The organism is Bradyrhizobium sp. WYCCWR 13022, assembly GCF_030435535.1.
GTDB lineage: Bacteria > Pseudomonadota > Alphaproteobacteria > Rhizobiales > Xanthobacteraceae > Bradyrhizobium.
Genome location: NZ_JAUIZJ010000010.1, coordinates 112,797 through 224,221 on the forward strand (window position 1 = coordinate 112,797; position 111,425 = coordinate 224,221).

Below are 111,425 nucleotides of genomic sequence, written 5' to 3' on the forward strand. Positions count from 1 at the left end.
GGTGTGGTCGGTGACGCCGGCGCTGCATACGCCGCTGATGAGCGTCACCAATGCGATCTCGTCGGTGATCGTGGTCGGCGCGCTGCTCGCCGGCGGCGTCGCCAACGTCTCGAGCGGTTCGGGCTGGGCGCGCGCCTTCGGTTTCGTCGCGCTGATCTTTGCCTGCATCAACATCTTCGGCGGCTTCCTTGTCACCCAGCGCATGCTGGCGATGTACAAGAAGAAGTCGAAGTAAGCGGCCACCTCGGGCTGATGGGATCAATGGGGACCTGAGATGAGCGCTAACCTCTCTGCATTGTTGTATCTCGTGGCGGGGGTGCTGTTCATCCTGTCGCTGCGCGGACTTTCGAGCCCGGCGTCGTCGCGCCAGGGCAATCTGTTCGGCATGATCGGCATGGCGATCGCGGTCGCCACGACCCTGGCCAACCATCCGCCGGCCGACGGTCTCGCCTGGGTGCTGGTGATTGTCGGCATCGCCATCGGCGCTGCAATTGGCGCGGTCATCGCACGCCGCGTGCCGATGACGTCGATGCCGGAACTGGTCGCCGCCTTCCACTCCCTGGTCGGCATGGCCGCCGTGCTGGTCGCCGCCGGCGCGTTCTACGCGCCCGAGGCCTTCGATATCGGTACTCCCGGCAACATCCATTCGCAGAGCCTGGTCGAAATGTCGCTCGGCGTTGCCATCGGCGCGCTGACCTTCACCGGCTCGGTGATCGCGTTCCTGAAGCTGTCCGCACGCATGAGCGGCGCGCCGATCATCCTGCCGCTCCGCCACGTCATCAACATCGGTCTTGCGATCGCGCTCGTCGTCTTCATCGTCGGGCTGGTGATGTCCGGCAGCGCGTTCGACTTCTGGATGATCGTCATCCTGGCGCTGGCGCTCGGCGTGCTCATGATCATCCCGATCGGCGGCGCCGACATGCCGGTCGTGATCTCGATGCTGAACTCCTATTCCGGCTGGGCCGCGGCCGGCATCGGCTTCACGCTCGGCAATTCGGCGCTGATCATCACCGGCGCGCTGGTCGGCTCGTCCGGTGCGATCCTGTCCTACATCATGTGCCACGCGATGAACCGGTCCTTCATCTCGGTCATCCTCGGCGGCTTCGGCGGCGAGACGGCGGCGGCCGGCGGCGGCACCGGCGAGCAGAAGCCCGCCAAGCTCGGCTCGGCCGACGATGCGGCCTTCATCATGAAGAACGCCTCCAAGGTCATCATCGTGCCCGGCTACGGCATGGCGGTGGCGCAGGCCCAGCACGCGCTGCGCGAAATGGCCGACATGCTGAAGAAGGAAGGCGTCGAGGTGAAGTACGCCATTCACCCGGTCGCGGGCCGCATGCCCGGTCACATGAACGTGCTGCTGGCCGAAGCCAACGTGCCCTATGACGAGGTGTTCGAGCTCGAGGACATCAACTCCGAATTCGCGCAGGCCGACATCGCCTTCGTGATCGGCGCCAACGACGTCACCAACCCGGCGGCCGAAGAGGACAAGACCTCGCCGATCTACGGCATGCCCGTGCTCCAGGTCTGGAAGGCCGGCACCGTGATGTTCATCAAGCGCTCGCTGGCCTCCGGTTATGCCGGCATCGACAATCCGCTGTTCTACCGCGACAACACCATGATGCTGCTCGGCGACGCCAAGAAGGTCACCGAGAACATCGTCAAGGCGATGTAAGCGGCGAGAACTCCCCTCGTATGGCACGCCGCTGATGCAGCGGCGTGCGGCAATCCTACCGGCGCATCGCGCGCGTCACAGTGCCGCTGCCGATCATGCACGGCAGTGAGGGACGGGCCCTCCAGGTCGCGGTCACGAAAACCGCGCGACAATTCATCAACGGCTCCTGAGGGCTGACGGGCGCGATCTTCTCGCGCATAATCGGTCGGCCCAACGAAGGAATCGCCTGCATGAGCGCACACGGACCGATGCCGCGGTCGTCCTGGATCTTTCCCGCTCTGGCGGTGCTGCTGTTCCTGATCGTCACCGTGACCGGCTACGGCTTCACCCTGTCGGTCGGCGGCGGCCTGTTCGCGGTCGTCCTGCTGGTGATCCTGTTCGGCACCGTGTTTGCGGCCGTGCATCATTCCGAGGTGATCGCGGAGCGGATCGGCGAGCCATTCGGCACGCTGCTGCTCACGCTCGCGGTGACCATCATCGAGGTCGCGCTGATCACCACGATCATGCTCGGCGACAAGCCTGCCCCGACGCTTGCGCGCGACACGGTGTTCGCGGTGGTGATGATCGTCTGCAACGGGCTCGTCGGCCTCTGCGTCTTCATCGGCGGGCTGCGCTACCGCGAGCAGGGTTTTCAGCTCTCCGGCGCCAACGTCTATCTCAGCGTGCTGATTGCGCTCGCGACGCTGACGCTGATCATGCCCAACTACACGCTGACGACGCCGGGGCCGGTCTATTCGACGCTTCAGCTCGGCTTCGTCGACCTCGTGACCATCGTGCTCTATGGCGTTTTCCTCTACACCCAGATGGTCCTGCACAAGGACTATTTCGTTCATGAGCGGGCTGAGGGCGAGAGCGGGGGCGCCCATTTGTCCGGCAAGATGCTGGCGCTGAGCATCGCGCTGCTCCTGATCTCGCTTCTGGCCGTCGTGCTGCTTGCCAAGAAATTCTCGCTGGTGGTGGACGCCGTCGCCGACAGGATCGGTGCGCCGCCGGCGTTTGCGGGCCTTCTGGTCGCGCTCCTGATCCTGATGCCGGAGGGGGTTTCCGCGATCGCGGCGGCGCGCAAGAACGACCTCCAGAAGAGCATCAACCTGGCGCTCGGGTCCTCGCTGGCCACCATCGGCCTCACGATCCCGGCAGTCGGGCTCGCAACCTACGTGATCGACCAGCCGCTGGTGCTGGGGCTCAATCCCCAGAACACGGCGTTGCTGTTTCTGACATTCTTGTTGAGCATGCTGACCTTCGGCACCGGCAGGACCAATGTCCTGTTCGGGCTGGTCCATATGGTGGTATTTGCAGTCTACGCGTTCATGGTGTTCGTTCCCTGAACCGATTACCCGAGAGAGGTTCTGATGCTTGCCGCCACGTCCGAGGTTCAGGTCGACAACGAACAGGTCCGGGTGACCGAATGGCGGCTTGCCCCGGGCAGCGCGACCGGGCATCACACCCACGGCATGGACTACGTGATCGTTCCCGTCGTGGCCGGCGAAATGACCATCGTGGCGCCCGGCGGCGAGCGCACCAAGGCGCAGCTTGCGGCCGGAAAATCCTACTTCCGCAAGGCCGGCGTCCAACACGACGTACTTAACGAAACCTCAACCGAGATCGTGTTCCTTGAGATTGAGCTGAAGCCGTAAGGCACGCGTAGCCTTTGCCATCGATCCGTCGCAGTTGATCCCTTACAATGCCCCAAAGTTCCCGCATCAGATCGCGCGGGGAGTGGCCGAGAAATGCTGAAATACCTCGCTAAAATCTCGATGGATATTTTCCCCTCGGTGCTCGCGACGATCATCGGGGCCTACATCGTTAACCACTACATCAACGCCAAGCCGGCGGCGGATACGCCAGCCGCGGTGGTGGCGCCTGCCAATGCCGGCAAGAAGCCCGCAGACGTGGCCAATCTCCCGGCCCCCGGCGTGAAGGCCAGGGGCGTCTCCGAGAAGAGCATTTCCGACAAGAGCGCGACGGACAAGCCGGCGGCCGAGAAGCCCGGCGAGACCAAGGCTGCGGACGAGGCCCCTTCTCACGGCCGTACCCCGGCGCATGAGAAGGCGGTTGCCAAGACCTCCCCAGTCGCGCCCACTCCGGCAGCGCCGGTGGTCGAAGCCAATTCGGCGTCGGCCGTCGCATCTCCGGCTGTGACCCCCGACGCCAACGATCTGGCGCGGGCCGCCATCGAGCGCCTGCGCAAGTCGCCTGAGGGCAAGGCCGCTGAGAAGGCCGCTGAGGCCAAATCCGAAATCAAGCCTGTCGAGGTCAAGGCCGCCGAGAGGCCGCCGGAGCCTGCGGTGCAGGAAGCTTCCCGTACGCCGGAGGCCCCCCGCGTCATCACTGCAGTGCCGTCGACGGTGCGCCCGCTGCCGCCGCCGATCAATGTGTCGACGCCGTCATCCGAAACCTTTGGCAATGGCGGCGCGCCGCAGGCGAATTCCCCCTACACGGCCTCGATCGGCAATGACGATCCGAATCGGCTGACGCCGCCGGCGGATATTCCGGTGCCGATGATTGCGCCGCCGCTCGATCTGCGCGCCGACGCAGGTGCTGCCGCATCCACCCCGCGACCCAAGACCAATGTCGCCGACGAAATGCTGTCGGGCATGAAGTCGATGTTCCACGCGGTTCTGCCGAAGGGCGCCACCCCCGATTAAGACGAGGACGGCTGTCAGCGCCGTCCCCAGACTTTCAGCCGCCGACGCGGGCCAAGCCGTTGCGGGCCGCGTCATCGCGTGGGCGCAGCGCGACGGCCTTGTTGTAGGACGCCGCTGCCTTGGTCTTGTCTCCCAGCCGCTCATAGGCCTGTCCCCGTGTCGTCCAGACCTGGGCGTTCTGCGGATCGGCCTCGGATGCTTCGTCGAGATCGGCAGCCGCCTCCTTGACCTTGCCGATCGCCAGATAGCTGACCGCACGGCCGAGCAGTGGCTCGGCCTTCTGCGGATTGAGTCCGCTTGCGGCACCGAAATCGGCGATTGCGAAGTCGTGCTCGTTGTTGCCCTGGTAGAGCAGGGCGCGGCCATAGAGCGCCTGCGCGTTGTAGGGATCGAGCGCGACGGCGCGATTGAACTCGTCCAGCGCGGCCTGCGTCTCGCCCGATTTGACCAGCGCCTGGGCTTTTGCCGTGTGGGTCTGGGCCTCGGTCACGTTGGCGGCGCTGACGGCGCTATCCGGCGCGGTCGCCGCCGCGGGCGCTTCCTGCGGCTTATCCTTCTCCGGACCGAGCGAGCCCAGATCGAAGGAGCACCCGCACAGCGTGATCCCCATCAAGGCCAGCGCGAGCTGCTGGCGCCAGATCTGGCGCAGCCGCGCCAAGCCGGGCTCGGGGAAAGGGGAGACCATCTACGGTTCGCTCGCGCTGGTGCCGCATCTGTAGTGCCCCGTCCCAGAAAGGCACCGCTCACAAAATAATAACGCGGGCCTGGGGCCCGCGTCATCCAAAACTCAGTCCTGCGCGACCGGCAAAATCAGCGCGGCCCGCGCGGACCTGCACCGGGGCCGCCACGGCCACCACGCTCACCGCCGGGGCCGGCGCCGAACACCGGCTTCGGCTTCATCGGCAACAGGCCTTCGCGCTGCAGCTTCTTGCGGGCCAGCTTGCGCGCACGGCGAACGGCTTCGGCCTTTTCACGAGCCTTCTTCTCGGAGGGCTTCTCGTAGTGACCGCGGAGCTTCATCTCGCGGAAAATGCCCTCACGCTGCATCTTCTTCTTCAGCGCCTTCAGGGCTTGGTCGACATTGTTATCGCGAACGAGAACCTGCACGCGGCATCCTCTTCAGTGGATCGGATTTGAATTCTGGTAAGTCAAAGGGGATGGCAAAAAGCGCAAGCCCTTAACCTTGAGGGCGCGGATGTATCAGACAAAACCTTGGATGTCCACCGGCCAAGCGGGATTTCGGGCCAAGTTCAGCCATTAAATGCGGCGAAAATGCTCCCTTGCGGCCCTGATTTGGGAGATTTGGCGCCAAGAAGGGCCGCAGCGGACATAGTTCCGGAATCTTTGAAATCAGGGGAGACGCCACATGGACATGAAGAAATATGCCGCCGAGGCCATCGGTACGTTCTGGCTCACATTCGCAGGTTGCGGCAGCGCGGTGATCGCCGCCGGCTTTCCGCAGGTCGGCATCGGCCTGGTCGGCGTGTCCCTGGCCTTCGGCTTGAGCGTCGTCACCATGGCCTATGCGATCGGCCACATCTCGGGCTGCCATCTCAACCCGGCCGTCACCGTCGGTCTCGCCGCCGGCGGGCGCTTTCCGGCGGGCCAGATCCTGCCTTACGTGATCGCGCAGGTCTGCGGTGCAATCGTCGCCGCTGAACTGCTCTATGTGATCGCCAGCGGCGCGCCCGGTTTCGACGTCACCAAGGGCTTTGCGTCCAACGGCTATGATGCGCATTCGCCGGGCCAGTACAGCATGATCGCGTGCTTCGTCACCGAGGTCGTGATGACCATGATGTTCCTGTTCGTCATCATGGGCGCGACCCACGGCCGCGCACCGGCGGGCTTTGCGCCGCTCGCGATCGGGCTTGCGCTGGTGATGATCCATCTCGTCAGCATCCCCGTCACCAACACGTCGGTGAATCCGGCGCGCAGCACCGGCCCCGCGCTGTTCGTCGGCGGCTGGGCGCTGTCGCAACTCTGGCTGTTCTGGGTCGCACCGCTGATCGGCGGCGCGCTGGGCGGGGTGATCTATCGCTGGCTCAGCGAGGAGCCGGCAGGCGTCGTCGCGGGCGTGAAGACGGCGTAGAGCGCTTTCGAGCGAAGCGGGTACCGGTTCGCATCGAGAAAACGCGTCAAGACAGAAACCAAGAATTGGATCGCAGCTTTCTGCTGCGGTCCCTCACTTGCTCCTCGAAGGCCTGACTTCGGTGACGTGGCCCATCTTGCGGCCGGGGCGCGGTGCGCCCTTGCCGTAGATGTGGACGGTCGCGCCCGGCACGCTCAGCCACGACTCGTAGTCGTTGATCTCGTCGCCGATCAGGTTGGTCATTGTCACGACCTCGCCGTGACGCACCGGCTTGCCGAGCGGCCAGCCGGCGATGGCACGGATGTGCTGCTCGAACTGCGAGACCGACGCGCCGTCGAGCGTCCAGTGTCCGGAATTGTGCACGCGCGGGGCGATCTCGTTGACCAGCACCTTCGATCCGCCGCCGTTGGCGACCACGAACATCTCAACCGCGAGCACGCCGACATAGTCGAGCGCGGTTGCGATCTTGCCGGCGATGCCGCGCGCCTCTTCGGCGAGCGCGTCCGGAATCGGTGCAGGCGCGCGCGAGATCTTCAGAATGTGGTCGCGGTGCTCGTTCTCGGTGACGTCGAAGCACTCGACCTGGCCCGATGCCGAACGCGCGGCAATCACTGAGATCTCGCGCTCGAACGGCACGAAGGCTTCCAGGATTGCGGCTTTGGTGGCGAGGCTGGTCCACACTTTCGCGATGTCGTCGCCCTCGCGGATGATGGCCTGGCCCTTGCCGTCATAGCCGAAGCGACGGGTCTTCAGCACCGCGGGAAGGCCGATCTTCACGATCGCCTCGCGGAGCGATGCAACCGAGGTGACGTCGGCATAGGCGGCGGTGCCGATGCCGAGTTTCGTCACGAAATCCTTCTCGGCGAGCCGGTCCTGGGTGGTCTCCAGGATCTTGCGGTTGGGCAGTACCGGGCGGCGCGCATCCAGCACCATGGCGGCCGCGGACGGCACGTTCTCGAATTCGTAGGTGATGACGTCGACGTCGTGGGCGAACAGCTCGAGCGCCTCGACGTCGGCATATTCGGCGCAGGTCGCGTTCAGCACGACGTCGAAGGCCGGCGAATCCGGATCGGGCGAGAACACCTGGCAGCGCAGCCCAAGCCGCGCCGCGGCCATCGCCAGCATCCGGCCGAGTTGCCCGCCGCCGAGGATTCCGATGGTGTCGCCGGGCTTCAGCTTCACCTGCTTTGCGTCCGTCACGCCTTGTCCTCCGGGCGCTCGGCAACGGCCTCGGTCTGCGCCTTGCGCCAGGCGGCCAGGCGCTCGGACAGCGCTGGATCGGACAGCGCCAGCACGGCCGCCGCGAGCAGCGCCGCGTTGATCGCGCCGGCCTTGCCGATGGCAAGCGTGCCGACCGGAATGCCGGCGGGCATCTGAACGATCGAATAGAGCGAATCGATGCCCTTCAGCGTTCGGGACTCGACGGGCACGCCGAATACCGGCAGTTCCGTCAGCGACGCGGCCATGCCGGGCAGATGCGCGGCGCCGCCGGCGCCGGCGATGATCACCTTGAAGCCGGCCGCCTTGGCGCCCTTGGCGAAGCTGAACAGCCGGTCGGGGGTGCGGTGGGCCGAGACGATGCGAGTCTCGGAGGCGACACCGAGGACTGCGAGCGTGTCGGCGGCGTGCCGCATCGTCTCCCAGTCCGACTGGCTTCCCATGATGATGGCGATCGGCGCGGTCATGACGTCAATTGTGCTCGGAAAACAGAAAGATAGGCCAGATTAACGGTTCCGGCCGGCGGCTCGCAAGGCGGTGGCAAGGAGAAGGGAATGCACTATCCTGTCTTGGTGAATCCCCGCAAGCCTTCATTGAGCAGGATGCCCATGAAGAAACCAAAAAGGGCGACCGCTGCGAAGGCCAAAAAGGGCCGGAAAACCCGCGGGAGCCGAACCAGAACTGCACCCAAGCGGGCGACGGCGCCGCGCCGCGGGTCCCGTGCCGGTGCTGCCAAGGAAACTGCCAAGGAAACTGCCAAGACGACCGGTAAGTCGACTGGCAAGGCAACTAGCAAGGACACCAGCAGAGCGACCCTCCGCGACCTGCGGACCAGGCTCGCGCAAGCGCTGCGGCGCGTCGCCGAGCTCGAGGCTGCGGCCGACACCGATTTCCTGCTGGGCATTCCCAACCGGCGCGGCTTCGAGCGCGAGCTCCAGCGCGCCATCGCCTACATGAAGCGCTACCGCGCCAGCGGCGCACTGATCGTGCTCGACGTCGATCGCCTGAAACCGATCAACGATTCCTTCGGCCATGCCGCCGGTGACGAGGTGCTGAAGGCGATCGCGAGCACGCTGACGCGGCAGATCCGCGCTTCCGACGTGGTCGGACGTCTCGGCGGCGACGAGTTCGCCTTGCTGCTGTGGAATCTCAGCGAGACCGATGCCAAGGCGAAGGCTGTCATCTTCGAGCAGGCGATCGACGATCTGTCTTTCACCTTTCGCGGCCAGCTTGTGGCCGCGGGCGCCTCTGCCGGCGTCGCGCTGCTCGGCGCGCAGTCCGACGCTGCCCGCGCGCTGGAGGAGGCCGATGCCGCCATGTATGTGCGCAAAGCGCAGCGGCGGCACGAGCCGCGGATCAGGCTTGTCAGCAGCTGATTTTACAGTGTCGCGAGATCTTCCGGCACATTGCCGAATTTACGCAGCAGCGTGGCATCACCGAATTCACCGGTCATGGGATCGCCGCTGCGGCTGAATGCGATTGCGCCGATATGTCCGGCGCCGCGCGCCAATGCCTCGGCGCGTCGCAACGCGGCCGTCGAGCTCTGGCATTCCTCAGCCGTGCCCGCGACAGGCGATCCGTCGGCATCGATCAGGAAGGGCATTGCAACGTAGTAGGTCACGTCAGACATGGCGTTGCTCCAACGGTGAGTTCAGGCAGCGCTACTCCTGCTGCGTGAGGTCTCGGGAATGCAGCCGGCCGAAATCGCCGCCTGCAATTCCTCCAGCTCGGCTTCCAGGTATTCGTTGGCCATGATCAGCGCCTTGATCGTGCTGCGCAGGTTGCCGTCGCACATCGCGATCGCCTGGTCGCAGGCCTGTTCATAATGGCTGTTGTCGAGAAGGGCGGGGACTGACATCGGCGGTGTCCTTGCGGGTTGTCCTTGGGCGTTTGCTTTGGGCGGTTCCTGGGGTGTCCGGGCGGTATTTATGTTCTCTTTTTGTTCTTTTCGAGTCAAGCGGATTCATCGCGGCAATCCACGGCCGCTCACAGCTCAGGCAATGATGTCGGGCGTGATCTGGTCTTCGATGAAGGCGATACGGTCGCGCAACAATAGCTTGCGCTTCTTCAACCGCTGTAACCGCAAAAGGTCGGGAGCGGGCGATTGATGCAGTGCATCGATCGCCGCATCGAGATCTCGGTGTTCCTGCTGCAACCGGGTGAGCTCGGCTTCGAGCTCACGCTCGTCTTCATGGGTCATGTCTGCGGTGGCCGAAAACCGATGGGCTTGAGATCAAGGCTGTGGACGCCCTGTGGAAATTATCGCCCTTGCGCGGCGTGACCGCAAGCGATCTGCGACCGTCACGCACCGCTCTCTCGCAAGATATTTCGACGATTCGCAAGCGCGCCGCATAAGCGCATTGATATCATGGATTTTTCGCCGCGCGGTTCCGTACTCACGCTTCATTACATATGAATTTTCAAAAATGACGATGCGACGACGGATACCCATCGACAGAACGAATCGGTGATGTACACTTCCGCGTCCGGATCGAATCCAAGGGTCACCCCTACCGAGGAGGTTTCGAATGACAATTCAGGCACATCTGGTTGAATTGGAACGGAAGCACAAAATTCTCGAAAACGAATTGCACGAAGCTCTCGTGCACCTTTCAACAGACGACCTGCAAATTGTTGAGTTGAAGCGCCGCAAGTTACTGGTCAAGGACCAGATCGAACGACTGAAGCAGTCCGGCGACACGCTTCACTAGTAGCCCCCGTAACAGCGTCAGGTTTGATCGTATCCTTTCAGGCAGGGACGGGAGCCTTCGCGCTTGTCCCTGCTGTAAGGTGCGCATTGCGCGAGCATCTTCGCGCGGTGATCAGATCTCTGCGAGCTCCGCGACGTGGTCCGCGATCGCGAGCGACGATGTCAGTCCCGGCGATTCGATGCCGAACAGATTGACCAGCCCTGCAACGCCGTGGTCGCGCGGACCCTGCATCAGAAAATCCTGCGTCGCCACCGCCGGCGGCACGATCTTCGGGCGGATGCCGGAATAGCTCGGCATCAGCGCGCCATCGGGCAGCGTCGGCCAGTATTTGCGGATCGCCGGATAGAAGCGTTCGGCGCGCGACGGATCGACTTCGTAATCGATGGTCTCGATCCATTCGACGTCGGGGCCGAAGCGCGCCTGTCCTGCCATGTCCAGCGTCAGATGCACCCCTAACCCGCCGGGCTCGGGCACCGGATAGATCAGGCGCGAGAACGGCGCGCGCGCGTTGCAGCTGAAATAATTGCCCTTGGCGAGATAGGCCGGCGGAATCCGGTCGACAGGCATACCGTCGATGTGACGCGCCACGGTCGTCGCCGAAAGTCCGGCGGCGTTGACGAGCAGGTCGCATTGCAGGGTCATCGGCGCTTCGCCGCCGGCTTCGATCTCGATCACGCCGGCCTCCGCCTTGGCGCGGATCAGCGGCGTGTGAAACGCAAAGGCCGCGCCTGCATCTTCAGCCTCGCCGCGCAGCGAGAGCATATAGGCATGGCTGTCGATGATGCCCGTTGACGGCGACAGCAGTGCCGCGTCGCAGGCCAGCGCCGGCTCCAGTGCGCGTGCGGCCTCGCCGGAGAGCAATTGCATGTCGAGCACGCCATTGGCCTCGGCATGCGCCTTGATCGATTGCAGCTTCTCGGTTTCCTTCGCACTGGTCGCGACGATCAGCTTGCCGCAGTTCTTGTGCGGGATGCCGCGCTCGCCGCAATAGCGATACAGCGCCTGCTTGCCGCTGACGCACATCCGCGCCATCCAGCTTCCGGCGCGGTAGTAGATCCCGGCATGGATCACCTCGCTGTTGCGCGAGGAGGTGACGGTGCCGATGGCTTCGGCTTCCTCGAGCACGATCACCTCGCGCCCCGCCTGTGCCAGCTTCCTTGCCACCGCGAGCCCGACCACGCCGGCCCCGATGACGACGCAGTCGACCCTATCCATGGCTACGCAGAGGTCCCGTTGAAGCTGCCGATGGCGCCGGTTTGCCTGGAAAACGCGCCGCGCGGCCGTTTTCCGTTAAGGAAGCATTTATCATGTCAGGGCAATTGCCGTATTTCGCGTCACATTTTTTCTGTTGGGCGTACAGGCGTTTACCCGATCCAAACCCGTGAAGCCAGACAATCCGCAGTTGAAATTGCGGGTGGCGGATGGCCGAGAAAAACTGGCAGGAAGGCAGCATGCTTCCGATTGCTGTGCAGGCCGTCGTGTGCCTGACCAGCGCGGTCGCGCCTTCGCGTGCCTATGCCGGAAGCTTCGATCCGCCGACCTTTCTGGCCAATCTCGACCCCAATCTGATCTGGGAAGCTCTCATCGGGGGCATCGTCGTCTGCGCGTTTCTGGCTGCTATCGCGCTGTGGATCCATTCTGCCCTGCGCCGAAGCAAGCGTTCGCAGCTGCGGCGAAACGCCTTCGTCTCCTCCGCCATGAACAATCTCAACCAGGGCGTGGTGATGACGGATGCGCAGCGGCGCGTCATCTTCTGCAACGACCGCTATCTTGACATCTACGGCCTGGCGCGTTCGGACCTGTGGACCGGCATGACCGGCTACGACATCCTCGGGTTGCGGCGCAAGCGCGGGGTCCTCGGCGTCACCGACGACGAGTTCTACGAGAAAGCGGCAAGCCCCAACGGCCTGATCACCGAACTGCCCGATGGCCGAGCGATCCTGGTCAAATATTTCGTTCTGCCGAACGGCGGCTCGGTGGCGACCCATCTCGACGTCAGCGAGCACCGCAAGCTGTCGCGGCAGCTCGCGTCGACCAAGCAATTCCTGGAAACCGTGCTGGACAACGTGCCGGCCTGCGTCGCGGCGAAGACCATCGAGGACGGCCGCTACATTTTCGCCAACAGCGCCTATGAGCGCTTCTGGGGTTTCTCGCGGGATCAGGTCGTCGGCAAGAACGCGCGTGAGCTGTTCGACCCGAAATCGGCTGACAGCATCGAGGCGACCGACCGCGCCGCGCTGCTGGCGCCGGATGGACAGCATCGCAACGAATTCGAAGTCGAGGTCGACCAGGCCCGGCGCATGGTGGCCTCGATCCGCATCGTGGTCCGCAACGAGAGCAACAAGCCGGAATTCCTGCTGGTGGTGTTCGAGGACATCACCGATCGGCAATCGCTGTCGATGGAGCTGGAGAGCACCAAGAAGTTCCTCGAACTCGTGGTCGACAACATCCCGGTGGCGCTGATCGTGGAGCAGGTCAAGGATGGCCGCTACCTGCTGGCCAACCGCAGCGCCGAGACGATCCTCAACCGCAGGCGCGAGGAAGCCACCGGCCTGACCGCCTCCGACATCTTCAATGCCAAGGAAGCCAAGCTGATCATCGCGCGCGACGAGGCCGCGATCAAGAAACGCGGGATGATCACCGAGGAGCATCCGATCTCCACCAAGGACGGCCTGCGCCTGTTCCTGACCCGGCGCGCAACGGTGCTCAACGATGCGGGCGAGCCGCAATATCTGATCAAGACCCACGAGGACGTCACCAACCGCCGGCAGACCGAGTCGCGCATGGCGCACATGGCCTATCACGACGGCCTCACCGATCTGCCGAACCGCGCGGCCTTCCTCCAGGCGCTGACCCAGATGATCGAGGCCTGCGAGGGGACCGACGAGGAATTCGCTGTCCTTTGCGTCGACCTCGACGGCCTCAAGGAAGTCAACGACGTGTTCGGCCACGCGCTCGGCGACAAGCTGCTGATCGAGGTGGCCCAGCGGTTCCAGGACGCCGCACGCGGCGGCCTGGTGGCGCGCCTGTCCGGCGACGAATTCGGCCTGATCATCGACGGCAAGCAGCCCGAGGCCGGTCTCGCGCTGGCACAGCAGCTCGGCGAGGCGCTCGCGGCTGAATTCCACATCGACGGCCGCGCCGTACGCGCCGGCATCACCACCGGCATGTCGGTCTTCCCGCACAATGGCCCCGACGGTGCCGCGCTGCTCGCCAATGCCGGCGCCGCCCTGTTCCGCGCCAAGCAGAAATCGCGCGGCACGATCAGCCTCTACCAGCCCGAGATGGACCAGCAGATCCGCGATCGCCGCGTGCTGCACCAGGACCTGTCGAAGGCGATCAAGAACGGCGAATTGTCGCTGGCCTTCCAGCCGCAGGGCATCGCGCGCAACAGCGTCGCCGAGAGTGAGATCATCGGCTTCGAGGCCTTGGCGCGCTGGCAGCATCCGGTGCGCGGTCAGGTCTCGCCGGCCGAATTCATCCCGATCGCGGAGGAAAGCGGCCTGATCGTCGAGATGGGCGAGTGGATCCTGCACGAGGCCTGCCGCGAGGCGGCGTCGTGGCCGAAGCCGCTCCAGGTCGCGGTAAACCTGTCGCCGGCGCAGTTCATGCACGGCGACGTGGTCGGGCTCGTCCATTCGATCCTGATCGAGACCGGACTTGCGCCCGGTCGGCTCGAGCTCGAGATCACCGAAGGCGTGCTGATCGAGGATTTCGATCGCGGCCTGGCGCTGCTGCGCCGGCTGAAGGCGCTGGGCGTCCGCATCTCGATGGACGATTTCGGCAGCGGCTATTCATCGCTGAGCTATCTGCAGGCGTTCCCGTTCGACAAGATCAAGATCGACCGCGCCTTCATCATCAATCTCGGCCGCAACCCGCAATCGGCCGCGATCGTGCGCGCCGTGATCGACCTCGGCCACGGTCTCGAAATGTCGATCATCGCCGAAGGCGTCGAGACGATCGACCAGCTCGCTTTCCTCGCCGGAGAAGGCTGCGACGGCGTGCAGGGCTATCTGCTCGGCAAGCCGCTGCCGATCGGACAATATGCCGGCCTCGTCGGCCGTGCCGAGGCCATGGAGCTTGCGCTCAAGACCGGCTAGTGATGGAGCGCTTCGCTCCCATTCGACGGTTTCATGGCGGATTACGACCTCGCGATCATCGGTGGCGGCCTGAACGGCGTCAGCCTCGCGCGCGATGCCGCCGGCCGCGGGCTGCGGGTGATCCTGATCGAGCAGGGCGATCTCGGCGGCGCCGCATCGTCCGCGACACCTCGGCTAATCCACGGCGATTTGTCGGTGCTGGAGCGGCGCGGCTTCTGGCGGGTGCGCCGGGCGCTGGCCGAGCGCCGGACCTGGGTTCGAATCGCGCCGCATCTGGTGCGGCCGATGAGTTTTGTGATCCCCGCCCATTCCGACGAGCGTCCGCCATGGCTGCTGCGCGCCGCCCTGTATGCCTATGATGCGCTCACGGATCGCGGCGGTTTGCCAGGATCGGCCACCCTCGACATCACGCATCATCCCGTCGGCAACGCGCTGAAGCGTCCGTTCGGCATCGCCTTCCAATATGCCGACTGCGTGGTCGATGATTCCCGTCTTGTGGTGCTCACGGCGTTGGATGCTGCCGAGCGCGGCGCCGTGATCCGGACCGGGGCGCGTTGCGTGCGCGCCGACAGGACCGAGATCTGGCGGCTCGCGCTGGTCGATCGCGGGCATCGCCGGGTGATCACGGCGCGTTCGCTGGCCAACGCCACCGGCGGCTGGACGTCGATGGTCGCGGAGACCGTGCTCCGGCAGCCGCAGCCGGCCATGGTCGCGAGGCAGATGAGCCAGATCGTCGTTCCGAGGCTTTACGAATCGGACAACGTCTATGTCTTCCAGAACAGCGATGGACGGCTGATTTTCGCAAGCCCGTTCGCGCAGGATTTCACGCTGGTCGGCACCGTCACGCGCGACTTCACCGGCGATCCCGCGATCGTCGCGATGCCGGGCGCCGATGTCGGCTATCTCTGCGACGCTGCAAGCCGCTATTTCCGCGAGCGCGTCGCTCCGACCGACGTGGTACGCACGGTTACTGGTGTCAACCTGTCGCTCGAATCCGCACGACGCCGCGACGGCACGACACTGTTCCACGCACGCCGGCGCAAGGCGCCGCTGCTCACGATGTTTGGCGGCGACATCACGACTTCGCGTTTTCGCGCCGAGCGGGCAGTGACGCGGTTGACGCCGTTCTATCCGATGTCACGACCCTGGACTTCGGGCGCAGCATTGCCGGGCGGCGATTTCGCCTGGGATCGTTTCGAGATTGAGGTCGACCTCGCGCGCCACCGCTGGGGCCTGCTTTCGGAGTCGCAAGCCCGGCGTCTGGTTGCGGCCTACGGCTCGCGACTGCCGGGCGTGCTGGGCGCAGCGAAGAGCAGAGACGATCTTGGCCCCGTCTTCGGCCCCGACCTGACCGGCGCAGAGGTCCGCTATCTGATGGACCATGAATGGGCACGCTTCCCCGACGACATCCTGTGGCGCCGCTCCAAGCTCGGCCTGACCATGCCCGCGGCGGATCGCGACGCGTTGGCTGCGTTCATGGCGGATCCGTCTCGAACCGGTTGAGCAATGGCCGATCCGCCGCTAGCGTGCGGCGGCATTAGGGTTGGCAGGGACGATGACTGACGAATTGCCCAGGACAGACGCCGCTGGCGTAGATGCGAATCCCTCCGCGGGTCAGCCGTTGCTGCGGATCGAGGGCGTGGCCAAGACGTTCGGGTCGTTCCGTGCGGTCGATGGCGTATCGCTCGACATCAGGGCCGGCGAGTTCTTTGCGCTGCTCGGCCCCAGCGGCTGCGGCAAGACCACGCTGCTGCGCATGCTCGCGGGCTTCGAGGCACCGGATGAAGGTCGCATCCTGCTTGCCGGCAAGGACATTGCGCAGGCGCTGCCGCACGAGCGCCCGATCAACATGATGTTCCAGAACTACGCGTTGTTTCCGCATCTCTCGGTGCGCGACAATATCGCCTTCGGTCTCAAGCGCGCCAATATGGCGCGCGTCGACGTCGCAACGCGCGTCGCCGAGATGGTCGCGCTGGTGAAGCTCGAAGGGCTGGAGAAACGCAAGCCCGACCAGCTCTCCGGCGGCCAGCGCCAGCGCGTTGCCCTGGCCCGCGCGCTGGCGCGAAGGCCGCAATTGCTGCTGCTCGACGAGCCGCTCGCGGCGCTCGACAAGAAGCTGCGTGAGAGCACGCAAGTCGAGCTGATGGAGCTTCAGCGCCGGCTCGGGATGACCTTCATCATCGTCACCCACGACCAGGAAGAGGCGATGACGATGGCTGATAGAATCGGCGTGATGAAATCAGGCAAGCTCGCCCAGGTCGCCGCCCCGCGCGAGCTCTATGAGGCGCCGCGCTCGCGCTGGATCGCGGAGTTCGTCGGCGACATCAACTTGTTCGACGCCGAAACCAAACTGCGCGACGGTCATCGCCTGGTCGTAGGCACGCCTGACGCAGGGACGCTGGTGGTGGCCGAGCCGGGCCAGCCGTTCGCCGAGGCAAGATTTTCGGTCGCGATCCGCCCCGAGAAGGTCAAGCTGTCGCGGCGTGGTCCCGCGAGCGAGGCCGGTCATGAAACTGCAATCAACCGGCTCGACGGGGTGATCGCTGACATCTGCTATCTCGGCGGCACCACCACCTACCGGGTGAAGCTCGATACGGGCGGGACGGTACAGGCGTCCGTCGCCAACAGCGCGCGGCTCGATGTCGATGCTTATAGCCTGAACCAGCACGTCGTCGCCTGGTTTACGCCCGACGATTGTGTGGTGCTGCCGTCATGAGCGCGCGCCGGATCTTCACGCGACCGGCGCGTTTCGCCGCCATCGCGCCCTATGTCTGGATGGTGCTGTTCTTCCTGGTGCCGTTCGGCTTCGTGCTGAAGATCAGCCTGTCGCAGACGGCGATCGCGCAGCCGCCTTACGAGCCGGTGTTCGACCTGACGGCGGGGTGGACGGCGATCCGGGCGGCCTTTGCCGCGCTCTCGGTCGACAATTTCAGGCTGCTCGCCTCCGACGACCTGTATGTATTCGCCTATCTGCGCAGCCTCACCGTTGCCGTGACGGCGACGGCCTTGTTGCTGCTGATCGGCTATCCCATCGCCTATGGCATGGCGCGATTGCCAAAACGCTGGCAGGCGGTGGCGATGGTGCTGGTGATCGTGCCGTTCTGGACCTCGTTCCTGATCCGCATCTATGCCTGGATCAACATCCTTCAGCACGACGGCCTGCTCAACCGGATGCTCTTGGCGCTGCATCTGGTCGGCGAGCCCGTGGTATGGCTCTCCACCGACACCGCGATGTATATCGGCATCGTCTATTCCTACCTGCCGTTCATGATTCTGCCGCTCTACGCCACGCTCGCCAAGATGGAGCCGGCGCTGGAGGAGGCCGCCTCCGATCTCGGCGCGCCGCCTTGGCAGGTGTTCTGGCTCGTCACTTTCCCGTTGTCGCTGCCGGGCGTCGGCGCCGGCGTGCTGTTGTGCTTCATCCCTGTTGTCGGCGAGTTCGTGATCCCGGATCTTCTGGCCGGCTCCGACTCGCTAATGATCGGTCAGACGCTGTGGCTCGAGTTCTTCACCAACAAGGACTGGCCGGTCGCCTCCGCTGCGGCGATCGTGCTGCTCGTGGTATTGCTGCTGCCGCTTCTGTCCTACGAGCGGCTGCAGCGGCGACAGTTGGAGCGGTGAGATGCCTAAAATCTCCCGCATGTCCCGTTTCAACATCGCTTCGCTGGCGCTGGGGCTCGCCTTCCTCTATCTGCCGATCCTCATTCTCGTGATCTATTCCTTCAACGCCTCGCGGCTGGTGACGGTGTGGGGTGGCTGGTCGCTGCGCTGGTATCACGAGTTCTTTGCCGACCGCGCCATGATCGAGGCGTCCTGGATGAGCCTGCGGGTCGGGGGCGCTTCTGCGACGATCGCGACGCTGCTCGGCACGGCGGCTGCGGTGGCGTTGTCGCGCGGCGAACGCTTTCGTGGCCGTACGCTGTTCTCCGGCATGCTCTATGCCCCTCTGGTGATGCCGGAAGTGATCACGGGACTGTCGCTGCTCTTGCTGTTCGTCGCGCTGAACGCCGAGCGCGGCTTCTGGACGGTGACGATCGCGCATACCACGCTGACGATGTGCTTTGTCGCCGTGGTCGTGCAGTCGCGGCTCGGCTCGCTCGACCGTTCGCTGGAGGAGGCGGCGATGGACCTCGGCTGTGCGCCCGTCCGCGCCTTCCTGTCGGTGACTCTGCCGCTGATCGCACCGGCGATCGTTGCCGGATGGATGCTCGCCTTCACGCTCTCTCTCGACGATCTCGTCATTGCGAGCTTCACCACGGGGCCGGGATCGGCGACGCTGCCAATCCGGATCTACTCCGAGGTTCGCCTCGGCGTGAAGCCGGAGATCAACGCGATCTGCACGCTGGTGATCGCACTGATCGCGGTGGTCATCGTCATCGCCTCGCTGGCCTCGAAACTGTCGAGCTCGCAGGGCGAGAGCGCGGCTCCGTTGTGATCCCTGCCTTCATTGCGAGGAGCTCGCGACAAAAGTTGCGAAGCAATCCAGACCGTCGCCGCGGCAGGAATCCGTATTGCCTCGCTCGCAATGACGAGAGGCAGCTACGACTTCACCGCGCCCGCCGTGAGGCCGCCTACCATGTAGCGGCGGAAGGCGTAGTAGATCGCGGCCGGCGGCAGCGCGTAGATGAAGCCGGTGGTCATCAGCAGCTCCCAAGGCGAATCGTCGGCGGAGAGGAAGTTGCCGAGCGCGACGGGCAGCGTGATGTCCTGATCGTTCGACAGCAGCAGGAACGCATAGAGATATTCGTTCCATGCGAGCAGCACCGCGTAAGTGCCGATCGCGACCAGCGACGGCATCATCAGCGGCAGGTACACCAGGCGGAAGATCTGCAGCGTGGTGGCGCCGTCCATCACTGCAGCTTCGTCCAGCTCGACCGGCAGCTTGTCGGAGGCTTGCTTCAGCACCCAGATCGCATAGGGGCTGGCGATCGTTACCATCGCCAGGATCAGCGACCAGCGATTGTTCAGAAGGCCGTAATTGCCCATGGTGCGATACATCGGCACGGCGAGAAACGCCGCCGGAATGAAATAGGTGAACAGCGCGAGATTCATCACGATGCGCCCACCCGGCACCTTCAGCCGTGAAATGGAGAACGCGGCCGCGGTGGCGACAAACAGCGTCAGTGCGCCCACGGCAGCCGCAATCACCACCGAATTCCAGAACTGGACGTAAAAGTCCCGCAGGAAATAGTGCTGCTCATGGAACACGATCGAAAAGTTGTGCAGCGTCGGATGGTCCGGCCACATCTTCCCGGAGAACGCATCCTCCTTCGGCGAGATCGCGAACAGGAACATGTGGTAGATCGGCACCATCGTCCAGATGAACACCGGGATTCCGATCAGGAGCAACCGCGCTTCGGTCGCGACTTCGCGCAGGGTGGGGAGCTTCATCGCGACAACCGTTTCATCATGAAGTAAACGAGCGGCAGGACGAACGGCATCGCGCAGACGATGGAGGCCATTGCGAGCGAGAGCTGGTCGAGCCGGAGATAGCGGATGCCGAGCGTCGACAGCACGTGCGTAAGGTCGGCCGGGCCGCCGCCGGTGAGCAGATAGACGCTGTTGAAGTCGCCGAGCGTCCAGATCATCGAGAGCAGCGTGCAGGTGACGTAGAGCGTCTGCATCGATGGCCAGGTGATGTAGCGGAATTTCTGCCACCAGCTCGCGCCGTCGACATCCGCCGCCTCGAACAGGTCGTGCGCGATGGCGAGCCGTCCGGTGATCAGGATCAGCGTCCAGAACGGCAGCGATTTCCAGATGTGGACGGCGATCGCCATACCGAGCGCCACCGTCGGATCGTTCAGCCAGTTCGGACCGTCTTCGCCAGTGAGCTTGAATATGATCTGGTTGACCATGCCCCATTCGGGATTGAGCATGAATCGCACCGAGAGGATGGTCGGGATCGACGGCACCGCCCAGGGCAGGATGAAGATCACCGAGAGCCATTTGATCCAGGTGCGCTGCTGCGCGAAGAAGCCGGACAAGAACAGCGCGATCAGCATCTTGATGTTGATGCCGACGACCAGGAAGATCAGTGTGTTGATCGCGGCGCGCGCGAAAACGGGGTCGTTGTAGAGCTCGACATAGCTTGCCGGGTGGCGCGCCAGCCACAGGCCGTAGCTGACGGGATAAACGACGAAAGCGAGGAATACGAGCATATAGGGCGCGAGCAGCACGATGCCCCAGACCTGCGCCGGGGTCAGCCGCGACGACAGGGGCGGAGCGGGGATCGTCTGATCGCCAGAGAGCGTGATCGCCATTCTTTGGGACTCTTTGAAAGGACTTCCGGCCGCACGAGGCGGCCGGTGTTAGCGTTTTGTCTCTCCCCGCGCCAGCGGGGAGAGGAAAAAAGAGAACTTAGCCTGCAACCTGCTTGATGCGGGCGATCATCTCGTCGACGGCCTTGTCCACCGGGATCTTCTCGCTGACCACCCGGTTCATCGCCTTGGCAAACACGTTCTCGTTGTTCAGGATCGTGAACTTGTAGTTCTTGGTGAAGTCGAACGGAATCGTGCCGCCAGTGAACTGCGTATAGGCTGCCTTGCGGTGCTTGTCGGCCTGCCAGAACGGGCTCTGCTGGCTGGCCTTCGTCACCGGGAACCAACGGCCGAGGCCGCCTTCAACGTAGGGCCGCAAATTTTCTTCCTGGAGCAGGAATTTGATGAATTCCTTGCCTTCCGCCTTGTTCTTGGAGGCGGTGAAGATCACGCCGGTCTTGACGTCGGAGCGGTATTTCATCGGCGTCCCGTCAGGCTTGTTGGGGAAGCCGGTGGTGATGATGTCATCATAGTAGGCCTTCTTGCCGGCATCGCGCTGCTCCTGCGTGAGCGCCGGATTGATCGAATCCTCGTACCATTTCGCCGGAATCGAGATCGTGAAGTTGTGGGTCATCACGATCGTCTTGTTGTGGAAGGCGACATTGTTGTCGGGGTCCTTCCAGGTCGTTGAGGACGGCGGCGTGCAGCCCCTTGTATAGATGTCGGTGTAGTCCTTCATTGCGTGAATCAGGTTCTCGCGGACCTTGGGATCGTCGACCGTGAGCTTGCCGTCGTCATCGACCAGCTTGACGTTGTAGGCGTCCATGAAGGTGTAGAACGACTGGAATGCGTCGGTGGATTCAACGCCCATCGGCTGGCCGATCGCGTAGAGGCGCTGACCGGTAGCCTTGCGGATCCCCGGCTGCACCTTGTCGCACCAGAACGACCAATAATCGTTCCATTTGGTCGGAATGTCGCTCTGCTTGAAGCCTGCCTTTTCCAGCATGTCATTCCAGATGTTGACATGCATGGTCTGCTGTTTCAGCGGGAAACCGTAATAGCCCTTCTTCTTGGTCTGGTCGTTGTAGAGAAGGGCCGTTTCCAGCGTGTTTGGCGCGAATTCGGATTTCATCGGCAGGAGGATGTCGGAGAGGTCCTCGAGCTTGCCTTCGAACGCCCATTTGCCCGCCGCCTGCACGTCATACGTGTCGGAGTAGGCGACGTCGGGCACCGTGCCGGAATCCAGCGCCGCGACGGTCTTCGGAATCATGTCCTGAACCGCATATTGCGACAATTCGACCTTGATGCCGCTCTTGGTCTCGAATTTCTTGATCGCTGCGAGCAGCGCGTCGTCCTCGGATTTGTAGAAACCCTTCACCCACCAGATCGTGATCGTCTTCTGCTGTGCAAAGGTGGGTGCAGTGGCCGCAAACAGCCCAACCGCAGCAACCGCCAATGATACTGCGCCAATAACCTTGGATCTCACGTTTTTCTCCCTCAAACGGCCGGCGTTTTTAACCGGTCGTATAAAACACTAGCCCATGGCTGCCATCCGATCTAGCGGCATGTTGTCAGACCTAGGTCGAGGGGATCGGGCTCTCTGAGATGCTTAACGCGCGCATCGATCCAATCATCGCATCGATTCCCGGCAATCAATTCGCCATGTGTGTCCAGTTGGTCCATGCAGACCCGCGCACCTGCTCGTCGCCCGGCGACACCTACTTCGAGCGGGACGATCGCGGCTTGCCTTGCCCGCCGGTCGGGGACGGAGAGCGCCATGCCTCCAGAAGCATCTTGAGGAATTGGCTGGCGTGAGGGGATAGTGTCGCCCCGCGCCTGCGTACGATGCCGATCGTCCGCGACACTTCCGGCTCGACCAGACGGACGGTGTGAATGATCGGATGGCCGGCCGCGGGCGTCGCCAGCCTCGGGAGCACGGCGATGCCGAGGCCCGCTTCGACCAAGCCGAGCGAGCCGGATAGATGAGCGACCTCGTAGGACCAGTTGAGCTGCAGGCCCTGTCGCGCCAGCGCATTGTCGATCAATGCGCGATTGCCGCTGTTGCGACCGACGGTGATGACCCGGTGCGACACAATTTCCGACCAGCTCACCTGTTTGCGCGATGCCAGCGGATGGTCATGACGGCAAGCCAGCACGAAGGGATCCTCAACCAGTTTCTCGAATTCGATCTCGGCGTGCGAAGCCCCGATGAAATTGATGCCGAAGTCGACTTCGCCGCGTGCCACCGCCTCCAATCCCTCGTTGGCGCCGATGTCGAGAATCCGGATGCGAATGCGCGGATACGCGTCGGCGAACCGGCCGATCGCGCGCGGCAGGAAATAGAACACCGCCGTCGGCACCGCGGCAATCGAGACCAAACCTGAACTCCGCGCGCCGATATCTTGGATGGCAAGCACCGAGGTCTCGAACTCGTCGATGAGGCGGCGCACCTTCGGCAGGAAGTCGCGGCCGGTCATGGTGAGATTGACATGACGCGTCGAGCGTTCGAGCAGCGGCGCGCCGAGACTTTCCTCCAGCTTCTGAATGCGCCGGCTGAGCGCCGGCTGGGACAGGTTCAGCGCCTTCGCGGTGCGCACGAAGCTTCCGGTCTCCGCGACGGTGATGAACGCCTTGAGGTCGAGCAGTTCCGCGTTCATGGCCCCATCTCGCGAATTATACCGATATATGCATTAATACTTCAGATATTTGCATTTTACAGAAGAGTTGCAAGAGAGGATGTTTGGTTCGAGCCAAGAATGTCGCCGAACGGATCAGCCATGAACGATCAGATTGCCATTCCCTGTGTGGTCATGCGCGGCGGGACCTCGCGCGGGCCGTTCTTTCTGGCCAGCGATCTTCCGGCTGATCCCGGATTGCGCGATGCGCTGCTGTTGTCGGTCATGGGAGGCGGACACGATCTTGGAATCGACGGAATCGGTGGTGGCAATGCCGTTATCAACAAGGTCGCGATCGTCGGCCCGGCAACGGTGCCCGGCGCGGACGTCGACTACCTGTTCGCCCAGGTCCTTGTTCGTGAGGGGATCGTCGACACGTCGCCCAACTGCGGGAACATGCTGGCGGCCGTGGGACCATTCGCGATCGAAGCCGGCCTTGTCGCCGCTGGCGGAGATCGGACCCGTCTCCGCATCCACAATGTCAACACCGGCAAGCTGATTGATGCGACGGTCGCCACCCCCGGAGGGCGGGTGACTTACGAGGGTGAGGCGCGGATCGACGGTGTGCCGGGAACGGCCGCACCCATCGAACTCTCGTTTCCGAACGCTGCCGGTGCACGCACCGGTCGCCTGCTGCCGACGGGGCGGCCGACTGACCGCATCGAAGGGATCGATGTGACCTGCATCGACGCGGCGATGCCGGTCATGCTGGTCCGCGCCGCAGATCTTGGATGCACCGGCCGCGAGGCTCCTTCCGATTTCGCCGACAGCGGCTTCCGCGGGCGTCTCGAAAGACTGCGGATCGAGGCCGGACGCCTGATGGGCTTTCCGGATCCGGCGTCAATGGTGATTCCGAAGCCGATTCTGATTGCGCCTACCAGCGAGGCGACGCTGAGCACGCGATACTTCATGCCGCACGACTGCCATAGCGCGCTGGCGGTAACCGGCGCCGTCGCGATCGCGACGGCGTGTGTCACGACAGGGACGATTGCCGCAGAGATGGTTGGACCGCTGGTGCCGCCGGTCCCGATCACCCTCGCCCATCCCTCCGGCGAGCTCGTGGTCCGACTGGAGCCCGGGCCGGTCGCCAGGGTGCAGCGAACAGCCCGGCGGATATTCGAGGGCCAGATCTTTGCGCGCCGGTCGCACGTGCCGCATTCGGTGTTGGCGGCCTGAAGCCTGCCGTCTCCGCAGCCATCAAGAAATCAAGGCATGGGAGAAGCGAGACTGGAAGCACGGGCCCCGACCAGGATGATCAGCAGTGTTGCGGCCATCACCGTTTCGCTGTGGGATGCCTGTGACCGCGAGGTGCTGGCCCGTGAACTGGGCCAAAGCGTCGTTCGCGCTAGTTGGACTTCGCGCCCTCTTTGGAATTCTCCGCCGTCGGCGATCCCTCCGGCGCCTGCCGCTTTCCACCGGTGATGCGCTGCTTCAAGAGGTCGAGGAAGGGAGACGCCGCAGGCGAATGGCGGATCAGGGCCTCGGGGTCGGGGAAGATCAATGGATCGTCCCACGGACCCTGCACCATGAAGGGCAGTTGAAAGCCTGATGTCGTGTTGAGGCTTGCGACACCCTTCATGTCGTACTCGCGCGTCGGCACCGACGCGGTGCCGGTCAGCGTGATCTTCGCCGAGGGGCCCTCGATGCGGATGTCCTCGGCGGTGGCGATCCCGTCGGCGAATTTCACCGCGATCGTGAGGTTGTCGTAAGGCGTCGAGCCGCTGCGGAAATTGCCGCCACCGGACAGCGGCCGGCGCTCGAGCCGCTTCAAGAGCTGCTCGGCGTTGAAGCCGGAGATCGCGCCGTCATGCCCCGTTACCGTGGCGGTGCCGTCGAGCGACTGCACGAGGCCGAACGGGCTCGAGCCCGACGCGAGCAGGGACACGTTGATGTTGCCACGGCCGGACAGCTTGTTGAGACCGAACAGTTCGGTCGCGCAGGCCTGAAGATCGACGTCGGTGAACTGGAACTGCGCCTTGATGTCGGCGACGTCGTCGGAGCGCGAGATGCCGAACGAACCCTTGGCGATGCCGCCATAGACCTGCGCCTCGCCGACCGAGAGCGCCAGCGTGCCGTTGCGCAAATTGGCGCCGATCGCGGTGCGGCCGAGCTTGGTCGGACCGACCGTCAACTTGGCTGCGGAGAGGCGCATGTCGAGGTCGGTGCTCGAAAGCCCGTTCAGATCGAACAGCTGCCTGTTCCAGTCGCGCGCGCCGCTGGCGAGCAGGCGGAAGGTGGAGATATAGGGCGTGAAGTCGAGCGCATCGGCGGCGAGCGTTGCCTGCAATGTCTGCCGGCCGTTATTGGCATAGGTCATTACGCCCTCGGCGGCATTGCCGTCGAGCTCGACATTGACGTTGGTCAGCGCGATCGAGGCGCCGACGACATTGGCGCGCGCCTTGAGCGTGAAGCGGCCGAAGCCGCCGCTGCCGGGCTGCGGTTGGCCGGTCCAGCGCAGCGCGTTGCGCAGCGACGGGCTGTCGATGGTGAGCATGCCCTCCATCATCGGGCTGGTGCGGTTGGCGACGCTGCCGTCGAAGGCGAGCTTCAGCGGTGTGCTCGCGATTCTCGCCTTCAGGCCCGATCGGTCGCCGGAGAGGGCTGCGACGAAATCGGCAAAGCTGATCGAGCCGTCGACGCGCTCGCCGCGCCAGTCGAACTGCCCGGTTGCGGCGAAGGAGCGCGAGATCGAGGGCCAGGCCAGGGACAGGTCGATGTCCTCGAACTTCTCGGTGGCATGTGTAGCGGCGTCCTCGTAATTGAGCACGCCGTCCTGCAGCCTGATCTCGGAGAACGAGACCTCGTTGTCGGCGCCGGGCTTCATCGTCCGCGCAATGGTCTGGATGAAGGGTGTCCAGTTGCTCTCGCCATCCGGCTTCAGGCTGACATGAATGTGCGGCCGCAGCAGCGTCAGGTCGGCGATCTCGAATCGTTGCAGCAGCAGGGGCAACAGCCGGAGATTGGCGGTGAGCACGTCGACATGGAGCGCGGGGTCGCCGGCGCCGCCGCCCTTCAGGCCGACGTCATGGAAAGAGATGTAGCTCGCCGGCAGCACGGAAATGTCGATGCTGCCCGTCACGCTGAGCTCGAGCCCGGTGACGTCGCGGATCTGCGCTTCGACCGCCTTGCGCAGCGCGTCGCGGTTGATGAGCCAGGAGGTCGCGATCAGGGCGATCAGCGCGACGCCGAGCAGCGCCGCGATCGGCGTCCCGAGGCGCTTCATTCCTTGGGCCATGGTCAATGGCATGTCCTGATCGAGTTGGTCGCTGGAGCCAGAAGGGCGGGGCGGGAAACCTGCGCGCCCCCACGCCCAACCCCCGCAACTTGAAGGGTTTTCTTGTCGCTTTCAAGGCCGCGGACCGGTCTGCCCACGGCGTGGGCAGCTTCTAGCACCAGCGACCTGGACGGAGAACCCCGTATCATTGACGGCTTCGGACGATTTCGCCTAATAATCGCCGCCAACAAGGCGCGGCGCCTCTCAGGTTAAGTCGAGGTTTTTTGCATGAACAAGGTCTATCCCGACGCCAAGTCGGCTCTTGAGGGCGTTCTCAAGGACAACATGATGATCATGTCCGGCGGCTTCGGCCTCTGCGGCATCGCCGAGTCGCTGTCGGATGCGATCCGCGACTCCGGCGTCAAGGGTCTGACCGTGGTCTCGAACAATGCCGGCGTCGACGGCATCGGGCTCAGCCGCCTGCTGGAAACCCGCCAGATCAAGAAGATGATCTCGTCCTATGTCGGCGAGAACAAGCTGTTCGCCCAGCAATTCCTCGCCGGCGAGCTGGAACTCGAATTCAATCCGCAGGGCACGCTGGCCGAGCGCATCCGCGCCGGCGGCGCTGGTATCCCGGCCTTCTACACCAAGACCGGTGTCGGTACGCTGATCGCCGAAGGCAAGGAAGTGAAGGAGTTCGACGGCGAGAAGTATCTGATGGAGCGCGGCCTGTTCGCCGATCTCGCGATCGTGCACGCCTGGAAGGGCGACACGGCTGGCAACCTGATCTACCGCAAGACCGCGCGCAACTTTAACCCGATGATGGCGACCGCCGCCAGGATCACGGTGGCCGAGGTCGAGCATTTGGTACCCGCCGGTGAACTCAATCCCGACCACATCCACACGCCCGGCATTTTCGTGAAGCGCATCGTCGAGGTCGGCACCGCCAAGAAGCGCATCGAATTCCGCAACACCCGCCCGCGTACTGCCGCCTAAGGAGAGCACATGGCCTGGACCCGTGAACAGATGGCTGCGCGCGCCGCGAAGGAATTGCGCGACGGCTACTACGTCAATCTCGGCATCGGCATCCCGACGCTGGTCTCGAACTACATTCCCGACGGCGTCGACGTCAGCCTGCAGAGCGAGAACGGCATGCTCGGCATGGGTCCGTTCCCCTACGAGGGCGAAGAGGACGCCGATCTGATCAACGCCGGCAAGCAGACCGTCAGCGAGCTGCCGTCGACCTCCTATTTCTCGAGCGCGGATTCGTTCGGCATGATCCGCGGCGGCCACATGGATCTGTCGATCCTCGGTGCCATGCAGGTGGCCCAGAACGGCGATCTCGCCAACTGGATGATCCCCGGCAAGATGGTCAAGGGCATGGGCGGCGCGATGGATCTCGTCGCCGGCGTCAAGCGCGTCGTCGTGGTGATGGAGCATTCCGCCAGGGACGGCGCCAAGCTCCTGAAGAAGTGCAACCTGCCGCTGACCGGCGAGCGCGTCGTCGACATGGTCGTGACCGATCTCGCAGTGTTCACCATCGACAAGCACGGCGACGGCGGCATGGCCCTGATCGAGCTCGCCGACGGCGTGACGCTCGACGAGGTCAAGGAAAAGACCGAGGCCGAATTCCGCGTCGCGTTGAAGAACACCTGAGACGGTCGTCGCGAATCATCATCAATGGCCGGGTTCAATCCCGGCCATTATCGTTTGAGGCAATCCTCATTCTCCGACGCGGTCATGCCCCAGCTTGACCGGGGCATCCAGCACGCCGCGCCTTCTCGGGTCCATCGCTGGCGTTTCGGCGTGCTCGCTCGCAATGACGGACTACGTGGCTACGACCTCGCAGCCCACACCTCGCTCCACCTTGCCGACACGCTCGCCACCCACGACCGCTCCTCGCGCACCAGGCGGAAGCCGAGATTGGCGGGCGGCACGCCTTGCGCGCAGCCGCCGGCGCGGGCGTCGCGGATGAAGTCGGTGACATAAGCGCGGTGCGCGCCCTCGGCGACGCGCACGCCGCAATTCACCGTCGGTCGACCGGCATTGCCAGAAGCGTCGACGCGCGAGCGCACGAAGCAGGTTGACGTCCACTCCCAGACATTGCCGGCGAGATCGGACACGCCGCGCTCGTTCAGGCCGAACTTGCCGAACGGATAGGCCGTGGTGTCGGCGAGATCGCGCTCGGATTCGCGCTCATAGCGGCTGATCCATCGCTTGGCCGGATCATTCGCGTCGACCGGCGCGCCGTCGTCCCTGAACCGGGAGCCCGCCGCAAAGGCCCATTCCGCATCGCTCGGCAGGCGGTAGCGGTGGCCGGTCCTGCGCGACAGCCAGCCAGCATAGGCCTGCGCATCGTGCCAGCTCACCTGCACTGCAGGGCGATCCGGCGCGATTGCGACGTCGCGACCGAGCGGATGACATTGGCCGTCCTGCACGCAGAGCTGGTAGTCGGCCGAGGAGACCTGCTCGCGCATGATGTGAAGCGCGCCCGTGAATTGCAACCTATGCAGCGGCGCCTCGGCCTGCTGCCCGGCGCGCGTGAAATCGCCGGCCTCGCGGTAGACGAAGTCGCCCGCGGCGATCTCGACGATCGCTGGCTCGCCTTGCGGGCCGTGCGTCGTCATCTCGGAGACCAGCGGTGCGACAGCCAGCGGTCCTGCGAAGCCGGCGGCACAGGCGAGGAGCAGTTTGAGCTTGAATGCAATCAGCATGGTCTTTCCCCCGAAAGAAGAAGGGGCCGGTGATGGCCGGCCCCTTGTCGCGTCTAGTTGGTATTGGGGGCCGGTATCTCCGCAGGCGCCTTCACCTGGGTCATCAGATCGTCGTTCCACTTGCCTTCGACCTTGAAGTGCGCGGTGGCGCCGAGGTCGGCGGCTTCGATCAGATTATGCGTGACATAGGCGTAGATGCCGGGCTGCAGGAACTTGTACATCGCAGCTCCCGCGGAGCCGCCGCGGATGAACCAGGTCTCAAGCCCGGTCTCCGGCGGGTTGGAGAACTTGCCGGTCTCCCAGACATAGTCGCCATGGCCGCCGATCAGGTGCGGGCGGCTGTCGCGGTTGGCCTGGGAATGCACGATCAACACGTTCTCGCCGACCTTGGCCGTCAGTGCGTTCTTGCCGGTGAGGGCGCCGACCTTGCCGTTGAACACGACGTGGGACGGGATCAGCTTCTTCATCACCTCTTCGGTGTCGGTGAAGGCTTCGCCCGGCGAGTCGTAGGACTTGAAATTGCCCTTCTCGTCGCGCGGCACATACATGTCCTGCTCGCCGATGTAATAGACCTTGTCGTATTTCAGCGCATGGCCCTTGCCGTCGTTGAGGCCATCGCGCGGCAGAACCATGACGGCGCCGTTCATGCCGGAGACGACATGCCAGGGGATCATCGGGCCGCCCGGCGCGCAATGATAGACGAACACGCCGGTCCGCGTCGCCTTCCAGCGCAGCACGACCTGCTCGCCGGGATTGATCAGCGTGAGCTCGGCACCGCCGAGTGCGCCGGTCGCGGAATGGAAGTCGATGTTGTGCGGCATGCTGTTGGTTGCGGGATTGACCAGCGTCAGCTCGACATAGTCGCCTTCATGCACGACCATCAGCGGGCCCGGCATCGAGCCGTTGAAGGTCATCGCCTGGAAGGTGGTGCCCTTGTCGTCGATGACCACCTTCTTCTCCTCGATGGTCATCTTGAATTCCATGATCTTTGGGCCCTGCGTCGTCGCCTGCTCGTGGGCATGCACGAAGGGCGGGGCGACCAGATCAACCTTCTGCCGCGGCAGCTTGAGGTCGCTGGCGGCAAAGGCGGGGGTCGCGAGCATCAGGGCGGTCGCGGCGGCGCTGATCAATGCGGCTCTGCGGGTGAACATCGTAAAGCATCCTTCAGGGTTTTAATGACGGATGCAGTGTGCGCCTGTTGTGGCAAGCGTGTTTGCGCTGCGACAAGCTTTGGCCGGATTGGCCTCCGGTGAAATCCCTAGGAAGTATACCGAAGTGCCAACGATGCCGTCGGCGTGGTGGCGCAGCGTGCGGCATCAGCCGCGTCAACGGCAAATCACTCGCATGTTCAGCTGCGGTCGATCGTGAAGGGTTGGATGCGCGATTAAAGCAGCTCGATCGCAATCCAGACGGTAGCCCAGACGGCAAGCGACACCACGGCCAGTACGGCGGCGACGACGGCCAGCACGCGTACGAGATGATTTGCGCCGGGGGCAGGCGCGACCGGAACCGGACGGAAGTCGTCGAAGCGCGGGATATGGCCGCGGATGCCGGCAAGCCAGAGAACCAGATCGAGCGCAAACGACGGCATAGCTATCTCCTAGGGGACGATGATTGAACGTCACAATGGCTCCAATCCGGCGCTCAGACTTTGAGCAAGCGCAAGGTGGTCCGCGTGAAAGCGGGTAATCCAGTGCCATCCGCAGGTTGCCGCGGCCGCAAGGGCATCAATTTACGAATGGGCAGGATATGAGGACCGATCTCGCAGCGAGCTACGGCGAAGAGAGATTGCCGCGCTACACGAGCTATCCGACAGCGCCGCACTTCTCGCCGGCGATCGGTGCCGACGCCTACGCGCGCTGGCTGTCCGAGCTCCCCTCCAACGCCAGCGCCTCTCTTTACCTGCACGTGCCGTTCTGCCGCGAGATGTGCTGGTACTGCGGCTGCCACACCCAGATCGTCCGCCGCGACGGGCTGATCGCGGCCTATCAGCGGACGCTCCGCAGCGAGATTGCTCAGGTCGCGGACGCGATAGGCCGCCGCATCAAGGTCGAGCACATCCATTTCGGCGGTGGCACGCCGACGATCATGGCGCCGGAGGCCTTTGCCGAGTTGATGGCGGCGATGCGCCACGCCTTCTTCGTGCTGCCATCGGCCGAGATCGCGGTCGAGATCGACCCACGCACGCTGACATCGGAGATGGTCGAGGCCATGCGGCTCTCCGGCGTCAACCGCGTCAGCCTCGGCGTGCAGAGTTTCGATCCCGTCGTGCAGCGCGCGATCAACCGGGTGCAGAGTTATGAGCAGACAGCTGCGGTCGTCGACATGCTCAGGCAGGCCGGGATCAAAAGACTCAATTTCGACCTGATCTATGGTCTGCCGCATCAGACCATCGCATCCTGCCTCGATACGGTGCGGCGTTCGCTCGCGCTCATGCCGGCCCGCTTCTCGGTGTTCGGCTATGCGCATGTGCCAAGCTTCAAGAAGCACCAGCGCATGATCAGTGAGGAGCATCTGCCCGACGGCCTTGCGCGCCACGATCAGGCCTGCGCGATCGCCAACGCACTGAAGGAGGCGGGCTATGTGCAGATCGGCCTCGACCATTTTGCGCGACCCGACGATGCCATGGCCGTGGCGTTCGAGCAGGGGACGCTGCGGCGCAATTTCCAGGGCTATACCACCGATCAGGGCGAGGTCCTGCTTGGCTTCGGCGCGAGCGCAATCGGACACCTGCCGCAGGGCTATGTCCAGAACGCCGTGCAGATCGGGGCTTATCAGCAGAGTATCGCGCACGGCCGTCTCGCTACCGTGAAGGGGTATGGGCTCACGGACGACGACCGGCTGCGCGCCGACATCATCGAGCGCATCATGTGCGAGTTCGGCGCCGATCTCGGCGATATCTGCGCGCGCCATGGCGCAGAGCCGGCTGCGATGCTGCAATCGGCGCCGCGGCTGAAGCCGCTGATCTCGGACGGCGTCGTCAGGCTCGACGGCGACCGTCTCGCCGTCGCGAACGATTCGCGCTTCCTGGTCCGCAGCGTCGCGGCCGCGTTCGACGCGCATCTGGATCCGGTCAAGCAGTTGCACAGCCGTGCGGTGTAGTTCATCGTCAGCTTGCGCTTCCACAAAGAAACTCCGACCGCCTCCGCTATCGTCGCGGCGGAACGGAGTTGTCCATGCCCTTCCGATCTGACGATCTGGTCGATGACATCATGCGCAGTGCGCCGCACACGATCCGTGTGTTCCTCGCCTTCAGGATGGCCTGTGTCGGCTGTCCGATCGCGACTTTCCACACCGTGGACGACGCCTGCGGTGAGCACGGCATCGACCGCGACGAATTCCTGGCCGCGCTGGGCGATTGCGTGCCGGCGTGAGGCGGGCTTCAGTTCGCGCGGATCGCGCGCGAACTCCCGAACGAGCGCGGACTTTCGCCGTAAGCGGAAGCGTTCTCGATCCTCATTCTACGCCGCACCGCTGTCCGGGGTTCGCTCTGCCAGCACGACGATCCCGTGCGGATCGCGCAGGATGATGCGCTGGCGGCCGCTCTCGACGAGGCCCTGGTTCTCCCAGCCGCTGAGGATGCGGCTGACGGTATGCAGCGTGGTGCCGGTCATCTGCGCGATGTCCTGACGGCTGATCGGGAAGTCGATCTCGATGCCGTGGTCGAGCCTCTTGCCGGATTGGCTCGCGAGCCGCAGCAGCGCGTGCGCGACGCGTTGCTCGACCTGCTGCGTCGACATTTCCAGGATACGGGTGTGGCTTTCCTGCAGCCGCTTGCCGACGGTTTGCATCGTGTTGGCGGCGAGCGCGGGAAACCGCTCGATCAGTCGCGGCCAGGCCGAGATCGGCCAGATCAGAGCGACGCTGTCGTCGACCGCCATCGCGGTCGCCGGATAGCGCGCGGTGCCGATCGCCATCGCGAGCCCGAAGGTTTCGCCGGGCGCGACATATCGCACCACGATCTGTTCGCCGGTCGGCGTGGTCTTGGCGGCGCGGACATGGCCGTGCAGCAGCAGGAAGAAGGATTGTGCGTCCGCGCCCTGCTCGAAAATGGCGGTGTTCTTGGGGAAGCGCGCCGAGCGGGCCTCGCGCAGGATTTCGTCGAGGTCTTCCGGCTTGACGCCCGAAAACAGCGGCAAATGCGCAACCAGCGATGTATCGACCTTGGCCATTTCGCCTCCTTGGCATCAGGGAGTGTGATGGCACCTGCAATCGTCCGGTAGTTTGCGTTAGCGCAAAACCGGCCGGCCGGACGGCAGTATTTTTCCAGGCAACGGTCCGAATTCACAGGAGTTGCCCATGGCTGGTGCCCGATCCCGTAATTTTCAGGGCTGGCCGCTGTTTGCGAATAGCTTCCGGCCGTTCTTCCTGTTCGCCGCGATCCAGGCAGGACTGTCGATCCTGGTCTGGCTGCCGATGTTCTACGGCGAATTGTCGGTCACATCGGCCTTCGCGCCGCGGGATTGGCACATTCACGAAATGCTCTATGGCTTCCTGCCTGCTGTCATCACCGGGTTTCTGTTCACGGCGATCCCCAACTGGACCGGGCGACTGCCGATCCAGGGCACGTCGCTGGGCGCGCTGCTGGTGGTCTGGCTCGCCGGACGTGCCGCGGTGATGCTGTCCGCCGAGATCGGCTGGGCGTTCGCGCTCGTCATCGACGCCGCCTTCCTGGCGCTGGTCGTGGCGGCCGCAACCCGCGAGATCATCGCGGGCGGCAATTGGCGCAACCTGCCTGTCGTGGTGCTCGTGCTGGTGCTGCTCTCGGGCAATGTCGCCTTCCACCTCGAAGCGCATGTCGAAGGCGCAGCGGATGTCAGCGTTCGCGTGGGCATCTCCGTGGTCATGCTGCTGATCTCGCTGATCGGCGGCCGCATCATCCCGAGTTTCACCCGCAACTGGCTGGTCAAGTTCAATGGCGGCCGATTGCCGGTGCCGTTCGGACGGTTTGACGGCGTGGTGATCGGACTGAGCGCGCTTGCGCTGATCGCGTGGATTGTAACGCCGCTGAACATGATCACCGGCGTGGCGATGGCGTTCGCCGGCATCCTGCACCTGGTGCGGCTCGCGCGCTGGGCCGGCGATCGCACCGCGCGGGAACGGCTGCTGCTGATCCTCCACGTCGGCTACGCCTTTATCCCGCTCGGCTTCCTCCTCAATGCCCTGGCCGGCTTCGGTCTGCTGCCGCCGAGCGCGGGCATTCATGCCTGGATGACGGGAGCTGCCGGAATCATGACGCTCGCGGTGATGACGCGCGCGAGCCTTGGCCATACCGGGCAGACGCTGACGGCCTCACCAGCTACTCAGGCAATCTACGTCGCGATCATCGTCGCGGCGCTGGCCCGGGTCGGTGCCGTGCTGTTGCCGGCCCATAACGATGCGCTGCTGCATATCGCGGCCTGCGGCTGGATTGTCGCGTTTCTCGGCTTCGCCGCCGCGTTCGGTCCGCTGCTCGCCGGCCATCCCCGGCGCGCACTCGCCATCATGGGCGTGCCGGCTTCGGCACGCTGATTTTTCCGCCGGCGTAACAAGCGCCGTCGTCGATCCGAAACTGTCATTCGGGCTGTGCCTGCCGTTGGCCGGGCGCGGACATGCGATTGAGGATTGGATCGAAGATGATCGGCGAAGTCGTTGTGATTGGCAGTCTGAATTTGCGAGATGGCGTCCAGATCGAGGAGTATGATCGACTGGGCGAGTGCATGTACAACATCGTCAGCGGCCTCCCGGGCTTTCTGTCGGTCAAATCGTTCAAGGCCGACGACGGCGAGGAATTGACCGTGTTTCGCTTTGCTTCGGAGGAGGCACTCGAAGCCTGGCGCACTCATCCGGAGCATGTCGAGGCGATGAAACGAGGGCATGCCGAATTCTATGCCAGCGGTCGCTTGCAGATTTGCAAGGTCATCCGTGAAGTCGGCCCGTTCGAGCACGCCTGATCGAGTGTGAGCTAGGCCGCGGAGGCTGACGGCGCCCCGGCCGGTGGCCGCACACCCCGCCGCCAGTCCGTGATGGTGCAGCCGAAGCGGCCGCGGAACCAGCGGGCCATGGCGCTTTGGGCGGAGAAGCCGAGCTGGATTGCGATCGCTGCGAGCGGGCGATCATGATCCTCGATCAATTTCGTCACGAGATCGGCGCGCTGCGCATCGAGGATCGCCGAGAAGCTGGTGCCGCATTCGGCGAGGTGGCGGTGGATGGTGCGTCGGGTGCACGAGAAATGTTCGGCTACGCGCTCGACCGTGCAATTGCCGCTATCGAGCAGCGATCGAACGACTTCGTCGACCTTCTCTTCCCAGCTTCCGGGGCGCGTATCGATCTCCTCGACGCGCTTTCGCAGATAACTCGCCATCAGCGGATGTGAACTCGCAATCCGCCGGTCCATGTCGTGGGCCGACAGCAGCACGGCATCGACCTCGGAATTGAAGACGAGAGGACAGCCGAAGAAATCCTGGTGTCGCTCGCGGTTGCGCGGAGCCGGATATCGGAAGTGCATTTCGACCGGCCGCCAATGGTCGCCGCAAAGCACTTGAACGACGCGGTAGACGGTCGCCAGACCCAGATCAATCGACTGGTTGAGTGCGCTTGGGTGACGACCGCGCAGGTTCAGCGCGATCATGACGGTATTGCCGCTTCGCCTGACATCCAGGCGCATACCGTCGTGATGGATGTGAATGTAGCGGGCGAGCGCTTCTATCGCCTTTCCGACGGTCGGTTGCTCGCGAACGATGAGGGCGACCGGTCCGAGATTCGTGAGGCCACCGCGATTAGCCATCCGCAGGCCGAAATCTTGGGCGCCTGACTCGGCTGCCGACATTTCGAGCAGGCGCCGGAAGGCGGAGACGGCGATTCGAAGCTCGGGTTGCTCCAGGCACGCCAGCGGGAGTCGCGCCTTCCGCATCATCTGTTTCGGGTCGAGCCCGACTGACCGGGCAACGTCCGGATAATGAGTCAGGGCTGCACTGCGGATGAGATCGGTCATACCAGCCATTCCAGCAGATGTCTCGAAATGTAAAGTTTCTGTCCCATTTCGTCAAACATGGAACAATACGGAACCTACATAGGGACCAACCGACGCACCGGCGCGAATGCCGTGCTGATGACGGCGGGGCGCGATGAGGCCCCCGATCCGTCCATTTGACCAAGACATTGCTGGATCTGGATTATGCCGGGAAACATGCTTTCCAAGGGTGAGGTATTCGTCATTGAAACCGACGCCGCCTCCCGCGAACAATTGTCCAATGCGCTTCAGCAGAGCGCCTATGAAGTGATCTGCTTTGCCGACGGCGCATCGCTGCTGTCGGAAGCCAAGGCGCGGATGCCGGCCTGCGTGCTGCTGGAGATGCCGCCGGACCGTTCCGCCCTCGACGTGCTCAAGCGCCTGCGCGAGGAAAACTGCATGGCGCCGGTGCTGGTGACGTCGGCGAATGGCAGCATCGCCATGGCCGTCGACGCCATCAAGAACGGTGCGGCCGACTTCATCGAGAAGCCGTTCCGCACGCACGATGTCGTCGGCCGGATCGATGCCGCGATCGACGAATCCGTCCAGCCCGATTCCGGTCGGCAGCGCTGGCTGCCCGGTTGCGAACCTCTGACCGGGCGGGAAGGGGACGTGCTCGCACATCTCGCCGCCGGCCTCACCAACAAGGAGGTCGCCCGTCGCATGCATCTGAGCGCACGCACGGTCGAGGGCTATCGTGCCAGCATTCTGAAGAAGGCGGGCGCCAAGAACGTGACCGATCTGCTTCGGCGCATCTTCGGCCAGGGTTCGCCCAGCCAAGTCTGACAGTTGATCCGCTAAGCAGGGTTGTGCCGCGGCGTGGTAACGCGTTCCGCGGCCATGGTGCTGCCGCAGCGGCGCCCAACGGAAACCCCAATCGAACCGGTTCCTCTCCTGCCGCGTCTCACGACGATGGCGTGGCATGTTTTCGCGCGTCCGGCTGGCGGCGCGGCGATATCGGCAGGGAGAAGTTTGATGCGCACGATCGCAAGATGTCTGGCGACGACGAGCCTGGTCCTGGTGAGCGCAGCGCTCGTCTCACCCTCATGGGCCGCCGATGTGGATGCCACATCGGCCATCGACACCGTCACCGTCTACCCCGATGGCGCCACCGTCACCCGCGTGATCGCGATCGACCTCGCCTCCGGGGACTCGACGCTGGTCGCCAGGGATTTTCCGCTCTCGCTTGACCCGTCCTCGCTCCGCGTCGAGGGCGAGGCCGGCGCCAAGCTCACCATCGGCACCATCGATGCGCGGCCGCCGCGCGCGACGCCGCCGGTCAATCTTCCCGAACTCGACAAGCGCATCGAGGCGCTCAAGGACGAGCGCGCCGACCAGCAAGGCGCGATCGATGCGGCGACCGCCCGGCGCAAATTTGCGCAGCACTTTGCCGAAACCTCCCCCACCGGCCTCGGCGACAAGGGCGAGGCGCGCCCGATCACCGAGTGGCGCGCGGCCTTTGCCGCAGTCGCCGAGGAAGTCGCGGCCGCCGATACCGCGATCCGTGATGCCTCGCGAAAACAGCGCGAGATCGATCGCCAGATCGCGCAGCTCGAGGCCGAACGGTCCGCCAAGCCGCCGAGCAAGCTCGAGGTGCGGATCGACGTCGCCTCAGCGGCTGCGACCAAGGCGACGCTGCGCGTCACTTACGCGGTGCGCAACGCGCGCTGGCTGCCGCTCTATGACGCAAGGCTCGACACCGGCGCCAGGGACCGCAAGCCCCAGCTCGAGCTGGTCCGCCGCGCCGAGGTGACGCAGTCGACCGGCGAGGACTGGTCGAACGTCTCGCTCGGCGTTTCCACCGTCCGTATCGCCCGCGGCGGCAGCGCGCCGGAGCTGGGCTCGCTGGTCGCGCAATATCCGCAGGTGCCGAAGCCGCGCGCGCTGGGCTCGGTCGCCGATACGGCTATGCCGGCTGCGGCGCCGATGCTGCGGAAGATGGAGGCGTCACGAAGCAGGGAGGAATTCGATCTCCCAGCCCAGCGTGCCGATGAACAGCAAGCTGTTGCCGAGATCGGCGCCTTCCAGGCCACCTTCACCATTCCGGGCCGCGTCAGTCTCGGTGCCGCCGAGGGCGCCAAGAGCCTGCGCATCGCCTCGATGAGCGTGCCCGCCGATCTCGCGGTACGCGCCGCGCCGGTGCAGGACCCGACCGCCTTTTTCGAAGCCAGCTTCAAGCAGACCGATGACACGACCTTGCTGCCGGGCAAGGTGGCGATCTACCGTGACGGCATCTTCGTCGGCCGGGGCAAGCTCTCCGCGTCGGCCAAGGACGACATCGTGCGGCTCGGCTTCGGCGCCGACGACAAGGTCAAGATCGAGCGCGCGGTGCTCAAGCGCAACGAGGGCTCGGCCGGCCTCCTGGTCACGACCTCGAAGACCGACGAGCGCGCCTTCAAGACCACTGTCCGCAACGGCCACGACTTCCCGATTCACGTCGCGATCGAGGACCAGCTGCCGGTCAGCGAGAACGACGAGATTGCGGTCGAGATGCTGCCCACGACCACGCCGCCCACGGCAAAGGATGTCCGCGACAAGCGCGGCGTGCTGGAATGGTCGTTCGACGCCAAGCCCGGCGAGGTCAAGGACATCAATTTCGCCTGGCGTGTTCGTTGGCCCAAGGACAAGAACGTCGTGATCGTGCCGTCGGGTTAGTTTGCAAGCCACGACGGCGGTCCACTCCCTCTCCCGCTTGCGAGAGAGGGCTCGGCTATTCCTTGACCGCGCCGGTGAGCGAGGACACGTAGTAATCCACGAACAGCGAGTAGAAGATCGCGACCGGCAGCGAGCCGAGCAGCGAGCCCGCCATCAGTGCGCCCCACTGGTAGACGTCGCCGGTGACGAGCTCGGTCAGGATCGCGACCGGCACGGTCTTGTTAGCGCCGCTCTGAATGAACGCGAGCGCGTAGATGAACTCGTTCCAGGACAGCGTGAAGGAGAAGATGCCCGCCGAGATCAGGCCGGGGACCGCCAGCGGCAGCGTGATCCGCCGCAGGATCTGAAGCCGCGTCGCGCCGTCGACCAGCGCGCATTCCTCGAGTTCGTATGGGATCGACTTGAAATAACCGATCAGCAGCCAGGTGCAGAACGGCACCAGGAATGTCGGATAGACCAGGATCAGCGCGAGCGGTGAGTCGAACAGGCCGAACTGCACCACCACGGTCGCGAGCGGGATGAACAGGATCGACGGCGGCACGAGATAGGCGAGATAGATGCCGAGGCCGACATAGGGGCTGCCGCGAAAGCGCAGGCGCTCGATCGCGTAGGCTGCAAGCGTGCTCGCGACCAGCGACAGCGTGGTCGCGCCGATCGCCACCAGCATCGTCGTCCACAGCCAGCGCGGATAGTCGGTGTCGAACAGCAGGTGCTTGATGTGCGCCAGCGTCGGCGAGGAGATCCAGAATGGGTTGTGCTCCTTGTAGTTCATCAGCTCCGCGTTCGGCTTGAACGACGTGATCGCCATCCAGTAGAACGGAAACAGCAGGATCAGCACGAAACAGCCCAGCGGCAGATAAATCATCATCAGCCGGCGCAGCCCGGAATCCCAGGCCATGGTGTCGGGCGCGGCCTTGGCGTCGGCCACTTGCGCGACGGTGTCAGTCATTGGCCTCTCCCTGCTGCCATTTGCGGCGCGCCAGGCCGAAATAGGAAAACAGCGTCGCGAATACCAGGAACGGGATCATCGACACCGCGATCGCGGCGCCTTCGCCGAGCTCGCCGCCGGCGATGCCGCGCTGGAAGGCGAGCGTCGCCAGCAGATGCGTCGAATTGCCGGGGCCACCACGGGTGATGGCGTAGACCAGCTGGAAGTCGGTGAAGGTGAATATGATCGAGAAGGTCATGACGATGGCGAGGATCGGCATCATCATCGGGAAGGTGATGTAGCGGAAGCGCTGCCAGGCGCTGGCGCCGTCGAGCATCGCGGCCTCGTAGAGCGAGGGCGAGATGGTCTGCAAGCCCGCCAGCAGCGAGATCGCGACGAAGGGAATGCCGCGCCAGACGTTGGCCGCAATCAGCGAGAATCGCGCCGGCCAGGGCGAGCCGAGGAAGTCGACATTGCTCGTGCGCCAATGCAGCACGTCGACCAGCAGATAGGAGATGATCGAGAATTGCGGATCGTAGATCCACCAGAACGCCAGCGCCGAGAGCACAGTCGGCACGATCCAGGGCAGCAGGATGATCGCGCGCAGCAGGCTCTTGAACGGAAAATGGTTGTTGAGCAGCAGCGCGAGCCAGAAGCCGAGCGCAAATTTCCCGAAGGTCGCTATCCCCGTGTAGACCACGCTGTAGAACACCGCGTTCCACCACAGGGAATCGGTGAGCAGATACTGGAAATTCTCGAGGCCGATGAACTCGCCCTTCCGGCCGATCGTGGTGTCGGTGAAGGCGAGCCAGATGCCGAGCCCCAGGGGATAGGTCAGGAACACCGCGAGCAGCCCGATCGCGGGGGCGAGGCACATCGCGACCAGGAACGGCTTGTAGTCGAACAGGCGCACCAGCCAGTTCGGCTGCCGCCGGGCCAGCACGGGAGAGGAGAGGGTGGTCACGGACATCAGGGCGTTGTCCTGTTCTTGAAAGTCACTCCGCCGTCATTGCGAGCGAAGCGAAGCAATCCAGTCTGTCTCCGCGGTGAAAGTCTGGATTGCTTCGTCGCATCAGTGCAAAATTGCCATGCAATTTCGTCACGTACTCCTCGCAAGGACGATTGCCTCGTCGTCGGCTGCTACTTCTGCCGCCGGAAGTACCGCTTGCAGCGCTGCTCGGCTTCTGCGGCCGCGGCCTCCGGCGTGGCTGAGCCGGTCGCGACCGACGCACACATCTGGATCAGCACGTAGTCGGCGCTGACCGCGCCCGTCGCCGTCGAGATCGGACCCGCATAGCCGTCGTAATAGGTGCTGTTCATGGTGTCCTTGAAGATCTTCACCTTGGGGTCCTGCGACCACACGGCGGCGTCGGCATAGGCCGCGAGCGGCTGCGCCCAATAGCCGGAGTTGGCGTTGAGCCACGGCTCGTACTGGTCCTTTTCCAGCATGTATTGCAGGAAGGCCTTTGCGGCGTTGGGGTAGGGGCTGTGCTTGAACACCATGGCGTTCAGCGTCAGGCCTGCCATCGGCGAGACCTTGGCCACGCCCTTCGGCAGCAATTGATGCTCGCTGTCGTCGGCAATCGCCTTGGTGGCCGGATCGTTCTTCAGCGAGAAGTAGAGCGAGACGCCGTTGGCGGTCAGCGCGATCTCCTGCGCGGAATAGGCGCGGTTGTTGCTGACGTCGTTCCACGACGTCGTGCCGGCGATGAAGGTCGGATAAAGCTGCTTGACCCAGTTCAGCGCGGCAATCGTCTCCTTGCTGTTGATGGTGACGTTGCCCTCTTCGTCGAGCAGGGCCGCGTTGTGCGACCACAGCGCCCAGCTCGCAAAGCCGTTGCCGTCGCCCTTGGCGTTGCCGAGCGCGAATCCCGCCGGCTTGCCGGCCTTTTGCAGCTTCTGGCAGAGATCCAGGATGCCGGCATGATCTTCCGGCACCTTGTCGTAGCCGACCGATTGCAGGATCGACTTGCGGTAGATCAGGGGTCCCGCGCTCGCGCCGAACGGCAGGCCGATCCAGGTGTTGCTCTTGTTCTTCTTGCCGTAGCGCTGCGCCAGCGGCAGCCAGCCGCCATACTTCTTGCCGGCATACTCGGCGACGTCGGTCAGCTCGATCAGCTTGTCGATGTAGATGTGCGGTGCATCGGAGAAGCCGATGATGATGTCGGGGCCGGCGCCGGAATTGGCGGTGACCGCGGTCTGCTGGGCGATGTCCTCCCAGCCGACGAAATCGACCTTGACCTCGACGCCGGTCTCCTTGGTGAACTTCGCAGCATTGGCGCGGAACACGTCTTCGTCGGCCTGGACGAAGCGGACCGGCCGCAGCATGCGCAACGTTGCGCCCTTCTCGATCGGTAGTTTCGGTGCGGGGACGTCCGCGACCTTGATCGCGGATTGAGCGTGCGCTGCAACACCGGTGGCGGCGACCGTCGCAGCGGACAGGCCCAGCGCCAAGGCATCACGACGCGTGATGTCGTTCCTCATCAGTTCCTCCCTGTTATGTCTCCCTTCCCGGCGTTGATCGCCGGTGAAGGGCCGTTTCAGTCTCTTGCCGGTCTTTCGACGCGCGTTGCGCCGGCCGCCTTAGCTGTTCGGTCCGCGGTCCATGCCGACAGGTTGCCAGCGGCGGAGCGCGGTGTCTTGCAGCACCGACGGATTGACGCAGCTTACCGGCCACATGCCCTGGAGCACCAGTGACAATTCGTAGCCGACGCGCCGCTTGCGCGCCTCGTCGAACCGTGCGGAGGCCGAGGCGACATGGGCGGTCAGGGTCACGTTCTCCATGCCGAGGATCGGGTTGTTGTGCGAGGGCGGTTCCTTTTCCAGCACGTCGAGCGCGGCATGCGCGATCCAGCCCTCCTGGAGCGCCTTGATCAGGCTTTCCTCGTCCACCGTGGCGCCGCGCCCGGTGTTGATGAAGATCGAGCCCTTCTTCATCTGCCGAAAATGCTTCTCGGTCAGCATGTGATGCACTTCGGGCCGGGCAGGAGCGTGCATCGAGACGAAGTCGGATTGCGACAGCACCTCGTTCAGCGTCGCCGGGATGACGCCGTGGTCCCACATCAGCGTTTCCTGGATGAAGGGATCGTAGGCCATCATGCGCAGGCCGAAGGGGGCTGCGCGCTTCGCAACCGCACGGGCGACGCGGCCGAACGAGACGAAGCCGAGCGTCTGGCCCATCAGACGCGGAATCTTCAGGAGCGCCGGCCGGCCCTCGGCCCAGCGCCCGGTGCGCACCATCCTGTCCTGCTCGACCAGGCGGCGGAAGCCCGACAGCAGCAGCATCATGGCGTGGTCGGCGACTTCCTCGATGAAGGTGTCGGGGATGTTGGTGACGGGAATGCCGCGCGCGGTTGCCGCCTTCACATCGACGCTGTCGACGCCGACCGAGCCGAGCGTGATGACCTTGCAGCCCTCCAGCGCGTCGATGATGGTCTTGGTGATCGGGATGCCCTTGGCGTAGATCGCATCGGCGTTCTTCGCGGCGGCGATGAACTCCGCCTCGTTGGCCGGCGCCTCGACGATCTCGGCATCGATCGGATCGAGCGCCTCGCGCTCGTAGGAGTAATCGCTGCCCGCGACCGTGAAGCTCGCACCCTTCGGCGTCACCACCCTGTATTTCGGCATTTCCTGCTCCCGATTTGGTTTGTCGGTTCTTGTTGCGACCCGGCCTTCTCGAACGGGCCTTTGCGTCTTTTACGCGAAATCGGCGCGACCGCGTACAATTCCCGGTTGCTGAAGCCGCGATATTTTGCCGTTTTTGGCGTCGTCGTCCGGGCTTCTACGGAGGCCCGTAAGTAACTTGATAAGGGGTCTCACACTAAGAGTTGATTCAAATTCGATCGTTTCAGTCGCATGCCCGCATCCCTTTTCTCCGGAGTCCATCCCTTGAAGTTGAGCAATCTGAAGATCGTTCCCAAGCTTGGCATCCTCGTCGGCGTCACCTTGTTCGGCCTGTGTATCTCCGGAGTTCTGGCCGGTTACCTGATGAAGCGCGCCATGGTCGATGCGCGCATCGACCAGACAAAGGCGATCGTCGATCTCGCCCGCAACTATGCGGCCGCGCTGAAGAAGCGTGTCGACGCCGGCGAGATGACGAAGGATGCGGCCATGGCCGAGCTCCGTCGCTACGGCAATTCGATGACCTACGACAACGGCTCGGGCTATCTGTTCGGCACGTCCTATGACGGCATCACCCAGCTTGCGCCCGATCCGAAGCAGATCGGCACCAACCGCATGGACGTCGTCACCAACGGCCGCAAGCTCTCGCTCGAGCTGATGAACGGCGTCAAGGCCAACGGCTCGATCCTGCTGTACTATGATTATGTGAAACCCGGCCAGGAAACGCCGATCAGCAAGATCGGTTATGCCGTCGCGGTGCCCGGTTTCGACATGTATCTCGGCACGGGTGCCTATCTCGCCGACATCGACGCCAAGATGGGCCCGATCTACTGGCTGCTCGGCCTTGCCATGCTCGGCATCGTCATCGTCGCCGGCAGCGTCGCCTGGATGATCGGCCGCAGCATCAGCCGTCCGCTGTCGCTGCTCGGGACCCGCATGAAGGATCTCGCCGACGGCAAGCTCGAGGGTGACATTCCCGGCGTCGGCCGCGGTGACGAGGTCGGCGTGATGGCGGCGACCGTCCAGATCTTCAAGGACAACGCGGTTCGTATCCGCGAGATCGAGAAGAGCGACGCGGCGGCGAAGGAGCGAGCCGCGGCGGAGCGCCGCAGCGCGATGGAGGACATCGCCAACGACTTCGAACGCAGCGTCAACGGTATCGTCCGCTCGGTTTCCTCGGCCGCGGCCGGCATGCAGTCGACGGCGCAGTCGATGACCGCGACCGCCAGCGATGCCTCGTCGCGGGCGGCGACCGTCGGCGCGGCCTCGCAAAAGGCCTCCGGCAATGTCGGCACAGTCGCGGCTGCCGCCGAAGAGCTGTCGAGCTCCGTTGCGGAGATCTCCCGCCAGGTAACGCGCTCGACGGAAGTGGCGAGCCGCGCCGTGAACGATGCGGAGCGTACCAACGCCACGGTGCAGGAGCTCTCCACCGGCGCCGAGAAGATTGGTGAAGTGGTCAAGCTCATCCATTCGATCGCGGCGCAGACCAATCTGCTCGCGCTCAACGCCACCATCGAAGCGGCGCGTGCCGGTGAGTCCGGTCGCGGCTTCGCCGTCGTTGCTTCCGAGGTCAAGGCGCTGGCCAACCAGACCGCCAAGGCGACCGAGGAAATCTCCGCGCAGGTCGCGGCGATGCAGACCTCGACCAGCGACGCCGTCGCTGCGATCGGCGGCATCACCCAGACCATCGCCGAGATGAGCGAGATCACCGCCGGCATTTCGGCCTCGATCGAGCAGCAGGGCGAGGCGACCCGCGAGATCGCCCGCAACATCCAATCGGTTGCGACCGGTTCGAGCGAGATCAACGCCCATATCGGCAGCGTCACCTCGGCCGCCGAAGCGACCGGCACTGCGGCCGGCGACGTGCTGACCAATGCCCGCGAGCTCGACAACCAGTCCGGCGCGCTGCGCAGCGCGGTGGACAGCTTCCTCGCCAAGGTGCGCGCGGCGTAAGTTCCTGCGCTGAATTCGTAGGGTGGGCAACGAAGCGAAGCGTCGTGCCCACCTTTTCGTTTTGAGTTCACGTGCTGCCGAGGCAGCGCAGGGCTTCTTCAGCGGTTCGTTACTTCGCCGCCGAGCCCTGGCGCGAGGCGATGACGACGCCGGCGAGCACCAGCGCGTAGCCGATCAGGTGGAATGGCTGCAGCTTCTCGCCGAGCAGCAGGATCGCCATCGCCGAGCCGAACACCGGCACCAGATGGAAGAACGGCGCGGCGCGGTTCGGTCCGATCAGCGCGACGCCGCGGTTGAAGAAGAGATAGGCGAGGGTCGAGGGAAAGATCAGGATGTAGCCGAGCGTCGCCAGCGTCACGGTGTCGAACTGGATGACATTGCCGCTCCAGGCCTCCCAGACGGCCGTCGGCAGCAGCATCAGGGCGCCGCAGCAGGTGGTGAAGGATAGAAACGACAATTGGTGAACCTTCGGCCGGCGCGGGATGAAGGCGGAGTAGATTCCGAACGCCACCAGCGATGAGGCGAACATGATGTCGCCCCTGTTGAACGAGATGCTCGCCAGTGCTGCGAGGTCGCCGCGCAGGATGATGACCAGCACGCCGATCAGAGAGATCGCGATGCCCGCGAGCTGCCCCCCGGTCAGCCGTACGCCGAACAGCACGAGCGACCACAGCGCCACGAACAGGGGACCTGCCGACTGGATCAGCAGCGCGTTGAGCGCCTCGGTGTATTGCAGGGCCCAGTACGAGATCGCGTTGTTGAAGGCGAAGCCGACCAGCGACAGGAACAGCATCAGCGGCAGGCTTTTGCGCAAGGCCGGCCAGTCGCGTTTCAGATGCGGCCAGGAAAACGGCAGCAGGATCAGGAACACGCCGAACCATCGGATCGTCGTCACCGTCAACGGCGGCACATGCGCGCCGACATGGCGCGCGAGCACGATGTTGCCGGCCCAGAACAGCGAGCTCAGGCTGAGCAGCAGATAAGGCTGGTTGTTGAGCCAGCTAGCCGGATTCGTGGCTGGTGGCGCGGGCGAAGCGATCGTCATTGGCGTCGAATGAGAGCTTGCGCCGGTTCGCCGTCGCGACACAAGTCACGCCGCCGCAATGCTACAATGCAGCGAAGACCCGAGGAGGTGCCATTGGCGGTCAATATGTTGAACATAAAGGGCCTGGAAGGGCTCGATCAGCATGCGCCGGTGGTGATGCTGAACCTGATGCGTTTTCATGCGCGTTCGCGCGACGGCGACGGCTCGGGCTGGGACGCCTATCTGCGTTACAGCGCGATCACCGTACCCATGATCAAGGCGCGCGGTGGCACGCTGCTATGGACCGGGGAGGCCAAGGCGGTCGCGCTCGGCCCGCACGCGGGCAACGATTGGGATTTCGTCGCGCTGGTGTTCTATCCGTCGGTCGCGGCCTTTCTCGACATGATGACGTCGGAGGCCTACGAGCGAGAGGCCGACCCGCATCGCCTCAACGGCTGCGCCGAGCACGTCATCATCGCGACCGAACAAGCCTACAGCAAGTTTGGCGGCGGCTGACGTCGCCCCTCGCGACCAGGGACGCACCTAGAACGAAGTCCCCGACTTTTCGTCACAGCTTCGACGGGTTGCGTGCCAAATGTGAACTAATCGGTTGCGTAGGGGGGCCAAAGATGGTGCCTTGGCGGATGGCGCACCTGTCGGGGCATTGCCGGCCCGGCATGAGGCGTCGCGGTGATGCTTTTTCCTGGCCGATCATGGCTTTCGTTCGGGGATCAGATGCTTTGTGAGCGTTGCGGCGGAGACAATCCGGCGACGAATCGCTTCTGTCACGGCTGCGGCTCGGCTCTGCCGATGGCGTGTCCCGCCTGCAATCACCTCAGCCCGCCCGGCTCGGGCTTTTGCGGGGCGTGCGGCACGGCGCTGGGCACAACGAGCAGGCCGATTCCGGCACCGGTTGGGCATTCCGCCAGGCCGGTTCGGGGCGAGCTGAAGCAGGTGACGGTGCTGTTCGCCGATCTGGTCAGCTCGACCGAGATCGTTGCCGGGCTCACTGCCGAAGACGCCATGCAGCGCCTCAAGCCCGCGCTCGATGCGATGTGCGACGCCGTGAGCCGGTTCGAGGGGACCGTGGTGCGCACGCTCGGCGACGGAATCCTCGCCTTTTTCGGCGCGCCGCGCGCGCAGGAGGGGCACGCCCTGCTGGCCTGCGAGGCGGCATTGGCGATCCGGGACACGTTTCGCGGGCGCGACGATGCCATGTCGGTCCGCATCGGCCTGCATTCCGGCGAGATCGTCGCGGATGCCCCGCTGGTCGACACCGTCACCGAGCAGGGCGCCTACGGCCTCACCATTCATCTGGCGAGCCGCCTGCCGGCCAAGGCGGAGCCGGGCGAGATCTGCCTGACCGACGAGACCTACCGGCTCGTGCGCTCGTTCTGCGACGTCGGCCCGCTCGGCCGTCATCGCCTGCGCGGCGTACCGGAGCCGATTGAACTTTATCTCCTGAAGAACCTCAAGCCTGCGGTCGCCAGCCAGCAATTCCGCGGCGTCGCCCTGGCGACCTTCCGCGGGCGCGAGCGTGAGATGACTCTGCTGCAGCGGACCCTGGCGGCGGTGGAGACGGGCGGCTCGCGCGTCACCGGCATCGTCGGCCCGCCCGGCACCGGCAAGAGCCGGCTGTGCTACGAGTTCGCGGAATGGTGCCGCGCGCGTCTCATTCCGGTGTTCGAAGCCCGTGCGCAGCCCTATGGCGCGGCAACGCCGCTGCAGCCGGTGCTGGAGTTCCTGCGCTCCACCTATTTCAACGTCTCGCCGGACGAGGATCCCGATCTGGCCGTGAAGCAGATCGCCACGCGCCTCGCCGAGCTCGGTTCGGGCTTCGAGGCGGACTTGCGGCTGGTCTGCGATTTTCTCGGCATCAGGCACGGCCAGGGCCCGCCCCCCTTGATGGCTCCGCGCGCCCGCAACGTCCGTCTGCTCGAGATCGTCAGGCACATGATCCGCCAGCGCGGTGCGTCGGCGTCGGTGATCATCATCGAGGATCTGCATTGGCTCGATCCGGCGAGCGAGGAGTTCGTCGCGACGCTCGTCGACGCGGTGGTCTCCACCAAGACTGTCCTGATCGTGAATTTTCGGCCGGCCTATTTCGCACCCTGGATGCGCGGGCCACGGTACCAGCAGATCGAGCTGGCGGAGCTCTCGCCGACGGACACGGACGATCTCGTCGACGAGCTGCTTGGGCTCGGGGACGGGCTTTTCGACGTTCGGCGCCGTGTCGCGGAGCGCAGCGGCGGCAACCCGTTCTTTGCGGAGGAGCTGATCCGCTCTCTGGTCGAGCATCTGGCCATCGTCGGCGAGCAGGGCGACTACCGGCGCGGACTCTCCGGCACCTCGGACATGCTGCCGCCGACGGTACAGGCCGTGATCGGCGCGCGGATCGATCGGCTGGCGCCGGGCGATCGCGACCTGCTGCACACCGCCGCGATCATCGGCAAGGAGTTTCAGCTCGCTGTCCTCCAGAGCGTGTCGGGCCTGCCTGCCGCTGAGCTCGAGACGACGCTGCTCCGGCTCTGTTCCAGCGAGATGCTTCAGGCGCGCAGCGGCCAGGACGCCCACGGCTACAGCTTCCGTCATCCCCTGATCCAGGAGGTCGCCTATTCGACCCAGCTGCGTGCGCGGCGCTCCCTCCTGCACGCGCGCGTGGCGCGGGCGATCGAGCAATTCCACCCGGAGCGGCTCGAGGAGTTTGCGGCCCTGCTGTCGCACCATTTCGAGCAGGCCGGCGAAGTCGACGCCGCCGCCGAGCATGCCGCGCGCGCTGCGCGCTGGATCGGCTCGACCAATCCGGCGGAAGCGATCCGGCATTGGCACAAGGTGCGTGCGCTGAAGGCGGGGCAGCCGCGCAGCCCGGCGGTCGACGCCCTCAGGATCAGGGCCAGCAGCCAGATCGCCTGGCTAGGCTGGCGCGAGGGCATGACGTCGGAGGACGCGAGGCCCTTCATCCAGGAAGCATTGGAATGGGCGCAGGACAGCGACGATTCCATGATCCCGCTGCTGCTGTTCGTCGAAGGACGGATCGCGGGCGCGAGCGGCGGGCAGGCCGATGCCTATGTCGACACGGTCAAGGAGGCGCTGGCGCTGACGGAAGCGCGTCAACTCACCGGCCGGGCCGCGATGCTCAATGCTTCGCTCAGTCAGGCCTATGGCTGGGCGGGCCTGCTGCGCGAAGCGCTCGCGGCAAGCGATGCGGCGCTTGCCGGCGTCCCCGCGATCACCGAGTTCGAGCACCAGTTCCTGGGCTACAATGTCGAGCACTGGATCGTCAGCCTGCGCGGCCGGATCCTGGTTCGGCTCGGGCGTTTCGACGAGGCGCGGCTGTGCTTCGATCGTATCCTCGCCATCGATCCGGCGCTGATCGATCCGACCGTGCAGTTCATCGCCAATCTCGGGCACGTCGATCTCGCCTGGTGCCTCGGCGATCCCGCGATGGCCTCGACCCATGCCTGGCATGTGGTCGAGCAGGCCACGCGCCAGGCCAGCCCGTACTTGCGCGCCTATTCGCTGGCCTGCATGGGAACGGCGCAGGGCATTGCCCAGAATTATCAGGCGGCGATCCCGACGCTGACTGAGGGCGTCGAGTTCGTCCGCGGGGCCAGTGTCGCCATGGAGATCGAGCCGGAGATGCTTGCGAGCATCGCCGACTATCGTCTGCGTTCGGGCGCCCATGCGGCGGCCATCGACAAGGCCCGGGAAGCGATCGCGGTCGCCCAGGAGCGCCACGCCCGCTTGCCGGAATGCCGGGCGACGATCACGCTAGCCGCCGCGCATGCGGCGGCAAGCAACGATCTGCGCGGATACGAGGAGGTGGCCCGCCTCGTCGACCGCGCCGAAGCGCTGATCGAGCTGACCGGAGCGGGGATCTATCGGCGGCTTTTGGAGGAAGCGCGACGGCGGCTGTCGGTCGGGGCGTGACGACGGCTCATCCTGATCCGTCGCGCCTTAGACCTTACGCACGATGAGCGTGAACTCCATCAATCCGTAGCCGTCATGCACTTCGGCCGCGGCATTGAAGCGGCCGGCGCAGTCGCGCGCCCAGGACGCGGTGTCGGTGGTGTAGAGGCCGTGGCGGCCGGTCGCACCTGCGGGAAGCTTCATGAAATTGACGGCGAAGCCGCGCCTGGTGCTGCGATGGAGCTCGTCGAGGCTCGCCGCGATGAAGCGCTCCCAGTCGTGCCGTGGCTGATCCTGCGCGACGTTGAAGATGCCGCTGGCGATCGCATAGTCGGCCGTTCGGGGGCTGGCATGGCCGAGGGCGAAGGCCGTGTTGCTGCGGCCCCGCCACAGCCGCCGCGCTCGCCGGACCATCGCATCCGAGACGTCGATGCCGAGATAGTCGACGGCGCAGCCGCCGTGCCGGCGGTCGAGATAGGCGATCAGCGCGCCATAGCCGCAGCCGAAATCGTTCAGCGAGAAGGGCGATGCGAAGTCGCACAGCTTCAGGAGCTGGACGAAACGCATCTCCTGCGTGGCCTGGCAGGTCCAGTCCACGCCTTCGGGCGTCGTGCCGAAGCGCGCGATCTTTGCCGAATAATATGCCGCGATACCGGCATAGATTCCGGCCAGCCCTCCGTCGCCCGGAGGAGCATGCTCCCTTGCGGCGACGGTGGCACGCATCGATCCGCCTATTTCTTTGATTTCTTCTTGCCGCCGCCCTTGCCTTTGGGCGGTACGTTCGGCGCCATCGGCAGCGAGATCGTGAGGTAGGTTCGATCGATGTAGAAGATCGGCTTGTCCTCGCGAACGATGACCCGCAGCCCGTCGGGGCCGCGGGAATCATGGGCCTTCATGAAGCAAGGCAGCGGCGACTTGCGCGCAAAATTCTTGATCAGGGCGTTCACGATGCGCTGGTCGCCGGTTTCTCCGTCCTGGTCCGACGGCACCCTTGCGAGCCAGGTCAGCAGGCTGAACCAGCGGTTCTTCGCGCGATTGTTGTGCAGCCCGCCGAGGCCAAGCAGCTTGGCGCTTTCGACGAATGTCCGTCCCGGCCGGAAGATATCGAACTCGGCCTGCAGGGCCTTGATCTCGGAGGTGCCCCCGGCCGTGAGCTCCACATCTGTTTGCTCCGGGCCAAACCTCAAATTGAACAGATCAAACAACGGGCCGATATAAATATCGTCCTCTGCCATCAACGCGCCCATGCGCCTCTCCCTGACAATCGAGGTTGGGATTTGGATCGGAAGCAATAGGCGTATTGAACCTTGATCCCGGAGAAATTGCAAGGAATCCGAACGGCCACTTGCGGCGGACTGCAACGCCGCTGCGGCAGAGATGACGCTTTTATTTATTCAACTCGCCTGCTTCCGCGACGCCACGAACACGCCCGACAGCACCAGCGCAAAGCCGATGAAGTGGAAGGCCTGCGGGTGTTCGCCCAGGAATACCATCGCCATGATCGAGCCGAATACCGGCACCACGTGGAAGAACGGCGCGGCGCGGTTGGCGCCGATCAGCCGGACGCCGCGGTTGAAGCAGAGATAGGCGAGCGTCGAGGGAAACACCGAGACATAAAACAGGGTCAGAAGATTGGGCCCGTCGAGCTTCATGACCGGGCGCGCGGACAACTCCCAGATCTCGAGCGGGATGAGACAGGCCGCGCCGGCGCCGAAGGTGAAGGCGAGGAACGACAGGCCGTGGATCGGCGGCCGCTTCAGGGTCAGCACCGAATAGAGCGCGAAGATGATCAGCGCGACGATGAAGATCAGGTCGCCCTTGTTGAAGGCGATGTTCGACAGCGTGGTGAGATCGCCGTGCAGCAGGATGATCAGCACGCCGCACATCGAGAGAGCTACGCCGAAGGCCTGCGCCACGGTGAGACGGATGCCGAGGATGACCAGCGACCACAGCGCCACGACAAGGGGCGCGGCCGACTGCAGCAGCAGGGTGTTGAGCGCCTGGGTGTGCTCCAGCGCCCAATATTGCAGGGTGTTGAAGGCGCCGATGCCGGTGATCGAGAGCACGATCATCAGGCCGAGCTTGTCGCGGATCGCGGGCCAGTCCTGGACGAGGTGCTTCCATGCGAACGGCAGCACCAGCAGGAAGGCGAACGTCCAGCGAAGGAACGACAGCGTCACCGGCGGGATGTGGCCGGCGGCGAGGCGGCCGACGACCGCATTGCCGGCCCAGCACAGCGCGGTGATGCTGAGCAGGAGATAAGGCTGGTTGGCAATCCAGTGCTGGCCGGACGTGTCGGCGCTGGTGGTCTGGCCGGTGGCGGACATTGTGATTGTTATGGCCCCGCGTCATGCGCCGAGGCTCCCGGCCCGGCGGCGTCCGGGCCGGCTCATGGCCCGGCATCCTCAAAGACACGGAAACCGGCCTGATATCAATGGCGCGGGGCGCATCGCCATCATGCGCGGGCGAAACGGCGGAACCTTCATCGCCTGCGGCCGGCGCGGATCGCCAGCGGCTTCAGCAACTCGGCGCAGGCGAGATAGATGACCACGAGAAGCGCGATGCCGGCCATCATGATCGGCGGCGGCGCGACGAAGCCGAACCAGGTCCCGAGCGGCGTGAACGGCAGGACCATCGCGACGAGCAGGGCGACCAGCGAAGAGACCGCGAGCACCGGATCCGGCCTGTTGCGCCAGGGCCGTCCCTTGGTGCGGATGACGAAGATCACGAGAATCTGCGTCGCCATGGATTCGACGAACCAGGCCGTGCGGAATTCATCCGGCGACGCCTCGAACAGGTACAGCAGTGCGCCGAAGGTCAGAAAGTCGAACACCGACGAGAGCGGTCCCATGATCGCGGCAAAGCGCACCAGGTGCGACATGCTCCACACCTGCGGCTGCGCGGTCGCCTGCGCCGAGACGCGGTCGAACGGGATGCCGAGCTCGGAGAGATCGTAGAGCAGATTGTTGAGCAGGATCTGCGTCGGCAGCATCGGCAGGAACGGCAGCACGATCGAGGCCGCCGCCATCGACAGCATGTTGCCGAAGTTCGAGCTCGCACCCATGCGGACATATTTCAGGATGTTGGCGAAGGTGCGCCGACCTTCCTCGACACCGTCGGCGACGACTTCGAGATCCGACGCGAGCAGGATCATGTCGGCGGCGGCCTGCGCCACGCCCGTGGCGCCATCGACGGAAAGGCCGACATCGGCAACCTTCAGGGCCGGCGCGTCGTTGATGCCGTCGCCGAGGAAGCCAACCACCTCGCCGCCGGCCTGCAGCGCCTTCACGATGCGCGATTTCTGGTCGGGCGCGAGCCGGCCGAACGCATCGGCGGAGCGCACCTGCACGGCCAGCGCCTCGTCGCTGAGCTCTGCGATGTCGGCGCCCGACAGGACGCGTTCGGCATTGAGCCCGACCAGCCCGGCAAGCCGCTTCACCACCACGGGATCGTCGCCCGACAGGATCTTCAGGCTCACGCCGGCCGCCGCGAGCCGGGCGATGGCGGCTGCGGCCGTCGGTTTCGGCGGATCGGCGAAGGCGCAGAGACCTTCGAAGACGAGGTCGGTTTCGTCGTCGGTCTCGACCTCGCGCAGCGCGCCGCTCCAGGCCCGCGAGGCGATCGCCACGGTGCGCAGGCCCTCGGTCGCGAGCGCGTGGACGCGGGCCACCGCCGCGTCGCGCGCGGTCGCGTCCATCGCGCACAATGCGAGCACGGCTTCGGGCGCGCCCTTGACGATCAGGAGCACGCCTTCCGGGCCGGTCGTGAGCACGGATCCCAGCCGGCGCGAGAAGTCGAACGCCTGCCGTCCGGCGAGAGTCCATCCCTGGGCGGCGTCCGGCCGGCCGGCGACGAGGGCGGCATCGAGCGAGCCGCGATCGCCGCCCAGCGATGCCGCGATGGCGCCGAGCTGCGCGGCCCGCGCGTCGTCCCTGCCGGCGGCGTCGAGGCTCCTGGCGAGCGTGATCTCGGCCGAGGTCAGCGTGCCCGTCTTGTCGGTGCACAGCACGCTCATGGCGCCGAGATCGTGAATCGCGGCCAGCCGCTTCACGATGACCTTGCGCCCGGCCATGCGCAGCGCGCCGCGCGACAGCGTCACCGTCGTGATCATCGGCAGCAATTCAGGCGTCAGCCCGACCGCGAGCGCGACCGCGAACAGCAGCGAGTCCAGCACCTCGCGGCCGAACACGACGCGGATTGTGAGAACGACCAGCACCAACGCCAGCGTGGCGCGCGCGATCACGAAGCCGAATTCGCGCAGGTCGCGCTCGAAGGGGGAAGGCGCCTGCGCTTCGGCGAGAGCTGCGGCCGCCGCGCCGAACACGGTGTCACGTCCGGTCTTGACGACGAGCGCGATGGCTTCGCCGGTCTGCGCCACCGCGCCACGGAAGAGTGCGTTCGAGCTATCGTCGGGCGTGGAAGGGGCGCCGGCGCGCTTCTGGACCGGATAGGGCTCGCCGGTGAGCGCGGCTTCGCCCGCGGTGAACGCCGTAGCCTCCAGGATCAACGCGTCGGCCGGAATGATGTCGCCCGCGCGAACGCGCAGGATGTCGCCTGGCACGACCCGGTCGACGTCGACTTCGCAGAATGCGCCGTCGCGCCTGACCTCGGCCTTGAGCGCGACCGAGCGGCGGAGAATCTCGGCAGCGCGGATCGCGTGGCCCTCCTGGACGGTGTCGAGGCCGATCGAAAGCACGAGAATGAGAACGATGATGAGACCGCCGATCTCGTCGCCCGTCAGCATCGAGATGACGCCGGCCACCAGCAGGATCAGCGACAGCGGTTCGAGCAGCCGGCGCAGGATCGCGCGCGCGGCACCCTCGATACGCGGCGGCGCATCGCTGTTCGGCCCGAAACGGTCGAGGCGTTCGGCGGCCTCGGCCCCGGTCAGGCCCGTGAGCCCGCACCCCAGCCGGCTGCAGAGCTCGAGCGGGGACGAACGCCAGAAAAGGGTGTCACGACGGTTTTGACTTTCCAGCAAGCCCAGCTCCCGGTTTCAGTCGTCTTGATGCGGCAGATGGCCCTAAATTCGGCGTAACCTCTTGACCTAGAACAATCTCGAAACCCGCAGGCGCGCTAGCGTCGCGATCATGGTCGAGCAAGCTGTCGTGCTGCCGCAGCCGAGGCGACGGTTCTCCGTCGCCAGTCTGTGGTCGGGATTTCTCAGTCACAAATGGTTCATCCTCGCGGTGACGGGCCTGCTTGGGTTCGGCATCTGGCAAGGGGTTCGGGTGCTGCTCGGGCCGGCTATTGTCGTGGACCAGGTCAAGCTTGGCCGCCTCATCGAGACGGTCGTGGCAAGCGGCCACGTCGAAACGCCGTACCGCGTCGAGATTGGCAGCCAGATCACCGGCACGGTGGAGGACGTGCTGGTGCAGCAGGGTGAAAAGGTCCGGAATGGCCAGCCACTGATCTCGCTGGAATCGCGAGAATTGCGAGCGACGATGGTGCAGGCGCAGGGCGCGGTGGCGCAGGCGGAGGCGCGCATCAGGCAACTCGATGAGCTGACGCTGCCATCCGCCAGGGCGGCGTTGACCCAGGCCGAGGCGACGCTGCTCAACGCCCAGCAGAGCTATGACCGTACCGCCCAGCTCGAACGTAATGGCTACGCGACGCGTGCTTCGCTGGATGACGCGCAGAAGACGCTCGACGTCGCGCGCGCGGTGAAGCGCGCGGCCGAGTTTCAGGTCTATACCGCGAGCCCCGGCGGCAGCGACTACGTGATGGCGCAGACCCAGGCCAACCAGGCGCGGGCGAATCTCGATACCGCGGAGTCCCGTCTTGGCTATGCGACGATTACGGCTCCCCGCGACGGCGTCCTGATCTCGCGCAGTGTCGAGCGCGGCACGGTCGTGCAGCCGGGCAAGGCCCTGCTGGTGCTTGCACCGGCCGGCGAGTTGCAGCTCGTGCTGCAGATCGACGAACGCAATCTCGGCAAGATATCGCTGGGACAGAAGGCTCTTGCTTCGGCCGATGCCTATCCGGACCGGCTTTTCCCGGCCACGATCACCTACATCAACCCCGGCATCGATATTTCGCGCGCCTCCGTCGAGGTGAAGCTGACGGTCGCCGATCCGCCGGATTATCTGCGCCAGGACATGACCGTCTCGGTCGATGTCGAGGTCGCCGCACGCGACAATGCGTTGACCCTGCCACTACGTTCGGTCCACGACGTCCTGTCGGGCAATCCCTGGGTGCTCGGCATCAAGGATGGACGCGCCGCTCGGCGGGCGGTGACGATCGGGCTGCATGGCAACAGCCAAGTCGAGATCACCGGAGGTCTTGCGGCCGGCGATGTCGCGATCCCGCAAAGTTCCGGCATTCTGACCGGGCAGCGCGTGCGGCCCGTGCTGCAATGAACCGCTGGCTGCCGATCGAATGGACCATGGCGGTTCGCTTCCTGCGTGAAGGCCGGCTCCAGACCATCTTCATCATCGGCGGCATCTCGATCGGCGTCGGCGTCATCGTCTTCATGTCGGCGATGCTGGCGGGGCTTCAGGCGAACTTCATCAAGCGCGTCCTGACCTCGCAGCCGCAGATCCAGTTGCTCTCGCCGGATCAGGTCGCCCGCCCGCTGCGCAACGCCGCAGGCGAGATCGAGGACGCGATCGTGCAGCGCCCCAGCCAGCGGGTGATCTCGATCGATCAGTGGCCGAAGATCAGGGCACAGATGCAGGCGATGCCCGAGATCGTCACGGTCTCGCCGACGATCCTCGGCTCGGTGCTTGCGGTGCGCGGCGACGCGAGCCGCTCGGTGAACCTGTCGGGTGTCGAGCCCGATTCCTACTTCCAGATCGTCAAGGTCCCCGACTATGTCGTCGCTGGGGAAGCTCGTCTGACCAGCGAAGACATCATCGTCGGCATCGAGCTCGCGAAGGATCTGGGAGCGACCGTCGGCGACAAGCTCAACATTCGCGCCGCGTCCGGCGCGACGCGCGTGCTCACGATCTCCGGCATCGTCGACCTCGGCAACAAGAGCGTCAACCAGCGCGTCTGCTATGCCGCGCTCCGCACGGCGCAGTCGCTGCTCGGCATGATCGGCGGAATCACGACGATCGACATCACGGTCAGCGACATCTATGCGGCCGAGGACATCGCCAGGCGGATTCAGGCCGCCAACGTGGTCGAGGCCGACAGCTGGATCAAGACCAACGCGCAGTTCTTCACCGCGGTGCAGGCTCAGCAGAATACCAACACCCTGATCCGTCTGTTCGTCGGGCTCTCGGTCGCATTCGGCATCGCAGCCGTGCTGATCGTCTCGGTGATCCAGCGCTCCAAGGACATCGGCATCCTGCGTGCGATGGGAACCTCGCGCGGCCAGGTCCTGCGCGTGTTCCTGGTCCAGGGCGGCCTGCTCGGCTTCGTCGGCTCGCTGTTCGGCGCAGCCATGGGCGCGTTTGCGCTCGTGTATTGGCATTCGGTTGCCCGCCAGGCCGACGGCACCGAATTGTTTCCGCTGATTCTGGAGCGATCGCTGTTCCTCTACACGGCCTTGCTCGCCACCGTCACCGGCATCCTGGCCGCCATGGCGCCGGCGGTGCGCGCGGCCAAGCTCGATCCGGTGGTGGCGATCCGTGGCTGACGCAATCCTGAAGCTCGAACGGGTGTGCAAGGCCTACAATGTCGGCCTGCCGACCGAGACCGAAGTGCTGCACGACATCGATCTCGAGCTCGACCACGGCGAGTTTCTCGCCCTGATCGGCCCATCGGGCTCCGGCAAGAGCACGCTGCTCAACATCGTGGGCCTGCTGGACCAGCCGACCTCGGGTCGGCTGCTGATCAAGGGGCAGGACACGGCTGCCCTCGGCGATGCCGAGATCACCCGCCTGCGCGGCCATACCATCGGCTTCGTGTTCCAGTATCACCTGCTGATCTCGGCCTTCACGGCGCGTGAGAACGTCATGATGCCCATGCTGGTCGATCGCGGCTTTCCCGGCGCGGACATCGAGGCGCGAGCGGATCGGCTGCTGGCGCAAGTGGGGCTGGAGAAATTCGCCGGCAACCTCGCCAACAACATGTCGGGCGGCCAGCAGCAGCGGGTCGCGGTGGCGCGCGCGCTGGCCATGAGCCCGGACCTCGTGCTGGCGGACGAGCCGACCGGCAATCTCGACACCAGATCGGCCGATGCCGTGTTCGAACTGATGCGGCGGGTCAATCGCGACAGCGGAACGAGCTTCCTGCTCGTCACCCACAATATGGACCTGGCACGACGCTGCGACCGCATCATCGAAGTGGTCGACGGCCGCATCCTCGCCTAACGTCGTAGGGTCCGTCCGGCAGGACAGATTTTTAGGGGATATCAAGGGCTTGGATCGCGCCTTGCGCCCGAAAAAAGCCCCGTTCTTGCTTGCCTAGAGAGGCTGCTTCCTTTATCCGGTTGGCTGCCCCGCGCAGGAACGGCTCCAGGCCGGGAATTGGGCTGGGCGACTCTAAATTCTTCGAAGGATTACCCGCGAATGGCCAATGTTGTCGTCGTCGGCGCCCAGTGGGGCGACGAGGGAAAGGGCAAGATCGTCGACTGGTTGTCGGAGCAGGCGGACATCGTCGTCCGCTTCCAGGGCGGCCATAACGCCGGCCATACGCTGGTCATCAACGGCACGACCTACAAGCTCGCGCTTCTGCCTTCGGGCGTGCTGCGCGACCAGAAGCTGTCGGTGATCGGCAACGGCGTGGTGTTCGATCCCGCCGCCTTCCTCGACGAGGTCACCAAGCTCAGGGCGCAGGGTGTTGCGGTCTCGCCGGAAAACCTGCGCGTCGCCGAGAACGTCACCCTGATCCTGCCGCTGCACCGAGAACTCGACGCGCTGCGCGAATCGTCCAATGCGGCAACTGCGATCGGCACCACCCGCCGCGGCATCGGGCCTGCCTATGAGGACAAGGTCGGCCGCCGCGCGATCCGCCTGATGGATCTCGCCGACCTCGACACGCTCCCGCACAAGATCGACCGGCTCCTTGCGCACCACAACGCACTGCGTCGCGGTCTCAACCTTCCGGAATTCGACGGCAAGGAGATCCTGAAGGAACTCAGCGCGCTGGCGCCGCAGCTTCTGCCCTATGCCGAGACGGTGTGGCGGTTGCTCGACATCAAGCGCCGCGAAGGCAAGCGGATGTTGTTCGAGGGCGCGCAAGGTGCGCTGCTCGACGTCGACCACGGCACTTACCCTTACGTCACCTCGTCCAACACGGTCGCGGCGCAGGCCGCGACCGGCGCCGGCCTCGGACCGGGCGCGGTCGGCTACGTGCTCGGCCTGTGCAAGGCCTACACCACCCGCGTCGGCCAGGGCCCGTTCCCGACCGAGCAGGACAACGCGATCGGCCGCAAGATCGGCGAGCGCGGCCGTGAGTTCGGCACCAACACCGGCCGGCCGCGCCGCTGCGGCTGGTTCGACGCGGTCCTCGTCCGCCAGGCTGTCCGCACCTGCGGCATCAACGGGCTGGCACTCACAAAACTCGACATTCTCGACGGCTTCGACACGATCGAGGTCTGCACCGGCTACAGGCTCGACGGCAAGGAGATCGACCATTTCCCGGCCGGCGAGGGCGCCCAGGCCCGGGTCGAGCCGATCTACGAGACCATCGAGGGCTGGAAGGAGCCGACCGCCAATGCGCGGTCCTGGGCCGACCTGCCGGCGCAGGCCATCAAATATGTCCGTCGGATCGAGGAATTGGTGGGGTGCCCGGTCGCGCTGCTTTCCACCAGCCCCGAACGCGAGGATACTATCCTGGTGCAAAACCCGTTTGAGGCTTAACGATCTCTTACCAGGACGCGGGTATAGTTGAGTTGAAATGGCTGATTACTATCCGCTGATCGCCCGCGCTATTGCCGCCCTGGACCCCAACGCTCCCGGCGAAAGCCGGCGCGCGCTCTATGAACGGGCGCGCACGGCCCTGATCGCGCAGCTGCGCAGCGTGCAGCCGCCCCTCTCGGAATCCGAGATCACCCGCGAACGGCTGTCGCTGGAAGAGGCCGTTCGCAAGGTCGAATCGGAAGCCGCCCAGCGTGCCCGCGAGGCGTCGCGCCCCGGAGGCGGTGCCCGCAGCGGTGGCGGCAGCGGCGATGCGTTCCGCAGGGCCAGTGCCCGCGCCACCGAAAACAACCCGGCGGCGTCGGCTCCGCCGTCCGCGCCACCGCGCGCGCGTCCCGCAGCACCGCCGCCGCGCAATGACCGCGCGCCGACCGGCGGCGGCGACGACCAGGGCGAGGCACCGCGCCCGCCGCGCGCACCCCGTTTCGATGCGCCCCGCCAGCCCGCTCCGCCGGAACCACCAGCCGGTCGTTCTGCCCCGCGCCGCCCGCAGGAGGGCGGTCCGCCGCCGGCCCCGGGTGTGCGCGGCTTCCGCGACATCACCGCCGACGTCAACGATCTCGGCGGCGCCGCCGCGCAGGCCAACCGTGCCGCGCGCCGCACCTACGCCAACGTCCCTTCGCCCTCGCCGGAATTCGACCGGCTCGAGCCGAGCCTGGAAAACCGCGCGGCCGAATCCGATGCGCCCTATTCCTACGACGAAGCGATGGAGGAGGCCGAGCGCTACGCGCCGCAGCCGCCGTCGCCGCGTCCGCGCATCACGGCCGATCGCGACGTCAAGAAACGTGCAGGCAAGGGCTCGGTGTTCCCGTTCAAGAGCGCGATTGCCATCGGCATCGTGCTGATCCTGGTCGGCGCCGGCATCCTGTGGGGCAAGTCGCTGGTCCAGACAGCGACCAATCTGTTCAAGTCGTCGCCCACCCAGGTGGTGGAGGCGCCGAAGGATGCCTCGCAGCCACAGAGCAAGCCCAAGATCCCGGATCGCGTCGGCCAGCCCTCGGCGAGCGACCAGCCGGTCGCGCCGGTGGCGCAGAAGGTCGTGCTCTATGACGAGGATCCGTCCGATCCGAAGGGCAAGCAATATGTCGGCTCGGTGGTGTGGCGGCTCGAGCCGATCAAGGCGTCGGGCAACCAGAAGGCCGACGTCGCCGTGCGCGCCGACATCGAGATTCCCGATCGCAAGTTCAAGATGACGATGTCGTTCCGCCGCAACACCGACTCGTCGCTGCCGGCGAGCCATACGGCCGAACTGACCTTCATCCTGCCGCCGGACTTTCCGGGCGGCAGCGTCTCCAACGTGCCGGGCATCCTGATGAAGTCGAACGAGCAGGCGCGCGGCACGCCGCTCGCAGGGCTCGCGGTCAAGGTCACCGACGGCTTCTTCCTGGTCGGTCTCTCCAACGTCGATGCCGACCGCAGCCGCAACATCCAGCTCCTCAAGGAGCGCTCCTGGTTCGACGTGCCGCTTGTCTACGCCAACCAGCGCCGCGCCATCATCGCCATCGAGAAGGGCGCTCCCGGCGAGCGCGCCTTCAACGACGCCTTCGCGCAATGGGGCGAGTGAGGCTTGCCTACCTCTCCCCAGCGGGGAGAGGCCGGATTGCGCAGCAATCCCGGTGAGGGGCCGCAGCGTTTCGTGAGAGTGCAACACCTCACCCGGATCGCATCTTCGATGCGCTCCGACCTCTCCCTCCGGGAGAGGCGAACCCCTCCCGTCCGACAGCTATCTGCTTGAGATTTGTCAGCGCTATTGCGCTGCCGCTTCCCGCTTGCGCGATGAAGCGGCAGCGGCCGCTTCGCGGTCCATCACGGCGCGGCAGCCCGGGCTGACCTGCGCCCGCTTGTGCACCATGCAGGCCCTGACGCGCTGGATGTCGGGGATTTCATTGGAGCATAGTCGCATCGCATCACCCGTGCACATCTGCTGCGCTTCGGACGAGAAGGCGAGGCCGGGTGATGTCTGGAGGGTGAAGGCGGTGGCGGCGAAGGCCAACAGCGAAGCTGCCGTCTTGAGCGGCGAGGCGATGGTCTGGTAGCGTGTCATGAAGAATGCGTCCCCGAGTTCCGTGGATTGAACCACTTGGTTTTGGGGCGCCGCACGCGGCTTGCTCTGCCGCATGTCACAGCCTTCACGCCGGAACCTCAATCCCGCGTGTGGTCGCTCGATTTCTTGATGTTCGAATCGAAAAGTGCTGCGCCGCCCGATTCGAGTATGCGCGAAAGTCGCGACGCTTCAATGGGAGATGCGAAGGAATTCGCAGATGTTGCGCGACCGTCACGCAAAATGCGACGCCGATCTCACATGCCGATCTTACATCCCGTGGCTCGTGAACACCTTGCTGCACGATCGCGAGAGCTTGGCGCGGTGAGCCTGCAGGCAGCCCTGAACCGCACCGTCGTTGCCGAGCTCCTTGCGGCACAGCCGCGAGGCATCGCGCGAGCAGGCCTGCTGCTCCTGCGGCGTGCCCATATGGCCTTGCGCGAGGGCGGGTGCGTTCGACAGGCCGCCGAGGGCCGAGAGGGTGATCGTCGCCAGCAAGACCAGTTTCCGAGACATCGGCGGCTCCACATCTGACAGGTGAATTTCAGGTCATGTCTGAACTCGTCGCCTTGCCACTTGTTCCCCCTGACAGCCCGTGACCGCTATCCAAGGTTCCCGTCGCGCTGCTATAAAGCCCTCGGCGTATGAGGAGTTCGTGATGAAACGCTATCTGGTGTTTGCGCTCGTCGGTCCGTTCGTGGGCGGATTTCTGCTGCTGCTGACGACGACCTACCAGTCGGGTTACTGGACGCAGACCAGCCTTGGCGAGGTCGGCAAGCTGTTCGTCGTGTTCTTCAAGACGCTGCAATACAGCTATCTGTTCGGCTTCCTGCCCTCGCTGATGATCGGCGCGGTCGACGACATCCTGATCCACGTGAAACGGATCAGGCCGGCGCTGAGGATGCTGCTGGTTGGCGCATTCGCCTTCATCCTCGCCGCCTTCACCTACGGCTCGCGCGGGTCGGATTCCGGCGCTGCCCAGTTCATCCTGTACGGCCTGGTTGGCTTCGTGCCGGCGGTGCTGTCATCCTGGTTGGTGCATCACTATGTCGAGGAGCCGCAGCCCGCGGCCGCGGCGAGCTGACCGCGCGACCTTCGGCCGCTTCGCAGCAACCTCTGCGTCGCCCGTGCGTTTGTAACGGCCATGACCATGCCCGACGATGACATTCTCGCGCCACGCAAGTCCCGCTCGGGGACGCATTCGCGCGCCGATTTTTCAGGCCGCGAGGCGCGCGGACCGATCATCGACCAGGACGGCCACGAGATCCGCCCGGAAACCCTCGAGCAGGGATTTCGCGAGTTTCGCTTTGAATTCGGCAACGGTAACCCGTTCGCCAATCTGACGCGCGAGCAGCGCATCGCGCGGCTCGAGGCGATCGCAAAGCTGCTCGACGTCGCCTTCATCCTGCCCGGCACCAATATCCGCTACGGCATCGACGGGCTGATCGGCCTGATCCCCGTCATCGGCGACATCATCACCACCGCGATCTCGCTGTGGCTGGTGCGCGAGGCGAAGGCGCTCGGTGCGCCCTGGTACATCACCGCGCGCATGCTCGGCAATGTCGCGGTCGATGGCGTGGTCGGCATCGTGCCTTTCGTGGGCGACGCCTTCGACGTGATGTTCCGCGCCAACATGCGCAACGTGCGCCTCTTGCGCCGCTGGCTCGACAAGCAGCCGCGGATGTAGCCCCGGTGAATTCTGCGCAAGCAGAGCGTCAGGCTCGGCGCACCTCTCCCGCGTGCAAGCGGGAGAGGGAGAACAAAAGCAAAAAGCGCGACGGACTTTCGGCCATCGCGCTTGCTGCGCACATCGGATTTTTCGAAAACTTACGCCGCGTCGGCGTCGGTCTCGGCGGCCGGCGCCGGCTTCGGGCGGCGCGGCAGCGGGAAGGCTTCGCTCTCGTAGAGCGAGCGGATGCCGTTCTGGTCGAAACGCGCTTCCTCGACCTGGAGATACGCGCCGTTCAGCGAATCCGTCGGCAACTGCTCCATCGCGAACTGCACGGCCTCAGCCGCAGTGCCGAACCGGCGATAGGTGAAGCCTGCACGCTTCTTCTTGCGGATCGCGGCGGGGAAGAGCTCGGCGGAAGTGTTGAAGTTGAACGGACGCAGTGGACGCATGGTCAAAGACCTCGTGATCTTCTCTGGGGCTTTAAGCGCGTGGGGTTTGGGAGGGCAGGGGCCGCAATCGAGCGGGCCCGCCGCATGTCATTTTCGCCCCCTAATATAGGCCGATTTGACAGAAATGCGACCCCTGCGATGGGAGATGATGAATCCACGCATGGCAGCCCCGCAGGGGATATAAAGCAAGTGATTTCAATGGTTTGTATGGCCTACAGCTTGCCGAGAAGCAGCAGCACGAGCAGCACGACCAGAACGACGCCGCCGATCCCCATGCCGGAATGGCCCATGCCGTAGCCATAGCCGCCGATCCGGCCCGACCAGCCGCCCAGCAGATAGATGATCACCAGGATGATCAGGATGGTCCCAAGTGTCATGGCATCCTCCCTGGCGGCCGCCGGAATTCGCCCATCGGCTGCACCGCTGGAAGAGAAAAGCACATCGCGCCGCCGGGTTCCATGGGGGAACCCGGCGGCGCGCAAGCTTATTTCGGCTCGAGCTTCAGCGCCGCCGAATTGATGCAGTAGCGCAGGCCTGTCGGCCCCGGTCCGTCGGGGAAGACATGGCCGAGATGGCCGCTGCATTTGGAGCAGAGCACCTCGGTACGGATCATGCCGTGGCTCATGTCCCGCTCTTCGTCGACATGGCTCTCGACGGCGGGCGTGGTGAAGCTCGGCCAGCCGCAACCGGAATCGAACTTGGCGTCGGATTCGAACAGGACGTTGCCGCAGCCGGCGCAGACATAGGTGCCGGCACGGTGGTCGTGCTCGTATTCGCCGGAGAAGGGACGCTCGGTCGCCTTCTCGCGCAGCACCGCGTACTGCATCGGCGTCAATTCGCTCCGCCACTGCTCTTCGCTCTTGATGACCTTGTCGTCCGTGGTTCTCGTCTCTGTGGATTTCGTCTTGGCGTCGGGCATGGGTCTGCCGTTTCTTCTGATGATCTCGGGATCAGTTGGTGGCCTTGCCGGCACTCACCAGCGTCGGCTTCTCGATGTAGTTATCCGCGAACAGCTTTTTCAGGTTCTCGACCTTCGGGATGTCGTTATAGGCGATGTAGGGCTGGGTCGGGTGCAGCGTCAGATAGTCCTGGTGATAGGCCTCGGCCGGGTAGAACGCGTCCAGCGCACCGACCTTGGTCACGATCGGCTTGCTGAACACCTTGGCACCGTCGAGCTGGGCGATATAGGCCTCCGCGACCTTCTTCTGCTCGTCGGAGGTGGTGAAGATCGCCGAGCGATATTGCGTGCCGGTGTCGGGGCCCTGGCGGTTGAGCTGGGTCGGGTCGTGCGCCACCGAGAAGTAGATCTGGAGGATCTTGCCGTAGGAGATCTTCTTCGGGTCGAACTTGATCTCGACGGATTCTGCGTGGCCGGTCCGGCCGGTCGAGACGGTCTGGTAGTCGGCGGTCGCCTTGGTGCCGCCGGCATAGCCGGAGACCGCGTTGACGACACCGGCGGTGTGCTGAAACACGCCCTGCACGCCCCAGAAGCATCCGCCGGCGACCACGGCGGTCTGGATGCCGCTTGCGGGTGCCGCGTCCATGGCGGGTGCAGGGATCACGACGGCGTCTTCCGCGGCCCGGGTCGGTGCGGCAAAGCCCAGCGACAGGGCGGCGGTGGCGGCGAGCAGGGACAGGACGGAGCGGCGCATGGCGGATCCTCTTTCGGAAGGCCTGACAGTTTAGGGCGGTTGAGGGCGGGCGAACAGCCTGCCCGGCGTTTTCAGACACCTCAGATACGGACGGACATGCCGATTGTTACAACCGCAGTGACACGAGTCCGTGAAAAAAGCCGCACCCCGCCGACCCGCTTGGCGGCGCAGGGAACTCCGGGCTATGAACCGGCGCGATCGCCGATCGACTTAAACTGTGGTGTCTGGAGCTGATCTGACAACATGCTGCGCGTCGTCTCGCTGATATCAGTCATGCTCGTCTGCGGCGTTGCGATCGCCGCGGCCGAACCGCAAGCCGGCGACGACCTCGCCACCTGCCGCGACCGCCAGGCCGAGACCCAGGCGCGGATCACGGCCTGCCAGAATCTGCTCGACGCGGGCCGCGTCACCGGCAAGGACAAGTCGCTGGCGCTCGTCATTCGCGGCAACGCGCTGATCAACAGGCGCGACTATGACGGCGCGATCGAGACGCTGAATTCCGCCGTCGAGGCCGATCCGGACAATGTCGGCGCCATCAACGTGCGCGGCGTCGCCCGCGAGCACAAGGGCGAGGACGACCTCGCCATGGCCGACTACAACCTTGCCATCCAGAAACGTCCCAATTTCGGCTTCGCCTACAACAATCGCGGGACCATTCAACTGCGCCGCGGCGCGCTGCAAAGCGCGCTCGACGATTTCAACCTGTCGATCAGGTTCACGCCGAAATTCCTGCTCGGATGGACCAATCGCGCCCGCGTGCGCACGCTGATGAAGGATTACGACGGCGCGATCTCCGACTTTGCGGAGGCCGAGAAGATCGATCCGACCGCGCAGCAGATCGCGGGCAACCGCTGCATCACTTACGGCTTGATGGGAAAATACGATCTGGCCTTCGCCGACTGCAACGGACTGATCGGGAAGCAGCCGAAGAACGTTTTCGCGATCAACAATCGCGCCGACGTCAGCATGATGAAGGGCGACCTCGACGCCGCGCTGAAGGACTACAACGCGTCGCTGCAGCTCAACCCGAACAATGTCCGGGCGCATTCCGGCCGCGGCCAGATCTACGAGCGCAGGCATGACCTCGCCCAGGCCCGCGCCGACTACCGCTCGGCGGCCTATTCGCTGACGAAGTTCGACGAGCTCGACGTCGCGCGCGCCCGTGCCATCGCGCAGGAGCGGCTCGCCGCGTTGACGCCGCAAACGCCGGGAGGGGCGCCCGGCGGGCGCCGCGTCGCGCTGGTGATCGGCAACGGCGCCTACAGGAACGTGCACGCGCTGCCCAATCCGCCGCGGGACGCGAAACTGATCGCGGGCGTGCTGAAGGACGTCGGCTTCCAGAGCGTGATCTCCGTCAGCGATCTGACCCGCGACAAGTTCTTCGACGCGCTGAAGACGTTTGCCGACGAGGCGGAGAAGGCCGACTGGGCAGTGGTCTACTATGCCGGCCATGGATTCGAGATCGGCGGGGTGAACTACCTCGTGCCCGTCGACGCCAGGCTCGCCGTCGACCGCGATGCCGAAACGCAAGCCGTCGCACTGGAGCAGGTGATCGCGGCGGTGGGCGCTGCGCGAAAGGTGCGCCTCGTGATCCTGGATGCCTGCCGCGACAATCCGTTCGCGCCGACCATGCAGCACACGCTGTCGCTGAAGCTGGTGGACAAGGGCTTTTCCAACATCGAGCCCGGCGCCGGCTTCATGGTGGTCTACGCCGCCAAGCACGGCGAGACCGCGATCGACGGCGACAACGGCGCCGACAGCCCGTTCTCCACCGCACTCGCCCGCGAGCTCAAGGTGCCGAAGGTGGAGATCCGGAAATTGTTCGACATCGTGCGGGACGACGTCTGGTCCGCCACCAGGCACGTGCAGCAGCCGTTCAGCTACGGCTCGCCGCCGGGCCGCGAGGATTTCTATTTCGTGGCGGGGAAGTGAGGGGCAGCCTCACACCACGATACTCAACCGCTTCGCCGCCCGCGTGATGCCCGTATACAGCCACCGCGCTCGCGAGTCCTGAAACGCAAAACTCTCGTCGAACAGCACGACGTCGTCCCATTGCGAGCCCTGCGACTTGTGCACGGTCAGCACGTAGCCGTAGTCGAACTCGTCATAGGGCTTGCGCTGCTCCCAGGCGATCTGCTCGACGCCGCCCTCGAAACAGTCGGCGCGCACGGAGACTTTCGTGATCTTGTGACCGAGATCCTCGTCCGGCGAGAGCCGCATCGAGAGGATGCGCGATTTCGAGCGCGAGGCGTTGCGCGACTTGACGCGCCACAGGCCGCCGTTGAACAGTCCCTTCTTTCGGTTGTTGCGCAGGCAGACCAGCTTGTCGCCGGCGACCGGAAAGACGTCCTCGATGTTCTGGCGCTGCCGCACGCGCATGTTGTAGGCGCGTCGCGTGTTGTTGCGCCCGACCAGCACCTGGTCCGCGCCCATGACGCGGTCAGGATCGAGTTCCTTCCGCGACACCACCTCGCTCTCGCCGTAGCGGCCGATGTCGAGTTCGCGGCCCTCGCGCACGTCCATCGACATCCGCACGATCGGGTCGTCCTGGGCCTGGCGATGCACTTCGGTCAGCATCGCGTCCGGCTCCGAATTGGTGAAGAAGCCGCCACCCTGGATCGGCGGCAGCTGTGCGGGATCGCCCAGCACCAGCAGCGGACAGTCGAACGACATCAGGTCGCGGCCGAGTTCGGCATCGACCATCGAGCATTCGTCGATCACGATCAGTTTTGCTTTCGACGCCGGCGCGTCGTCCCAGAGTTCAAAACTCGGCTGCTCCTCGCCGGATTCGCGCGCGCGGTAGATCAGCGAGTGGATCGTGGAGGCCTCGTCGCAACCCTTGTTGCGCATGACGAGGGCCGCCTTGCCGGTGAAGGCGGCAAACTTCACCTCGCCGTCGACACCTTCGGCGATGTGGCGCGCCAGCGTGGTCTTGCCGGTGCCGGCGAAGCCGAACAGGCGAAACACCGGCGGCGTGCCGTTGCGGCCGGGTTTTGCCTTGAGCCAGTCGCCGACGGCCTTGAGCGCGGCATCCTGATGCGGGGTGAAGGTGGCCATATCTGTCTTGAGGAGGGGCGAAACGATGCGATTCGCCAACCTCAAAACTAACCATTCCTCCCGTCGGTTCAAGCGGCCCGGATCGGCCCTACTGCCAGCCGGGAACGCCGCGCATGTCGGGCAGATGGTGGGCGATGCCCTTGTGGCAGTCGATGCACGTCTTCTCGCCGGTGAACAGGAAGCGCTGATGCGCCACCGCGGCCCGCGGCGACTGCTTGGTGATGTCCATGGAATCGGCGCTGTGGCAGTTGCGGCATTCCAGGGAATCATTGGCCTTGAAGCGCGCCCATTCATGCGCGGCGAGCTCGAGCCGGTGGTCCAGGAACTTCTCGCGCGTGTCGATCGTGCCGAAGATCTTGCCCCAGACCTCCTTGGAGGCCTGCATCTTGCGTGCGATCTTGTCGGTCCACTTGTGCGGCACGTGGCAATCCGGGCAGGTCGCGCGCACGCCGGAGCGGTTGGTGAAGTGGATGGTCGACTTCAGCTCGGCGAAGACGTTGTCCCTCATCTCGTGACAGCCGGTGCAGAACTTTTCGGTGTTGGTCAATTCCAGCGCGGTGTTGAAGCCGCCCCAGAAGATCACGCCGGCCGCGAAGCCCGCGAGCACGAGCGTGCCGAGCGCGAACACCGTGCTCGGCCGTGACAGCACGCCCCACAATTCGAGCGCGAAATCCCAGGCGCGCGCGATCAGGCCGCGCTTGGCTTTTGGATCGTCAGCGGTGGTCGTCATCGCCGGCCACCGGGACTTGCGCGCGTCAGCAGCGTGTCGATGTCGGTAAAATCGTTGCTGACAGGCGGCGTCGCGCTGTTCTGCGGCACGTGGCACTCGGTGCAGAAGAAGCGCCGCGGCGAGATCGAGGCCAGGAACTGGCCGTCGCGGTCCATGAAATGGGTGATCGAGACCATCGGCGCCTGCGATTCCGCGGTGCGCGCCCGCGCGTGGCAGGACAGGCATTTGTTGCCGTTGAGGTCGATCTGGTAGCCGTCGATCGTGTGCGGAATCACCGGCGGCTGCTCCGGATAGTTGCGCACCTCCTTCTCGGACGTGTTGCGGTTCGGCAGCATCGGCGGCGCCGGGCCCTCGTCATTGAGAGGGGTCGGGCCGCGCAGGCCCGAATTCACCGTCTGCGCGGTCAGCGAGCTTGCGCCGGCGGCGATCGCGCAAGCGAGCAGGGCTATGCCAAATCGTTTCATCATGACTGGGTCACCCGCTCGATACGCACGGCGCATTTCTTGAAGTCGGTTTGCAGCGAGATCGGATCGGTGGCGTCCAGCGTCACCTTGTTGATCAGCTTGGATTCGTCGAACCACGGCACGAAGACGAGACCTTTCGGCGGCCGGTCGCGGCCGCGCGTCTCGACGCGGGCGCGGATGAAGCCGCGGCGCGACACCACCTTCACTTCATCCCCGCGCCGCAGCTTGGCGTCCGACGCGTCATCGGGGTGCATGAAGCAGACGGCTTCGGGAAACGCCTTGTAGAGCTCGGGCACGCGGCGCGTCATGGTGCCGGAATGCCAGTGCTCGAGCACGCGGCCGGTCGAGAGCCAGAACGGATATTCGTTGTCGGGCGATTCCGCCGGCGGCTCGTAAGGCAGCGCGAAGATGCGCGCCTTGCCGTCGGGGTAGCCGTAGAACTGCACGTCCGTGCCCTGCTTGACGTAGGGGTCGCTGCCCTCGCGGAAACGCCAGCGCGTCTCCTGGCCGTTGACGACAGGCCAGCGCAGCCCGCGTTCGCGGTGATAGGTGTCGAACGGCGCGAGGTCGTGGCCATGGCCGCGGCCGAACTGGGCATATTCCTCGAACAGGCCCTTGTGGACGTAGAAGCCGAACGCCTTGGACTCGTCGTTGAGATAACCCGCCTCGATGTCGGTCACCGGGAATTTGTCGACCTGGCCGTTCTTGTAGAGCACGTCGAACAGCGTCTTGCCGCGCACATCAGGCTTCTTGGCGATCAGCTCCTCGGGCCAGACCTCCTCGATCTTGAAGCGCTTGGAGAATTCCATGAGCTGCCAGAGGTCGGACCTGGACTCGCCGGGCGCCTGGACGAGCTGGTGCCAGAACTGCGTGCGGCGCTCGGCGTTGCCGTAGGCGCCTTCCTTTTCCACCCACATCGCGGTCGGCAGGATCAGGTCGGCGGCGAGCGCCGTCACGCTGGGATAGGCGTCCGAGACCACGATGAAATTGTCGGGATTGCGGAAGCCCGGATAGGTCTCCTCGTTGGCGTTCGGACCGGCCTGGAGGTTGTTGTTGACCTGCACCCAATAGGCGTTGATCAGGCCGTCCTTCAGCATCCGGCTTTGCAGCACGGCGTGGGCGCCGTTCTTGTCGGGAATGGTGCCCTCGGGCAGCTGCCAGATGTGCTCGGCCTTGTCGCGATGCTCCTTGTTGGTCACGACCATGTCGGCGGGCAGGCGGTGCGAGAAGGTGCCGACCTCGCGCGCGGTGCCGCAGGCCGAGGGCTGGCCGGTGAGCGAGAACGGGCTGTTGCCGGGCGAGGAGATCTTTCCGGTCAGGAGATGGATGTTGTAGACGAGGTTGTTGCACCAGACGCCGCGGGTGTGCTGGTTGAAGCCCATGGTCCAGAACGAGACCACTTTCGTCTTGGGATCGGCGTAGAGCTCGGCGAGGGCCTCCAGGCGATTGAGCGGCACGCCGGACATCTTGGCGGCTTTCTCGAGCGTGTAGTCCGACACGAACTTGGCGTAGTCGTCGAAGCTCATGTCGGTGGAATCGTTGGCCTTGGCGGCGCCCGTCGCCTTCTTCTGCAGCGGGTGCTCGGGCCGCAGGCCGTAACCGATGTCGGTCTGTCCGCGCCGGAAGATGGTGTGCGCGTTGACGAAGTCCTTGTTGACCCTGTTGGTCTTGATGATGTGGTTGGCGATGGCGTTGAGGATGTAGAGATCGGTCTGCGGCACGAACACCATGCCGATGTCGGCAAGGTCGAAGGAGCGGTGCTCGAAGGTCGAGAGCACGGCGACGCGGACATGCGGGGCGGACAGCCGGCGGTCGGTCAGGCGCGTCCACAGGATGGGATGCATCTCCGCCATGTTCGAGCCCCACAGCACGAAGGCGTCGGTGGCCTCGATGTCGTCATAGCAGCCCGGCGGCTCGTCGATGCCGAAGGTGCGCATCATGCCGGCGACGGCCGAGGCCATGCAGTGGCGTGCGTTGGGATCGATGTTGTTGGTGCGGAAGCCGGCCTTGAACAGCTTCGACGCCGCATAGCCTTCCCAGATCGTCCACTGGCCGGAGCCGAACATGGCGACGCCGTTCGGCCCGCGCTTCTTGAACGCCTCCTTCCACTTCAGCTCCATGATGTCGAAGGCTTCGGTCCAGGACACGGGCGTGAACTCGCCGTTCTTGTCGTACTTGCCATCGGTCTTGCGCAGCATCGGCTGCGTCAGGCGATCGTGGCCGTACATGATCTTGGAGAGGAAGTAGCCCTTGACGCAGTTGAGGCCGCGATTGACCTCGGCCTTGATGTCGCCATGGGTGGCGACGACGCGGTTGTCCTTGGTCGCGACCATCACCGAGCAGCCGGTGCCGCAGAAACGGCAGGCGGCCTTGTCCCATTTCAGTTCGGAGGAGTCGCGCTCGGCAACGAGATTGGCGGCGAGCGAAGGCGCCGGCATGCCCGCTGCGGCGGCCGCGATGGCGGCGGCCTCGAGCTTGAGCATCTGGCGGCGGTCGAGCTTCGGCGATGTCATGATGGCTCTCCCGGCCTTCAGGTTTCGATGGCGTGAAAGACGAGCGCTGCGGAATAGACGTCGCGCAGCGACTGGATGGTGTTGAGCAGGGTGCCGAGGCTGCCGGCGTCAGGCGCTTCGGTCACGACGACGAGCTTGCCTCTGATATCGCGGCCGTGGATCTCGCAGCCGGGAAGCGCCGTGATCTCGGCCTCGACCTCGGTGAGGCGCTCGGGGCGGGCCTGCACCAGGATGCTGGCGATCTCGCAGCCCGGAGGGGTGATGACCCTGTCGGTGCTGAGCACCCGGCCGGTGATCAATGCGCGGCGGTTGAGTGTGGCGTGAGCCATGATGCCTGTCTTTCGCTTGTCGGAGGATCAATGCGGGGAGCTTGGCGGGCCGGGAGGGCCGGCGAACATCTGGTAGATCCAGACGCCGAGCCCGTAGGAGCCGACCGTTCCGACCGCGAGGACCGGCATCACGATCGCGGTCAGGAACAGGAACGCAAATATCTCCATGCGCTTGCGGCGCGCACGCGAGGTCGTGTCGTCAGGGGCCGACATATTCGGTCTCTCTGAAATTTTGGGAATCGGGACGGCATCCGGGCCGCTGCCTTGCTGCACTTTTGATGCAGCAGGCGGGTTGACGCGTTGATCTGGATCAACAGGTCGAGTTCGCCACACCCTCAGCCCGCGCCGCACTCGGGCATGCATTTCTCCGTGCACGGGGGGATCATCTCCCGCATGGCGGAATTGCCGCCGCGTAGACAGGAGCTTCCCACCCATTAAGATGCCCGCAACAAGAATAAGCGCGGGAGAGACGTCGTCATGAAGTTCGGCATCTTCTATGAGCTGCAGCTGCCGCGGCCCTGGGTGGCCGGCGACGAGCTCGCCCTTTACCAGAACGCGCTCTCGCAGATGGAACTCGCCGACGGTCTCGGCTACGACCACGCCTGGGTGGTCGAGCATCACTTCCTCGAGGAATATTCGCACTCGCCGTCGCCTGAATCGTTCCTCGCGGCCGCCAGCCAGCGCACGAAAAACATCCGCCTCGGCCACGGCATCCTCCAGCTCACGACCAATCATCCGGCGCGCGTCGCCGAGCGTGTCGCGGTGCTCGATCTGCTCTCGAACGGCCGCTGCGAATTCGGCATGGGCGAGAGCGCGTCCATCACCGAGCTGACGCCGTTCGGCCGCGACATGGAAACCAAGAAGGAAGTCTTTGAAGAGGCCGTGCAGGCGATCTTCCCGATGTTCAGGGACGCGGGCAGCGAGCATCACGGCAAGTATTTCGACATCCCCTTGCGCAACGTCGTGCCGAAGCCCGTGCAGAAGCCGCATCCGCCGCTGTGGCTGGCCTGCTCGCAACTGCCGACCATCGAGCGCGCCGGCCGTTACGGCTTTGGCGCGCTGGGCTTCCAGTTCGTCAGCGCCGACGCCGCGCATGCCTGGGTGCACGCCTATTACAACGCGATGACCAAACGCTTGCACAAGCTCGCCGACTACGAGATCAACCCGAACATGGCGCTGGTGTCGTTCTTCATGTGCGCCAAGACCGATGAAGAAGCGCGTGCGCGCGCCGACGGTGCCACCTTCTTCCAGTTCGCGCTGCGCTTCTACGGCGCCTCGCAGAACCGCCAGCGGCCCGCGCCCTACACCGTCAACATGTGGGACGAGTACGTTAAATGGAAGCGCGACAATCCGGAAGCACAGGAGGCCGCGCTGCGCGGCGGCCTGATCGGCTCGCCGGAGACGATCCGGAAGAAACTGAGGCGCTTCCAGTCCTCGCATATCGACCAGGTCATCCTGCTGAATCAAGCGGGCAAGAACAGCCACGAGCACATCTGCGAATCGCTCGAGCTGTTCGGCCGCGAGGTGATGCCGGAGTTCCAGAACGATCCCGCGCAGGCGGCCTGGAAGCAGGGCGTCATGAGCGGCGAGATCAAGCTCGAAGAGATCGACACCGAGGCCTTCACGGATCGCTACGGCAAGCTCGCGATCAACGTCGCCCCAGTGAAGGTGGCGGCGGGGTAGGGCAATCGCATACGGTATGTCACGAGGATTGCTCGCGGCTTGCTCCGCCTCTCCCGCAAGCGGGAGAGGGATGCGGCGGCATCGTTCGCGCCATATACGATTTGTAGTGCGGGCAAGGGCCCAGCTTCCGGCACGCCGCTCGTGCTGATATCCTCGCGCAAAAGAACGTCCTTCGGAGGACTCCCATGCGGCCCCACGCGATGGCCTCAAATCCGGCGGCTGGCGACGTCACGCCCGCGGTGCTTGCGATCGGCCGTCCCGACTTCCCGAACATCCTCATCGACACGTTGCGCCGGCAGGCCGGCGTCGGCCATTGCATGGTGTTCGCCCTGACGCGCGCGGGTAGTGCGAGCTGTCTGCTCGACGTCGGCAACATCCCAACCGGCAGCGATCTCGGCGCCGCCTATGCCGGCCAGTTCCACGAATCCGATCCCAACCGCGATGCGCTGTTCGAGGGCGAGGGCAGCGGGCCGATTATGCTGCCATCCTTCACGCCACGCATGTACGGCGCGCGCTATCGGAAAATCTTCTTCAACGATTCCGACATCGTCGACAAATGCGCAACCGCGATCTGGACTGGCGGCACCTGCTTCTACGTCAATTTCTACCGCATCACGTCCCAGGGTCGCTTCGCTGATACCGAGCGCGCGCGGCTCCAGACCATCGCACCCGCGATCGGCGCCAGCGTCGCACGTCATTTCCAGCAGGCGGCCACCGCAACCGCCGACCAGAACCTCGCTACGCTGTTCGCGACCCGCGCGCCACTCTCTGCGTTGACGCCGCGCGAGCAGGACGTCTGCCGCCGCATCCTGCTCGGCTTCAGCTCCGAGGCGATCTCGCAAGAACTCGGCATCAGCCTGCATTCGACCCTGACCTACCGCAAGCGCGCCTATGAGCGGCTCGGCATCTGCTCCCAGAACGAGTTGTTTGCGATCGTGCTGGGGCTGCTGGCGGGGGCGCGCGGCCTGAACTGAGGGGGGAGATGGACGCCGGGCGACCTGCAGCTCCGTCGGGTCCTGAGGGCAGTCTTTGCCCCAAAGCGGGACACATCCGATGATTGGCGAGGCGGAAAGTCTGCTCCCGTTCACCTGATTTAAACCATAACGGTCTACGAAGGGGACTCACCACAGGCCGCAGGAACATGCGAACAGCCTTTGTACGGAAGCCATCCGTGGACTTCGGGCAATGAAGGTTTGGCAGACCGGCTGCATCGTGGGTGTCATTGCCTCCGTGGGACTTTACCTGGCCGCCGGTAACAGAACGGCCGCGACGGTGCCTGAGGTCATGCCGGAAGCGGCAGCGAGCATGACGGCTCCTGCGAACATCGTGGCTCCTGCGAGCGTGGTGACGCCTGCGCTGTACGCAGAGGCATCCGCCAGGCTTGCAGCGGCTCTTCGGGCAGAAAGAGCAGAGCTTGGCTCGGTGACGTCAGCAGCTTCTGCGCCGTCGAGCACCGGAGCCGGAATCGCCGATGTTTCCGTCGCGCCGAAATTGGCATCGTTGGGAGAGGATATCGTCCAGCCGCTGCCGGCAGCACGCGATGTGTCCGACGATGCCCCGAAAACGGCGCCGACGCAGGATTTCCGTTATCTGATCTATTACATCTGGTCCGAACTGCCGCCCGCCGAGAAACCGGCGGAGACCGTCCTGCGTGCGTTCAAGGACATTCCGCTCGGAACGCCGGCCGAAGAGATCAAGCGCGCTGCCGACGCTTTTGGTCTCGATGTCAATTTCATGATGGCGGTTGCCAAGATCGAATCCGGTTTCAACCCCAATCAACGCACCGGGTCGTATATCGGTCTGTTTCAGCTGAGCAAATACGAGTTCGGCAAGTTCGGATTCGGGCAGATTCTCAGTCCGCGGGACAACGCCGTTGCGGCCGCCTACAAGATCATTACCGAGGGCGTCCAATTCGAGTGGATTACGCACCGCAAGCCGGACATGAGCGATCTTTACCTGATCCATCAGCAGGGTTGGGAAGGCGCCGCCGAGCACATCAGCCGGCCCGCTCGCCTCGCCTGGAAATCCATGTGCGCCACCGGCGAAGGCAAGGAGAAGGGCGAGAGGTGGTGCAAACGCGCGATCTGGGGCAATGCACTTCCTGCGTTCAAGCGCACCTGGAAATCGGTGGACAACGTGACTTCGGAGGCGTTCGTCGGCATGTGGCGCGGCCGGGTCGCCGAATTCTACACGAAATATGTGGCGACCGCGGCTGCGGCGGCAAACCAATGATCTCGTCGTCGGCACCTTCATGGCGTCCGTCCCTATCGCTAGGGACAGACGCCGGCGGCGGAATTCGCTAGGCTGGGCGGAAAGACATCCGAGGAGCCCGCCTTGAGCACCGCGCCGCGCGTCGATATCGATCCCACTTCGTTCTGGGCCGATCCCTACCCGATGCTGGCAAAAATGCGGAAAGAGGCACCGATCGCCTTCGTACCGCAGCTTGGCTCGACATTGCTGACCAGCCGCGACGACATCTCGATCTCGGAGAAGCAGATCGACGTGTTCTCCTCGCACCAGCCGGCCGGCCTGATGAACCGGCTGATGGGCCACAACATGATGCGCAAGGACGGCGAGGCGCACCAAGTCGAGCGGCGCGCGATGTTTCCGACGGTGTCGCCGAAGACGGTGAAGGCGCATTGGACGGCGGTGTTCCAGGCTCACGCCGACCGAATCATCGATGCGATCGCGCCGGGGCGGATCGATCTCATGCGCGACTTCGCGCTGCCGTTCTCCGGCGAATGCCTGAAGTCGATCACCGGCCTCACCAATATCGGCTTTGCGGACATGGATGCGTGGTCGCAGGGCATGATCGAGGGCATCGCCAATTACGGTGGCGATCCTGCGGTCGAGGCGCGCTGTCACGCCGCGACGTCGGGCATCGATGCTGCGATCGATGACATCCTGCCGGTGATGCGCAAGAATCCTGACCAGAGCATTTTGGGCGTTCTCCTCGCTTCGGGCATGGCCATGGATAGCGTGCGCGCAAATGTGAAGCTCGCGATCTCGGGCGGCCAGAACGAGCCGCGCAAGGCCATCGCCGGCACGGTGTGGGCATTGCTGACGCATCCCGGGCAGCGCGACCTCGTGCGCAGGGGCGGGGTGACGTGGCTCGCGGCGTTCGAGGAATACGCCCGCTGGATCTCGCCGATCGGCATGTCGCCGCGGCGCATCGCAAAACCATGGTCGATCCGCGACGTGTCGTTCGAAACCGACGAGCGCGTGTTCCTGATGTTCGGCTCCGCCAACCGCGACGAGAAGCACTTCGAGCGCGCTGACGAGTTCGACATACGACGCGACACCTCGAAGAGCGTCGCCTTCGGCGCCGGCCCGCATTTCTGCGCCGGAGCCTGGGCTTCGCGCGCGATGATCGCCGACGTCGCGCTGCCGACGCTGTTCGCCCGTGCCGGGCATATCGAGATCGCCGAGGACGAGCCGGTGCGGATCGGCGGCTGGGCGTTCCGGGGTTTGCAGAACCTGCCGGTGCAGTGGCTGCAGTAGCCGGGCAAAGGCGATCCAATCGAACGCCGCCATGATGTCATCATGCGCCTGTTTTGCCCGACGAGTCAAATTCTATTTCTGATTATCAGCAGGTGATTGTTTTCGCTTGCCGGGGCTACTGTGCATGGGGTTGTTTTCGGGATTCCGGCTCCTGTGCGCTCCGCCGCGCAGGCCGCGCGCGCGGTCCGGCCGGGCCGGGCGGCCTCGTGGGCTCGATCCTGAGCCACCTTTCGTCGGCGGACGATCGTACCTAAATAGACGGGAGCCCCGCTTCGGGGACTGTGCCAGGAATGTAGTGCCCCGCGATCTCATGACCGAAACTGCCGTCTCGTCCGCCGATTTCCGCGGCGCCATGCGCCACCTCACCGGCGGCGTCAGCATCATCACCGCCGGGCGGGGTAAGGACATCACCGGCATGACGGTCACCTCGGTGACCTCGCTGTCGATCGATCCGCCGACCCTGCTGGTCAGCATCAACCGCGATGCTTCGTCCTTCCCGCTGATCCGCCGCTATGGCGCCTTCGGTGTCAACATCCTCGCGGCTGACCAACTCGACATCGCCGAGCGTTTTGCCGGCAAGGGTGGCCTGAAGGGTGCCGATCGTTTTGCGGGCGCCCAATGGGTGACAGCCACCTCCGGCGTGCCGTTGCTGGTCGGCGCATTGTCCTCCGTCGATTGCGAGGTCGAGGACGTCGTCGAGCGCCATTCGCACGGCATCGTCATCGGCCGCGTCAGGACCATCGGGAATTCGACCCGCACCGCGGCGCTCGCCTATTGGCACGGCCAGTATGTAGCGGTCGGCCAGGACGAGGACGCCGCGCGGCTCGCCGAGGTCGGCGTTCCCGCGCACGGCGTTTGATCGCCGCGCTCAGGCTGGCGTTTTCTCCTTCATCGCTCTAGAAGCCCTTGGGCCTCCCATGGCGGGACGGCCATGGAGCGGAGCTATGAAGCGCGTCGGGACCTGGGCCTTCTACGCCGTCGGCGCGCTGGCGATCGTCTATCTCGCGCTCTACGCCTATGCGATGTTCCGCGGCCAGCCCTTCGTGCCTGGCGATCCCATCCACATTTTCCGCAAGCCCGACGCGCCGAGTTATTCGTAAGATCTCTCCTCGTCATGGCCGGGTTTGAAGGAGGATGCGGCGACTACCCCCGCAAAATCGCCAGCGCCAGCGCCTGTGCGCGCGGCACGATGCTGTCGAGCTCGAGATATTCCTCCGGCGAATGTGCGAGCCCGCCGACCGGCCCGACGCCGCAGATGGTCGGCGTCCCCACCGCGGCGGTGAAGCCGGAATCGGCGCAGCCGCCGGAGAATTCGCCTTGCAGCGTGGTGAGGCCGGCCTGCTTCGCTGCGGCCTGATAGTTTTCGAACAGTGCCTTCGAGCTCTCGCTCTGCACGACAGGCACGAACTCGCCCTTGATCGTCAGCGTCGCGCTGGTGCCGGGCACGTAAGGCGTCGCGATGATCCGTTCGATTTCGGCCATGACAATGGCGCGATCCTTCGGATCGACATAGCGCATGTCGATCTGGCCCTCGGCGTAAGGCGCGGTCGTGTTGACGGACTGGCCGCCCGAGATGAGACCGACATTGAGCGTGATGCCCTTGGTGAGGTCGGTCAGCGCATGGATCTGGATGATCTTGTGCGCGAGCTCGCCGATTGCGCTGATGCCTGCCGCGAAATTGGCGCCGGAATGCGCCGCCTTCCCGGTGATCGCCATGTGCATGAAGATGCCGCCCTTGCGGCTGGTGACGACATTGCCCGTGGGCCGGCCGGGCTCGGAATTGAACACCGCGCGCGCAGAGCGTCCTTCGCGTTCGATGACGGGGCGCGAGGAGGGCGAACCGATCTCCTCGTCCGAGGTGATCAGCAGCTTGATCGGATGCGGGTTGCCGCCGAACTTGTGGAAGGCGGTGGCCACGAAGATGTTCATCACGACGCCGGCCTTCATGTCGGCGACGCCGGGCCCGTAGGCACGCTTGTCCTTGATCGTGAACGGACGCCGTCCGGCCTCGCCCTTGCCGAACACGGTGTCGCGGTGCCCCATCAACAGCACCGGCTTCTCGTTGCTGCCGGGCTTTGCCACCTCCGCATGGATGGCATCGCCAAAGCTGTCATGGCCTTCGCGCCGGAACGGAATGCCGTGCTCGGCAAAATGCCGCTCGAACCGCGCACCGACCGCATCGACGCCTTCCTTGTCGTAGGACCCGGAATCGATGTTCACGACGTCGCGCAACAGGTCGATCATCGCCTGCCGCTGCGACGCCAGCCAATCCGTGATTTGAGCTTCAGACATCTGGTTCCTCGCGTGGTTCTCGCGAGCGGTTATAGGGCCTGGCGCGACGGCGACCTAGTCGCCGAATGCGGTGCGGCCATGTTCACCGATGTCGTCCCGGCGCACGAAGGGTGGCCCCCAAAAGAAAATGCCCGGGGCTGAGCCCGGGCATTCGCATCCTCTCGATGACGGCTGGGGCCTCACGCCCCGACCATCGGCATCCGCGGATATTCACCCGGCGTGCCGGCCGGGGTGATCGGGATGCCGCCGTCGGCGTATTCGTTCAGCTTGTTGCGCAGCGTGCGGATCGAGATGCCGAGGATATTGGCGGCATGGGTCCGGTTGCCGAGGCAGTGCTTGAGTGTCTCCAGGATCAGATCGCGCTCGACGTCGGCGACGGTGCGTCCCACCAGGGCGCGCGTGACCTGCTCGGCGGCCATGGTAGCGTGCGCCACGGCCGGCGCGGTCTTGGCGAGGTCGAGGCGGTCGCCGTCGGGGGTGAGGATCGCGTCGGGTCCGATCTCGTCGCCCTGCGCCATCAGCACCGCACGGTGCATGGTGTTTTCGAGCTCGCGGACGTTGCCCTGCCAGCGGTTGGTGGAGAGCACGCGTTTGGCTTCCGCCGAAATCGGGCGCATCGGCACGCCGTTGGCCTCGGCGTACTTCTTCACGAAATGCTGGGCGAGCTCCATGATGTCGGCGGGACGCTCGCGCAGCGGAGGGATCTTCAGATTCACGACGTTGAGGCGGAACAGCAGGTCCTCGCGGAACGTGCCTTCGCGCACGGCCTCCGCCAGGTTGCGGTTCGAGGTCGCGATGATGCGGATGTCGACCGGCACCGGCTTGGTGCCGCCGACACGGTCGATCACGCGCTCCTGGATGGCGCGCAGCAGCTTCGATTGCAGGCGGACGTCCATCTCGGAGATTTCGTCCAGCAGCAGCGTGCCGCCGGTGGCTTCCTCGAACTTGCCGATGCGGCGGGCGATCGCGCCGGTGAAGGCACCCTTCTCGTGGCCGAACAGCTCGGACTCCAGGAGATGCTCGGGGATCGCGGCGCAGTTGATCGAGATGAACGGGCGTTTGGCGCGGGCCGAGCGGGTATGGACGTAGCGGGCCAGCACTTCCTTGCCCGTGCCGGATTCGCCGGTGATCATCACCGAGGCATCGGAGCCGGCGATCTGCTGCGCCAGCTTGATGACGCGCGCCATGGCGTCGTCGCGATAGACCAGCTCGCGGGAATCGTTGGCGACGGCGGCGAGCACCGCGGCGATCAGCTCCGGCTCCGGCGGCAGCGGGATGTATTCCTTGGCGCCGGCGTGGATCGCGGCGACCGCGGCGCGGGCGTCGTTGGTGATGCCGCAAGCGACGATCGGGGCGTGGATGTGCTCGGCCTCGAGCCGCATCACGAGGTCGCGGATGTCGAGGGCGACGTCGACCAGCAGGAGGTCGGCGCCCTTGCCGCCGCGCAGCACGCGCATCGCCTGCTCGTGATCCTCGGCGTGGGTCACGGTGGCGCCGTTGTCCATCGCGATCTTGGTGGCGGTGGTGAGCTGGCCCTTCAATGTGCCAACGATGAGAAGCCGCATGTGAGTCTCCTGTCCGTCTGTTCGCGCTGCCGCGCTCTATCTCTGTGGCGCTAGCTGCGTTCGGTCTTGATGATTTCGGTCATGGTCACGCCGAGCTTGTCCTCGACGAGGACGACTTCGCCGCGGGCGACGAGCTTGTTGTTGACGTAGATGTCGATGGCCTCGCCGACGCGGCGGTCGAGCTCGAGCACGGTGCCGGGTCCGAGCTTGAGGAGCTCGCCGACATCCATCTTGGAGCGGCCGAGCACCGCCGAGACCTGCACCGGTACGTCGAAGACGGCTTCGAGGTCGGCGGCGACGCGCGCCGCATATTCGTCCTCGTTGTAGCCGATGTCGGCGCCTGCAGGCGGCAGCGGGCCGTTGAGATCGGGCAGCGGGACCTGTCCGTCGTTCTCGCTCATGGCTTAGTTCCCCTTGCGGGACGCGATATAGCGTCCGACCATGTCGTCGATCTTGGCCGCGATGGCGTTGCGCTCCAGCACGACGCCGCCATCGGCCCATTCGATCCGGCAGTCGCCGGTGGCAATCTCGGGCTCGGCCAGGATCACCAGCCGTCCTTCGAACCCGCTCTGCTTGGCGAGCCGCTCGATCTTCTCGCGGGCGCTGTCATAGAGCGCATCGTTGATGCGGACGACGAGATGCGGCGTCGCGACCAGATGCGAGAAGCAGTCCTTGACCAGCCCCATGATCTCGCCGAGCGGCTCGGCGGCGACGAGGTCGGCGCACAGCTTGCGGGCCACGGCGACCGCGACGTCGACCGCCTCGGTCTCCATCTTGGTCTCGATGTTGCCGATGCCGGATGCAATGCCCCGGATCGAGATGTTGATCTCTTCCATCGCGAGCGCGACGCGGCGGTCGCTCTCGGCCTTGGCTTCGCGTTGGCCGGCGGCAAAGCCGTCCTGATAGGCGCGCGCTTCGGCTTCCGCGACCTTCTGCGCGATCTCGGCCGCGCTCGCGCCCTTCTCGCGCGCCCGGTCGGGTGCGGCGAAGTCGGTATCGAACAGGAATTTGGCCGGAGCGCCCATCAATACACCAGTTCGTCGTCAGCGCGGTTCTTGGTCAGCATGATCTCGCCCTTGGCGGCGAGGTCCTTGGCGAGGTTGACCAGCAGCGCCTGGGCCTCGTCGACGTCGCGCAGGCGCACCGGGCCCATCGCGGCCATGTCGTCCTGCAGCATCTTGGCGGCGCGCGAGGACATGTTGCCGAAGAAGAAGTTGCGGACGTCCTCGTTGGCGCTCTTCAGCGCCACGCCGAGCTTGTCCTTGTCGACGTTGCGCATCAGGGTCTGCGCCGAGCCGGAATCGAGTTTCACGAGATCGTCGAATGTGAACATCAGCGCCTTGATGCGCTCGGCCGATTCCCGGTTCTCTTCTTCCAGCGAGGTGATGAAGCGGGTTTCGGTCTGTCGGTCGAAATTGTTGAAGATCTCAGCCATCACCTCGTGGGCGTCGCGGCGGCGGGTCTGCGACAGGTTGGACATGAATTCGGTGCGCAGCGTCTTCTCCACGCTCTCGATCACCTCCTTCTGCACCGCCTCCATCTTCAGCATGCGATTGACGACGTCGAGTGCGAGATCCTCGGGGAAGATGCCGAGCACGCGCGCGGCATGCTCCGGCTTCAGCTTCGACAGCACCACGGCGATGGTCTGCGGATATTCGTTCTTGAGGTAGTTGGCGAGCACCTCTTCCTGCACGTTGGAGAGCTTCTCCCACATGTTGCGACCGGCGGGGCCGCGGATCTCGTCCATGATGCCGTTGACGCGCTCGGGCGCCAGATATTGCTGGAGCAGGCGCTCGGTGGCGTCGAAATTGCCCATCAGCGCGCCCGAGGCCGACATGCGCGAGACGAATTCGAGCAGCATGTCCTCGACCGTGTCGACCTCGACGGTGCCGAGCGTCGACATTTCCAGCGAGAGCTGGCGCACCTCGTCGTCGTCGAGCAGGCCCCAGATCTTGCCGCCATACTGCTCGCCGAGCGCCAGCATCAGGATCGCGGCGCGCTTCGGCCCCGAGAGCGCTTCCTGCTTGGTGCCGGGCGCGCGGCTGCCGGCACGCTGACCGAGCGTGGAGATCACGCTGGTGATGTCGTTCGAGTTTGCGTTCTGCAGACTGGCGGCCATGTCAGTTCACTCGATCATTTCGCGGGTTCGGTCAGCCACTGACGGATGATGGCGACGGTTTCGTTGGGATTGCGCTCGGCGAGTTCGCCGACGCGATGAACGGACTGGGCGTGGACCTGGCCCTGGATGGTGGCGACGTCGATCGCGCTGGCGGCGCCGCTCGGGATCAGCGCCTGGCCGCCGGCAGCCGGCGCGGCTTCGTCCGAAGCGGCAGGGCCGGCGAGGACGCCGGTGATGGCGGCGGCGACTTCGTCGGAGGCGAGGATGCGCTTCACCAGCGGGCGGATCACCATGAACATCACGACCAGGCCGAGCAGCATCATCACGCCGAGCTCGACGAAATACATGATGTCGTCTTTGGTGAACTGAAGCATGCCAAGGAAGCCGGAGGGCTCGGTAATCGGGGCGGTGGAGGGGGCGTCGGCGAAGCGCAAATTGACGACCTCGACCTGGTCGCCGCGCTTCTGGTCGAAGCCGATCGCCGAGCGCACCAGGGTGGCGATGCGGTCGAGCTGCTCCTTGCTGCGATCGGCGTAGGCGAGCTCGCCCTTGTCGTTCTTGGTGTAGATGCCGTCCACCAGGACCGCGACCGAGATGCGGTTGACCCGGCCGGCCTCGGTCACCTCGGTCTTGGTGGTGCGGGAGATCTCGTAATTGTTGGTCTCTTCGGTCTTCTTGCTCTGGTCCTTCGCCGCGACGCCGCTGTTCTGCTGCTGGCCGGGGAGCTCGTTGTTGACCGTGACCTGGCCGTTGTTGTCGGCGGTCATGCTCTGCTCTTCGCGGGTCTGGGTCGAGCGCAGCACGCGGCCCTCGGGATCGAACTTGTCCGAGGTCTGGGTGATCTTGTTGAAGTCGAAATCGGCGGAGAGCTGGACGCGGGCGCGGCCCGAGCCGACCACGGAGGAGACGATGTCCTCGACCTGCTTGCGCAGCCGCTTTTCGAAGGCGATGCGCCGGTCGTCGCCCGCGGCCTGCTCCGGATCGGTGGCGGCGCCGTCGGCGAGCAGCTGGCCGGCCTCGTCCACGATCGAGACCCGCTGCGGCTTCAGGCCGTTGACGGCGGAGGCGACGAGGTGGCGGATGGCGCGGATCTGTTGGGGTTCGAGCGAGCCGCGGACCCTCACCACGATCGAGGCCGACGGCTCCGGCGCCTCGCGCGCGAACAGCGGACGCTCGGGCAGCACGAGGTGAACGCGGGCAGCCTGGATCCGGTCGATGGCGCGGATGGTGCGGGCGAGCTCGCCCTCCAGCGCGCGCAAATGGTTGATATTCTGGACGAAGGACGTGGTGCCGAGCGCGTCCGACTTGTCGAAGACCTCGTAGCCGACGCCGCCGCCCTTGGGCAGGCCGCCCTCGGCGAGCTTCATGCGCAGGCGCGTGACCTTGTCCTTGGGCACCATGATGACGCTGCCGTCATTGCGCAGCTCGTACTGGATGCCTTGGCGGTCCAGGTCCTTGATGATGCTGGAGGAATCCTCCATGCTGAGGTCGGTGAACAGCGTCGTCATCTGCGGCGTGGTGACACGCATGATGACGAACGCGAAGAAGCCGATGAGCGCGGCGGTGACCGCGATCATCGCCCCGAACCGGGCGGCGCCGATACCCTTTAAGAAGTCCGCAAGACCTTGCAAGCAACCGCCCCGACAGATTCGGCTGCTTTCACTGGAAAGGCCGAGTGGGCAATTATTGCCTAGGTGATGGTTTCGATATGGTTAACGAAGGTTAAGAGCTGGGACAAAAGTAGCGACATGAAAAAAATCGACCTCGCAGGGCGAGGCCGATTTTCGTCAAAGGCAGCAGATTTCCGGATTGCTTACTGGCGATATTGCTGAATGCGGGTGGTGCGAAGACCCGCCAGACCATGCTGGTCGATGGAAAACTGCCAGGAGAGGAATTCGTCGACCGTCAGGGTATAACGGCTGCAGGCCTCCTCGAGCGAGAGAAGTCCACCGCGGACGGCGGCAACGACTTCGGCCTTGCGTCGGATGACCCAGCGTTTGGTGCCGGGGGCGGGCAGATCTGCAATCGTCAGCGGACTGCCGTCCGGCCCGATGACGTATTTTACCCTCGGGCGATGGGGTTCTGTCATGGCGTACTCACAAACTCTCAACCACTGAACTCACGCCGTAACCCTAACCGTGCCGGCTTAAAAATCCGCTAAGCCTAAGGCTTCAATACAATTCTCGTTGAAACTGGCTGGAACGACGCGGGTCCGGCGGGCTGAAAACACTGTTGCAGCCGGCCGAGCGGGGGTCTTCGTAAATACTTTACTAACGCCGAACGACATTTGGCGGGGCAGCACGAGCCCAGGAACTCTGATCCACCTCTCCCCGCTGGGAGAGGTGGCGGACCGAGACAAGCCTTAGTTGCTGCTCGTCGCGATGATGCTCTTCACCTGGCTCAGCGTGTAGCTGTTGCCGTCGATCGAGAGCAGCGGCGGCGACTGGGTCAGGTCGACGGAATTCACCACGCCCTGCACCTGCGCGGCGATGCCGACACTGTTGCCGGAGGCGTCCTTGCCGGTCGCCGAGATCGTGTATTTGCCGTCCGGCCATTGCGTGCCGTCATTGCCCTGGCCGTTCCAGGTGAAGGGAATGTCGCTGCCGGCGCCCGCGGTGTATTTGCCTGTGAACACGGTCTGGCCGCTGGAATTGGCGATGGAGATGTCGACCGTGGCGCTGGTGGGCACGTTGAGGTGCCAGGTCGCCGACGAGCTCGTCATGGTCGCGGTGGTGCCGTCGACCACGGCAGTCTTGCCGACGAAGCCGAGCGCCTGGGTCGCCTGCGTGGTCTGCTGCAAGGTGACGAGCTGCGACAGCGAGTCGTTGGTCTTGAGCTGCTGCTCGACGCCGGCGAACTGCACCAGCTGCTGGGTGAACTGGTTGGTGTCGAGCGGATCGAGCGGGTTCTGGTTCTGGAGCTGCGTGGTCAGCAGCGTCAAAAACGTCTGGAAATTGCCGGCGAGCGTCGCGCCGGTGGACGAGCTGAGGCTCGAGTTCGACGAGGAGGATGACGAGGTCGGCGTCGTGCCTGACACGACTGACGGTGCGGTGGCGGCATTCGTGGTGGTCATTGCCTGATACTCCTCACACTCTGATATCGACGCCGCTGCTCGCTCCGAGCATGCGGCCATAGCTGCGGCTGACGGGCGCGGTCGCGGCCTGATCGTCCTCGCTGACGATCAGGCGGCGGGAATTGCCGGAATTGTCGTTGTTCTGGCCGGTGTTTTGCCCCGACGAATTCTGGTCGCGCAGGCTGAAGGAGAGCCCGTTGCTGCCGGTCTTGAGGCCGGCGTCGTCGAGCGCGCGCTGCAATTGCGGGGCGTCCTGCCGCAGCATCTGCAGCGTCTCCGGCTTCTCGACGGTGAGATGCGAGGTGACCTGGCCGTTACGATCGACGTTGATACGGACGTCGATGCGGCCGAGATCGATCGGATCGAGGCTGATGTCGAAGCGCGTCTTGCCGGCGCGTGCGGCGGCCGCGATCTCGACCGGGATGCCGCTGATCGGCACGGCGTTCGGGTTGGCCACGGTCGCGGTGAGTGTCGCGGTGGAAGCAGTAGCCGCCGACGTCGTGGTGGTCAGCGGCGCCTGCACGGCGTTGGCGGCCTGCGCGCTGGCGTCGGTCGTCGCAGCGGCAACCGCTTGCGTGTCGGCATGAGCATGCGTGGCCGGCGCGGCCGGCGTCGCATCAGTGGTGCGATCGGTGGAAGCGGCCTTCGCATCGGCGGCAGCGCTATCTGCCGGAGGCTTGGCGGTTTGCGGATGCGCGGCGGCATTGGTCGCCGTCGGCACGGTCGCGGGATTTTGCGCGGTGGTCGTGGCCTGCCCTGTCTTGCCGCCGTCCTGGCCGATATTGGAGACGTCGGTCTGCCCCTGCGTTGTTACGGCGGCCTTGAACGACGTTTTCGGCGTGCCCTGATCGACCGTGGTGAGCTGCGCGGCGTTTGCCGTGGCATCGGTTGCGGTGGCGTCGGCGCTCGCAGTCGCGCCGTCGATGAGCGCAGCCTTCGCGTCGGTAGTCTTGGCATCGCCGGACTTCGCCGTCTTGCCGGTCGCGTCCGTCTTGGCACCTGATATCTGCGCCGCGGTGGAAGCGCTGGCGGCGATGCCGGCCGCGGCGATCGTCAACGGCGAGGAGGCGGTGTTGGCGGCGGCCTGGTTCGCCGCAGCATTCGGATCGACCGGCACAGCGGGCGCGGCGACGGGAACGGCGGTCGGATCGGGCGTCGCCGCCGGCGCTGCGGCAGCCTGCGCGGCGGCTGAGGCATCCACCGCGGCGGCGAGGCCGTCGGTGCTGTCGGTCTTGTCGCTCTTGGTGCCGTCGGACTTGTCGTCCGACTTGCCGGCGAAGGTGTCAGCCTTGTCCTTGGTCTTGCCATCAGCCTTGGTCAAGCCGGCCGGCGTGTCGTTGGTGGTGGTCGTCGTCGCGGAATCGGTGCTGTCGTTCGCCTTGTTCTGCGGGGAGGAGTCGGCCGCGGAACTGTCGCGCGTGCTCCGGTCCGACGAAGAAGAGGAGGACGGCGACGAGGAATCAGTCCGCCGCGGAGCTGGGTCCTGGGTCGAGGACGAGGCGCTGTTGCTGATGGCCTGGGTGTTGCTGTCGACCAGCGCGCCGAAGGAGTCGCTCGGGGTCGTGTCCTTGGTGCTCTGCGACCGGGCAGGCTTCTGCTGCGTGCTGGAAACCTGCGCGCTTGCCGCTACGTCTGACGTACCACCGACCACAGGCGACCCCTTGAAAACATCTGCGGGTCAGGAGGTCAGCAAGGAGCGGGCCAAACCTGCTTGATCGATCTTTTTGCATCAAAATCAAATAGTTAAGGAATCTTTCGCGCCGCCCCAAGCTCTCTCAAAACCCCGTCATTTCTGCCGCCCCGGCAAGAATTGCCCTAAAGCTTGGGGCGGGCATGATTGCTTCACCGGAATGCCGCCTATATTAAAGGGTGCTCTCAGCCGCTTTCGACCGGGCCAGCCAGTGCCCCGAGGGACCTAAGGGTTCCCGGGGATTACTGACGTCCCGGTCCGAGAGACCGGGGAGCGCATCAGGAATCGCGGGTTTCCGCCGTTACGTCAGCTTAGGCCCATGCTCAACAGTCTGGATCTCGAAGGCCGTCCCGAGGATACCAGGGTCGTCGTTGCCATGTCGGGCGGCGTCGACTCCTCGACCACGGCTGCGCTGTTGAAGGCCGAGGGCTACGACGTCGTCGGCATCACGCTGCAGCTCTACGACCATGGCGCGGCGACCCACCGCAAGGGCGCCTGCTGCGCCGGCCAGGACATCCACGACGCCCGGGACGTCGCGGCCAAGCTCGGCATTCCCCATTACGTGCTCGATTACGAAGACCGCTTCCGCGAGTCCGTCATCGACAACTTTGCGGACTCCTACGCGCTCGGTGAAACGCCGGTGCCGTGCATCGAGTGCAACCGCTCGGTCAAATTCCGCGACCTGCTCAAGACCGCGCGCGAACTCGGCGCCCAGGCGCTCGCCACCGGCCATTACGTTGCCTCGCGCCGCCGCGACGACGGCTCGCGCGCGCTGGTTTGCGCCGCCGACAGCGACCGCGACCAGAGCTACTTCCTGTTCGCGACCACGCAGGAGCAACTCGACTTCCTGCGCTTCCCGCTCGGCGACATGACCAAGCCCGAGACGCGCGAGCTCGCGCGTCGGTTTGGCCTCTCCGTCGCCGACAAGCATGACAGCCAGGACATCTGCTTCGTGCCGACGGGCCGCTACACCGACATCATCACGCGACTGCGTCCGAACGCGATGGACCCCGGCGACATCGTCGATCTCGACGGCCGCGTGCTCGGCCAGCATCACGGCATCGCCAATTTCACCGTCGGCCAGCGCCGCGGTCTCGGCATCGCCGCCAGTGCACCCCTGTTCGTGGTGCGGCTGGACGCCGCCAATCGCCGCGTCGTCGTCGGCCCGCGCGATGCGCTGAAGATGCACCGCATCGCACTTCGCGATGTCAACTGGATCGGCGGCGGCGACATCGATCGTGCGGTTGGCTCTGGTCTCGAGCTGTTTGTCCGCGTGCGCTCGACCCGCGCGCCGCAGCCGGCCTGGCTGCGCGGCGCTGACGGTCACTATGAGGTCGAGCTCGTCGCCGGCGAAGAGGGCGTCTCACCCGGCCAGGCCTGCGTATTTTATGACGCGCCCTCAGGGCAGGCGCGCGTGCTCGGCGGCGGCTTCATCCAGAGCGCTGCGGCGAAGACCGGCGCAGCCACGTCGCGCCCGCTCGCGGAAGCCGTCCGCGGCTGATCATCATGAGATCTGGCGCAACCGGTCGGGCTGGGTTCACCTCTCCCCGACGGGGAAAGGTGAAGTAAGGGGCTGGGGGGCATGGCAGCAGACATCTCGCGGGCGGGGGTCGAGAAGGCCTATGGCCGCTGGGCGCCGGTCTATGATCTCGTGTTCGGCAAGGTGTTCGACGCCGGCAGGCAGTCGACCATCGCCGAGGCCGACCGCATCGGCGGCCGCATCCTCGACGTCGGCGTCGGCACCGGTCTTTCACTCTCCGATTATTCGCGCACCACGAAGATCTGCGGCGTCGATATTTCCGAGCCGATGCTGCGCAAGGCGCAACAACGCGTGCGGGCCCTACGCCTCTCCAATGTCGAAGTGCTCTCGGTGATGGACGCGAAGAACCTCGCGTTCCCCGATGCCTCGTTCGATGCGGTGGTCGCGCAATATGTCATCACCGCGGTGCCCGATCCCGAAGGTACGCTCGACGAGTTCGTGCGCGTGCTCAAGCCCGGCGGCGAGCTGATCCTGGTCAACCACATCGGCGCCGAGAGCGGCCCGCGCAAGCTGTTCGAGCTGGCCTTCGCGCCGATCGCCCGCCGCCTCGGCTGGCGCCCGGAATTCCCCTGGGACCGCCTCGTCACCTGGGCCGCCAGGCATGGCGGCGTCACGCTGACCGAACGCCGCCCCATGCCGCCGATGGGCCATTTCTCGCTGATCCGCTACCACAAATCGTAATCTTCGAGGCGGAACACCAGCCGTCGCTCGTGCGTTTCCTTTCCATGCGCACGACATCAAACATCATTCTGGCCAGCCTCGTGATCGCAGCCTCCGGCGCCGCAATCGCGCAGGCGCCGCCGCGACCAGCGACGCCGCCGCAAGCGACCGCGCCGCCATCCCCACAGCACACGGCCGACTGCATGCCGCAGGACCGCCCGAACGGCGCAACCGCGCCCGACGGCACCACCACCACTGGGCAATCGAGGGAACCGCTCGGCGACAAATTGGCAAAGTCCGACGGCGTGCTTTGCCCGCCATCAGGCGTCGATCCCGACATGCACGCCCCCGCGCCGAGCACGGACGGCAACATGCCCGTCATCCCGCCCCCGGGCAGCCCCGGCGGCGACCCCACGGTCAAACCGAAATAAGAGGTTTCTTCCTTCGCTTCTCCCCGCCTGCGGGGAGAAGCCGGAAATCCGCGGGAGAGGCGGATTCCGGGTGAGGGGGACTCTCCCCGAGTCTGGTGCGCGAAAATTGGCGAGTTCGGCCCCAAACGGTGCGATTTCGTCCCCGAAATCACCCCGGCAATCGCGCCCACTCAGCTTGACTTCCCATCGCCCCCTTCTTTATATGCCGCGCGTTCGCGAGATCGGCCGTTTCGGCCCTCGCGACCCTGTGGCGGGGTAGCTCAGCTGGTTAGAGCACGGGAATCATAATCCTGGGGTCGGGGGTTCGAGTCCCTCTCCCGCTACCAATCATCTCCCCAAGTTCCCATTTGATGGTGCAGTAGACCTCAGCCGGTCCTGATGCAGGACGCCGCGTCAATTTGAATTGCGCGTCGCCTGTGGTGTTGAGGCAAGCGCGCCGTAGGCGGAGGGAGTGGGGACGACATGGTCGATGGCCTGCCGAGCGAAGTCGAAGTCATCACGCTGTTCGTCGACGACATCGCGTCGTCGAAGGCGTTCTACGCCAAGGTTTTCGCAGCCGAGACCGTCTGGGCGGATGACGTCTCGTCCGTGCTGAAATTCGGCGGCCTGCTGATCAACCTTCTCGACGCATCCCGGGCGCCTCAGCTCATAGAGCCATTGCCGGTCGGGCCATCGTCCGCAGGGGCCCGCGCGCTGTTGACGATCAGGGTCGCTGACGTCGATGCGGTCTGCGCCGCCCTTCGGGCGGTTGGAGTCGACCTGCTCAATGGGCCGATCGACCGTCCATGGGGACGCCGAACCGCGGCTTTCGCCGACCCGTCGGATCATGTCTGGGAGATCGCTCAGCTGATTGAGCGGACGTAAGTCCGTTGAATGGGGAATGCGCTTGCAAAGCCCATCATGTCTCGTCCGCGGACGGAACGTTGATTGGTTTCGCTGCGCTACGAGCCCATATCAATGGCGCTCTGGCTCTGGTCGCTCATCCGGTGGTTGGGCAATGTTGGAAACGTGCGCCGCTACGGCCCCCCGCATGGAACGATCGACGTGCCGTCCATTTCACGGAGCGCGGGTGTTGGGCACGTCGTACCGCGCTCGAGCTGTGACAACTTCGTCAAGGCTGCAGCACGGCAGCACCGACCAACCTGCCATCTTTCAAGGTGGCGAGCGCTTCGTTGGCTTTCCTCAGCGGAAATACCGTCGTATGTGTGCGAATGTCGGCCTTGGCGGCGGCGGCCAGGAAATCGATGCCGTCCTTGCGCGTCAGATTTGCAACTGAAATGATCTGCCGCTCTCCCCAAAGGATATTGTAAGGGAACGCCGGAATGTCGGACATGTGAATGCCCGCGCACACGACGCGGCCACCTTTCCGCACCGCGCGCAGCGCAAGGGGCACCAATTCCCCGACGGGAGCGTAGATGATGGCAGCATCGAGCTCGATGGGCGGCCTCTCCTCGGAACCGCCAGCCCATTCTGCGCCGAGCAAACGTGCAAGCCGCTGTGCCTCCTGATCGCAACTGCGTGTGAAAGCGTAAACGGTTCTCCCTTGGGAGCGCGCCAGTTGCGCTACAATGTGGCCGGCAGCGCCGAAGCCGTAGATGCCGAGCGCTTTACCGTCGCCCGCCATCACAAGGGACCGCCATCCGATCAACCCGGCGCAGAGTAGCGGTGCCAAGGCAACGTCGTCGCCGTGCTCGCCGAGGGGAAAGCAGTATCGGGCATCTGCGACGAGGTGGCTGGCGAACCCGCCGTCACGCGTGTAGCCCGTGAATTTGGGGCGATCGCAGAGGTTTTCCTTGTCCGAGCGGCAATAGAAGCATTCGCCGCAGGTGTGGCCAAGCCAGGGGACGCCGACGCGCATGCCGAGTACCAGGTCTTTGACGCCTGATCCAATCGCTTCGATGCGTCCGACGACCTCGTGCCCCGGAACGATCGGATAGGATATATCTGGTAACTCACCATCGACGACGTGCAGATCGGTTCGGCAAACACCGCAGGCGCCGACCTTGACGCGAACCTCACCGGGGCCGGGCACGGGGTCAGGTCGTTGCTGGAGCACCAGCGGCGCGCCGCGCGCGGAGAGAACCATGGCGTGCATGTCGTAGTAGTCCGCAAATGGTAGCGTCGAGGCAAGTCAGCCCGGACCATCGACACTGTGCGCTTCCCGCCAAGGATAGGCAATTCGGACCGACCGACGACCAGCAAGTCTCCTCTGAAGTTTCCGTCGGGCGAAACACCCCGCACCCCGTCAACCCTTCCCCAAAAATATTCCACTTTACCGAATTTCGGAAATGTCGTATGAAGCGCCCAGGTGGAACGACAAAGCAACGCTCGGGCGAAATCAGTCGCGAGAGCGCATCGCCGCGTCTGTCGCCTCATACTCCTTCGCCGAGGCTTCGGCGGACAAGTCGCTCGCACGGCAATGACGATGGGACGAGAGTGTGAGACACGCTCTTCTCGCAAGTCCCTCAGCGGGCATCGCCTGCATCCCCCCAAAACATCTCGTTGCAACCAGCCCGAACACCCTGAGCGACGCCGAACGCCGCGTTCGCGACCGCGTCGGCGCGCCTGTCGGCGACCTCCCAATTCCGCTTGCAATGTTTAGTAATTGGTGTTTCACTAAACAAATCGAGCCTGCCGGGCCTATAGAATCCGGGTGGCGCGAGGAAACACCAGTTTAGTTACTCAGCTCGTCATGGACTGTGTCGCTCTGCTCGAAGCATTCGAGCGGGTAGGAAAGCCGCGCCATGTCGATGGCCGGCCCACTCGGAGGGAACGTGTAATGAAACGAACGATGAAGACGCTTGTCGTGGCATGCGGGGCCGTTGCCGCCGCGCTCAGTGTCGGAGCGGGCACCACGCCCGCGCAGGCGCAGGGCAAGACCATCACGCTGTGCTGGGCCGCATGGGACCCCGCCAACGCCTTGGTCGAATTGTCGAAGGATTTCACCGCCAAATCGGGTATCGGTATGAAGTTCGAATTCGTGCCGTGGACCAATTACGCCGATCGCTTCCTGAACGAACTCAATTCGCACGGCTCGCTGTGCGACCTCATCATCGGCGACTCGCAATGGATCGGCGGCGCCGCGGAGAACGGCCAGTACGTCAAGCTCAACGATTTCTTCAAGAAGGAAGGAATCAGCATGGACGACTACATGCCGGCGACGGTGGTCGGCTATTCCGAGTGGCCCAAGAACACGCCGAACTACTGGGCGCTGCCGGCGATGGGCGATGCGGTCGGCTGGACCTATCGCAAGGACTGGTTCGCGCGGCCGGACGTGCAGAAGGACTTCAAGGCCAAGTACGGTCGCGAGATCGGCGTGCCGAAGACGCTCGCCGAGCTCAAGGACATCGCGCAATTCTTCCAGGGCCGCGAGATCGACGGCAAGAAGGTCTATGGCGCCTCGATCTACACCGAGCGTGGCTCGGAGGGCATCACCATGGGCGTGTCGAACTACCTCTACGACTACGGCTTCAAATACGACGACCCGAAGAAGCCCTATGCGATGGACGGGTTCGTGAACTCGGCCAGCGCGGTGAAGGGGCTCGAAGCCTACAAGGAACTCTACAAGTGCTGCACGCCGCCCGGCGCCTCCAATTCCTACATGTCGGAGGGGCTTGATGCCTTCAAGTCCGGCCAGGTCGCGCTGCAGATGAACTTCTTCGCCTTCTTTCCGGGCCTCTACAAGGACCCGAATGTCGGCGGCGACAAGATCGGCTTCTTCGTCAATCCGGCCGGTCCTGCCGGGCAGGCGACGCAACTCGGCGGACAGGGCATCTCGGTGGTCTCCTACTCGAAGAACCAGGCCGAGGCGCTGCAATACATCAAGTGGTTCTCCGGCGGCGACGTCCAGAAGAAGTGGTGGGCGCTCGGCGGCTATTCCTGCGCCAAGTCCGTGCTGAACGACCCGAGCTTTCCGAACAGCGCGCCCTTCGCCAAGGAGTTCCTGCAATCGATGGGCATGGTCGTCGACTTCTGGGCCGAGCCCTCCTACGCCCAGCTTCTGCAAGCCGAGCAGAAGCGCGTGCATGACTACGTGGTGGCCGACAAGGGCACCGCGCAGGAATCGCTCGACGGTCTGGTGAAGGACTGGAAGGCGATCTTCAAGGAAGACGGCAAGAAGTTCTGAAGCAAGCTGTCCGGAGCGCGTGCGCTCGCGCTCCGGACTTTCCTTCGAGACGACCGGATATGTCGCATCGTCGACACCGGGTGCCAGGATCGGTCGACGCAATGAACGAATTGAGTGCCTCTTCGCGGATCACCTATCGGGCCGTCATGGTCCGGCCAGGCGTGGCGCGTCGCATCCGGGGCCTCTCGGACAGGACGCTCGCCTGGCTCTTCATCACGCCGACGATCGTGCTGCTGCTGGCGATCAACATCTTCCCGCTGCTCTGGACGATCTATCTGTCGTTCACGAATTACCGCGCCAACCGGGCCAACGTGCCGACGATCTGGCTCGGCGCCGACTGGTACCAGTCGATCCTGACAGATCCCGACATCTGGGCGGCGATGCAGGTCACCGCGCATTTCGTGATCTGGACCGTGCTGATCGAGACCGTCCTGGGATTTGGCCTCGCCTATCTGATCGACAAGAAATTCCGCGGGCACGGACTATGGACCACGATCATCCTGCTGCCGATGATGCTGTCGCCCGCCGTCGTCGGCAATTTCTGGACGTTCCTCTACCAGCCGCAGATCGGACTGTTCAATTACGTCGTCGCCTTCTTCACCGGCCGCGCCGCCTCGTCGTTCCAGATGCTGGGCGACGTCACGCTGAGCCCCTGGGCCATCGTCATCGTCGATGCCTGGATGTGGACACCTTACGTGATGCTGATTTGTCTCGCCGGCCTGCGCTCGATCCCTGACTACATCTACGAGGCCGCCGAGGTCGATCGCGCGTCGAAATGGCGGCAGTTCTGGTCGATCACGCTGCCGATGGCGCTGCCGTTCATCATGCTGGCGGTGCTGTTCCGCGGCATCGAGAATTTCAAGATGTTCGACATGGTCAATCTGCTCACCGGCGGCGGACCGGGATCGACCACGGAAGTTGCCTCGATCACGCTCAAGCGGGCGGCGTTCGAGAGCTGGCGCACCGGCTATTCCTCGGCCTTCGCGATCATCCTGTTCGTGACGGTCTTCGGTCTCGCCAACATCTATGTGAAGGCGCTGAACAAGGTAAAGAGCCGATGACCTCAGCCACCACAGCCCATTCCGTCGTCGAGCCGTCGGCCACGACACGGCGCTTTGCCGGCTCGCTCGTCGTGCTCTACGCCATCATCACCATGATCCCGCTGGTCTGGATCATGCTCACCGCGTTCAAGTCGCCCGACGATGCGATCTCCTATCCGCCCAAGGTGATGTTCAAGCCGTCGCTCGAAGGCTTCTGCAATTTGTTCACGACCCGCTCGCGCCAGACGCCGGAATTCATCCGCTCGCTGGGGCCGCCGCAGGGGCTTTGCGACAGCATCGCGCGCGACCGCAACATGGTGGTCGCCGGTCCCTCGAACTATGTGCCGCGCTTCGTCAACTCGCTGATCATCGCGTTCGGTTCGACCGTGCTTGCGGTCGCCTTGGGGACCCTGTCGGCTTACGGCTTCTCGCGGTTCCGCGTGCCACTGAAGGACGATCTGCTGTTCTTCATCCTGTCGACCCGGATGATGCCGCCGATCGCGGTCGCGATCCCGATCTATCTGATGTACCGCACCATCGGTTTGTCGGACACCAGGCTCGGAATGATCCTGCTCTACACCTCGGTGAACGTTTCGCTGGCGGTCTGGCTGCTCAAGGGCTTCATCGACGAAATCCCGCGCGAGTATGAGGAGGCGGCGATGATCGACGGCTATACGCGCTTCCAGGCCTTCGTGAAGGTGGTGCTGCCGCAGGCCACCACGGGAATCGCGGCGACCGCGATCTTCTGCCTGATCTTCGCCTGGAACGAATACGCCTTCGCGGTGCTTCTCACCTCGGGCAATGCGCAGACCGCGCCGCCGTTCATTCCCATCATCATCGGCGAGGGCGGACAGGACTGGCCCGCAGTGGCCGCCGGCACGACGCTGTTCCTGGTCCCGATCGTGGTGTTCACGGTTCTTCTCCGCAAGCATTTGCTGCGCGGCATTACCTTCGGAGCCGTTCGCAAATGAGTGTCGATCTCACCCCAACCATCACTCGTCGCGGTCTTGCAGATCGCCTTCTGCGCCGCGGCCCGCTCGAAGCCATCGCGACGACGATCATCGCCGCCGGCGTCGTGATGCTGATGCAGCCATTGTCTCTAACGCTGTATTCCTGGTCGTTTGCGACGACCCTGTTCGGCACGGTGATGTTCACCATCGTGTCCAAGGTCCGGGAGTAGGCGCGATGGCGCAGATCAAGGTCGAGGCGCTCGACAAATCCTTCGGGACGTTTCATGCGGTGAAGTCCGCCAGCTTCACGGTGGAGGACGGCCAGTTCCTCTGCTTGCTCGGACCTTCCGGTTGCGGCAAGACGACGACGCTCCGCATGATCGCCGGCCTGGAGCTGCCGACATCAGGCACTATCCGGCTCGACGGCGAGGACGTGACGATGAACCGCGCCTCGGCGCGCGACATCGCCTTCGTGTTCCAGCTGTTCGCGCTCTATCCGCACATGAATGTCCGGCGCAACATCGGCTTTCCCTTGAAATGCGAGGGCATCAGTGCGGCCGAATGCGACCGGCGCGTCGTCGAGGCAGCGCGCATCCTGCGGATTTCGCACCTGCTTGACCGCTCCGTCTCCGGCCTTGCCGGCGGCGATCGGCAGCGCGTCGCGCTCGGGCGGGCGATCGTGCGCAAGCCAAAATGCTTCTTGATGGACGAGCCGCTCGGCGCGCTGGATACCGAGATGCGCGAGGCCATGATCCACGAGTTGCGGGCCCTGCATGACCGGCTCGGAGCAACGACCGTCTATGTCACCCATGACCAGCTCGAAGCCATGGCGATGGCCGACAGGATCGCGGTGATGAACAATGGCGTCGTCGAGCAGGTCGCGAGCCCGCGCGATATCTATGACCGGCCCGCTTCGCTGTTCGTTGCCGACTTCATCGGCTCGCCGCCGATGAATTTCCTGCCGTTCCGCGGCGGTTTGCAGGCCGGCGCAGAGGCAATCCGGCTCGGCGAGCGGGATGTCGCCATTCCTGCCGCGCGCGAGGACATGGCGGAAAGCGAGCTCGTGCTCGGGGTGCGGCCCGAGCATGTGCGCTTCACCGATCGCGGCATGGTGCGCGGTGAGGTCTATGGCACCGAATATCTCGGCACGACGCAGATCGTGACCGTGACGACGCATTACGGCGCGCTCAAGGCCCGCTCACCCAGCAGCCGAGCGTTCCGGACCGGCGAGACCGTCGGGCTCGACTTCCGGCCCGATACGCTGTCGATCTTCGACAAGGCATCCGGCCGGGCCATACGCACCGCGCTGCACGAAGGAGGCGCGCATGGCTGAAGTCGAGATCATCTCCGTCTCCAAGGCGTTCGGCAAGACGCAGGCCCTGAGCGATCTGTCGCTGACCATCGGCGACGGCGAGTTCGTCGCATTGCTCGGGCCGACTGGTGCCGGCAAGACCACGGCGTTGCGCCTGATCGCTGGATTGGAGCAGCCGGACTCTGGCTCGATCCGCATCGACGGGCGCAACGTGACAGGCGACGCTCCGGCGGACCGCGACGTTGCCTTTGTCTTCCAGCAATACTCGCTGTATCCGCACCTCACCGTGTTCGAGAACATGGCCTTCGCGCTGCGTGCGCCGACGCGCCGCGTGCCCGAAGCTGATATTCGCGCGAAGGTACAGGAGGTGGCGCGGCTGCTTCATATCGAGACCAAGCTGGACAACAAGGCGACGCAGCTGTCGGGCGGGCAGATGCAGCGCGTCGCGATCGGCCGGGCGCTGGTCCGTTCGCCCTCGATCTATCTGATGGACGAGCCGCTCTCCTCGCTGGATGCCAAGCTGCGCGGCGAGCTGCGTCTCGAACTCAAGCGGATCCAGGTGGATCTCGGCGCGACGATCCTCTATGTCACCCACGATCAGACCGAGGCGATGACCATGGCCTCGCGCATCGGCGTGATCGAAGGCGGACGGTTGATGCAGATCGGCACGCCGCGGGAGATCTACGAGAACCCGGTCAACGCGCATGTTGCGGCGCGACTGGGCCAGCCGGTGATCAATCTGCTGCCGGCAGGCCTGTTCGGCGGCGCGCCCAATGGCGCCGAGACCATCGGCGCGCGGACTGAGCACTTGACGATCGCGCGCGGCGGCGGCGACGTCTCAGCGACCGTCAAGCGGGTCGAGCATCTCGGCGACCAGAGCCATCTTCATCTCGACCTCGCCGGCCGGCCGGTCGTGACCCTGGCGGATCCCGAGGCGGGCTTTGGCGCGGGAGACGTCGTGTCGCTCCGGCTCAACAAACCGCTGTTTTTCGATGCGAAGGGCTGGAGGGTAGCGGCATGAGCCTTGATCGGGTAGCCAGGGAAAGATTGGTGCGGGCGCTGGCAGCGTCAGTGATCGAGCACGCGGACGAGTTGACGAGCCTCGACCAGGCGATTGGCGATGGGGATCACGGGCTGAACATGAAGCGCGGTTTCGAGGCGGTGCTGACCGCACTGCCGGGCCTCGCCGACAAGTCGCTCCCGGACATGCTGAAGGCGATCGGAATGACGTTGGTGATGAAGGTCGGCGGTGCTTCCGGGCCGTTGGTCGGAACTTTCTTCATGGAACTGGGCAAGGCCCTTCCGGAGCAGCCGAGCAGAGTCGATTTGGTCGCGGCGACGGAGAAGGCGATCGAGGCCGTCAAGGCGCGCGGTCGATCCGAGGCGGGGCAGAAGACATTGCTGGATGTCCTGGTGCCGGTGCAGGCCGTGCTGGCCGATGGCGGCGATGCCAGGGCCATCGCGGCCGAGGCTGTGCAAGCGGCCGATCGCACCACGCCGATGCTCGCGATTCGCGGTCGCGCCTCGTTTCTGGGCGAACGTTCCATCGGTCATATGGATCCGGGCTCGCGCTCGGCGTCGCTTCTGATCGGCGCAGCAGTCGAGACACTGGAGTTCGAGGTCAATACATGAGCAACGTCGGAATTGTCATCGTATCGCATTCGCCCAAGATCGCGGAAGGCGCGGCCGATATGGTGCGCCAGATGGTCGGAAACGCCGTGCCGCTGGCCTGGACCGGCGGCGATGTCGACGGTGGGCTCGGTACCAACGTCGCAGGGATTCTCGAAGCGATCGAGACGGCCTGGTCGCCGGCAGGCGTCGCGATCCTCGTCGATCTCGGCGGTGCCGAGACCAATTCGGAGATGGCGGTCGAGATGCTGCCCGAAGACCGGCGCGCGCGCGTGCTGGTCTGCAATGCCCCGGTGGTCGAGGGCGCTGTGATCGCGGCGACCGAGTCTTCAGGCGGCTCATCGCTCGCTGCCGTCAAGCGCAGTGCGGAGGAATTCTATGCATGATGCCAACGCCAACCGGGCGGCCCAGACGTTTGCGCCGCTGACCGCCTCGGCGGTCCTCGTCAATCCGGTCGGCCTGCACGCGCGGCCATCGGTGAAGCTCACGCAACTGGCAAAGGGCTTTGCCGCGAAGATCGAAATCGCGCTTGCGTCCGAGGGACCCTGGACCGACGCCAAGAGCCCGGTGAAGGTGATGCGCGTGAAGGCGCCGCAAGGTGCAACGCTGCATTTCCGTATCACAGGCCCCGACGGCGAGGCGGCGCTCGCGGCCATGCTGGCGCTGGTGCATGACGGTTTCGGCGAGGCGTAGAATCGTGGGCGAGATCCATCTCACTGGTCATCCCGCTTCGCCCGGCCTCGCTATCGGCCCGGTCGCCGTGCTGACGACCGAAGTGGCGAGCAGGAGGACGAAGGGCGATCCCGCGCAGGAGGCCGCGGCGCTGAAGGCGGCGATCGAAGGGGCCGCCGCGGACCTCGCCGAACTGATCGCGACGGTTCATGGCGAGGCTGCGGAGATCCTTGAATTCCAGGTCGCGATGCTCGGTGACGACGCGCTTGCGGAGGGGGCTTACGAAGCTGTTGCGGGCGGCACGGCTGCCGATGAGGCCTGGCGCGCAGCGCTCGACGTCGAGATCGCCGGTTATCGCGCTGCGGACGAGGAATATTTTCGGGCGCGCGCCGCGGATCTCGTCGACATTCGCGATCGCGTGCTCGCGGCGCTGAACGGCGCGGATGCGAACGCAAAGATCTCCGGCGACTCCGTCGTCACGGGTGACGATATTTCGCCTTCGACGTTCCTGGCCGTCGACTGGACCCGTGGCGGCGCCATTGCGCTCGCCAGCGGATCGCCGTCCTCGCACGTCGCGATGCTGGCGCGATCGCGCGGCGCTCCCATGGTGGTTGGACTGGGTCCGCTGCCGTGGAACGGACAACCGCCGTCACTGGCGCTGGTCGACGGCGACACCGGCACCGTGATCTTCGATCCAAAACCTGAAACGCGCCGCCTGTTCGAGCACCGCATGGCGGAAGCGAATGCCGCGCAGATTGCCGCCGACGCCGGTCGCCTCAAGCCGGCGGCTACGGCCGATGGCCGACGTATCGCCGTTCTTCTCAATGTCGCGGCGCCCGAAGATCTCGCGGGCCTTGATGCTGCCATCTGCGACGGCATTGGCCTGGTGCGGACGGAGTTTCTGTTCGAGGGGTCGAGAGGCCTGCCCGGCGAGGATGCGCAATACGCGGTCTACCGCCGCATTCTCGAATGGGCCGCGGGGCGGCCGGTGACGATCCGCACCCTCGATGCCGGCGGCGACAAGCCGATTGCCGGTTTGACGATCGACAGCGAGCGCAATCCGTTCCTCGGCCTCCGTGGTATCAGACTCTCGCTGGCGCGGCCGGACGTGTTTCGCGTGCAGTTGCGGGCGTTGTGCCGAGCGGCCGTGCATGGGGCGCTGAAGGTGATGCTGCCGATGGTCGCGGTCCCCGCGGAGCTCGACCGTGCCAACGCCATGCTGGACGCGGAGTTTGCGGCCCTGACGGCACAGGGCGTCGCCTGCGCCCGGCCGCCGCTCGGCATCATGGTCGAGGTGCCATCAGCCGCGTTATGTGCAGAAGACTTCGGCGCAGCGTTCTATTCCATCGGGTCGAACGACCTGACGCAATACACAATGGCCGCGGCTCGCGATATCGGCTCCGTCGCCGACCTCAACGATGCCGGTCATCCTGCGGTGCTGGCACTGATTGCGCGGACGGTCGAGGCTGGACGCAAGCGCGGCGTCGAGGTCTCGCTCTGCGGCGATGCGGCGGCGGATACGCGCTTGACGAACGCGCTGCTGGCGACGGGCTTGACGACTCTCTCGGTCTCGCCGATTGCGGTGGCCAGGCTCAAGGCCGCCATCGCCGGGGTGACTGCATGACGGATGACAAAGACGAAGACACGAGCCGGCCGGGCGACAGCAACGTCGCCGACTACAAGCTCATCCTGCGCCGGGCGCTCGACAACCGGCCGTCCGGGACGCGGCTGAAGCTCGCGGCGGCGCTCGGAAAGAACCGCTCTTTCGTCAGCCAGATCACCAATCCGGCCTATCTGGTTCCGATCCCGGCCAAGCATGTCGCGATCATCTTCGATGTCTGCCATCTCTCCGCCACCGAGCGAGCGGCCTTCCTCGAAGCTTATGGGCGCGCCCATCCGGGACGGCTGCGCGGGGCGCATCGCGAGGCGCGCACGCGCGTCGTCACCGTGACCGTGCCCGATCTCGGCGACGACAAGAAAAATCGCGCGCTGGAGCAGCTCATCGTCGACTTCGCTGCCCAACTCGCGCGCTACGCCGAAAGCATCGGCTGACGCATTCGAAACGCAAGAGAATACCGGGAGGACGCCATGAAAAAGCTGATCAACAGCGCCGACACGGTGCTCGAAGAGAGTCTCGACGGATTGGCGGCTGCCCATGCCGATATCCTGCTGCTCGGTGCTGACAGGAAGTTCGTGCGCCGCCGTAGCCTGAAGCCGGGCAAGGTCGCGCTCATCTCGGGCGGCGGCTCCGGCCATGAACCGCTTCATGCCGGCTTTGTCGGCCACGGTATGCTCGATGCCGCCTGTCCGGGCCAGGTCTTCACCTCGCCGACGCCGGATCAGATGATCGAGGCGGCGGAGGCCGTCGACACCGGGGCTGGCGTGCTCTTCATCGTCAAGAATTACGAAGGCGATGTGATGAATTTCACCATGGCCGCCGAGATGGCCGGGCGCGAGGTCGCGAGCGTGGTGACCAATGACGACGTCGCGGTCGAGAAGTCGACCTACACGACGGGGCGTCGCGGCGTCGCGGGAACGCTGATCGTGGAAAAGATGGTCGGCGCCGCGGCCGAAAAGGGCATGCCGCTCGCTGCGCTCAAGACGCTCGGCGATGACGTCAACAGGCGCACCCGCTCGATGGGCGTGGCGTTGCTGCCGTGCACCGTTCCGGCGGCGGGCCGGCCGAACTTCACCCTGGCCGACAACGAAATGGAAATGGGCGTCGGTATTCACGGCGAACCGGGTCGCCGCAGGGTGCCGTTGGCGCCTGCTGATGCGATTGCGTCCGAGATGCTCAGCGCGATCCTGGGCGATCTCGGTCCGAGCAAAGGCAGCGAAGTCCTGCTTCTCGTCAACGGGTTCGGCGCGACGCCCCTGATCGAGCTCTATCTGATGGCCAACAGCGCCAAGCGCATTCTCGATGGAGCGGGGATCGCGGCGACGCGTTTCCTGACCGGTTCCTACGTGACGTCCCTCGACATGGCCGGCGCCTCGATCACCGTCTCGGTGCTCGATGACCAGTCCAGGCAATTGTGGGACGCGCCGGTGCATACCGCCGCGCTACGCTGGCGGATGTGATCGAATCCTCAGGTGCGGATCACGAAGCCCGTGGCGAGGTGATTGCGCATGAAATAGATCATCGCGATTCCCGGCACGAGGGCGATGACGGTCATCGCCATGACGAGGCCTAAATCGGTGGGGAAGCGCGAACAGCGCGGCGGGCCAGTTCCGCGCGGCAATCATGTGTCGTCAGACGCGGTCAGCGTCCATCGTCCGGATCGCTCTCCGCTTCAGGGACCAGTACCGCCGGCTCATCGTAGCCCTTGCGGCTGCTGTAGAACACCAGCGCCATCAGGCCGGCGCCGACGACCAGCGAGAACACCACGCCGAGTACCAGCGCGACATAGCCCGCTTCCGGCACCTTGGTGTCCGTGCTGGTCCAGCCGAGATAGCCGAGCATGCAGGCGGCAAGGAGCAGGGCAGACAGCACCGCGATGACGAGCCATCTTGCGTGCTTGCCGCCTTCGGGGCGAGACGACTGAGTATCGGTGCTGGTCATTGACGTCTCCTCGCACACGATTAGTGAACGGCCGCCGTGCTATGGCGTGGCGGCCTTGGTTGCGATCGCATGCAGCGCGCCAGTCATCGCGGTGACGGCGGCCTTGGCTTGTTCACCGACGCCGTGACGACCGGCGAGATAGGCCGGATCGTTGTAGGACACCCAGGTCGTGCCCTGGTCGTCCTGCCAGACCAGCGCCTTCAGCGGCAGGTCGATGCCCACGGTCTGTGCCTGCTGCATCAACGGCGTGCCGCCCTTGGCGTTGCCGAAGACGAGGAGATCAGTCGGACGCAGCTTCAGCTCGACAGCGGCCGCACCCGCGGCGTGGTCGACATGGGCGAACACCGTGAGGCCCCTGGCCTTCACCTCGGCCTCGAGCCGCTTCATCGTGTCCTCGGGTCCAAAGCTGCTCTTGATGGTGATGAGTCCGTCGGTGGCCATTGCCTGCGTCTCCCATGAACATACCGTTGCGACCAGAGCGAGAATCCTGATCAGTGCGGGAAGCCTCATGATCCCAGCTCACTTCTTGTGGAACAACCGTGCCGGATCGAATTCCGGGTCCGGAATGAAGCCATCGCGATTGGGCATCCTGATGTCAGGTAAGGAGTCCTTGTCGACCTTGCCGTCGGCGGGCACGATGCCGTTGAGGCTGAGGATGTAGGCGGTGACGGCGTAGGTCTCATCGGTACTGAGCGAGCCCGGCGTCGGATACGGCATCGCGCGATGGATGTAGTCGAACAATGTCGTCGCATAGGGCCAGAAGCTGCCCACGGTTTTGACCGGCATGTTGGAGGCGAGCGTGCCCTGTCCGCCGGCGAGGCGATCCTTGATTCCGCCTTGGCCGTTCTCTCCATGGCAGGCCGAGCAATAGTCTGAAAACACCTGCTTGCCCTGCGCGACGGTGCCGCTGCCATCGGGCAGGCCCTTGCCGTCGGGACCGACGTCGATGTCCCACAGCTTGATCTCATCAGGCGTCGCCGGACGTCCGAAATCAACGGCAAAGGCCGGGGCTGCGAGCAGTCCCACAATGAAGATGCCTGCGGGAAGCAGCTTGCTATGCGAGGACATTGCGAACCCTCCCGGCTCCGTCGATGCTCCAGGTCTGCTGGGCGTTGTAGTGAAACAGCGCGTTGGTCCCCATCGCGGCGATGAAGGATTTCCGGTCCGGCTGAACATTGCCTTGCTCGTCGGTCGAGCGGCTGACGATCGTGGTCGGCTTGCCGTCCCACATCCAGTCCATCTGGAATCGCACCTGCGCTTTGGCCAATACCGGCAGGCTCAGTTGCGCCTGCTTCCAGGTCTTGGTGCCGTCGGTCGAGATCTCGACCTTGGCGATCTTGCCGTGCCCGCTCCAGGCGAGACCGGAGATGTTGATGTAGCCCGGCTGGATCTGCATCATCCCCGAAGGCTGGGTGATGACGGAGTTGGTGTCCATCCGCAGCTGGAATTGCCGTGCCTTGCCGCTCGCGAGCAATTGCGTGTAGCGCGCTGTCTCCCAGCGCGTCATCCAAGGCTCGGTGCCGAACTTGAGGCGGCGCAGCCATTTGATGTTGAGGTTGCCCTCGAAGCCCGGCATTACCAGCCGCATCGGAAAGCCGTGCGCGGGCCTGAGCGGCTCGCCGTTCTGGCCATAAGCGACGAAAGCCTCGTTCACGATCTCGTCGGTGAGCGGAATGCTGCGGTCGACCCCCGCGCCGTCACCGCCTTCCGCCAGCATCCAGGTCGAGCCCTTGTCCTTGGCGACGAGGTCGATCAGGAATTTGAGCGGCACGCCGGTCCATTCATTGGTGCTGACGAGACCATGCGTGTTCTGCACCGTCAGCTCGGGGTCGGCCTTCTTCCAATTCTCCCAGCCGTTGCCGGTGCATTCGATGAAGACCACGCGCGAAATCGACGGCATCCGCTTGAGATCGTCGACGCTGAACACCAGAGGCTTCTGCACCATGCCGTGGACCAGAAGACGGTGCTGTGCAGGATCGATATCCGGCACGCCGGAATGGCTGCGCTCGTAGTGCAGATCGGTCGGCGTGATGTTGCCGACCAGCTTCTGATGTGGCGTCTTGGAATTGATGGCATCGCCGGGGTCGATGTTGCGTTTGCCTGGCGTGGCCTCGGGGATGCGATCAATCTTGACGAAGCGAGATCGCTCGCTGTGCGCGCTCAGGTCGGCGCCCGGACCGCGATCGGGGACGTCGGCGAGCGATTCGGCATTGGCCGCCTCGGTCGCGGCCACGCCCAAAATGCCGACCGACAAGCCTCCCACGAAGCCACGCCGCGACATGTTCGCAGGCCGTGACGACAACTCGATTGGCGTCTTGGACGTCATACGATCTCCCATCGATAATCGTGTGTTTTGGAAATGCCGATCGCGTTCATGCGCCGACATTTACCGCACGCCGCGCGGATTGCTTGTTAAGTTCTGTTAGAAGGAGTGAGCGCAGTCGCGCGCACTCCTGCGATCGTTCAAGCTTCCCTGAACGCCTCATGCGCGCGGGTCGAGTAGACCAGCGCGGCGCCGGCGTTGACCGAGATCGCGGTGCCGAGCGCCTCGGCGATCTCGCCTTCGGTTGCGCCGTGCTTCTTCGCTTCGGCAGCATGGACCGTGATACAGCCGTCGCAACGCAGGCTGATGGCGACGGCGAGCGCTATCAGCTCGCGTGTCTTGGCGTCGAGATGAGCGGTCTTGGCGCCCGCACCGCTCAGGGTCGCGTATCCCTTGACCGTCTCGGGTGAGAGCTTGCCGATCTCGCCGACGCCGGCGACGACCTGGCGGCGGTAGGTGTTCCAGTCGAGCATGGCCATGTTAACCTCCATCGGTGTGCTGGCCTCTAATGTGTCGGCGTTTGCTGCGGCGGGAAATGGCCGCGCGGCTCAGGCAGATGTCCGGGCGGATCAAGGAGTGCTGATGTCTGAGGCTGAAGCCGCCGAATTGCTGAATGCGATGGTGCCGCTGTTCAGGATCCGTCCCGTGATCGAGGATTCCTGCAGGTTTGGTGGCAGCTGGGAGTCGCTGCACGCGCCGAACGGCAGAGGATGGGCGCAATTCCACATGGTGACGCGCGGCTCCTGCGTGGTCGAGCGGCCGGGCCTTGGCCCGCAAAGGCTGGAGGCCGGCGACATTCTCCTGCTGCCGCACGGCGACAGTCATCTGGTGCGAAGCGAGGTGAAGGGCGCTGCCGGGCGGGTCTCGACCGGCGTCCGAAACGGGGTTCGCCAGCGCGCGACGGTCGATGCTGCGGCGGATACGGAGCTGCTGTGCGGCCGTTTCCTGTTCGAGACCTCGGACGAGGATCCGCTGATCGCGGCGCTTCCCGACGAGATCGTCCTGCGCACGGCGGGAGAGCCGCTGCTGGAACGATTTCGGCGCCTGCTGCTCGACATCCGCGAGGAACTGGACGTGGGGCGGGCCGGATCAGAGATGGTCGCCGCCGACCTCGCGCGAGCACTGTTCGTCATGATGCTCCGCGACCACCTGACGGAGCGGGCGTCCGCGAACGGGACGCTGTCGCTGTTGCAGGACCGCACGACGGCCCGCGCCGTGCTGGCGATCCTCGGCGATCTCGCCCGCGACTGGACGCTCGACGAGATGGCGGAGGTCGCCATCGCCTCGCGCGCGACGCTGGTGCGGGCTTTTCAGAAGCGCGCAAGCGTCGCGCCGATGACGTTCCTGTCAGATCTGAGATTGGCAGTCGCGCGCAAGCGGCTGGCCGGCACGTCCGATCCGATCGCGAAGATCGCGGCGGAGGTCGGCTATGCGTCCGAGAGCGCACTGAGCAAGGCTATCATGCGTCGATACGGCGTGCGACCCGGCGCACTGAGAGAGCCGGGTCAGCATGCGCCGGTCGTCAACTTCGATACCAGCTCGCCAAATTCCAGGTCGTGACGTCCCAGCCCGAGATGTCGGCCATCAGGTTGTTGACGCCGCCTCCGACGATGTTGCGTGACAGCAGCGGCACCAGGATGTTGGCCTCGCAGAAGATCTCGTTGACCTTGATCAGCAGCGCGGCGCGCTTGACCGGATCGAGCTCGTTCTGCGCGGCCTTGTAGGCCTTGTCGGCCTCCGGATCGGACCAGCGCGAGATGTTGCGCCCCAGCCATTTGTTGTCCTTGTTCGCGATCTCCCACGACACGCACTGGTTCAAGAACCGCTCCGGATCGGGCTGCGGCTGCGTGGTGTTGTACATCTCCATGTCGGCATAGAGTTTGGAGTAGGTGTCGGGATTGCCGACGTCGGACGAGAAGAACACCGATGCGACGACGGCCTTGATCTCGATCTCGATGCCGGCCTTCTGGCAGGCCTGCTTGATGATGGCCTGGGTCTTCTGCCGTGGCCCGTTGATCGAGGTCTGGAACACGTATTTGAGCTTCTTGCCGTCCTTCTCGCGAATGCCGTCCGCCCCCGGCTTCCAGCCGGCTTCGTCCAAAATCTTGATCGCCTTGTCGATGTCGAACGCGTAGCGCAGCTTGCTCGATTTGAACTGCGCGGGCTGATTGACGAAGCTTGCGGTCGCGACGCCGCCGCGGCCGTAGATGAATTTCTGGATGCCGTCGCGGTCGATCAGCAGGTTGAACGCGCGGCGCACGGCCGGATCGGACAGCGTCGGATGCTTGGTCTTGGCATTTGAACGTTCGCCATCGACCTCGGTCCATGGATCCGTCGTGTTGAGGATGATGAACTCGACATTGCCGGAGAGCGTGACGTCGACCTTGCCCTTGCCGCTGGTCTCCATGCGCTTGAGGACCTCGTCCTCCACCTGCAGATTCCAGGCATAGTCATATTCGCCCGTCTGCAGCACCGCGCGCGCTGCCGAGACGGCGTCGCCGCCGCCCTTGACCTCGAGCGTGTCGAAGTAGGGCCGGTTCTTGACGTGATAGTCGGGGTTGCGCTCGGCACGGATCATGTCGCCGGGCTTGAACTCCACGAATTTGTACGGGCCGGTGCCGACCGGCTTCAGATTGCCCGGCGCTTCGCGCGACTTTGCGCCGGTATAGTCCCCAAAGTGATGCTTTGGCAGGATCTGCCCGACCGAACCGACGAAGGGGTCGGCCCAGAACGGGGTCGGCGCCTTGAAGATGACCTTGACGGTGTGGTCGTCGATCTTCTCGACCGTGATGTCCTTGTAGGATCCCGTGGTGTAGGCGGCCGTGGCGAGATCGGCGGCGTAGCTCCAGGTGAAGACCACGTCGTCGGCTGTGAACGGTTTACCGTCATGCCACTTGACGCCCTGCTTGAGCTTCCAGATCACGCTGGTGCCATCCGCCGCGATGCCCCCGTTCTGCTTGGTCGGCACCTCGGCGGCAAGACAGGGGATGAGGTTGCCGTCCGCGTCCCAGCCGGCGAGCGGTTCGAAGAAGATGCGCGAGGCGATCTGGTCCTTGGTGCCGATCGCGAAATGTGGATTGAGCAGCGTCGGAGCCTGCCACAGCAGGATTTTGAGCGGGCCGCCGCCGCCAGCCTTGGTCGGCTTGTACTGCAGCGTTGCATCCGCCATCGCCACGTCGTTCCAGAGCAGCATCTGGCCCGCGATCGGCGCGGTGATTCCGACCGCGGCCATTGTCCGGATGAACGAGCGTCGCGACAGCGTGCCTTGCTTCACTTCCGCGACTGCCTTGCGAATTTCGTTCTCGTTCATCGGATGACCTCCACCACGAAATAGTCGTCACTGGCACCGACCCATCATGTTTGATCATGGACGAGGGAGCAATGCCGGGAGGGGAGGAACAACCTGCGACGAAATGGCGGGCGAGCGTGCCGCAAAGCGGCATGCCCCTGGCAAGCGTCAGGATGGTCCAAGATGTTGCGGCGATCGGCAGCTTCTGCCGGGGCACCTTTGCCGGGGTGAAGGATCTCCCATCCGAAATTGAGACAACCCCTTGATGGATATGGTTCCCTCAACTGGCATGCCCATTGCACGCGGAACGTGCGTTCGCAATGACAGTGGAGTTCGCGTATGAGTGTTGGCGGCATGAGCAGCATCAGCGGTGGAAGCACGACGAGTTCGTCGTCGTCCACCGGCCCATCGAAATCGGCGGGTGGTTCGCAAGTCGGAGACGTCTCGACCTTCGCCTCGCTGATGCATGACGGCACGCCCTATGACGAGGTCAAGGTCAACCTGCCGAACGGAATGTCGGTGGGCATCGTCCATTTCGGCGGCGGTGGTCTGGACAGCAGCGCGCTCAAATCCATCGAAGACTTCGTCCAGCGGTTCGCGAGCCAGCAGGTATCGGGAGATTCGTCCTCCGCGACCGACCAAACGCAGAATGACGACACCCCCGACACCGTCGGGATCGACAAGATCCATGTCGATCTCCCGAACGGATTGTCCTTCGAGGTCGTCCATTCTTCCGGCAATCAGGTCACGGACAGTGCCGCCGTGATGAAGGAACTCACCGAGGCGGCCGAGGAGCTCACTGAAGCCCTCGCGCAATATTCACCGTCATCGTCGGTGGCATCCGCCTATGCCGCGCAACAGGCGGCGTTGTCCGATCAT

General features: G+C 64.8%; 113 protein-coding genes and 1 tRNA gene (2 of these 114 cut by a window edge). 59 read left to right on the forward strand and 55 right to left on the reverse strand.

The window, feature by feature from the left end; translation table 11 throughout:
- The 5 genes from QY049_RS16205 to QY049_RS16225 all read left to right on the forward strand — a co-directional run.
- A protein-coding gene (locus tag QY049_RS16205; protein WP_014492434.1) for a proton-translocating transhydrogenase family protein crosses the window boundary here: on the forward strand, window positions 1–235 show its 3' portion. The gene continues 83 nt to the left of window position 1, outside the view; only the last 235 of its 318 coding nucleotides appear in the window; the start codon falls outside the window, past its left edge; the stop codon is at window positions 233–235.
- A 39-nt stretch (window positions 236–274) separates the two neighbouring features.
- The gene (locus tag QY049_RS16210; RefSeq protein WP_194479649.1) at window positions 275–1,672 is read left to right on the forward strand and encodes an NAD(P)(+) transhydrogenase (Re/Si-specific) subunit beta; all 1,398 of its coding nucleotides are present in this window, start codon (window positions 275–277) and stop codon (window positions 1,670–1,672) included.
- A 230-nt stretch (window positions 1,673–1,902) separates the two neighbouring features.
- Window positions 1,903–3,000, forward strand: a complete 1,098-nt coding sequence (locus QY049_RS16215) for a calcium:proton antiporter (RefSeq protein WP_194479650.1) — start codon at window positions 1,903–1,905, stop codon at window positions 2,998–3,000.
- A 24-nt stretch (window positions 3,001–3,024) separates the two neighbouring features.
- Complete coding sequence (locus QY049_RS16220) at window positions 3,025–3,309, forward strand: cupin domain-containing protein (RefSeq protein ID WP_258765175.1); 285 nt, start codon at window positions 3,025–3,027, stop codon at window positions 3,307–3,309.
- Window positions 3,310–3,402: 93 nt separating this feature from the next.
- The gene (locus QY049_RS16225) at window positions 3,403–4,320 is read left to right on the forward strand and encodes a hypothetical protein (protein ID WP_258765176.1); all 918 of its coding nucleotides are present in this window, start codon (window positions 3,403–3,405) and stop codon (window positions 4,318–4,320) included.
- A 34-nt stretch (window positions 4,321–4,354) separates the two neighbouring features.
- Here the strand turns inward: QY049_RS16225 and QY049_RS16230 are convergent, their stop codons facing one another.
- Together QY049_RS16230 and rpsU are read right to left on the reverse strand one after the other, a co-directional pair.
- The gene (locus QY049_RS16230) at window positions 4,355–5,005 is read right to left on the reverse strand and encodes a tetratricopeptide repeat protein (protein WP_194479653.1); all 651 of its coding nucleotides are present in this window, start codon (window positions 5,003–5,005) and stop codon (window positions 4,355–4,357) included.
- A gap of 125 nt (window positions 5,006–5,130) precedes the next feature.
- Window positions 5,131–5,427: a 30S ribosomal protein S21 gene (gene rpsU, locus QY049_RS16235; protein ID WP_027545547.1), complete on the reverse strand. Its 297-nt coding sequence runs from the start codon at window positions 5,425–5,427 to the stop codon at window positions 5,131–5,133.
- Window positions 5,428–5,686: 259 nt separating this feature from the next.
- Here rpsU and aqpZ point away from each other — a divergent pair, with 259 nt between their 5' ends.
- Window positions 5,687–6,409 (forward strand): aquaporin Z, encoded by a 723-nt coding sequence (gene aqpZ, locus QY049_RS16240; RefSeq protein WP_194479654.1) that lies wholly within the window; start codon window positions 5,687–5,689, stop codon window positions 6,407–6,409.
- A gap of 93 nt (window positions 6,410–6,502) precedes the next feature.
- On the opposite strand, the gene QY049_RS16245 is transcribed toward aqpZ, so the two are convergent.
- A complete protein-coding gene (locus QY049_RS16245; RefSeq protein ID WP_301269594.1) occupies window positions 6,503–7,609 on the reverse strand; it encodes a 5-(carboxyamino)imidazole ribonucleotide synthase in 1,107 nt (368 codons plus the stop codon).
- Complete coding sequence (purE, locus tag QY049_RS16250) at window positions 7,606–8,094, reverse strand: 5-(carboxyamino)imidazole ribonucleotide mutase (RefSeq protein ID WP_194479656.1); 489 nt, start codon at window positions 8,092–8,094, stop codon at window positions 7,606–7,608. The genes QY049_RS16245 and purE overlap by 4 nt, the downstream gene beginning before the upstream one ends.
- 141 nt (window positions 8,095–8,235) lie before the next feature.
- On the opposite strand from purE, the gene QY049_RS16255 reads away from it, so the two are divergent.
- The gene (locus QY049_RS16255; RefSeq protein WP_301269595.1) at window positions 8,236–9,003 is read left to right on the forward strand and encodes a GGDEF domain-containing protein; all 768 of its coding nucleotides are present in this window, start codon (window positions 8,236–8,238) and stop codon (window positions 9,001–9,003) included.
- A gap of 2 nt (window positions 9,004–9,005) precedes the next feature.
- Here QY049_RS16255 and QY049_RS16260 read toward each other — a convergent pair whose 3' ends face one another.
- From QY049_RS16260 to QY049_RS16270, 3 genes are all read right to left on the reverse strand, one after another.
- A complete protein-coding gene (locus tag QY049_RS16260; RefSeq protein ID WP_194479658.1) occupies window positions 9,006–9,257 on the reverse strand; it encodes a hypothetical protein in 252 nt (83 codons plus the stop codon).
- 21 nt (window positions 9,258–9,278) lie between these two features.
- The gene (locus QY049_RS16265; RefSeq protein ID WP_194479659.1) at window positions 9,279–9,485 is read right to left on the reverse strand and encodes a hypothetical protein; all 207 of its coding nucleotides are present in this window, start codon (window positions 9,483–9,485) and stop codon (window positions 9,279–9,281) included.
- A gap of 135 nt (window positions 9,486–9,620) precedes the next feature.
- Complete coding sequence (locus QY049_RS16270; protein WP_018641547.1) at window positions 9,621–9,827, reverse strand: YdcH family protein; 207 nt, start codon at window positions 9,825–9,827, stop codon at window positions 9,621–9,623.
- A 328-nt stretch (window positions 9,828–10,155) separates the two neighbouring features.
- On the opposite strand from QY049_RS16270, the gene QY049_RS16275 reads away from it, so the two are divergent.
- Window positions 10,156–10,338, forward strand: coding sequence for a YdcH family protein (locus tag QY049_RS16275; RefSeq protein ID WP_194479660.1), 183 nt, complete (start codon window positions 10,156–10,158; stop codon window positions 10,336–10,338).
- Window positions 10,339–10,449: 111 nt separating this feature from the next.
- Here QY049_RS16275 and QY049_RS16280 read toward each other — a convergent pair whose 3' ends face one another.
- On the reverse strand, window positions 10,450–11,553 hold the full coding sequence (locus QY049_RS16280) for an NAD(P)/FAD-dependent oxidoreductase (protein WP_301269596.1): 1,104 nt from the start codon (window positions 11,551–11,553) through the stop codon (window positions 10,450–10,452).
- 206 nt (window positions 11,554–11,759) lie between these two features.
- Between QY049_RS16280 and QY049_RS16285 the strand changes: the two genes are divergently transcribed.
- From QY049_RS16285 to QY049_RS16305, 5 genes are read left to right on the forward strand one after another with little or no spacing between them, the layout of a single operon-like run.
- On the forward strand, window positions 11,760–14,438 hold the full coding sequence (locus QY049_RS16285; protein WP_258765182.1) for an EAL domain-containing protein: 2,679 nt from the start codon (window positions 11,760–11,762) through the stop codon (window positions 14,436–14,438).
- A 33-nt stretch (window positions 14,439–14,471) separates the two neighbouring features.
- Window positions 14,472–15,941, forward strand: a complete 1,470-nt coding sequence (locus tag QY049_RS16290) for a glycerol-3-phosphate dehydrogenase (RefSeq protein ID WP_301269597.1) — start codon at window positions 14,472–14,474, stop codon at window positions 15,939–15,941.
- Between the two features lie 52 nt (window positions 15,942–15,993).
- On the forward strand, window positions 15,994–17,154 hold the full coding sequence (locus QY049_RS16295) for an ABC transporter ATP-binding protein (protein ID WP_194479664.1): 1,161 nt from the start codon (window positions 15,994–15,996) through the stop codon (window positions 17,152–17,154).
- A complete protein-coding gene (locus QY049_RS16300; RefSeq protein ID WP_301269598.1) occupies window positions 17,151–18,059 on the forward strand; it encodes an ABC transporter permease in 909 nt (302 codons plus the stop codon). The genes QY049_RS16295 and QY049_RS16300 overlap by 4 nt, the downstream gene beginning before the upstream one ends.
- Window position 18,060: 1 nt before the next feature.
- Window positions 18,061–18,873 carry an ABC transporter permease gene (locus tag QY049_RS16305; RefSeq protein WP_301269599.1) on the forward strand — a complete coding sequence of 271 codons (813 nt, stop codon included), beginning with the start codon at window positions 18,061–18,063 and terminating at the stop codon, window positions 18,871–18,873.
- Window positions 18,874–18,977: 104 nt separating this feature from the next.
- On the opposite strand, the gene QY049_RS16310 is transcribed toward QY049_RS16305, so the two are convergent.
- From QY049_RS16310 to QY049_RS16325, 4 genes are all read right to left on the reverse strand, one after another.
- The gene (locus QY049_RS16310) at window positions 18,978–19,829 is read right to left on the reverse strand and encodes a carbohydrate ABC transporter permease (protein ID WP_194479667.1); all 852 of its coding nucleotides are present in this window, start codon (window positions 19,827–19,829) and stop codon (window positions 18,978–18,980) included.
- Window positions 19,826–20,698, reverse strand: coding sequence for a carbohydrate ABC transporter permease (locus QY049_RS16315; RefSeq protein ID WP_194479668.1), 873 nt, complete (start codon window positions 20,696–20,698; stop codon window positions 19,826–19,828). Before QY049_RS16315 ends, QY049_RS16310 begins: the two co-directional genes overlap by 4 nt.
- Window positions 20,699–20,795: 97 nt before the next feature.
- A complete protein-coding gene (locus QY049_RS16320) occupies window positions 20,796–22,181 on the reverse strand; it encodes an ABC transporter substrate-binding protein (RefSeq protein WP_301269600.1) in 1,386 nt (461 codons plus the stop codon).
- 232 nt (window positions 22,182–22,413) lie between these two features.
- Entirely contained in the window at window positions 22,414–23,352 is a 939-nt protein-coding gene (locus QY049_RS16325) for a LysR family transcriptional regulator (RefSeq protein WP_258765187.1), read from the reverse strand.
- Window positions 23,353–23,472: 120 nt separating this feature from the next.
- Between QY049_RS16325 and QY049_RS16330 the strand changes: the two genes are divergently transcribed.
- Window positions 23,473–24,546: a 4-oxalomesaconate tautomerase gene (locus QY049_RS16330; protein ID WP_301269601.1), complete on the forward strand. Its 1,074-nt coding sequence runs from the start codon at window positions 23,473–23,475 to the stop codon at window positions 24,544–24,546.
- A 169-nt stretch (window positions 24,547–24,715) separates the two neighbouring features.
- Here the strand turns inward: QY049_RS16330 and QY049_RS16335 are convergent, their stop codons facing one another.
- A complete protein-coding gene (locus QY049_RS16335) occupies window positions 24,716–26,605 on the reverse strand; it encodes an AsmA family protein (protein WP_194482602.1) in 1,890 nt (629 codons plus the stop codon).
- A 267-nt stretch (window positions 26,606–26,872) separates the two neighbouring features.
- Between QY049_RS16335 and QY049_RS16340 the strand changes: the two genes are divergently transcribed.
- The gene (locus QY049_RS16340) at window positions 26,873–27,580 is read left to right on the forward strand and encodes a CoA transferase subunit A (RefSeq protein WP_194479672.1); all 708 of its coding nucleotides are present in this window, start codon (window positions 26,873–26,875) and stop codon (window positions 27,578–27,580) included.
- A 9-nt stretch (window positions 27,581–27,589) separates the two neighbouring features.
- Window positions 27,590–28,240 carry a CoA transferase subunit B gene (locus QY049_RS16345; protein WP_301269602.1) on the forward strand — a complete coding sequence of 217 codons (651 nt, stop codon included), beginning with the start codon at window positions 27,590–27,592 and terminating at the stop codon, window positions 28,238–28,240.
- A gap of 179 nt (window positions 28,241–28,419) precedes the next feature.
- On the opposite strand, the gene QY049_RS16350 is transcribed toward QY049_RS16345, so the two are convergent.
- The 3 genes from QY049_RS16350 to QY049_RS16360 form a co-directional block, all read right to left on the reverse strand.
- Window positions 28,420–29,298 carry an SUMF1/EgtB/PvdO family nonheme iron enzyme gene (locus tag QY049_RS16350; protein ID WP_301269603.1) on the reverse strand — a complete coding sequence of 293 codons (879 nt, stop codon included), beginning with the start codon at window positions 29,296–29,298 and terminating at the stop codon, window positions 28,420–28,422.
- Window positions 29,299–29,351: 53 nt separating this feature from the next.
- Complete coding sequence (gene nirK, locus QY049_RS16355; protein WP_258765189.1) at window positions 29,352–30,449, reverse strand: copper-containing nitrite reductase; 1,098 nt, start codon at window positions 30,447–30,449, stop codon at window positions 29,352–29,354.
- Window positions 30,450–30,682: 233 nt separating this feature from the next.
- Entirely contained in the window at window positions 30,683–30,889 is a 207-nt protein-coding gene (locus QY049_RS16360; RefSeq protein ID WP_301269604.1) for a hypothetical protein, read from the reverse strand.
- A 158-nt stretch (window positions 30,890–31,047) separates the two neighbouring features.
- Between QY049_RS16360 and hemN the strand changes: the two genes are divergently transcribed.
- Together hemN and QY049_RS16370 are read left to right on the forward strand one after the other, a co-directional pair.
- Window positions 31,048–32,400: an oxygen-independent coproporphyrinogen III oxidase gene (hemN, locus tag QY049_RS16365; RefSeq protein WP_301269605.1), complete on the forward strand. Its 1,353-nt coding sequence runs from the start codon at window positions 31,048–31,050 to the stop codon at window positions 32,398–32,400.
- A 74-nt stretch (window positions 32,401–32,474) separates the two neighbouring features.
- A complete protein-coding gene (locus QY049_RS16370) occupies window positions 32,475–32,672 on the forward strand; it encodes a DUF1858 domain-containing protein (protein WP_301269606.1) in 198 nt (65 codons plus the stop codon).
- An 87-nt stretch (window positions 32,673–32,759) separates the two neighbouring features.
- Here the strand turns inward: QY049_RS16370 and QY049_RS16375 are convergent, their stop codons facing one another.
- Entirely contained in the window at window positions 32,760–33,470 is a 711-nt protein-coding gene (locus tag QY049_RS16375) for a Crp/Fnr family transcriptional regulator (protein WP_194479679.1), read from the reverse strand.
- 127 nt (window positions 33,471–33,597) lie between these two features.
- Here QY049_RS16375 and QY049_RS16380 point away from each other — a divergent pair, with 127 nt between their 5' ends.
- Together QY049_RS16380 and QY049_RS16385 are read left to right on the forward strand one after the other, a co-directional pair.
- A complete protein-coding gene (locus QY049_RS16380) occupies window positions 33,598–34,809 on the forward strand; it encodes an NnrS family protein (protein WP_301269607.1) in 1,212 nt (403 codons plus the stop codon).
- A 104-nt stretch (window positions 34,810–34,913) separates the two neighbouring features.
- The gene (locus QY049_RS16385) at window positions 34,914–35,231 is read left to right on the forward strand and encodes an antibiotic biosynthesis monooxygenase (protein ID WP_301269608.1); all 318 of its coding nucleotides are present in this window, start codon (window positions 34,914–34,916) and stop codon (window positions 35,229–35,231) included.
- 11 nt (window positions 35,232–35,242) lie between these two features.
- On the opposite strand, the gene QY049_RS16390 is transcribed toward QY049_RS16385, so the two are convergent.
- Window positions 35,243–36,271 carry an AraC family transcriptional regulator gene (locus QY049_RS16390; RefSeq protein WP_258765195.1) on the reverse strand — a complete coding sequence of 343 codons (1,029 nt, stop codon included), beginning with the start codon at window positions 36,269–36,271 and terminating at the stop codon, window positions 35,243–35,245.
- Between the two features lie 183 nt (window positions 36,272–36,454).
- Between QY049_RS16390 and QY049_RS16395 the strand changes: the two genes are divergently transcribed.
- Window positions 36,455–37,075, forward strand: a complete 621-nt coding sequence (locus tag QY049_RS16395; protein ID WP_194479683.1) for a response regulator transcription factor — start codon at window positions 36,455–36,457, stop codon at window positions 37,073–37,075.
- 189 nt (window positions 37,076–37,264) lie between these two features.
- On the forward strand, window positions 37,265–38,944 hold the full coding sequence (locus QY049_RS16400) for a mucoidy inhibitor MuiA family protein (protein ID WP_301269609.1): 1,680 nt from the start codon (window positions 37,265–37,267) through the stop codon (window positions 38,942–38,944).
- Window positions 38,945–38,999: 55 nt separating this feature from the next.
- On the opposite strand, the gene QY049_RS16405 is transcribed toward QY049_RS16400, so the two are convergent.
- The 4 genes from QY049_RS16405 to QY049_RS16420 form a co-directional block, all read right to left on the reverse strand.
- Window positions 39,000–39,842 (reverse strand): carbohydrate ABC transporter permease, encoded by an 843-nt coding sequence (locus tag QY049_RS16405; protein ID WP_246755842.1) that lies wholly within the window; start codon window positions 39,840–39,842, stop codon window positions 39,000–39,002.
- Window positions 39,843–39,885: 43 nt separating this feature from the next.
- The gene (locus QY049_RS16410; protein WP_258765197.1) at window positions 39,886–40,842 is read right to left on the reverse strand and encodes a carbohydrate ABC transporter permease; all 957 of its coding nucleotides are present in this window, start codon (window positions 40,840–40,842) and stop codon (window positions 39,886–39,888) included.
- A gap of 170 nt (window positions 40,843–41,012) precedes the next feature.
- Window positions 41,013–42,356, reverse strand: coding sequence for an ABC transporter substrate-binding protein (locus QY049_RS16415; RefSeq protein ID WP_301269610.1), 1,344 nt, complete (start codon window positions 42,354–42,356; stop codon window positions 41,013–41,015).
- A gap of 99 nt (window positions 42,357–42,455) precedes the next feature.
- The gene (locus QY049_RS16420) at window positions 42,456–43,499 is read right to left on the reverse strand and encodes a C-terminal binding protein (RefSeq protein ID WP_301269611.1); all 1,044 of its coding nucleotides are present in this window, start codon (window positions 43,497–43,499) and stop codon (window positions 42,456–42,458) included.
- Window positions 43,500–43,760: 261 nt separating this feature from the next.
- Here QY049_RS16420 and QY049_RS16425 point away from each other — a divergent pair, with 261 nt between their 5' ends.
- Window positions 43,761–45,446, forward strand: coding sequence for a methyl-accepting chemotaxis protein (locus tag QY049_RS16425; RefSeq protein ID WP_258765201.1), 1,686 nt, complete (start codon window positions 43,761–43,763; stop codon window positions 45,444–45,446).
- Between the two features lie 109 nt (window positions 45,447–45,555).
- On the opposite strand, the gene QY049_RS16430 is transcribed toward QY049_RS16425, so the two are convergent.
- Window positions 45,556–46,491: a DMT family transporter gene (locus tag QY049_RS16430; protein WP_258765202.1), complete on the reverse strand. Its 936-nt coding sequence runs from the start codon at window positions 46,489–46,491 to the stop codon at window positions 45,556–45,558.
- Window positions 46,492–46,596: 105 nt separating this feature from the next.
- Between QY049_RS16430 and QY049_RS16435 the strand changes: the two genes are divergently transcribed.
- Window positions 46,597–46,986 carry a DUF1330 domain-containing protein gene (locus QY049_RS16435; protein WP_301269612.1) on the forward strand — a complete coding sequence of 130 codons (390 nt, stop codon included), beginning with the start codon at window positions 46,597–46,599 and terminating at the stop codon, window positions 46,984–46,986.
- A gap of 219 nt (window positions 46,987–47,205) precedes the next feature.
- Window positions 47,206–50,400, forward strand: coding sequence for an adenylate/guanylate cyclase domain-containing protein (locus tag QY049_RS16440; RefSeq protein WP_194479691.1), 3,195 nt, complete (start codon window positions 47,206–47,208; stop codon window positions 50,398–50,400).
- 27 nt (window positions 50,401–50,427) lie between these two features.
- Here the strand turns inward: QY049_RS16440 and QY049_RS16445 are convergent, their stop codons facing one another.
- From QY049_RS16445 to mgtA, 4 genes are all read right to left on the reverse strand, one after another.
- Complete coding sequence (locus tag QY049_RS16445) at window positions 50,428–51,102, reverse strand: class I SAM-dependent methyltransferase (RefSeq protein WP_301269613.1); 675 nt, start codon at window positions 51,100–51,102, stop codon at window positions 50,428–50,430.
- An 8-nt stretch (window positions 51,103–51,110) separates the two neighbouring features.
- A complete protein-coding gene (locus QY049_RS16450; protein WP_301269614.1) occupies window positions 51,111–51,626 on the reverse strand; it encodes a hypothetical protein in 516 nt (171 codons plus the stop codon).
- Between the two features lie 147 nt (window positions 51,627–51,773).
- On the reverse strand, window positions 51,774–52,706 hold the full coding sequence (locus QY049_RS16455; RefSeq protein ID WP_194479694.1) for a DMT family transporter: 933 nt from the start codon (window positions 52,704–52,706) through the stop codon (window positions 51,774–51,776).
- A gap of 155 nt (window positions 52,707–52,861) precedes the next feature.
- Window positions 52,862–55,360, reverse strand: coding sequence for a magnesium-translocating P-type ATPase (mgtA, locus tag QY049_RS16460; protein WP_301269615.1), 2,499 nt, complete (start codon window positions 55,358–55,360; stop codon window positions 52,862–52,864).
- Between the two features lie 109 nt (window positions 55,361–55,469).
- On the opposite strand from mgtA, the gene QY049_RS16465 reads away from it, so the two are divergent.
- The 5 genes from QY049_RS16465 (at window position 55,470) to QY049_RS16485 (ending at window position 61,749) form a co-directional block, all read left to right on the forward strand.
- Window positions 55,470–56,738 (forward strand): efflux RND transporter periplasmic adaptor subunit, encoded by a 1,269-nt coding sequence (locus QY049_RS16465; protein ID WP_258765207.1) that lies wholly within the window; start codon window positions 55,470–55,472, stop codon window positions 56,736–56,738.
- Window positions 56,735–57,961, forward strand: a complete 1,227-nt coding sequence (locus QY049_RS16470) for an ABC transporter permease (protein WP_194479697.1) — start codon at window positions 56,735–56,737, stop codon at window positions 57,959–57,961. Before QY049_RS16465 ends, QY049_RS16470 begins: the two co-directional genes overlap by 4 nt.
- Window positions 57,954–58,637, forward strand: coding sequence for an ABC transporter ATP-binding protein (locus tag QY049_RS16475; RefSeq protein ID WP_194479698.1), 684 nt, complete (start codon window positions 57,954–57,956; stop codon window positions 58,635–58,637). Before QY049_RS16470 ends, QY049_RS16475 begins: the two co-directional genes overlap by 8 nt.
- A gap of 198 nt (window positions 58,638–58,835) precedes the next feature.
- The gene (locus tag QY049_RS16480) at window positions 58,836–60,128 is read left to right on the forward strand and encodes an adenylosuccinate synthase (RefSeq protein WP_194479699.1); all 1,293 of its coding nucleotides are present in this window, start codon (window positions 58,836–58,838) and stop codon (window positions 60,126–60,128) included.
- Window positions 60,129–60,165: 37 nt separating this feature from the next.
- Window positions 60,166–61,749: a hypothetical protein gene (locus QY049_RS16485; RefSeq protein ID WP_301269616.1), complete on the forward strand. Its 1,584-nt coding sequence runs from the start codon at window positions 60,166–60,168 to the stop codon at window positions 61,747–61,749.
- 183 nt (window positions 61,750–61,932) lie between these two features.
- Here the strand turns inward: QY049_RS16485 and QY049_RS16490 are convergent, their stop codons facing one another.
- Window positions 61,933–62,229 carry a hypothetical protein gene (locus QY049_RS16490; RefSeq protein ID WP_309493949.1) on the reverse strand — a complete coding sequence of 99 codons (297 nt, stop codon included), beginning with the start codon at window positions 62,227–62,229 and terminating at the stop codon, window positions 61,933–61,935.
- Window positions 62,230–62,496: 267 nt separating this feature from the next.
- Window positions 62,497–62,742 (reverse strand): hypothetical protein, encoded by a 246-nt coding sequence (locus QY049_RS16495; RefSeq protein WP_258765211.1) that lies wholly within the window; start codon window positions 62,740–62,742, stop codon window positions 62,497–62,499.
- 142 nt (window positions 62,743–62,884) lie between these two features.
- Between QY049_RS16495 and QY049_RS16500 the strand changes: the two genes are divergently transcribed.
- Window positions 62,885–63,310 carry a DUF5413 family protein gene (locus QY049_RS16500; RefSeq protein WP_194479703.1) on the forward strand — a complete coding sequence of 142 codons (426 nt, stop codon included), beginning with the start codon at window positions 62,885–62,887 and terminating at the stop codon, window positions 63,308–63,310.
- A gap of 60 nt (window positions 63,311–63,370) precedes the next feature.
- Complete coding sequence (locus QY049_RS16505; RefSeq protein WP_301269617.1) at window positions 63,371–63,913, forward strand: DUF4112 domain-containing protein; 543 nt, start codon at window positions 63,371–63,373, stop codon at window positions 63,911–63,913.
- Window positions 63,914–64,053: 140 nt separating this feature from the next.
- Here the strand turns inward: QY049_RS16505 and QY049_RS16510 are convergent, their stop codons facing one another.
- The 4 genes from QY049_RS16510 to msrA form a co-directional block, all read right to left on the reverse strand.
- A complete protein-coding gene (locus tag QY049_RS16510; RefSeq protein WP_027560969.1) occupies window positions 64,054–64,347 on the reverse strand; it encodes a hypothetical protein in 294 nt (97 codons plus the stop codon).
- 212 nt (window positions 64,348–64,559) lie between these two features.
- Window positions 64,560–64,724, reverse strand: a complete 165-nt coding sequence (locus tag QY049_RS16515) for a DUF3309 family protein (protein WP_035731827.1) — start codon at window positions 64,722–64,724, stop codon at window positions 64,560–64,562.
- A 107-nt stretch (window positions 64,725–64,831) separates the two neighbouring features.
- Window positions 64,832–65,266: a peptide-methionine (R)-S-oxide reductase MsrB gene (msrB, locus tag QY049_RS16520; protein WP_194479705.1), complete on the reverse strand. Its 435-nt coding sequence runs from the start codon at window positions 65,264–65,266 to the stop codon at window positions 64,832–64,834.
- Between the two features lie 31 nt (window positions 65,267–65,297).
- Window positions 65,298–65,999 carry a peptide-methionine (S)-S-oxide reductase MsrA gene (gene msrA, locus QY049_RS16525; protein WP_301269618.1) on the reverse strand — a complete coding sequence of 234 codons (702 nt, stop codon included), beginning with the start codon at window positions 65,997–65,999 and terminating at the stop codon, window positions 65,298–65,300.
- A 243-nt stretch (window positions 66,000–66,242) separates the two neighbouring features.
- On the opposite strand from msrA, the gene QY049_RS16530 reads away from it, so the two are divergent.
- Window positions 66,243–67,931, forward strand: a complete 1,689-nt coding sequence (locus tag QY049_RS16530) for a caspase family protein (RefSeq protein WP_301269619.1) — start codon at window positions 66,243–66,245, stop codon at window positions 67,929–67,931.
- Window positions 67,932–67,940: 9 nt separating this feature from the next.
- On the opposite strand, the gene QY049_RS16535 is transcribed toward QY049_RS16530, so the two are convergent.
- The 6 genes from QY049_RS16535 to napE all read right to left on the reverse strand — a co-directional run bounded on the left by QY049_RS16535 (window position 67,941) and on the right by napE (window position 73,305).
- Window positions 67,941–69,056, reverse strand: coding sequence for an ATP-dependent RecD-like DNA helicase (locus tag QY049_RS16535; protein ID WP_194479708.1), 1,116 nt, complete (start codon window positions 69,054–69,056; stop codon window positions 67,941–67,943).
- Between the two features lie 88 nt (window positions 69,057–69,144).
- The gene (locus tag QY049_RS16540; protein WP_301269620.1) at window positions 69,145–69,786 is read right to left on the reverse strand and encodes a NapC/NirT family cytochrome c; all 642 of its coding nucleotides are present in this window, start codon (window positions 69,784–69,786) and stop codon (window positions 69,145–69,147) included.
- On the reverse strand, window positions 69,783–70,253 hold the full coding sequence (locus QY049_RS16545; protein WP_194479709.1) for a nitrate reductase cytochrome c-type subunit: 471 nt from the start codon (window positions 70,251–70,253) through the stop codon (window positions 69,783–69,785). The genes QY049_RS16540 and QY049_RS16545 overlap by 4 nt, the downstream gene beginning before the upstream one ends.
- A complete protein-coding gene (gene napA, locus QY049_RS16550; protein ID WP_258765216.1) occupies window positions 70,250–72,763 on the reverse strand; it encodes a nitrate reductase catalytic subunit NapA in 2,514 nt (837 codons plus the stop codon). Before napA ends, QY049_RS16545 begins: the two co-directional genes overlap by 4 nt.
- Window positions 72,764–72,780: 17 nt before the next feature.
- Window positions 72,781–73,092: a chaperone NapD gene (locus QY049_RS16555; protein WP_194479711.1), complete on the reverse strand. Its 312-nt coding sequence runs from the start codon at window positions 73,090–73,092 to the stop codon at window positions 72,781–72,783.
- 27 nt (window positions 73,093–73,119) lie between these two features.
- Window positions 73,120–73,305 carry a periplasmic nitrate reductase, NapE protein gene (gene napE / locus QY049_RS16560; RefSeq protein WP_258765217.1) on the reverse strand — a complete coding sequence of 62 codons (186 nt, stop codon included), beginning with the start codon at window positions 73,303–73,305 and terminating at the stop codon, window positions 73,120–73,122.
- Between the two features lie 264 nt (window positions 73,306–73,569).
- Here napE and QY049_RS16565 point away from each other — a divergent pair, with 264 nt between their 5' ends.
- The 6 genes from QY049_RS16565 to QY049_RS16590 all read left to right on the forward strand — a co-directional run bounded on the left by QY049_RS16565 (window position 73,570) and on the right by QY049_RS16590 (window position 79,376).
- The gene (locus QY049_RS16565; protein WP_258765218.1) at window positions 73,570–74,775 is read left to right on the forward strand and encodes an LLM class flavin-dependent oxidoreductase; all 1,206 of its coding nucleotides are present in this window, start codon (window positions 73,570–73,572) and stop codon (window positions 74,773–74,775) included.
- 185 nt (window positions 74,776–74,960) lie between these two features.
- The gene (locus QY049_RS16570; protein ID WP_301269621.1) at window positions 74,961–75,749 is read left to right on the forward strand and encodes a helix-turn-helix transcriptional regulator; all 789 of its coding nucleotides are present in this window, start codon (window positions 74,961–74,963) and stop codon (window positions 75,747–75,749) included.
- Between the two features lie 211 nt (window positions 75,750–75,960).
- On the forward strand, window positions 75,961–77,007 hold the full coding sequence (locus QY049_RS16575; protein ID WP_301269622.1) for a transglycosylase SLT domain-containing protein: 1,047 nt from the start codon (window positions 75,961–75,963) through the stop codon (window positions 77,005–77,007).
- Window positions 77,008–77,109: 102 nt separating this feature from the next.
- Entirely contained in the window at window positions 77,110–78,276 is a 1,167-nt protein-coding gene (locus QY049_RS16580) for a cytochrome P450 (RefSeq protein ID WP_258765221.1), read from the forward strand.
- Window positions 78,277–78,586: 310 nt separating this feature from the next.
- Window positions 78,587–79,135 carry a flavin reductase family protein gene (locus tag QY049_RS16585; RefSeq protein ID WP_258765222.1) on the forward strand — a complete coding sequence of 183 codons (549 nt, stop codon included), beginning with the start codon at window positions 78,587–78,589 and terminating at the stop codon, window positions 79,133–79,135.
- 85 nt (window positions 79,136–79,220) lie between these two features.
- Entirely contained in the window at window positions 79,221–79,376 is a 156-nt protein-coding gene (locus QY049_RS16590) for a hypothetical protein (protein WP_177243026.1), read from the forward strand.
- A 43-nt stretch (window positions 79,377–79,419) separates the two neighbouring features.
- On the opposite strand, the gene QY049_RS16595 is transcribed toward QY049_RS16590, so the two are convergent.
- The 9 genes from QY049_RS16595 to QY049_RS16635 all read right to left on the reverse strand — a co-directional run bounded on the left by QY049_RS16595 (window position 79,420) and on the right by QY049_RS16635 (window position 88,646).
- Window positions 79,420–80,568: a M20 family metallopeptidase gene (locus QY049_RS16595; protein WP_258765223.1), complete on the reverse strand. Its 1,149-nt coding sequence runs from the start codon at window positions 80,566–80,568 to the stop codon at window positions 79,420–79,422.
- Between the two features lie 179 nt (window positions 80,569–80,747).
- Window positions 80,748–82,133, reverse strand: coding sequence for a sigma-54-dependent Fis family transcriptional regulator (locus QY049_RS16600; protein WP_194479719.1), 1,386 nt, complete (start codon window positions 82,131–82,133; stop codon window positions 80,748–80,750).
- Between the two features lie 50 nt (window positions 82,134–82,183).
- Complete coding sequence (fliN, locus tag QY049_RS16605) at window positions 82,184–82,534, reverse strand: flagellar motor switch protein FliN (RefSeq protein ID WP_194479720.1); 351 nt, start codon at window positions 82,532–82,534, stop codon at window positions 82,184–82,186.
- Between the two features lie 3 nt (window positions 82,535–82,537).
- Entirely contained in the window at window positions 82,538–83,158 is a 621-nt protein-coding gene (locus QY049_RS16610; RefSeq protein ID WP_194479721.1) for a FliH/SctL family protein, read from the reverse strand.
- Window positions 83,158–84,252: a flagellar motor switch protein FliG gene (fliG, locus tag QY049_RS16615; protein ID WP_194479722.1), complete on the reverse strand. Its 1,095-nt coding sequence runs from the start codon at window positions 84,250–84,252 to the stop codon at window positions 83,158–83,160. Before fliG ends, QY049_RS16610 begins: the two co-directional genes overlap by 1 nt.
- 14 nt (window positions 84,253–84,266) lie before the next feature.
- Window positions 84,267–85,883 carry a flagellar basal-body MS-ring/collar protein FliF gene (gene fliF, locus QY049_RS16620; RefSeq protein WP_301269623.1) on the reverse strand — a complete coding sequence of 539 codons (1,617 nt, stop codon included), beginning with the start codon at window positions 85,881–85,883 and terminating at the stop codon, window positions 84,267–84,269.
- Window positions 85,884–86,065: 182 nt separating this feature from the next.
- A complete protein-coding gene (locus QY049_RS16625; protein ID WP_002714638.1) occupies window positions 86,066–86,341 on the reverse strand; it encodes a DUF1153 domain-containing protein in 276 nt (91 codons plus the stop codon).
- A 273-nt stretch (window positions 86,342–86,614) separates the two neighbouring features.
- Window positions 86,615–87,325 (reverse strand): flagellar hook assembly protein FlgD, encoded by a 711-nt coding sequence (locus QY049_RS16630; protein ID WP_301269624.1) that lies wholly within the window; start codon window positions 87,323–87,325, stop codon window positions 86,615–86,617.
- Between the two features lie 13 nt (window positions 87,326–87,338).
- Entirely contained in the window at window positions 87,339–88,646 is a 1,308-nt protein-coding gene (locus tag QY049_RS16635) for a flagellar hook-length control protein FliK (RefSeq protein WP_301269625.1), read from the reverse strand.
- Here QY049_RS16635 and QY049_RS16640 point away from each other — a divergent pair.
- The 6 genes from QY049_RS16640 to QY049_RS16665 all read left to right on the forward strand — a co-directional run bounded on the left by QY049_RS16640 (window position 88,639) and on the right by QY049_RS16665 (window position 92,510).
- Window positions 88,639–89,040, forward strand: coding sequence for a hypothetical protein (locus tag QY049_RS16640; protein ID WP_301269626.1), 402 nt, complete (start codon window positions 88,639–88,641; stop codon window positions 89,038–89,040). The genes QY049_RS16635 and QY049_RS16640 overlap by 8 nt on opposite strands.
- A gap of 294 nt (window positions 89,041–89,334) precedes the next feature.
- The gene (gene mnmA / locus QY049_RS16645) at window positions 89,335–90,516 is read left to right on the forward strand and encodes a tRNA 2-thiouridine(34) synthase MnmA (RefSeq protein ID WP_258765225.1); all 1,182 of its coding nucleotides are present in this window, start codon (window positions 89,335–89,337) and stop codon (window positions 90,514–90,516) included.
- 81 nt (window positions 90,517–90,597) lie between these two features.
- Window positions 90,598–91,236, forward strand: coding sequence for a class I SAM-dependent methyltransferase (locus tag QY049_RS16650; RefSeq protein WP_194479727.1), 639 nt, complete (start codon window positions 90,598–90,600; stop codon window positions 91,234–91,236).
- 44 nt (window positions 91,237–91,280) lie between these two features.
- Window positions 91,281–91,646, forward strand: coding sequence for a hypothetical protein (locus tag QY049_RS16655; RefSeq protein WP_301269627.1), 366 nt, complete (start codon window positions 91,281–91,283; stop codon window positions 91,644–91,646).
- A gap of 249 nt (window positions 91,647–91,895) precedes the next feature.
- Window positions 91,896–91,972, forward strand: a tRNA-Met gene (locus tag QY049_RS16660).
- 136 nt (window positions 91,973–92,108) lie between these two features.
- Window positions 92,109–92,510, forward strand: coding sequence for a VOC family protein (locus QY049_RS16665; RefSeq protein ID WP_301269628.1), 402 nt, complete (start codon window positions 92,109–92,111; stop codon window positions 92,508–92,510).
- A 247-nt stretch (window positions 92,511–92,757) separates the two neighbouring features.
- On the opposite strand, the gene QY049_RS16670 is transcribed toward QY049_RS16665, so the two are convergent.
- Entirely contained in the window at window positions 92,758–93,741 is a 984-nt protein-coding gene (locus QY049_RS16670; RefSeq protein ID WP_301269629.1) for a zinc-dependent alcohol dehydrogenase family protein, read from the reverse strand.
- Between the two features lie 684 nt (window positions 93,742–94,425).
- On the opposite strand from QY049_RS16670, the gene QY049_RS16675 reads away from it, so the two are divergent.
- The 12 genes from QY049_RS16675 (at window position 94,426) to dhaK (ending at window position 104,453) form a co-directional block, all read left to right on the forward strand.
- Window positions 94,426–95,772 carry an ABC transporter substrate-binding protein gene (locus tag QY049_RS16675; protein ID WP_301269630.1) on the forward strand — a complete coding sequence of 449 codons (1,347 nt, stop codon included), beginning with the start codon at window positions 94,426–94,428 and terminating at the stop codon, window positions 95,770–95,772.
- Between the two features lie 101 nt (window positions 95,773–95,873).
- Complete coding sequence (locus tag QY049_RS16680; protein ID WP_301269631.1) at window positions 95,874–96,833, forward strand: carbohydrate ABC transporter permease; 960 nt, start codon at window positions 95,874–95,876, stop codon at window positions 96,831–96,833.
- Entirely contained in the window at window positions 96,830–97,783 is a 954-nt protein-coding gene (locus tag QY049_RS16685) for a carbohydrate ABC transporter permease (protein ID WP_194479733.1), read from the forward strand. The genes QY049_RS16680 and QY049_RS16685 overlap by 4 nt, the downstream gene beginning before the upstream one ends.
- Entirely contained in the window at window positions 97,780–97,992 is a 213-nt protein-coding gene (locus QY049_RS16690; RefSeq protein WP_194479734.1) for a hypothetical protein, read from the forward strand. The genes QY049_RS16685 and QY049_RS16690 overlap by 4 nt, the downstream gene beginning before the upstream one ends.
- Window positions 97,993–97,997: 5 nt before the next feature.
- Window positions 97,998–99,095: an ABC transporter ATP-binding protein gene (locus QY049_RS16695; protein ID WP_194479735.1), complete on the forward strand. Its 1,098-nt coding sequence runs from the start codon at window positions 97,998–98,000 to the stop codon at window positions 99,093–99,095.
- The gene (locus QY049_RS16700; RefSeq protein WP_301269632.1) at window positions 99,088–100,095 is read left to right on the forward strand and encodes an ABC transporter ATP-binding protein; all 1,008 of its coding nucleotides are present in this window, start codon (window positions 99,088–99,090) and stop codon (window positions 100,093–100,095) included. Before QY049_RS16695 ends, QY049_RS16700 begins: the two co-directional genes overlap by 8 nt.
- The gene (gene dhaL, locus QY049_RS16705) at window positions 100,092–100,706 is read left to right on the forward strand and encodes a dihydroxyacetone kinase subunit DhaL (protein WP_194479737.1); all 615 of its coding nucleotides are present in this window, start codon (window positions 100,092–100,094) and stop codon (window positions 100,704–100,706) included. Before QY049_RS16700 ends, dhaL begins: the two co-directional genes overlap by 4 nt.
- On the forward strand, window positions 100,703–101,089 hold the full coding sequence (dhaM, locus tag QY049_RS16710) for a dihydroxyacetone kinase phosphoryl donor subunit DhaM (protein ID WP_194479738.1): 387 nt from the start codon (window positions 100,703–100,705) through the stop codon (window positions 101,087–101,089). The genes dhaL and dhaM overlap by 4 nt, the downstream gene beginning before the upstream one ends.
- The gene (locus QY049_RS16715; RefSeq protein ID WP_258765563.1) at window positions 101,082–101,396 is read left to right on the forward strand and encodes an HPr family phosphocarrier protein; all 315 of its coding nucleotides are present in this window, start codon (window positions 101,082–101,084) and stop codon (window positions 101,394–101,396) included. Before dhaM ends, QY049_RS16715 begins: the two co-directional genes overlap by 8 nt.
- On the forward strand, window positions 101,374–102,999 hold the full coding sequence (ptsP, locus tag QY049_RS16720; RefSeq protein ID WP_301269633.1) for a phosphoenolpyruvate--protein phosphotransferase: 1,626 nt from the start codon (window positions 101,374–101,376) through the stop codon (window positions 102,997–102,999). Before QY049_RS16715 ends, ptsP begins: the two co-directional genes overlap by 23 nt.
- Entirely contained in the window at window positions 102,996–103,427 is a 432-nt protein-coding gene (locus QY049_RS16725; RefSeq protein ID WP_194479741.1) for a hypothetical protein, read from the forward strand. Before ptsP ends, QY049_RS16725 begins: the two co-directional genes overlap by 4 nt.
- 36 nt (window positions 103,428–103,463) lie before the next feature.
- A complete protein-coding gene (gene dhaK / locus QY049_RS16730; RefSeq protein ID WP_301269634.1) occupies window positions 103,464–104,453 on the forward strand; it encodes a dihydroxyacetone kinase subunit DhaK in 990 nt (329 codons plus the stop codon).
- 181 nt (window positions 104,454–104,634) lie between these two features.
- Here the strand turns inward: dhaK and QY049_RS16735 are convergent, their stop codons facing one another.
- The 5 genes from QY049_RS16735 to QY049_RS16755 form a co-directional block, all read right to left on the reverse strand.
- The gene (locus QY049_RS16735; protein WP_194479743.1) at window positions 104,635–104,934 is read right to left on the reverse strand and encodes a hypothetical protein; all 300 of its coding nucleotides are present in this window, start codon (window positions 104,932–104,934) and stop codon (window positions 104,635–104,637) included.
- Between the two features lie 39 nt (window positions 104,935–104,973).
- Window positions 104,974–105,444 (reverse strand): DUF302 domain-containing protein, encoded by a 471-nt coding sequence (locus QY049_RS16740; RefSeq protein WP_301269635.1) that lies wholly within the window; start codon window positions 105,442–105,444, stop codon window positions 104,974–104,976.
- A 9-nt stretch (window positions 105,445–105,453) separates the two neighbouring features.
- Window positions 105,454–106,002: a c-type cytochrome gene (locus QY049_RS16745; RefSeq protein ID WP_258765568.1), complete on the reverse strand. Its 549-nt coding sequence runs from the start codon at window positions 106,000–106,002 to the stop codon at window positions 105,454–105,456.
- The gene (gene soxC, locus QY049_RS16750) at window positions 105,989–107,260 is read right to left on the reverse strand and encodes a sulfite dehydrogenase (RefSeq protein ID WP_301269636.1); all 1,272 of its coding nucleotides are present in this window, start codon (window positions 107,258–107,260) and stop codon (window positions 105,989–105,991) included. Before soxC ends, QY049_RS16745 begins: the two co-directional genes overlap by 14 nt.
- Window positions 107,261–107,397: 137 nt before the next feature.
- Window positions 107,398–107,736: a carboxymuconolactone decarboxylase family protein gene (locus tag QY049_RS16755; RefSeq protein WP_210348717.1), complete on the reverse strand. Its 339-nt coding sequence runs from the start codon at window positions 107,734–107,736 to the stop codon at window positions 107,398–107,400.
- Window positions 107,737–107,839: 103 nt separating this feature from the next.
- Here QY049_RS16755 and QY049_RS16760 point away from each other — a divergent pair, with 103 nt between their 5' ends.
- A complete protein-coding gene (locus QY049_RS16760) occupies window positions 107,840–108,817 on the forward strand; it encodes an AraC family transcriptional regulator (RefSeq protein WP_301269637.1) in 978 nt (325 codons plus the stop codon).
- Here QY049_RS16760 and QY049_RS16765 read toward each other — a convergent pair.
- Entirely contained in the window at window positions 108,780–110,567 is a 1,788-nt protein-coding gene (locus QY049_RS16765) for a peptide ABC transporter substrate-binding protein (RefSeq protein ID WP_301269638.1), read from the reverse strand. The two genes, QY049_RS16760 and QY049_RS16765, sit on opposite strands and share 38 nt — an antisense overlap.
- A 333-nt stretch (window positions 110,568–110,900) precedes the next feature.
- Here QY049_RS16765 and QY049_RS16770 point away from each other — a divergent pair, with 333 nt between their 5' ends.
- On the forward strand, window positions 110,901–111,425 hold the 5' portion of the coding sequence (locus QY049_RS16770) for a hypothetical protein (RefSeq protein ID WP_301269639.1). 27 nt of this gene lie beyond the right edge of the window; 525 of the gene's 552 nt are visible here — the first part of the coding sequence; it begins with the start codon at window positions 110,901–110,903; its stop codon lies beyond the right edge, outside the window.

Bases quoted from the DNA above. Each gene is read 5' to 3' on its own strand.
- QY049_RS16210 (WP_194479649.1), top strand. From the start codon at position 275: ATGAGCGCTAACCTCTCTGCATTGTTGTATCTCGTGGCGGGGGTGCTG.
- QY049_RS16215 (WP_194479650.1), top strand. From the start codon at position 1,903: ATGAGCGCACACGGACCGATGCCGCGGTCGTCCTGGATCTTTCCCGCT.
- QY049_RS16220 (WP_258765175.1), top strand. From the start codon at position 3,025: ATGCTTGCCGCCACGTCCGAGGTTCAGGTCGACAACGAACAGGTCCGG.
- QY049_RS16225 (WP_258765176.1), top strand. From the start codon at position 3,403: ATGCTGAAATACCTCGCTAAAATCTCGATGGATATTTTCCCCTCGGTG.
- QY049_RS16230 (WP_194479653.1), bottom strand. From the start codon at position 5,005: ATGGTCTCCCCTTTCCCCGAGCCCGGCTTGGCGCGGCTGCGCCAGATC.
- aqpZ (WP_194479654.1), top strand. From the start codon at position 5,687: ATGGACATGAAGAAATATGCCGCCGAGGCCATCGGTACGTTCTGGCTC.
- purE (WP_194479656.1), bottom strand. From the start codon at position 8,094: ATGACCGCGCCGATCGCCATCATCATGGGAAGCCAGTCGGACTGGGAG.
- QY049_RS16255 (WP_301269595.1), top strand. From the start codon at position 8,236: ATGAAGAAACCAAAAAGGGCGACCGCTGCGAAGGCCAAAAAGGGCCGG.
- QY049_RS16260 (WP_194479658.1), bottom strand. From the start codon at position 9,257: ATGTCTGACGTGACCTACTACGTTGCAATGCCCTTCCTGATCGATGCC.
- QY049_RS16265 (WP_194479659.1), bottom strand. From the start codon at position 9,485: ATGTCAGTCCCCGCCCTTCTCGACAACAGCCATTATGAACAGGCCTGC.
- QY049_RS16270 (WP_018641547.1), bottom strand. From the start codon at position 9,827: ATGACCCATGAAGACGAGCGTGAGCTCGAAGCCGAGCTCACCCGGTTG.
- QY049_RS16275 (WP_194479660.1), top strand. From the start codon at position 10,156: ATGACAATTCAGGCACATCTGGTTGAATTGGAACGGAAGCACAAAATT.
- QY049_RS16280 (WP_301269596.1), bottom strand. From the start codon at position 11,553: ATGGATAGGGTCGACTGCGTCGTCATCGGGGCCGGCGTGGTCGGGCTC.
- QY049_RS16285 (WP_258765182.1), top strand. From the start codon at position 11,760: ATGGCCGAGAAAAACTGGCAGGAAGGCAGCATGCTTCCGATTGCTGTG.
- QY049_RS16290 (WP_301269597.1), top strand. From the start codon at position 14,472: ATGGCGGATTACGACCTCGCGATCATCGGTGGCGGCCTGAACGGCGTC.
- QY049_RS16295 (WP_194479664.1), top strand. From the start codon at position 15,994: ATGACTGACGAATTGCCCAGGACAGACGCCGCTGGCGTAGATGCGAAT.
- QY049_RS16300 (WP_301269598.1), top strand. From the start codon at position 17,151: ATGAGCGCGCGCCGGATCTTCACGCGACCGGCGCGTTTCGCCGCCATC.
- QY049_RS16305 (WP_301269599.1), top strand. From the start codon at position 18,061: ATGCCTAAAATCTCCCGCATGTCCCGTTTCAACATCGCTTCGCTGGCG.
- QY049_RS16310 (WP_194479667.1), bottom strand. From the start codon at position 19,829: ATGAAGCTCCCCACCCTGCGCGAAGTCGCGACCGAAGCGCGGTTGCTC.
- QY049_RS16315 (WP_194479668.1), bottom strand. From the start codon at position 20,698: ATGGCGATCACGCTCTCTGGCGATCAGACGATCCCCGCTCCGCCCCTG.
- QY049_RS16325 (WP_258765187.1), bottom strand. From the start codon at position 23,352: ATGAACGCGGAACTGCTCGACCTCAAGGCGTTCATCACCGTCGCGGAG.
- QY049_RS16330 (WP_301269601.1), top strand. From the start codon at position 23,473: ATGAACGATCAGATTGCCATTCCCTGTGTGGTCATGCGCGGCGGGACC.
- QY049_RS16335 (WP_194482602.1), bottom strand. From the start codon at position 26,605: ATGGCCCAAGGAATGAAGCGCCTCGGGACGCCGATCGCGGCGCTGCTC.
- QY049_RS16340 (WP_194479672.1), top strand. From the start codon at position 26,873: ATGAACAAGGTCTATCCCGACGCCAAGTCGGCTCTTGAGGGCGTTCTC.
- QY049_RS16345 (WP_301269602.1), top strand. From the start codon at position 27,590: ATGGCCTGGACCCGTGAACAGATGGCTGCGCGCGCCGCGAAGGAATTG.
- QY049_RS16350 (WP_301269603.1), bottom strand. From the start codon at position 29,298: ATGCTGATTGCATTCAAGCTCAAACTGCTCCTCGCCTGTGCCGCCGGC.
- nirK (WP_258765189.1), bottom strand. From the start codon at position 30,449: ATGTTCACCCGCAGAGCCGCATTGATCAGCGCCGCCGCGACCGCCCTG.
- QY049_RS16360 (WP_301269604.1), bottom strand. From the start codon at position 30,889: ATGCCGTCGTTTGCGCTCGATCTGGTTCTCTGGCTTGCCGGCATCCGC.
- hemN (WP_301269605.1), top strand. From the start codon at position 31,048: ATGAGGACCGATCTCGCAGCGAGCTACGGCGAAGAGAGATTGCCGCGC.
- QY049_RS16370 (WP_301269606.1), top strand. From the start codon at position 32,475: ATGCCCTTCCGATCTGACGATCTGGTCGATGACATCATGCGCAGTGCG.
- QY049_RS16375 (WP_194479679.1), bottom strand. From the start codon at position 33,470: ATGGCCAAGGTCGATACATCGCTGGTTGCGCATTTGCCGCTGTTTTCG.
- QY049_RS16380 (WP_301269607.1), top strand. From the start codon at position 33,598: ATGGCTGGTGCCCGATCCCGTAATTTTCAGGGCTGGCCGCTGTTTGCG.
- QY049_RS16385 (WP_301269608.1), top strand. From the start codon at position 34,914: ATGATCGGCGAAGTCGTTGTGATTGGCAGTCTGAATTTGCGAGATGGC.
- QY049_RS16390 (WP_258765195.1), bottom strand. From the start codon at position 36,271: ATGACCGATCTCATCCGCAGTGCAGCCCTGACTCATTATCCGGACGTT.
- QY049_RS16395 (WP_194479683.1), top strand. From the start codon at position 36,455: ATGCCGGGAAACATGCTTTCCAAGGGTGAGGTATTCGTCATTGAAACC.
- QY049_RS16400 (WP_301269609.1), top strand. From the start codon at position 37,265: ATGCGCACGATCGCAAGATGTCTGGCGACGACGAGCCTGGTCCTGGTG.
- QY049_RS16405 (WP_246755842.1), bottom strand. From the start codon at position 39,842: ATGGCCTGGGATTCCGGGCTGCGCCGGCTGATGATGATTTATCTGCCG.
- QY049_RS16410 (WP_258765197.1), bottom strand. From the start codon at position 40,842: ATGTCCGTGACCACCCTCTCCTCTCCCGTGCTGGCCCGGCGGCAGCCG.
- QY049_RS16415 (WP_301269610.1), bottom strand. From the start codon at position 42,356: ATGAGGAACGACATCACGCGTCGTGATGCCTTGGCGCTGGGCCTGTCC.
- QY049_RS16420 (WP_301269611.1), bottom strand. From the start codon at position 43,499: ATGCCGAAATACAGGGTGGTGACGCCGAAGGGTGCGAGCTTCACGGTC.
- QY049_RS16430 (WP_258765202.1), bottom strand. From the start codon at position 46,491: ATGACGATCGCTTCGCCCGCGCCACCAGCCACGAATCCGGCTAGCTGG.
- QY049_RS16435 (WP_301269612.1), top strand. From the start codon at position 46,597: ATGTTGAACATAAAGGGCCTGGAAGGGCTCGATCAGCATGCGCCGGTG.
- QY049_RS16440 (WP_194479691.1), top strand. From the start codon at position 47,206: ATGCTTTGTGAGCGTTGCGGCGGAGACAATCCGGCGACGAATCGCTTC.
- QY049_RS16445 (WP_301269613.1), bottom strand. From the start codon at position 51,102: ATGCGTGCCACCGTCGCCGCAAGGGAGCATGCTCCTCCGGGCGACGGA.
- QY049_RS16450 (WP_301269614.1), bottom strand. From the start codon at position 51,626: ATGGGCGCGTTGATGGCAGAGGACGATATTTATATCGGCCCGTTGTTT.
- QY049_RS16455 (WP_194479694.1), bottom strand. From the start codon at position 52,706: ATGTCCGCCACCGGCCAGACCACCAGCGCCGACACGTCCGGCCAGCAC.
- QY049_RS16465 (WP_258765207.1), top strand. From the start codon at position 55,470: ATGGTCGAGCAAGCTGTCGTGCTGCCGCAGCCGAGGCGACGGTTCTCC.
- QY049_RS16470 (WP_194479697.1), top strand. From the start codon at position 56,735: ATGAACCGCTGGCTGCCGATCGAATGGACCATGGCGGTTCGCTTCCTG.
- QY049_RS16480 (WP_194479699.1), top strand. From the start codon at position 58,836: ATGGCCAATGTTGTCGTCGTCGGCGCCCAGTGGGGCGACGAGGGAAAG.
- QY049_RS16485 (WP_301269616.1), top strand. From the start codon at position 60,166: ATGGCTGATTACTATCCGCTGATCGCCCGCGCTATTGCCGCCCTGGAC.
- QY049_RS16490 (WP_309493949.1), bottom strand. From the start codon at position 62,229: ATGACACGCTACCAGACCATCGCCTCGCCGCTCAAGACGGCAGCTTCG.
- QY049_RS16495 (WP_258765211.1), bottom strand. From the start codon at position 62,742: ATGTCTCGGAAACTGGTCTTGCTGGCGACGATCACCCTCTCGGCCCTC.
- QY049_RS16500 (WP_194479703.1), top strand. From the start codon at position 62,885: ATGAAACGCTATCTGGTGTTTGCGCTCGTCGGTCCGTTCGTGGGCGGA.
- QY049_RS16505 (WP_301269617.1), top strand. From the start codon at position 63,371: ATGACCATGCCCGACGATGACATTCTCGCGCCACGCAAGTCCCGCTCG.
- QY049_RS16510 (WP_027560969.1), bottom strand. From the start codon at position 64,347: ATGCGTCCACTGCGTCCGTTCAACTTCAACACTTCCGCCGAGCTCTTC.
- QY049_RS16515 (WP_035731827.1), bottom strand. From the start codon at position 64,724: ATGACACTTGGGACCATCCTGATCATCCTGGTGATCATCTATCTGCTG.
- msrB (WP_194479705.1), bottom strand. From the start codon at position 65,266: ATGCCCGACGCCAAGACGAAATCCACAGAGACGAGAACCACGGACGAC.
- msrA (WP_301269618.1), bottom strand. From the start codon at position 65,999: ATGCGCCGCTCCGTCCTGTCCCTGCTCGCCGCCACCGCCGCCCTGTCG.
- QY049_RS16530 (WP_301269619.1), top strand. From the start codon at position 66,243: ATGCTGCGCGTCGTCTCGCTGATATCAGTCATGCTCGTCTGCGGCGTT.
- QY049_RS16535 (WP_194479708.1), bottom strand. From the start codon at position 69,056: ATGGCCACCTTCACCCCGCATCAGGATGCCGCGCTCAAGGCCGTCGGC.
- QY049_RS16540 (WP_301269620.1), bottom strand. From the start codon at position 69,786: ATGACGACCACCGCTGACGATCCAAAAGCCAAGCGCGGCCTGATCGCG.
- QY049_RS16545 (WP_194479709.1), bottom strand. From the start codon at position 70,253: ATGATGAAACGATTTGGCATAGCCCTGCTCGCTTGCGCGATCGCCGCC.
- napA (WP_258765216.1), bottom strand. From the start codon at position 72,763: ATGACATCGCCGAAGCTCGACCGCCGCCAGATGCTCAAGCTCGAGGCC.
- QY049_RS16555 (WP_194479711.1), bottom strand. From the start codon at position 73,092: ATGGCTCACGCCACACTCAACCGCCGCGCATTGATCACCGGCCGGGTG.
- napE (WP_258765217.1), bottom strand. From the start codon at position 73,305: ATGTCGGCCCCTGACGACACGACCTCGCGTGCGCGCCGCAAGCGCATG.
- QY049_RS16565 (WP_258765218.1), top strand. From the start codon at position 73,570: ATGAAGTTCGGCATCTTCTATGAGCTGCAGCTGCCGCGGCCCTGGGTG.
- QY049_RS16570 (WP_301269621.1), top strand. From the start codon at position 74,961: ATGCGGCCCCACGCGATGGCCTCAAATCCGGCGGCTGGCGACGTCACG.
- QY049_RS16575 (WP_301269622.1), top strand. From the start codon at position 75,961: ATGAAGGTTTGGCAGACCGGCTGCATCGTGGGTGTCATTGCCTCCGTG.
- QY049_RS16585 (WP_258765222.1), top strand. From the start codon at position 78,587: ATGACCGAAACTGCCGTCTCGTCCGCCGATTTCCGCGGCGCCATGCGC.
- QY049_RS16590 (WP_177243026.1), top strand. From the start codon at position 79,221: ATGAAGCGCGTCGGGACCTGGGCCTTCTACGCCGTCGGCGCGCTGGCG.
- QY049_RS16595 (WP_258765223.1), bottom strand. From the start codon at position 80,568: ATGTCTGAAGCTCAAATCACGGATTGGCTGGCGTCGCAGCGGCAGGCG.
- QY049_RS16600 (WP_194479719.1), bottom strand. From the start codon at position 82,133: ATGCGGCTTCTCATCGTTGGCACATTGAAGGGCCAGCTCACCACCGCC.
- fliN (WP_194479720.1), bottom strand. From the start codon at position 82,534: ATGAGCGAGAACGACGGACAGGTCCCGCTGCCCGATCTCAACGGCCCG.
- QY049_RS16610 (WP_194479721.1), bottom strand. From the start codon at position 83,158: ATGGGCGCTCCGGCCAAATTCCTGTTCGATACCGACTTCGCCGCACCC.
- fliG (WP_194479722.1), bottom strand. From the start codon at position 84,252: ATGGCCGCCAGTCTGCAGAACGCAAACTCGAACGACATCACCAGCGTG.
- QY049_RS16625 (WP_002714638.1), bottom strand. From the start codon at position 86,341: ATGACAGAACCCCATCGCCCGAGGGTAAAATACGTCATCGGGCCGGAC.
- QY049_RS16630 (WP_301269624.1), bottom strand. From the start codon at position 87,325: ATGACCACCACGAATGCCGCCACCGCACCGTCAGTCGTGTCAGGCACG.
- mnmA (WP_258765225.1), top strand. From the start codon at position 89,335: ATGCTCAACAGTCTGGATCTCGAAGGCCGTCCCGAGGATACCAGGGTC.
- QY049_RS16650 (WP_194479727.1), top strand. From the start codon at position 90,598: ATGGCAGCAGACATCTCGCGGGCGGGGGTCGAGAAGGCCTATGGCCGC.
- QY049_RS16655 (WP_301269627.1), top strand. From the start codon at position 91,281: ATGCGCACGACATCAAACATCATTCTGGCCAGCCTCGTGATCGCAGCC.
- QY049_RS16665 (WP_301269628.1), top strand. From the start codon at position 92,109: ATGGTCGATGGCCTGCCGAGCGAAGTCGAAGTCATCACGCTGTTCGTC.
- QY049_RS16670 (WP_301269629.1), bottom strand. From the start codon at position 93,741: ATGCACGCCATGGTTCTCTCCGCGCGCGGCGCGCCGCTGGTGCTCCAG.
- QY049_RS16675 (WP_301269630.1), top strand. From the start codon at position 94,426: ATGAAACGAACGATGAAGACGCTTGTCGTGGCATGCGGGGCCGTTGCC.
- QY049_RS16680 (WP_301269631.1), top strand. From the start codon at position 95,874: ATGAACGAATTGAGTGCCTCTTCGCGGATCACCTATCGGGCCGTCATG.
- QY049_RS16685 (WP_194479733.1), top strand. From the start codon at position 96,830: ATGACCTCAGCCACCACAGCCCATTCCGTCGTCGAGCCGTCGGCCACG.
- QY049_RS16690 (WP_194479734.1), top strand. From the start codon at position 97,780: ATGAGTGTCGATCTCACCCCAACCATCACTCGTCGCGGTCTTGCAGAT.
- QY049_RS16695 (WP_194479735.1), top strand. From the start codon at position 97,998: ATGGCGCAGATCAAGGTCGAGGCGCTCGACAAATCCTTCGGGACGTTT.
- QY049_RS16700 (WP_301269632.1), top strand. From the start codon at position 99,088: ATGGCTGAAGTCGAGATCATCTCCGTCTCCAAGGCGTTCGGCAAGACG.
- dhaL (WP_194479737.1), top strand. From the start codon at position 100,092: ATGAGCCTTGATCGGGTAGCCAGGGAAAGATTGGTGCGGGCGCTGGCA.
- dhaM (WP_194479738.1), top strand. From the start codon at position 100,703: ATGAGCAACGTCGGAATTGTCATCGTATCGCATTCGCCCAAGATCGCG.
- QY049_RS16715 (WP_258765563.1), top strand. From the start codon at position 101,082: ATGCATGATGCCAACGCCAACCGGGCGGCCCAGACGTTTGCGCCGCTG.
- ptsP (WP_301269633.1), top strand. From the start codon at position 101,374: ATGACGGTTTCGGCGAGGCGTAGAATCGTGGGCGAGATCCATCTCACT.
- QY049_RS16725 (WP_194479741.1), top strand. From the start codon at position 102,996: ATGACGGATGACAAAGACGAAGACACGAGCCGGCCGGGCGACAGCAAC.
- dhaK (WP_301269634.1), top strand. From the start codon at position 103,464: ATGAAAAAGCTGATCAACAGCGCCGACACGGTGCTCGAAGAGAGTCTC.
- QY049_RS16735 (WP_194479743.1), bottom strand. From the start codon at position 104,934: ATGACCAGCACCGATACTCAGTCGTCTCGCCCCGAAGGCGGCAAGCAC.
- QY049_RS16740 (WP_301269635.1), bottom strand. From the start codon at position 105,444: ATGAGGCTTCCCGCACTGATCAGGATTCTCGCTCTGGTCGCAACGGTA.
- QY049_RS16745 (WP_258765568.1), bottom strand. From the start codon at position 106,002: ATGTCCTCGCATAGCAAGCTGCTTCCCGCAGGCATCTTCATTGTGGGA.
- soxC (WP_301269636.1), bottom strand. From the start codon at position 107,260: ATGACGTCCAAGACGCCAATCGAGTTGTCGTCACGGCCTGCGAACATG.
- QY049_RS16755 (WP_210348717.1), bottom strand. From the start codon at position 107,736: ATGGCCATGCTCGACTGGAACACCTACCGCCGCCAGGTCGTCGCCGGC.
- QY049_RS16760 (WP_301269637.1), top strand. From the start codon at position 107,840: ATGTCTGAGGCTGAAGCCGCCGAATTGCTGAATGCGATGGTGCCGCTG.
- QY049_RS16765 (WP_301269638.1), bottom strand. From the start codon at position 110,567: ATGAACGAGAACGAAATTCGCAAGGCAGTCGCGGAAGTGAAGCAAGGC.